This window comes from Streptomyces sp. NPDC018026, from assembly GCF_044327745.1.
In the GTDB taxonomy this organism is placed as follows: Bacteria; Actinomycetota; Actinomycetes; order Streptomycetales; family Streptomycetaceae; genus Streptomyces; species Streptomyces rubrogriseus.
The window spans coordinates 110,500-222,907 of sequence record NZ_JBIRFY010000011.1 but is presented as its reverse complement, the minus strand read 5'-3'; the positions used below and the strand labels follow the sequence as shown (position 1 = coordinate 222,907).

At 72.3% G+C, this 112,408-nt stretch carries 102 protein-coding genes, 2 tRNA genes and 2 pseudogenes (2 of these 106 running past the window's edge); 42 read left to right on the top strand and 64 right to left on the bottom strand.

Annotated elements, in window-relative coordinates; all coding sequences use genetic code 11:
* The 3 genes in view from ACH4D3_RS29950 to ACH4D3_RS29940 are tightly spaced (each overlapping or abutting the next) and all read right to left on the bottom strand, a layout consistent with a single transcriptional unit that may run on beyond the window.
* A protein-coding gene (locus ACH4D3_RS29950) for an L-aspartate oxidase (RefSeq protein ID WP_398328316.1) crosses the window boundary here: on the bottom strand, positions 1–909 show its 5' portion. 834 nt of this gene lie to the left of the window's left edge; only the first 909 of its 1,743 coding nucleotides appear in the window; it begins with the start codon at positions 907–909; the stop codon falls past the left edge of the window.
* Entirely contained in the window at positions 906–1,919 is a 1,014-nt protein-coding gene (panC, locus tag ACH4D3_RS29945; protein WP_398328313.1) for a pantoate--beta-alanine ligase, read from the bottom strand. The genes ACH4D3_RS29950 and panC overlap by 4 nt, the downstream gene beginning before the upstream one ends.
* On the bottom strand, positions 1,916–3,010 hold the full coding sequence (locus ACH4D3_RS29940) for a Rossmann-like and DUF2520 domain-containing protein (RefSeq protein WP_398328310.1): 1,095 nt from the start codon (positions 3,008–3,010) through the stop codon (positions 1,916–1,918). Before ACH4D3_RS29940 ends, panC begins: the two co-directional genes overlap by 4 nt.
* A 200-nt stretch (positions 3,011–3,210) precedes the next feature.
* On the opposite strand from ACH4D3_RS29940, the gene ACH4D3_RS29935 reads away from it, so the two are divergent.
* Entirely contained in the window at positions 3,211–4,422 is a 1,212-nt protein-coding gene (locus ACH4D3_RS29935) for a threonine aldolase family protein (RefSeq protein WP_398328307.1), read from the top strand.
* Positions 4,423–4,456: 34 nt separating this feature from the next.
* Here ACH4D3_RS29935 and ACH4D3_RS29930 read toward each other — a convergent pair whose 3' ends face one another.
* Positions 4,457–4,672 (bottom strand): hypothetical protein, encoded by a 216-nt coding sequence (locus ACH4D3_RS29930; RefSeq protein ID WP_398328304.1) that lies wholly within the window; start codon positions 4,670–4,672, stop codon positions 4,457–4,459.
* 158 nt (positions 4,673–4,830) lie between these two features.
* Here ACH4D3_RS29930 and ACH4D3_RS29925 point away from each other — a divergent pair, with 158 nt between their 5' ends.
* Entirely contained in the window at positions 4,831–5,937 is a 1,107-nt protein-coding gene (locus ACH4D3_RS29925; protein WP_398328301.1) for a DUF5937 family protein, read from the top strand.
* 20 nt (positions 5,938–5,957) lie between these two features.
* On the opposite strand, the gene ACH4D3_RS29920 is transcribed toward ACH4D3_RS29925, so the two are convergent.
* The 3 genes from ACH4D3_RS29920 to ACH4D3_RS29910 all read right to left on the bottom strand — a co-directional run bounded on the left by ACH4D3_RS29920 (position 5,958) and on the right by ACH4D3_RS29910 (position 8,582).
* Positions 5,958–6,596, bottom strand: a complete 639-nt coding sequence (locus tag ACH4D3_RS29920) for an AAA family ATPase (protein ID WP_398328298.1) — start codon at positions 6,594–6,596, stop codon at positions 5,958–5,960.
* A 40-nt stretch (positions 6,597–6,636) separates the two neighbouring features.
* Positions 6,637–7,311, bottom strand: coding sequence for a response regulator transcription factor (locus tag ACH4D3_RS29915; protein WP_003975444.1), 675 nt, complete (start codon positions 7,309–7,311; stop codon positions 6,637–6,639).
* A gap of 65 nt (positions 7,312–7,376) precedes the next feature.
* A complete protein-coding gene (locus ACH4D3_RS29910; RefSeq protein ID WP_398328295.1) occupies positions 7,377–8,582 on the bottom strand; it encodes a sensor histidine kinase in 1,206 nt (401 codons plus the stop codon).
* 118 nt (positions 8,583–8,700) lie between these two features.
* Here ACH4D3_RS29910 and ACH4D3_RS29905 point away from each other — a divergent pair, with 118 nt between their 5' ends.
* Entirely contained in the window at positions 8,701–9,789 is a 1,089-nt protein-coding gene (locus tag ACH4D3_RS29905) for an SAM-dependent methyltransferase (RefSeq protein WP_398328292.1), read from the top strand.
* Here the strand turns inward: ACH4D3_RS29905 and ACH4D3_RS29900 are convergent.
* Positions 9,754–10,905: an NADH-quinone oxidoreductase subunit D gene (locus ACH4D3_RS29900; protein WP_398328289.1), complete on the bottom strand. Its 1,152-nt coding sequence runs from the start codon at positions 10,903–10,905 to the stop codon at positions 9,754–9,756. The two genes, ACH4D3_RS29905 and ACH4D3_RS29900, sit on opposite strands and share 36 nt — an antisense overlap.
* Positions 10,906–10,936: 31 nt before the next feature.
* Between ACH4D3_RS29900 and ACH4D3_RS29895 the strand changes: the two genes are divergently transcribed.
* Both ACH4D3_RS29895 and ACH4D3_RS29890 read left to right on the top strand, forming a co-directional pair.
* A complete protein-coding gene (locus tag ACH4D3_RS29895; protein WP_398328286.1) occupies positions 10,937–11,530 on the top strand; it encodes a PH domain-containing protein in 594 nt (197 codons plus the stop codon).
* A gap of 221 nt (positions 11,531–11,751) precedes the next feature.
* A complete protein-coding gene (locus tag ACH4D3_RS29890) occupies positions 11,752–13,038 on the top strand; it encodes a PH domain-containing protein (protein WP_398328466.1) in 1,287 nt (428 codons plus the stop codon).
* A 28-nt stretch (positions 13,039–13,066) separates the two neighbouring features.
* Here ACH4D3_RS29890 and ACH4D3_RS29885 read toward each other — a convergent pair whose 3' ends face one another.
* Together ACH4D3_RS29885 and ACH4D3_RS29880 are read right to left on the bottom strand one after the other, a co-directional pair.
* The gene (locus ACH4D3_RS29885; RefSeq protein ID WP_398328284.1) at positions 13,067–14,356 is read right to left on the bottom strand and encodes a hypothetical protein; all 1,290 of its coding nucleotides are present in this window, start codon (positions 14,354–14,356) and stop codon (positions 13,067–13,069) included.
* A 136-nt stretch (positions 14,357–14,492) separates the two neighbouring features.
* Positions 14,493–15,626 (bottom strand): alpha/beta hydrolase, encoded by a 1,134-nt coding sequence (locus ACH4D3_RS29880; RefSeq protein WP_398328281.1) that lies wholly within the window; start codon positions 15,624–15,626, stop codon positions 14,493–14,495.
* A gap of 162 nt (positions 15,627–15,788) precedes the next feature.
* On the opposite strand from ACH4D3_RS29880, the gene ACH4D3_RS29875 reads away from it, so the two are divergent.
* The 6 genes from ACH4D3_RS29875 to ACH4D3_RS29850 all read left to right on the top strand — a co-directional run bounded on the left by ACH4D3_RS29875 (position 15,789) and on the right by ACH4D3_RS29850 (position 21,264).
* A complete protein-coding gene (locus tag ACH4D3_RS29875) occupies positions 15,789–17,594 on the top strand; it encodes a phosphatidylglycerol lysyltransferase domain-containing protein (RefSeq protein ID WP_398328278.1) in 1,806 nt (601 codons plus the stop codon).
* A gap of 450 nt (positions 17,595–18,044) precedes the next feature.
* The gene (gene folP / locus ACH4D3_RS29870) at positions 18,045–18,911 is read left to right on the top strand and encodes a dihydropteroate synthase (protein WP_398328275.1); all 867 of its coding nucleotides are present in this window, start codon (positions 18,045–18,047) and stop codon (positions 18,909–18,911) included.
* Complete coding sequence (locus ACH4D3_RS29865) at positions 18,908–19,411, top strand: nuclear transport factor 2 family protein (protein ID WP_398328272.1); 504 nt, start codon at positions 18,908–18,910, stop codon at positions 19,409–19,411. The genes folP and ACH4D3_RS29865 overlap by 4 nt, the downstream gene beginning before the upstream one ends.
* A gap of 326 nt (positions 19,412–19,737) precedes the next feature.
* On the top strand, positions 19,738–20,097 hold the full coding sequence (gene folB, locus ACH4D3_RS29860; protein WP_011028954.1) for a dihydroneopterin aldolase: 360 nt from the start codon (positions 19,738–19,740) through the stop codon (positions 20,095–20,097).
* Positions 20,094–20,705, top strand: coding sequence for a 2-amino-4-hydroxy-6-hydroxymethyldihydropteridine diphosphokinase (gene folK, locus ACH4D3_RS29855; RefSeq protein WP_398328269.1), 612 nt, complete (start codon positions 20,094–20,096; stop codon positions 20,703–20,705). The genes folB and folK overlap by 4 nt, the downstream gene beginning before the upstream one ends.
* Positions 20,706–20,775: 70 nt before the next feature.
* The gene (locus ACH4D3_RS29850) at positions 20,776–21,264 is read left to right on the top strand and encodes a DUF3180 domain-containing protein (RefSeq protein ID WP_398328266.1); all 489 of its coding nucleotides are present in this window, start codon (positions 20,776–20,778) and stop codon (positions 21,262–21,264) included.
* A 15-nt stretch (positions 21,265–21,279) separates the two neighbouring features.
* On the opposite strand, the gene folE is transcribed toward ACH4D3_RS29850, so the two are convergent.
* The 6 genes from folE to dacB all read right to left on the bottom strand — a co-directional run bounded on the left by folE (position 21,280) and on the right by dacB (position 29,022).
* Positions 21,280–21,885, bottom strand: coding sequence for a GTP cyclohydrolase I FolE (gene folE / locus ACH4D3_RS29845; protein ID WP_030405001.1), 606 nt, complete (start codon positions 21,883–21,885; stop codon positions 21,280–21,282).
* Between the two features lie 130 nt (positions 21,886–22,015).
* A complete protein-coding gene (gene ftsH / locus ACH4D3_RS29840; protein WP_398328263.1) occupies positions 22,016–24,055 on the bottom strand; it encodes an ATP-dependent zinc metalloprotease FtsH in 2,040 nt (679 codons plus the stop codon).
* A gap of 196 nt (positions 24,056–24,251) precedes the next feature.
* Positions 24,252–24,812 carry a hypoxanthine phosphoribosyltransferase gene (gene hpt / locus ACH4D3_RS29835; RefSeq protein WP_007452004.1) on the bottom strand — a complete coding sequence of 187 codons (561 nt, stop codon included), beginning with the start codon at positions 24,810–24,812 and terminating at the stop codon, positions 24,252–24,254.
* A 72-nt stretch (positions 24,813–24,884) separates the two neighbouring features.
* A complete protein-coding gene (tilS, locus tag ACH4D3_RS29830) occupies positions 24,885–25,943 on the bottom strand; it encodes a tRNA lysidine(34) synthetase TilS (protein WP_398328260.1) in 1,059 nt (352 codons plus the stop codon).
* Between the two features lie 192 nt (positions 25,944–26,135).
* Complete coding sequence (locus ACH4D3_RS29825; protein WP_003975426.1) at positions 26,136–27,263, bottom strand: zinc-dependent metalloprotease; 1,128 nt, start codon at positions 27,261–27,263, stop codon at positions 26,136–26,138.
* Positions 27,264–27,426: 163 nt separating this feature from the next.
* Positions 27,427–29,022 (bottom strand): D-alanyl-D-alanine carboxypeptidase/D-alanyl-D-alanine-endopeptidase, encoded by a 1,596-nt coding sequence (dacB, locus tag ACH4D3_RS29820; protein WP_398328257.1) that lies wholly within the window; start codon positions 29,020–29,022, stop codon positions 27,427–27,429.
* A gap of 79 nt (positions 29,023–29,101) precedes the next feature.
* On the opposite strand from dacB, the gene ACH4D3_RS29815 reads away from it, so the two are divergent.
* Positions 29,102–29,593 carry an inorganic diphosphatase gene (locus tag ACH4D3_RS29815; protein ID WP_398328463.1) on the top strand — a complete coding sequence of 164 codons (492 nt, stop codon included), beginning with the start codon at positions 29,102–29,104 and terminating at the stop codon, positions 29,591–29,593.
* A 113-nt stretch (positions 29,594–29,706) separates the two neighbouring features.
* The gene (locus ACH4D3_RS29810; protein ID WP_398328254.1) at positions 29,707–31,416 is read left to right on the top strand and encodes a threonine/serine exporter ThrE family protein; all 1,710 of its coding nucleotides are present in this window, start codon (positions 29,707–29,709) and stop codon (positions 31,414–31,416) included.
* Between the two features lie 89 nt (positions 31,417–31,505).
* Here ACH4D3_RS29810 and ACH4D3_RS29805 read toward each other — a convergent pair whose 3' ends face one another.
* Positions 31,506–32,405 (bottom strand): DedA family protein, encoded by a 900-nt coding sequence (locus tag ACH4D3_RS29805; RefSeq protein WP_398328251.1) that lies wholly within the window; start codon positions 32,403–32,405, stop codon positions 31,506–31,508.
* A 134-nt stretch (positions 32,406–32,539) separates the two neighbouring features.
* Here ACH4D3_RS29805 and ACH4D3_RS29800 point away from each other — a divergent pair, with 134 nt between their 5' ends.
* Entirely contained in the window at positions 32,540–32,905 is a 366-nt protein-coding gene (locus tag ACH4D3_RS29800) for a YbjQ family protein (RefSeq protein ID WP_003975421.1), read from the top strand.
* Between the two features lie 59 nt (positions 32,906–32,964).
* Here the strand turns inward: ACH4D3_RS29800 and ACH4D3_RS29795 are convergent, their stop codons facing one another.
* Positions 32,965–33,726: a MerR family transcriptional regulator gene (locus tag ACH4D3_RS29795; RefSeq protein ID WP_398328248.1), complete on the bottom strand. Its 762-nt coding sequence runs from the start codon at positions 33,724–33,726 to the stop codon at positions 32,965–32,967.
* Positions 33,727–33,971: 245 nt separating this feature from the next.
* Between ACH4D3_RS29795 and ACH4D3_RS29790 the strand changes: the two genes are divergently transcribed.
* Complete coding sequence (locus tag ACH4D3_RS29790; protein WP_398328245.1) at positions 33,972–34,811, top strand: lysostaphin resistance A-like protein; 840 nt, start codon at positions 33,972–33,974, stop codon at positions 34,809–34,811.
* A gap of 25 nt (positions 34,812–34,836) precedes the next feature.
* Here ACH4D3_RS29790 and ACH4D3_RS29785 read toward each other — a convergent pair whose 3' ends face one another.
* Positions 34,837–35,283 carry a MarR family winged helix-turn-helix transcriptional regulator gene (locus ACH4D3_RS29785; RefSeq protein WP_398328242.1) on the bottom strand — a complete coding sequence of 149 codons (447 nt, stop codon included), beginning with the start codon at positions 35,281–35,283 and terminating at the stop codon, positions 34,837–34,839.
* Between the two features lie 108 nt (positions 35,284–35,391).
* On the opposite strand from ACH4D3_RS29785, the gene ACH4D3_RS29780 reads away from it, so the two are divergent.
* Together ACH4D3_RS29780 and ACH4D3_RS29775 are read left to right on the top strand one after the other, a co-directional pair.
* Entirely contained in the window at positions 35,392–36,321 is a 930-nt protein-coding gene (locus ACH4D3_RS29780; protein WP_398328239.1) for an alpha/beta hydrolase, read from the top strand.
* A gap of 71 nt (positions 36,322–36,392) precedes the next feature.
* The gene (locus tag ACH4D3_RS29775) at positions 36,393–37,820 is read left to right on the top strand and encodes a glutamate decarboxylase (RefSeq protein ID WP_398328236.1); all 1,428 of its coding nucleotides are present in this window, start codon (positions 36,393–36,395) and stop codon (positions 37,818–37,820) included.
* Between the two features lie 18 nt (positions 37,821–37,838).
* On the opposite strand, the gene ACH4D3_RS29770 is transcribed toward ACH4D3_RS29775, so the two are convergent.
* The 5 genes from ACH4D3_RS29770 to ACH4D3_RS29750 all read right to left on the bottom strand — a co-directional run bounded on the left by ACH4D3_RS29770 (position 37,839) and on the right by ACH4D3_RS29750 (position 42,733).
* A complete protein-coding gene (locus ACH4D3_RS29770) occupies positions 37,839–38,567 on the bottom strand; it encodes an ABC transporter permease (protein ID WP_398328460.1) in 729 nt (242 codons plus the stop codon).
* 65 nt (positions 38,568–38,632) lie between these two features.
* Complete coding sequence (locus ACH4D3_RS29765; protein WP_398328457.1) at positions 38,633–39,574, bottom strand: ATP-binding cassette domain-containing protein; 942 nt, start codon at positions 39,572–39,574, stop codon at positions 38,633–38,635.
* Positions 39,575–39,667: 93 nt separating this feature from the next.
* On the bottom strand, positions 39,668–40,309 hold the full coding sequence (locus tag ACH4D3_RS29760; protein WP_398328234.1) for a PadR family transcriptional regulator: 642 nt from the start codon (positions 40,307–40,309) through the stop codon (positions 39,668–39,670).
* A 63-nt stretch (positions 40,310–40,372) separates the two neighbouring features.
* The gene (locus ACH4D3_RS29755; protein ID WP_398328454.1) at positions 40,373–41,833 is read right to left on the bottom strand and encodes an aldehyde dehydrogenase family protein; all 1,461 of its coding nucleotides are present in this window, start codon (positions 41,831–41,833) and stop codon (positions 40,373–40,375) included.
* A gap of 75 nt (positions 41,834–41,908) precedes the next feature.
* Entirely contained in the window at positions 41,909–42,733 is an 825-nt protein-coding gene (locus ACH4D3_RS29750) for a helix-turn-helix domain-containing protein (RefSeq protein ID WP_398328451.1), read from the bottom strand.
* A 377-nt stretch (positions 42,734–43,110) separates the two neighbouring features.
* On the opposite strand from ACH4D3_RS29750, the gene ACH4D3_RS29745 reads away from it, so the two are divergent.
* Positions 43,111–43,575, top strand: a complete 465-nt coding sequence (locus ACH4D3_RS29745) for an ATP-binding protein (protein WP_398328231.1) — start codon at positions 43,111–43,113, stop codon at positions 43,573–43,575.
* 33 nt (positions 43,576–43,608) lie between these two features.
* Here ACH4D3_RS29745 and ACH4D3_RS29740 read toward each other — a convergent pair whose 3' ends face one another.
* The 5 genes from ACH4D3_RS29740 to rpmG form a co-directional block, all read right to left on the bottom strand.
* Positions 43,609–43,860, bottom strand: coding sequence for a DUF397 domain-containing protein (locus tag ACH4D3_RS29740; protein ID WP_011028968.1), 252 nt, complete (start codon positions 43,858–43,860; stop codon positions 43,609–43,611).
* Positions 43,861–44,164: 304 nt separating this feature from the next.
* Positions 44,165–44,404, bottom strand: a complete 240-nt coding sequence (gene rpsR, locus ACH4D3_RS29735; RefSeq protein WP_385356956.1) for a 30S ribosomal protein S18 — start codon at positions 44,402–44,404, stop codon at positions 44,165–44,167.
* A gap of 3 nt (positions 44,405–44,407) precedes the next feature.
* Positions 44,408–45,598 carry a CobW family GTP-binding protein gene (locus ACH4D3_RS29730; protein WP_398328227.1) on the bottom strand — a complete coding sequence of 397 codons (1,191 nt, stop codon included), beginning with the start codon at positions 45,596–45,598 and terminating at the stop codon, positions 44,408–44,410.
* Entirely contained in the window at positions 45,595–45,849 is a 255-nt protein-coding gene (locus ACH4D3_RS29725; protein WP_003975406.1) for a type B 50S ribosomal protein L31, read from the bottom strand. Before ACH4D3_RS29725 ends, ACH4D3_RS29730 begins: the two co-directional genes overlap by 4 nt.
* Before the next feature lie 6 nt (positions 45,850–45,855).
* Positions 45,856–46,020, bottom strand: a complete 165-nt coding sequence (rpmG, locus tag ACH4D3_RS29720; RefSeq protein WP_059301677.1) for a 50S ribosomal protein L33 — start codon at positions 46,018–46,020, stop codon at positions 45,856–45,858.
* A gap of 72 nt (positions 46,021–46,092) precedes the next feature.
* On the opposite strand from rpmG, the gene rpmB reads away from it, so the two are divergent.
* The 3 genes from rpmB to ACH4D3_RS29705 all read left to right on the top strand — a co-directional run bounded on the left by rpmB (position 46,093) and on the right by ACH4D3_RS29705 (position 47,388).
* The gene (rpmB, locus tag ACH4D3_RS29715; RefSeq protein WP_011028971.1) at positions 46,093–46,329 is read left to right on the top strand and encodes a 50S ribosomal protein L28; all 237 of its coding nucleotides are present in this window, start codon (positions 46,093–46,095) and stop codon (positions 46,327–46,329) included.
* Positions 46,329–46,634: a 30S ribosomal protein S14 gene (rpsN, locus tag ACH4D3_RS29710; RefSeq protein WP_398328222.1), complete on the top strand. Its 306-nt coding sequence runs from the start codon at positions 46,329–46,331 to the stop codon at positions 46,632–46,634. Before rpmB ends, rpsN begins: the two co-directional genes overlap by 1 nt.
* 232 nt (positions 46,635–46,866) lie before the next feature.
* A complete protein-coding gene (locus ACH4D3_RS29705; protein ID WP_398328219.1) occupies positions 46,867–47,388 on the top strand; it encodes a hypothetical protein in 522 nt (173 codons plus the stop codon).
* Here the strand turns inward: ACH4D3_RS29705 and ACH4D3_RS29700 are convergent.
* The gene (locus ACH4D3_RS29700; RefSeq protein ID WP_398328216.1) at positions 47,347–48,603 is read right to left on the bottom strand and encodes a DUF2786 domain-containing protein; all 1,257 of its coding nucleotides are present in this window, start codon (positions 48,601–48,603) and stop codon (positions 47,347–47,349) included. The genes ACH4D3_RS29705 and ACH4D3_RS29700 overlap by 42 nt on opposite strands.
* 85 nt (positions 48,604–48,688) lie before the next feature.
* Between ACH4D3_RS29700 and ACH4D3_RS29695 the strand changes: the two genes are divergently transcribed.
* On the top strand, positions 48,689–49,483 hold the full coding sequence (locus ACH4D3_RS29695) for a Clp protease N-terminal domain-containing protein (protein ID WP_398328213.1): 795 nt from the start codon (positions 48,689–48,691) through the stop codon (positions 49,481–49,483).
* A 95-nt stretch (positions 49,484–49,578) separates the two neighbouring features.
* Positions 49,579–51,270, top strand: coding sequence for a bifunctional 3'-5' exonuclease/DNA polymerase (locus ACH4D3_RS29690; RefSeq protein ID WP_398328210.1), 1,692 nt, complete (start codon positions 49,579–49,581; stop codon positions 51,268–51,270).
* A gap of 93 nt (positions 51,271–51,363) precedes the next feature.
* On the opposite strand, the gene ACH4D3_RS29685 is transcribed toward ACH4D3_RS29690, so the two are convergent.
* Positions 51,364–52,047, bottom strand: coding sequence for an alpha/beta fold hydrolase (locus ACH4D3_RS29685; RefSeq protein ID WP_398328207.1), 684 nt, complete (start codon positions 52,045–52,047; stop codon positions 51,364–51,366).
* An 86-nt stretch (positions 52,048–52,133) separates the two neighbouring features.
* On the opposite strand from ACH4D3_RS29685, the pseudogene ACH4D3_RS29680 reads away from it, so the two are divergent.
* Positions 52,134–52,556, top strand: a pseudogene (locus tag ACH4D3_RS29680) (ATP-binding protein); the annotation flags it as partial.
* A gap of 478 nt (positions 52,557–53,034) precedes the next feature.
* A complete protein-coding gene (locus tag ACH4D3_RS29675; protein ID WP_398328204.1) occupies positions 53,035–54,900 on the top strand; it encodes a LuxR C-terminal-related transcriptional regulator in 1,866 nt (621 codons plus the stop codon).
* A 108-nt stretch (positions 54,901–55,008) separates the two neighbouring features.
* Here the strand turns inward: ACH4D3_RS29675 and ACH4D3_RS29670 are convergent.
* The 11 genes from ACH4D3_RS29670 to bldG form a co-directional block, all read right to left on the bottom strand.
* Positions 55,009–55,085 (bottom strand) — tRNA-Thr (locus tag ACH4D3_RS29670).
* A 105-nt stretch (positions 55,086–55,190) separates the two neighbouring features.
* Positions 55,191–56,810 carry an alpha/beta hydrolase gene (locus ACH4D3_RS29665; RefSeq protein ID WP_398328201.1) on the bottom strand — a complete coding sequence of 540 codons (1,620 nt, stop codon included), beginning with the start codon at positions 56,808–56,810 and terminating at the stop codon, positions 55,191–55,193.
* A gap of 79 nt (positions 56,811–56,889) precedes the next feature.
* Positions 56,890–58,095 (bottom strand): DNA polymerase III subunit delta', encoded by a 1,206-nt coding sequence (locus ACH4D3_RS29660; protein WP_398328198.1) that lies wholly within the window; start codon positions 58,093–58,095, stop codon positions 56,890–56,892.
* Between the two features lie 176 nt (positions 58,096–58,271).
* Entirely contained in the window at positions 58,272–61,514 is a 3,243-nt protein-coding gene (gene tmk / locus ACH4D3_RS29655) for a dTMP kinase (RefSeq protein ID WP_398328195.1), read from the bottom strand.
* A gap of 106 nt (positions 61,515–61,620) precedes the next feature.
* Positions 61,621–64,503: a type I DNA topoisomerase gene (gene topA / locus ACH4D3_RS29650; RefSeq protein ID WP_398328193.1), complete on the bottom strand. Its 2,883-nt coding sequence runs from the start codon at positions 64,501–64,503 to the stop codon at positions 61,621–61,623.
* Between the two features lie 268 nt (positions 64,504–64,771).
* Entirely contained in the window at positions 64,772–64,969 is a 198-nt protein-coding gene (locus ACH4D3_RS29645; RefSeq protein ID WP_398328190.1) for a hypothetical protein, read from the bottom strand.
* A 276-nt stretch (positions 64,970–65,245) separates the two neighbouring features.
* Positions 65,246–66,772, bottom strand: coding sequence for a methyltransferase (locus ACH4D3_RS29640; protein WP_398328187.1), 1,527 nt, complete (start codon positions 66,770–66,772; stop codon positions 65,246–65,248).
* A 125-nt stretch (positions 66,773–66,897) separates the two neighbouring features.
* Positions 66,898–67,488, bottom strand: coding sequence for a small secreted protein (locus ACH4D3_RS29635; protein WP_398328184.1), 591 nt, complete (start codon positions 67,486–67,488; stop codon positions 66,898–66,900).
* 219 nt (positions 67,489–67,707) lie between these two features.
* Complete coding sequence (locus tag ACH4D3_RS29630; protein WP_398328181.1) at positions 67,708–70,092, bottom strand: sodium-translocating pyrophosphatase; 2,385 nt, start codon at positions 70,090–70,092, stop codon at positions 67,708–67,710.
* Positions 70,093–70,395: 303 nt separating this feature from the next.
* A complete protein-coding gene (locus ACH4D3_RS29625) occupies positions 70,396–70,827 on the bottom strand; it encodes an ATP-binding protein (RefSeq protein WP_398328178.1) in 432 nt (143 codons plus the stop codon).
* Positions 70,828–70,937: 110 nt separating this feature from the next.
* On the bottom strand, positions 70,938–71,279 hold the full coding sequence (gene bldG / locus ACH4D3_RS29620; protein ID WP_003975386.1) for an anti-sigma factor antagonist BldG: 342 nt from the start codon (positions 71,277–71,279) through the stop codon (positions 70,938–70,940).
* A gap of 82 nt (positions 71,280–71,361) precedes the next feature.
* Here bldG and ACH4D3_RS29615 point away from each other — a divergent pair, with 82 nt between their 5' ends.
* The gene (locus ACH4D3_RS29615) at positions 71,362–73,845 is read left to right on the top strand and encodes a DEAD/DEAH box helicase (RefSeq protein ID WP_398328175.1); all 2,484 of its coding nucleotides are present in this window, start codon (positions 71,362–71,364) and stop codon (positions 73,843–73,845) included.
* Here ACH4D3_RS29615 and ACH4D3_RS29610 read toward each other — a convergent pair.
* From ACH4D3_RS29610 to ssd, 7 genes are all read right to left on the bottom strand, one after another.
* The gene (locus tag ACH4D3_RS29610; RefSeq protein WP_398328172.1) at positions 73,781–74,251 is read right to left on the bottom strand and encodes an Rv3654c family TadE-like protein; all 471 of its coding nucleotides are present in this window, start codon (positions 74,249–74,251) and stop codon (positions 73,781–73,783) included. The two genes, ACH4D3_RS29615 and ACH4D3_RS29610, sit on opposite strands and share 65 nt — an antisense overlap.
* A gap of 116 nt (positions 74,252–74,367) precedes the next feature.
* The gene (locus tag ACH4D3_RS29605) at positions 74,368–74,820 is read right to left on the bottom strand and encodes a TadE family type IV pilus minor pilin (protein ID WP_398328169.1); all 453 of its coding nucleotides are present in this window, start codon (positions 74,818–74,820) and stop codon (positions 74,368–74,370) included.
* A gap of 7 nt (positions 74,821–74,827) precedes the next feature.
* Positions 74,828–75,055, bottom strand: a complete 228-nt coding sequence (locus ACH4D3_RS29600; RefSeq protein WP_398328166.1) for a DUF4244 domain-containing protein — start codon at positions 75,053–75,055, stop codon at positions 74,828–74,830.
* 80 nt (positions 75,056–75,135) lie between these two features.
* The gene (locus ACH4D3_RS29595) at positions 75,136–75,939 is read right to left on the bottom strand and encodes a type II secretion system F family protein (RefSeq protein ID WP_398328163.1); all 804 of its coding nucleotides are present in this window, start codon (positions 75,937–75,939) and stop codon (positions 75,136–75,138) included.
* Complete coding sequence (locus ACH4D3_RS29590; protein ID WP_398328448.1) at positions 75,936–76,856, bottom strand: type II secretion system F family protein; 921 nt, start codon at positions 76,854–76,856, stop codon at positions 75,936–75,938. The genes ACH4D3_RS29595 and ACH4D3_RS29590 overlap by 4 nt, the downstream gene beginning before the upstream one ends.
* A 35-nt stretch (positions 76,857–76,891) precedes the next feature.
* A complete protein-coding gene (locus ACH4D3_RS29585; RefSeq protein ID WP_398328445.1) occupies positions 76,892–78,064 on the bottom strand; it encodes a TadA family conjugal transfer-associated ATPase in 1,173 nt (390 codons plus the stop codon).
* Positions 78,065–78,495: 431 nt separating this feature from the next.
* Positions 78,496–79,686, bottom strand: a complete 1,191-nt coding sequence (ssd, locus tag ACH4D3_RS29580) for a septum site-determining protein Ssd (protein ID WP_398328160.1) — start codon at positions 79,684–79,686, stop codon at positions 78,496–78,498.
* 610 nt (positions 79,687–80,296) lie between these two features.
* Here ssd and ACH4D3_RS29575 point away from each other — a divergent pair.
* Positions 80,297–81,154, top strand: coding sequence for an HAD family hydrolase (locus ACH4D3_RS29575; protein WP_398328157.1), 858 nt, complete (start codon positions 80,297–80,299; stop codon positions 81,152–81,154).
* 430 nt (positions 81,155–81,584) lie between these two features.
* On the opposite strand, the gene ACH4D3_RS29570 is transcribed toward ACH4D3_RS29575, so the two are convergent.
* The gene (locus tag ACH4D3_RS29570; RefSeq protein WP_398328154.1) at positions 81,585–82,409 is read right to left on the bottom strand and encodes an oxidoreductase; all 825 of its coding nucleotides are present in this window, start codon (positions 82,407–82,409) and stop codon (positions 81,585–81,587) included.
* A gap of 111 nt (positions 82,410–82,520) precedes the next feature.
* On the opposite strand from ACH4D3_RS29570, the gene ACH4D3_RS29565 reads away from it, so the two are divergent.
* Positions 82,521–83,501, top strand: a complete 981-nt coding sequence (locus tag ACH4D3_RS29565) for an ATP-binding protein (protein WP_398328151.1) — start codon at positions 82,521–82,523, stop codon at positions 83,499–83,501.
* A 51-nt stretch (positions 83,502–83,552) separates the two neighbouring features.
* Here the strand turns inward: ACH4D3_RS29565 and ACH4D3_RS29560 are convergent, their stop codons facing one another.
* Positions 83,553–84,848, bottom strand: a complete 1,296-nt coding sequence (locus ACH4D3_RS29560; RefSeq protein WP_398328149.1) for a hypothetical protein — start codon at positions 84,846–84,848, stop codon at positions 83,553–83,555.
* 255 nt (positions 84,849–85,103) lie between these two features.
* On the opposite strand from ACH4D3_RS29560, the gene ACH4D3_RS29555 reads away from it, so the two are divergent.
* The 6 genes from ACH4D3_RS29555 (at position 85,104) to ACH4D3_RS29530 (ending at position 93,422) form a co-directional block, all read left to right on the top strand.
* A complete protein-coding gene (locus ACH4D3_RS29555; RefSeq protein ID WP_398328146.1) occupies positions 85,104–87,656 on the top strand; it encodes a SulP family inorganic anion transporter in 2,553 nt (850 codons plus the stop codon).
* 262 nt (positions 87,657–87,918) lie between these two features.
* Positions 87,919–89,874 (top strand): acetate--CoA ligase, encoded by a 1,956-nt coding sequence (gene acs / locus ACH4D3_RS29550; RefSeq protein WP_398328143.1) that lies wholly within the window; start codon positions 87,919–87,921, stop codon positions 89,872–89,874.
* 183 nt (positions 89,875–90,057) lie between these two features.
* Positions 90,058–91,482, top strand: coding sequence for a Na+/H+ antiporter NhaA (nhaA, locus tag ACH4D3_RS29545; protein WP_398328140.1), 1,425 nt, complete (start codon positions 90,058–90,060; stop codon positions 91,480–91,482).
* A 134-nt stretch (positions 91,483–91,616) separates the two neighbouring features.
* Entirely contained in the window at positions 91,617–92,105 is a 489-nt protein-coding gene (locus tag ACH4D3_RS29540) for a phage holin family protein (RefSeq protein ID WP_003975371.1), read from the top strand.
* On the top strand, positions 92,102–93,076 hold the full coding sequence (locus ACH4D3_RS29535; RefSeq protein ID WP_398328136.1) for an alpha/beta fold hydrolase: 975 nt from the start codon (positions 92,102–92,104) through the stop codon (positions 93,074–93,076). Before ACH4D3_RS29540 ends, ACH4D3_RS29535 begins: the two co-directional genes overlap by 4 nt.
* A gap of 160 nt (positions 93,077–93,236) precedes the next feature.
* Positions 93,237–93,422: a hypothetical protein gene (locus ACH4D3_RS29530; RefSeq protein WP_078582024.1), complete on the top strand. Its 186-nt coding sequence runs from the start codon at positions 93,237–93,239 to the stop codon at positions 93,420–93,422.
* A 13-nt stretch (positions 93,423–93,435) separates the two neighbouring features.
* On the opposite strand, the gene ACH4D3_RS29525 is transcribed toward ACH4D3_RS29530, so the two are convergent.
* The 3 genes from ACH4D3_RS29525 to nth are packed head-to-tail and all read right to left on the bottom strand — an operon-like array spanning position 93,436 to position 96,523.
* The gene (locus ACH4D3_RS29525) at positions 93,436–94,641 is read right to left on the bottom strand and encodes a MarP family serine protease (protein ID WP_398328133.1); all 1,206 of its coding nucleotides are present in this window, start codon (positions 94,639–94,641) and stop codon (positions 93,436–93,438) included.
* A gap of 45 nt (positions 94,642–94,686) precedes the next feature.
* Positions 94,687–95,466: an NUDIX hydrolase gene (locus ACH4D3_RS29520; RefSeq protein WP_398328130.1), complete on the bottom strand. Its 780-nt coding sequence runs from the start codon at positions 95,464–95,466 to the stop codon at positions 94,687–94,689.
* 52 nt (positions 95,467–95,518) lie between these two features.
* The gene (gene nth / locus ACH4D3_RS29515) at positions 95,519–96,523 is read right to left on the bottom strand and encodes an endonuclease III (protein WP_398328127.1); all 1,005 of its coding nucleotides are present in this window, start codon (positions 96,521–96,523) and stop codon (positions 95,519–95,521) included.
* A 369-nt stretch (positions 96,524–96,892) separates the two neighbouring features.
* Here nth and ACH4D3_RS29510 point away from each other — a divergent pair, with 369 nt between their 5' ends.
* A complete protein-coding gene (locus tag ACH4D3_RS29510) occupies positions 96,893–97,567 on the top strand; it encodes a Crp/Fnr family transcriptional regulator (protein ID WP_003975365.1) in 675 nt (224 codons plus the stop codon).
* Positions 97,568–97,610: 43 nt separating this feature from the next.
* Here ACH4D3_RS29510 and ACH4D3_RS29505 read toward each other — a convergent pair whose 3' ends face one another.
* The 5 genes from ACH4D3_RS29505 to ACH4D3_RS29485 all read right to left on the bottom strand — a co-directional run bounded on the left by ACH4D3_RS29505 (position 97,611) and on the right by ACH4D3_RS29485 (position 101,457).
* Positions 97,611–98,453, bottom strand: coding sequence for an MBL fold metallo-hydrolase (locus tag ACH4D3_RS29505; RefSeq protein WP_398328124.1), 843 nt, complete (start codon positions 98,451–98,453; stop codon positions 97,611–97,613).
* On the bottom strand, positions 98,450–99,394 hold the full coding sequence (locus tag ACH4D3_RS29500; RefSeq protein WP_398328122.1) for an NUDIX hydrolase: 945 nt from the start codon (positions 99,392–99,394) through the stop codon (positions 98,450–98,452). Before ACH4D3_RS29500 ends, ACH4D3_RS29505 begins: the two co-directional genes overlap by 4 nt.
* Before the next feature lie 59 nt (positions 99,395–99,453).
* On the bottom strand, positions 99,454–100,518 hold the full coding sequence (locus tag ACH4D3_RS29495) for an alpha/beta fold hydrolase (protein ID WP_398328120.1): 1,065 nt from the start codon (positions 100,516–100,518) through the stop codon (positions 99,454–99,456).
* Between the two features lie 313 nt (positions 100,519–100,831).
* Positions 100,832–101,299, bottom strand: a complete 468-nt coding sequence (locus tag ACH4D3_RS29490; protein WP_059301710.1) for a RidA family protein — start codon at positions 101,297–101,299, stop codon at positions 100,832–100,834.
* Positions 101,296–101,457: a DUF4177 domain-containing protein gene (locus tag ACH4D3_RS29485; RefSeq protein ID WP_003975360.1), complete on the bottom strand. Its 162-nt coding sequence runs from the start codon at positions 101,455–101,457 to the stop codon at positions 101,296–101,298. Before ACH4D3_RS29485 ends, ACH4D3_RS29490 begins: the two co-directional genes overlap by 4 nt.
* A gap of 152 nt (positions 101,458–101,609) precedes the next feature.
* Here ACH4D3_RS29485 and ACH4D3_RS29480 point away from each other — a divergent pair, with 152 nt between their 5' ends.
* Both ACH4D3_RS29480 and ACH4D3_RS29475 read left to right on the top strand, forming a co-directional pair.
* Positions 101,610–102,587, top strand: coding sequence for an ArsA-related P-loop ATPase (locus ACH4D3_RS29480; RefSeq protein ID WP_011029095.1), 978 nt, complete (start codon positions 101,610–101,612; stop codon positions 102,585–102,587).
* A complete protein-coding gene (locus ACH4D3_RS29475) occupies positions 102,584–104,005 on the top strand; it encodes an ArsA family ATPase (RefSeq protein ID WP_398328115.1) in 1,422 nt (473 codons plus the stop codon). Before ACH4D3_RS29480 ends, ACH4D3_RS29475 begins: the two co-directional genes overlap by 4 nt.
* Positions 104,006–104,020: 15 nt before the next feature.
* Here the strand turns inward: ACH4D3_RS29475 and wblA are convergent, their stop codons facing one another.
* The gene (gene wblA, locus ACH4D3_RS29470) at positions 104,021–104,359 is read right to left on the bottom strand and encodes a transcriptional regulator WblA (RefSeq protein ID WP_179235539.1); all 339 of its coding nucleotides are present in this window, start codon (positions 104,357–104,359) and stop codon (positions 104,021–104,023) included.
* Positions 104,360–104,819: 460 nt separating this feature from the next.
* On the opposite strand from wblA, the gene ACH4D3_RS29465 reads away from it, so the two are divergent.
* Entirely contained in the window at positions 104,820–107,087 is a 2,268-nt protein-coding gene (locus ACH4D3_RS29465; RefSeq protein WP_398328112.1) for a transglycosylase domain-containing protein, read from the top strand.
* Positions 107,088–107,205: 118 nt separating this feature from the next.
* Here the strand turns inward: ACH4D3_RS29465 and ACH4D3_RS29460 are convergent, their stop codons facing one another.
* A complete protein-coding gene (locus ACH4D3_RS29460) occupies positions 107,206–107,670 on the bottom strand; it encodes a GatB/YqeY domain-containing protein (protein WP_007452125.1) in 465 nt (154 codons plus the stop codon).
* Between the two features lie 120 nt (positions 107,671–107,790).
* Between ACH4D3_RS29460 and ACH4D3_RS29455 the strand changes: the two genes are divergently transcribed.
* The 3 genes from ACH4D3_RS29455 (at position 107,791) to ACH4D3_RS29445 (ending at position 109,764) form a co-directional block, all read left to right on the top strand.
* Entirely contained in the window at positions 107,791–108,720 is a 930-nt protein-coding gene (locus tag ACH4D3_RS29455) for a metallophosphoesterase (RefSeq protein ID WP_398328109.1), read from the top strand.
* A gap of 150 nt (positions 108,721–108,870) precedes the next feature.
* Positions 108,871–109,623 (top strand): Pr6Pr family membrane protein, encoded by a 753-nt coding sequence (locus ACH4D3_RS29450; RefSeq protein ID WP_398328106.1) that lies wholly within the window; start codon positions 108,871–108,873, stop codon positions 109,621–109,623.
* 67 nt (positions 109,624–109,690) lie between these two features.
* Positions 109,691–109,764, top strand: a tRNA-Pro gene (locus tag ACH4D3_RS29445).
* A gap of 65 nt (positions 109,765–109,829) precedes the next feature.
* On the opposite strand, the pseudogene ACH4D3_RS29440 reads toward ACH4D3_RS29445, so the two are convergent.
* Positions 109,830–110,048, bottom strand: a pseudogene (locus ACH4D3_RS29440) (site-specific integrase); the annotation flags it as partial.
* Positions 110,049–110,171: 123 nt separating this feature from the next.
* On the opposite strand from ACH4D3_RS29440, the gene ACH4D3_RS29435 reads away from it, so the two are divergent.
* The gene (locus ACH4D3_RS29435) at positions 110,172–111,182 is read left to right on the top strand and encodes a hypothetical protein (protein WP_398328103.1); all 1,011 of its coding nucleotides are present in this window, start codon (positions 110,172–110,174) and stop codon (positions 111,180–111,182) included.
* A 201-nt stretch (positions 111,183–111,383) separates the two neighbouring features.
* Here the strand turns inward: ACH4D3_RS29435 and ACH4D3_RS29430 are convergent, their stop codons facing one another.
* Together ACH4D3_RS29430 and ACH4D3_RS29425 are read right to left on the bottom strand one after the other, a co-directional pair.
* Positions 111,384–112,028, bottom strand: coding sequence for an RraA family protein (locus tag ACH4D3_RS29430; RefSeq protein WP_398328100.1), 645 nt, complete (start codon positions 112,026–112,028; stop codon positions 111,384–111,386).
* A 71-nt stretch (positions 112,029–112,099) separates the two neighbouring features.
* Positions 112,100–112,408 carry the 3' end of a CE1759 family FMN reductase gene (locus ACH4D3_RS29425; RefSeq protein ID WP_398328097.1) on the bottom strand. Its footprint extends 315 nt past the window's final position, so the window shows 309 of its 624 coding nt (coding positions 316–624); the start codon falls outside the window, past its right edge; it ends in the stop codon at positions 112,100–112,102.

Here is a 112,408-nt window from a genome sequence, read left to right as displayed (position 1 = left end):
GGCCTTCGCGACGATGTCCCGCGGGGCGAGTTCCGCGAGTTCGTGCTGCCCGATCATGAAGCGCACGCCGTCCGCGTCCACCAGGTGGGCGCCCTCGCCGCGTACCGCCTCGGAGACCAGGGGCTGCTGGCCCTCGGCGTCCGGGCCCAGGAAGAGGACGGTGGGGTGGAACTGGACGAATTCGAGATCGCTCACCTCGGCGCCGGCGCGCAGGGCGAGGGCCACTCCGTCGCCCGTGGAGACGGAGGGGTTCGTCGTCGCCGAGAAGACCTGGCCCATGCCGCCGGTGGCGAGGACGACCGCGGGGGCGTGGACCGCCCCGACGCCGTCGTGCTGGCCCTCGCCCATGACGTGCAGGGTGACGCCCGCGGTACGGCCCTCGGCGTCCGTGAGGAGGTCCAGGACGAGCGCGTTCTCCACCGTGCGCAGCCCTCGCGCGCGTACCGCCTCGACCAGGGCGCGGGAGATCTCGGCGCCCGTGGCGTCGCCGCCCGCGTGGGCGATGCGGCGGCGGTGGTGGCCGCCCTCGCGGGTGAGGGCCAGGCCGCCCTCGGCGGACTCGTCGAAGTGCGCACCGGTCGCGATGAGCCGGCGTACGGCGTCGGGGCCCTCGGTGACCAGGATGCGGACCGCTTCCTCGTCGCACAGGCCGGCGCCGGCGACCAGGGTGTCGTCCAGGTGCTGCTCGGGTGTGTCGCCCTCGCCGAGGGCCGCGGCGACACCGCCCTGGGCCCAGCGGGTGGAGCCGTCGTCCAGGCGGGCCTTGGTGACGACGACGGTCCGCAGACCGGCGGACTCGCAGCGCAGTGCCGCGGTGAGGCCCGCGACGCCGGAGCCGACGACCACCACGTCCGCGGCGATCGCCCAGCCGGGCGCGGGGGCGTGCAGTCGTATGCCTGTGCTGGTCACGAGGCGGCTCCGAGGGGTCCGAAGGTGAGGTGGACGTTGTCGATCAGGCGGGTCGCGCCGACCCGGGCGGCGACGGCGAGGACGGCCTCGCCGGTGTGGTCGTCGCCGATCTCGGTGAAGTCGGACGGGTCGACCAGGGCGAGGTAGTCCAGCTCCAGGGGCGGGGTGGCCCGGGCGGCGTCGTCCAGCACCAGGCGGGCGGCCTCCCGGACGGCCGTGGCGCTGCCGGGGGCGGAGGTTGCGACGGCGTGGGCGTCGGCCGCCGCGCGGGACTCGCCCAGGGCGCTGAGCGCCTCGGCGCGGGCCTGGGTGGCGGGGACCTCGCGGGCCCTCGCGCACAGCGCCTCCTGGGCGGCGTGCCGGTCCAGCCCCGCGAAGAGGGCCTGGGAGAGCGCGAGGGCGGTGCGGCGCTCCGGCGTCGAGAGGAAGCGGTTGCGGCTGGACAGGGCGAGGCCGTCCTCCTCGCGCACGGTGGGGACGCCGACGATCTCCACGCCGAAGTTCAGGTCGCGGACCATGCGGCGGATCAGCGCGAGCTGCTGGGCGTCCTTCTGGCCGTAGAGGGCGAGGTCGGGGCGGGTGAGGTGGAGCAGCTTGGCGACGACGGTGAGCATGCCGTCGAAGTGGCCGGGGCGGGAGGCGCCCTCCAGGCGTTCGCCCATCGGGCCCGCGGTGATGCGCACCTGGGGTTCACCGCCCGGGTAGACCTCGTCGACGGCGGGGGCGAAGACGGCGTCGGCACCCGCGCGTCCGGCGATCTCCAGGTCGGCGTCCAGGGTGCGCGGGTAGCGGTCGAGGTCCTCGCCGGCGCCGAACTGGAGCGGGTTCACGAAGACCGTGACGACGACCTCGCCGTCCGGTCCGGCGATGTCGCGCGCCGTGCGGATCAGGGTGGCGTGGCCCTCGTGCAGGGCGCCCATGGTCATCACGACGGCCCGGCGACCGCGCCGCGCACGCGCGTGCAGCTCGCCGGCGGTGCGCAGGAGGACGGGAGGGGTGGGGGTCGTCATCGCGCGTCTCCGTCGTCGGTGCCGGTCGGGTCGTCGGTGCCGGTCGGGCCTTCAGGGCCGGTGGGGCCGTCCCCTTGCGGGCTGTCTTCCGGCCCGGGGGTGCCCTCGGGGCCCGTGTCGGTGTCGGGGGTGCGTTCCGGGTCGGTGGGGCCGTCCGCGGCCGGGGCTCCGGTGGGGCGCGTGCCCGTGGAGTTCTCGGCGAGGACACCGAGCAGGTCCTCGGCGAGTTCGGGCTTCAGCAGGCCGTGGTCCAGGGCGCGGTCGGCAGTCGCGCGGGCCATCGCCAGGTAACCGGCGACGGCCTGGGGGGCGTGTTCGCGCAGCTCCACGATGTGCGCGGCGACCGTGCCCGCGTCGCCGCGCGCGACGGGGCCGGTGAGGGCAGCGTCGCCGGAGCGCAGCGCGTTGTCGAGGGAGGCGCCGAGCAGCGGGCCGAGCATCCGGTCGGGGGCCGCCACGCCCGCCGTGCGCAGCAGCTCCATGGACTGGGCGACGAGGGTGATCAGGTGGTTGGAGCCCAGCGCCAGCGCCGCGTGGTACAGCGGGCGCCTGTCCTCGGCGATCCACTCCGGCTCGCCGCCCATCTCGATGACCAGGGCCTCGGCGGCCAGCCGCAGCTCCTCGGGCGCGGTGACGCCGAAGGAGCAGCCGGCCAGCCGCTGGACGTCCACCGGGGTGCCGGTGAAGGTCATCGCCGGGTGCAGGGCCAGCGGCAGGGCGCCGGCGCGCAGCGCGGGGTCCAGGACCTTCGCCCCGTACCGCCCGGAGGTGTGCACCAGCAGCTGGCCCGGACGCACCGCCCCCGTCTCGGCGAGCCCGGTCACCAGGCCGGGCAGGGCGTCGTCGGGGACGGTCAGCAGGACCAGCTCGGCGCGCTGGAGGACCTCCGCGGGCGTCATGAGCGGCACGTCGGGGAGGAGGACGGCGGCCCGCCTCCTGGAGGCGTCGGAGACCCCGGAGACGGCCACCGGGCGGTGCCCGGCGAGCTGGAGGGACGCGGCCAGCGCGGGGCCCACCCGTCCGGCGCCGACAACGCCTACGGTGAGCCGCGCGGGGCGGTCCTTGGGGTCTGCCTGTGGGGTTGTGTTCACGCGACGGCGGCCTTCCCGTTCCAGTCCGCTCGGGGTACCGGACGATTTCTCGTCATGTTAACGCGATCGGTCCGGGCGACGTCCGGTTGTCCACAGGCTGTGGGTTTCCGTGCGGCGCCGGAGCACACACCCCGCGCGCGTGTCGGAACGTGTGCGGAAACCGGGTGCCCGGCGCGCGGTCCGCGCGACATGATCCCTGCATGAGCGACACGGCAGAACAGGAAGAGCGGGCGGCACCGGCCGGACCGGAAGCGCCGACGGCACGGGACGAGCCGGCGGAGCGGCGCGACAGGCGCAGCCGGGAGCGGCGCGTGGCCGCCCTCCGGGGCGCGCGGCGCGTACTCGCCCGCCCGGGCTTCGTCACGACCCTGCGCGAGCGCATCGCCGTGCTCGACGGGGCCGAGGAGCTGTACGACCTCGACGAGCCCTCCGACATGTACGGCAACGGCGTCGTCGAGGCCCTGGAGGCGAGGACCGCCGCCCTGCTCGGCACGGAGGCCGCCGCCTTCTTCCCGACCGGGACCATGGCCCAGCAGGTCGCCCTGCGCTGCTGGGCCGGCCGCACCGGCAACCCGGTCGTCGCCCTGCACGGTCTGGGCCATCCCGAGCAGCACGAGCGCAACGCCTTCAGCCGGGTCAGCGGCCTGCACCCGGTACGGCTGACCGACGCGCCCCGGCCGCCGACGGCCGACGAGGTGCGCGGCTTCGAGGAGCTGTTCGGGGCGCTGATGCTGGAACTGCCGCTCAGGGAGGCCGGATACCTGCTGCCCACCTGGGAGGAACTCACCGAGGTGGTCGAGGCCGCCCGGGAGCGCGACGCGGTGGTCCACTTCGACGGGGCCCGCCTGTGGGAGTGCACCGTCCACTTCGGCCGCCCCCTGGCCGAGATCGCGGGCCTGGCGGACAGCGTGTACGTCTCGTTCTACAAGTCCCTCAAGGGCTACGGCGGCGCCGCCCTGGCCGGTCCGCGGACGCTGGTCGAGGAGGCGAAGGCCTGGCGGCACCGGTACGGCGGCCAGGTGTTCCAGCAGTTCCCCACGGCGCTGTCCGCCCTGGCCGGTCTGGAGCGCGAGCTGCCCCGGCTGCCCTCGTACGTGGCCCACGCGCGCGTGGTGGCGGCCGCGCTGCGCGAGTCACTCGCGGCGGCGGGGCTGCCGTGGGCGCGGGTGCGGCCCGAGGTGCCGCACACGCACGAGTTCCAGGTCTGGCTGCCCTGCGACCCCGACGCCGCGGGCGAGGCGGCGCTCCGGCAGGCCGAGGAGACCGGGACGATGCTGTTCTCCCAGCCCTGGGACGCGGCCGGTCCCGGGATCGCCCTCACCGAGGTGTCGGTGGGCGAGTCGGGCCTGGAGTGGACGGCCGACGACGTGCGGGCCGCGGTCGCCGACTTCGCCGCCCGGCTGACAGCGTGACGGCCTGACGGCCTGACACGGGACGCCCGGCCGGTCAGCCCAGGGGGCGCGGCCACCGGGACCACCACCGGCGCAGGGCCCGCCGTACCCGCCCGCGCGCCGGGCGGCCGGCGAGCACGGCCCGGAACCGGCGGCGGTCGTGCCACTCCCGGACGACCTGCCAGTCGTGGGCGCCGGGCGCGGGCGGCCCGGGCTCACCGAGCTGCCGGGCCCGGTAGGTGTCGAGGAGGTACTGCTGCGTGATGCTCATGGCGGATCGCCCTCTTGAGGAGACGTAGCGGTGGGTACGGGCTCCGCGGCTGCCCCGGTGACTCCAGACTGCGCCGGTCCCCGCCCCGCGGTCGCGCCGATTGACGGCGGCGGTCAATCGGCGGCGGCGTTGTCGGTGGCGGCGTGCACCATGGGGACATGAGCGTGCGCATCGACATCACGGGGCTGCGGCCGGAGCGGGTCGCCGTCGTGCCCTCTCCGCTGGCCGAGCTGGGTATGGCGCTGCACGCGCTGTCCGAGCCGGGGCACCACCCGGGGCTCCAGGGCTGGGTGACGGGCGTGACCGCCCGGCTCGACTCGCACCTGGCGGACCGGATGTGCGAGGCCGACTTCCTGTGGCGGACGACCTTCTCGGACCTGTTCATGCCGTTCGCCGGGGTGCCGGGCCGCAGCACCCTGCCCGGTGCCACCCTCGCCGACGACCTGGACCTGCTCGACAAGCTGTCCGACGAGCAGTTCGTCGACGCGGCCCTGGAGTTCACCTGCGCGCTGCCGTACAGCACCGGTGGGGTCTCGGCGCTCGACGACCCCGAGGTGCGCCGGCGCGCGCTGGACCTGGCCGCCGCGCGGGGACCGCAGCAGCTGCGCTTCAGCGAGCGGCTGCTGGCCGATCCGCCGCGGATCCGGGACTGGCTGCGGCAGTTCGCCCGGGACTGCGACGAGGCGTTCTTCGCCGAGGCCTGGTCCCGGCTGCGCCACCAGCTCGCGGCCGACGCCCGCCGCAAGACGGACCTGCTGCGCCACAAGGGCCTCGCCGAGGCCCTGGCCGCCGTGTCCCCGGCGGTGGCCCTGGACGAGGGCGCCGCCAGGATCACCGTCGACAAGCTGGGCGACGGCCGTTCCGCGACGGCGGACGGCGGCCTGCTGCTGGTCCCGACCAGCCTGGGCTGGCCGCACCTGATGGTCCTGCACCGGCACGGCTGGCAGCCGGTGCTGCACTACCCGGTCGGCTCCCCCGAGCTGGCCTCGCCGCCCTCGGTCGAGCAGCTCACGATGCGGATGACGGCGCTGTCCCACCCCGTCCGGATGCGGATCTGCCGGTACCTGGCCCGCAGTGCGTACACCACGGGCGAGCTGGCGCAGGTGCACGGCATGACGGCGCCCGAGATATCCCGGCACCTGGGCGTGCTGAAGAAGGCCGGACTGGTCACCACCCGCCGCCGCGGCCGGTACGTCCTGCACCAGCTGGACGTCACGGTGGTGGCCCGGCTGGGCAGCGACTTCCTGGAGGGGATCCTGCGCTGAAGCCGGTCCCGGGCGGCCGGTCAGTCGACCCGGATGTGCCGGATCCCGACCCCCGCCTGCCGCATCCGGGTGCGCAGCGCGCCCTCGTTGTTGGGCTTCAGGGTGAGTCCCGCGAGGACGGCGATGCGGTCGGCGGTCTTCGGGACGGTCGTGTGGTCCGTCCACAGGTGCTCGGCGAACTCCGGTTCGGCCAGCCGCTCCAGGCAGTGGTCGAGCTGCCGCACGGCCCAGCTGTCCCGGCGCGGCCCGCTCCCCTTGCCTTTCCCCGTCACGTACCGCAGGGCGTGGCCGAGGCCGCGCTCGCGCAGCCGCCGCAGCACGGTCTCGCGTTCGGCGAGGAGGCTGAAGTGGTGGACGTCGTGGCCCAGTTCGCGCAGCCGGCCGACGGTCTCGGCGAAGTACCCCGGGTCGGTGACGGCCATCGGCGCGATCACCACGCCGTCGTGCTTGGTCAGGGCCAGGTCCAGCACCTCCACGACGCCCTGCCGCCAGGAGACCAGGTCCTGGAAGTTCTCCCGCAACTCGGGCGGCAGCATGCGGCGCAGCCCGAAGCCCGCGTGCTCGGGGTCGCAGACGACACTGCCGGGGAGTCTGCGCCGTATCTCGTGCGCGGTCTGTGTCTTGCCGCCCCCGAAGGGGCCGTTGATCCACAGGAGCATGCGCAGACCCTACCGACGCGGCGGCCCGCGCGGCGCCCCGTCAGCCCTGTCCGCCGCCGGCCCGCACCAGCCCGGTCTCGTAGGCGAGGACCACCACCTGCACGCGGTCGCGCAGGCCCAGCTTGGTCAGGATGCGGCCCACATGGGTCTTCACGGTCGCCTCGGACAGTACGAGCCGCGCCGCGATCTCGCCGTTGGACATGCCCTGCGCCACCAGCACCATCACCTCGCGCTCCCGCTCGGTGAGCCGTTGCAGCTCCTTCTGCCGGGGTTCCTGCCCGGTGGCCGGCAGCATCGGGGCGAACCGGTCCAGGAGCCGCCGGGTGGTGGAGGGGGCCACCACCGCGTCGCCGCTGTGCACGGAGCGGATCGCGGCGAGCAGTTCGCCGGGCGGCACGTCCTTGAGCATGAAGCCGGAGGCGCCCGCCTTCAGCGCCGAGAACGCGTACTCGTCGAGGTCGAAGGTGGTCAGGATCAGCACCTTCGGCGCGTTCGGGTCCACGCAGATCCGGCTGGTGGTCTCCACGCCGTCGAGCTTGGGCATGCGGACGTCCATCAGGACGACGTCCACGGCGGTCGAGCGCAGCACCTGGAGCGCCTCGACGCCGTCGCCCGCCTCGGCGACGACCTCCATGTCCGGCTGGGCCGCCAGCACCATCCGGAACCCGGTGCGCAGCAGCACCTGGTCGTCGACGAGCATCACGCGGATCGCCATCGGGGCCTCTTCTTCCTTCTCTTCCTTACAGGTGTCAATGCGGTACGTGCGTGGGGGCGCGGTGGTCAGGGCGCGGGTTTCAGCGGCAGCAGCGCACTGATGCGGAATCCTCCGCCCGGACGCGGGCCCGCGTCCAGGGTTCCGCCGACCATGCCGATGCGCTCGCGCATGCCGATCAGCCCGTGGCCCTGGCCGTCGAAGCCGCCCTCCTCGTACAGCTCGTGCGGGGCGCCCTTGCCGTCGTCCTCGATGAGCAGCCCGAGGCCGTCGTCGAAGTAGACCAGGCGCACACTCGCGCCCGCGTTCTCCCCGCCGTGCTTGCGCGTGTTGGTCAGCGCCTCCTGCACGATGCGGTACGCGGTCAGCTCCACGCCGCTGGGCAGCTGCCGGGGGGTGCCCTCGACCTTGAAGTCGACCGGCAGCCCGGAGCTGCGGCACTGCTCGACGAGGTCCTCGATCTGCTCGACGTCGGGCTGCGGCACGTACTCCCCGGCCTCCTTGTGCTCGCCGGTGCGCAGCACGCCGAGCAGGCGGCGCATCTCGGCGAGCGCCTGCCGGCCGGTGGAGGAGATGGTCTCCAGGGCCTTCTTCGCCTGGTCGGGCGCCGCGTCCAGGACATAGGCGGCGCCGTCGGCCTGCACCACCATGACGGAGACGTTGTGCGCGACCACGTCGTGCAGCTCGCGCGCGATCCGGGCGCGCTCGGCGGCGACCGCGACCTTGGCCTGCGCCTCGCGCTCCTTCTCCAGCCGGGTCGCGCGCTCCTCCAGCTGCGCGAAATAGGCGCGCCGGGTGCGGATGGAGTCGCCGAGCACCCAGGCGAGGGCGAAGGGGACCGCCTGGAAGACCGTCACGGCGATGGTGGTGCCCACGCCCAGCTCGCTGTCGGACCAGCGCAGCTGGGCGAGGGGTGCCGCGCACAGGCCGGTGGCCAGCGCGGTCCGGGAGGCCCAGCGGGCGCCGGTCGCCGCCACGGTGTAGATGATCACCAGGAAGGCGAAGTCGGCGGGCATCGTCGACACGTCGAGGGCCAGTTGGCCCACGCCGAGTGCGACGGCGAGCAGCAGCATCCGCTCCGGCATCCGCTGGCGCAGCGCGATCACGACGCCGAGCAGCACCACGATGGGGATGATCAGCGCCAGGTTGTCCGTCCCGTCCGCCCGCGTCCCCGGGGTCGCCGCGGAGACCAGGGAGACTCCGAGCACGACGAAGGCCCAGAACGAGTCGACACCGGTCGGGTGTCGGCGGAGGAAGTCGTAGAGGCGCTGCACGTAACCCAGCGTAGGGAAGCGGAATAGGTGCAGGGGTCAACCGGAGGGCCGATCCGCATCGCCCGCGCATACTCCGCAAGGTGGAGGGACCGCTCTTCTGTGCCCCTAGCCTGGGCTTGTGACACCAGGAACGGCAGGGTCCAGAGGGGCTCGCGGGACGCAGGAGAAATGGCGGGGCTGGCGGGAGGCCACGCACGAGGCGCTCTACGGTCCGGTGGGCTTCTACCGCGCGGGACCCGGGGGCCCGGCCGGGCACTTCCGTACGTCCGTGCACGCGTCGCCGCTGTTCGCGGGGGCCGTGGCGGAACTGCTGTGCCGGGTCGACGAGGCGCTGGGCCGGCCCGCGGTGCTGGACTTCGTGGACATGGCGGCCGGCCGGGGCGAGCTGGTCGCCGGGGTGCTGGCGGCCCTGCCCGCCGACGTTACCGCCCGCACGCGCGCGTACGCCGTCGAGGTCGCCGCCCGCCCCGGAGGGCTCGACCGGCGGGTCCGGTGGCTCGCTCGGCCGCCGGAGGGCGTCACCGGGCTGCTGTTCGCCAACGAGTGGCTGGACAACGTACCGGTGGACGTGGCGGAGGTGGACGCCGCGGGCGTGGCGCGCCGGGTGCTCGTACGGGGCGACGGGGCCGAGCGGCTCGGGGAGCCGGTGGCCGGGGCGGCGGCCGAGTGGCTGGCCCGGTGGTGGCCGCTGCCCGCCGAGGAGGGGCGGCGCGCGGAGATCGGGCTGCCCCGCGACGAGGCCTGGGCGTCGGCCGTGGCGGCGGTGGACGCCGGGCTGGCGGTGGCCGCCGACTACGCGCACAGCGCGGCCGCCCGCCCGCCGTTCGGGACGCTCACGGGCTTCCGGGAGGGGCGGCAGACGGAGCCGGTGCCGGACGGGTCGTGCGACATCACCGCACACGTGGCCCTGGACGCGTGCGCGGCCGCCCACACCGCGAGGTGCACTCCGGAGTACGCGCCCCCGAATGCGCTCACACGCCCCCAGCGCGAGATCCTGCACGCCCTCGGCGTCACCGGCGCACGCCCCCCGCTCGCGCTGGCCTCCACCGACCCGGCGGCGTATGTGCGCGCCCTCGCGAGCGCCTCGCAGGGCGCCGAGCTGACCGCGCGCGGCGGCCTGGGCGATTTCTGGTGGCTGCTCCAGCCGGTGGGCCCGGTCGACGCCGGGGCGCTACTTGTCGATGTCGCCGACCACGAAGAACAGTGACCCCAGGATCGCCACCATGTCCGCGACCAGCGTCCCGGGCAGCAGCTCGGCGAGCGCCTGGATGTTGTTGTACGACGCCGAGCGCAGCTTCAGCCGGTACGGGGTCTTCTCGCCCTTGCTGACCAGGTAGTACCCGTTGATGCCGAGCGGGTTCTCGGTCCAGGCGTACGTGTGGCCCTCGGGCGCCTTCAGCACCTTCGGGAGGCGCTGGTTCACCGGCCCCGGCGCCAGCCCGGCCAGGCGGTCCAGGCAGGCGTCGGCGAGGTCGAGGGCGTTGTGGGTCTGCTCCAGGAGGCACTCGAAGCGGGCCAGGCAGTCGCCCTCGGTGCGGGTGACGACCTTGAGGGTGTCCTGGAGTTCGCCGTAGGCCAGGTACGGCTCGTCGCGGCGCAGGTCGAAGTCGACGCCGGAGGCGCGCGCGATCGGTCCGCTGACGCCGTAGGCGTGCACGGCCTGCGGGGTCAGGGCGCCGACCCCCCGCGTACGCCCCCGGAAGATCTCGTTGCCGAGCACCAGGTCGTCGAAGACGTCCATGCGCGAGCGGACGGCGGCGACGGCGCCGCGCGCGCGTGTGGTCCAGCCCGCCGGGAGGTCCTCCTTGAGGCCGCCGACGCGGTTGAACATGTAGTGCATGCGCCCGCCGGAGACCTCCTCCATCACGTTCTGGAGGACCTCCCGCTCCCGGAAGGCGTAGAAGACCGGGGTGATGCCGCCCAGCTCCAGCGGATACGACCCGAGGAACATCAGGTGGTTGAGCACCCGGTTCAGCTCGGCGAGCAGGGTCCGCGTCCACACCGCGCGCGTGGGGACCTCCATGCCGAGCATCCGCTCGACGGCGAGGACGACGCCCAGCTCGTTGGAGAACGCCGACAGCCAGTCGTGGCGGTTGGCGAGCATGATGATCTGACGGTAGTCACGGGCCTCGAACAGCTTCTCGGCGCCGCGGTGCATGTAGCCGATCACCGGCTCCGCGCTCGTGATGCGCTCGCCGTCCAGAACCAGCTTGAGCCGCAGCACGCCGTGGGTGGACGGGTGCTGGGGCCCGATGTTGAGCACCATGTCGGTGCTCTCCGCGGCACCGCCGATTCCGACCGTGGTCTCCGTCGTAGGAGTCATGAACCCAGTCTCCCCTACGTACCCTGGCCCCATGGAGACGGGGAGCCCGGACGACGCGGCCACGGCGGGGACAGCGGGCACGGCGGGGACAGCGGGCACGGCGGGGACGGCGGAAGCGCCTGGGCGGGCGACTCCGGCGGGCCCCCCGACCACGCCACGGGACGAGCCGGTGTGGACCGGCCTGCCGCCGGGGCTGCTGCACCTGCGCCGCCTGTTGCTGGTGGTGTGGCTGGGACTGCTGACAGTCGCCGCCGGTGTGCTGCCCGCCCTGTTCCTGGCCCCCTTCTGGGCCGCCCTGGCCCTGCTGCCACTGGCCCTGACGGCCTGGGGCTGGCTGATGCTGGAGCGCAACTGGCGCTCCTGGAGGTACGCCGAGCGCGCCGACGACCTGCTGATCAGCCGGGGCGTGCTGTGGCGGGAGGAGACCGTCGTCCCGTACGGGCGCATGCAACTGGTCGAGGTGACCTCCGGACCGGTCGAGCGGCACTTCGGCCTGGCCAGCGTGCAGCTGCACACGGCCGCCGCCGCGACCGACGCGACCATCCCCGGCCTCGACCCGGCCGAGGCGGAACGCCTGCGCGACCGTCTCACCGAGCTGGGCGAGGCCCGATCGGCGGGCCTGTGACCGGGCCCGGGGCCGAGAGGGGCGCGACCGAGGGCGGTACGGCGGGACGCGCGAACGGTCCGGTGGAGTACCTGCGCGAGCCCGGCCCGGCGGCCCCCGCCCGAAACGGGGACGGCCCCCCGTGGGATCCGAGACACGACCCCGCCGAGCCCTCGGACCGCACGGCAGCCCCCGCACCCGAAGCCACCGGCCCCGAACGCGGGGGTCCCGGCGGCGACGTCGTGGAGCGGCGCCTGCACCCCGTCACGCCCCTGCGGCGGGCGTGGGCGCCGGTCGCGGTGCTCGTCGGGTGGGCCGTGCACGATCCCGACCAGGCGCAGCGCCAGCTGACCCGGCTGACCACGACCCACCTGCTGATCGGCCTCGCCGTACTGATCCCGGCCGCCGCCCTGTACGGCTTCCTCACCTGGTGGTTCACCCACTACGCGGTGACCGACACCGAGCTGCGGATCCGCACCGGCCTGCTGTTCCGCCGCACCGCGCACATCCGCCTCGAACGCATCCAGGCGATCGACGTCACCCAGCCCCTGCTGGCCCGGGTCGCGGGCGTCGCCAAGCTCAAGCTCGACGTCATAGGCACTGGCAAGAAGGACGAACTGGCCTTCCTCGGCGCCGGTGAGGCGCGGGCGCTGCGGGCCGAACTGCTCGCGCGCGCGGCGGGCTTCGCGCCCGAGACCGCGCACGAGGTCGGCGAGGCCCCCGAGCGGCAGCTGCTGCGGGTGCCGCCCGGCGTCCTCGCCGTCTCCCTCCTGCTGACCGGTGCGACCTGGGGCAGCCTGCTCGCCGCCGCCGTCGTACCGACACTCCTGTGGCTGGCCACCCACAACCTGTGGACGGTGCTGGCGACCGCCCTGCCGCTGGTGGGCGCCGCGGGCGCGAGCAGCGCCGGCCGGTTCGTCGGGGAGTACGACTGGACGGTGGCCGAGTCCCCGGACGGGCTCCGCATCGACCACGGCCTGCTCGACCGCGCCCACGAGACGGTGCCGCCGGGCCGGGTGCAGACCGTGCGACTGGTGGAGCCGCTGCTGTGGCGGCGCCGCCGCTGGGTGCGGGTGGAGCTGGACGTGGCCGGGTCGTCGAACTCCGTGCTGCTGCCGGTCGCCCCGCGCGAGATCGCCGAGTCGGTCGTCGCGCGCGTGCTGCCCGGCGTGACCGTGCCGGCGGGACGGGAGCTGTCGCGCCCGCCGCGCCGGGCGGCGCGGTGCAGACCGCTGTGGTGGCGCGGTCACGGGCTCGCCGTCACCGACGCGGTCTTCGCCGCCCGGTACGGCCTGCTGCGCCGCAGCCTGGCGCTCGTGCCGCACGCCAAGGTCCAGAGCGTCCGCCTGACGCAGGGTCCCTGGCGGCGCGCCCTGCGGCTGGCCGACGTCCACGTGGACACGGGGGCGAACAAGACGGTGACCGCCCGCCTGCGTGACGCCGAAGAGGCCGCGGAGTTGCTGCGCAGCCAGGCGGAACGGTCCCGGACGGGCCGCCGCGACGCCCCGCCGGACCGCTGGATGGCCTGAGACCACCCGCCCCCGGCGTCGAGGGCGGTCAGGAGACCGCGCTGCGCAGCCCCTGTACGTCGATCTGCTCGGTCTCGTCGTGGGCCGTCAGGTCGATCACCTGGCCCACGCCCCGGGACTCGGCACCGGCCGCCTTGAAGGAGACCTCGGCCTCGGCCTTGTGCAGGGCGAGCGCCTCCTGGCCGACCACGTCGGCGAGGTCCTCGTTCTGGACGGTCTCCAGAGCGGCGTCGGACGCACCCGCCCCGTCCGCCCCGCCCGTCCCGTTCTCGACGGGCTTGGTGCCGAAGAAGTCGAAGCCGCCCTCGACCACCGGACGCCGCACCGGGGCCGCCGGTACGACGGCCACCGCGGTCGGCACCGTGAAGTGCCCGTCGGCCCGCCGGGTGGGCTGCGTGGACTGGGCGGACTGGGTGGGCTGCGCGGGCCGCTCGTCGGAGTCGGTGGCCGGGGAGGCGGCGGCGGTGCGCTCATGGCCGTCGGCCGCCTCGGGCTGCCCCTGCGCCTCGTCCTCCTGCCCCGCCTCGGTCGCGGGCACGCCCTCGCCACCGCCGTCCCCGTCGTCGTCGCCGTCGGAGCCGTCCGGGGCCTCGGAGGCCGCACCCCGGTCGCCACCGTCCGGGTCGGCGTGCGCGTCGCCGTCGAGCCGGGCCAGGGCCGCGTTGGCGCGCAGGAACAGCCGGGAACCCTCGGGCGAGAAGACCCCGGGAACGGAGGCCTCTTCGGCCTCGGCCTCCGCCCCCGCCCCGGCCGTTTCCTGCTCCCGCGCCTCCTGCTCCCGCGTTTCCTGCTCCCGCGTCTCCTGCACCGGCGTCTCCACTGCCGGTACGGTGCGGGCCGCCGGCAGCGCGGGTGCCTGCGGCGCGGCCTCTATCTCCAGCAGCCGGCGGCCCTCCAGCGCGCTGGCACGCTCGGTCTCCGCCGTGGCGTAGCGCCGTAGCAGCGAGGCGTGCTCGTTGCGCAGCCCCGCCAGTTCGGTGCGCTTGGCCCGCAGCCGGTGCTCCAGCTTCTGCCGCAGCTCGCGCGACTCCTCCAGGTCGGACTCCAGTTCGGCGACCCGTTCCTCGAAGCGCCACTCGTCGCTCGCACGCGCGCGGGTGAGGTCGGCGACCTGCCGGCCCGCCTGCGCGTCCCAGTGCCGCATGACGACCGCGCCGACCACGGCCGTCACCGCGGCGGCCGCGGCCAGCACGCGAAGGATCATGGTCTCGCTGAACAACCAGGGCCCGAAGGCGCAGACGACCGAAACACCTGCGATCGCCGACGGAGGAAGCAGCCTGTGCAGAGGCGGGGAATGGCGGTGACGTCCACGTGGCATGGCCAGAAACTTACCGCGCGTAGGCGAATCTTGGCGCCCCGCCCCGTAAAAACACGGCCATCTCCGACGTGTTCACAGCGAACGGGGATTCCACATCCCCGACGGCGGACGAATTACCCCCGGATTCCAAGATCATTCAAGAGTCCCGCCCGCCACCCAGCCGCTCATCGAGCCACCGCAGGGTCGCGGGAATCTCCCGCCGCCAGGTATTGAAGTTGTGCCCGCCGCTTTCCAGGATGATCGACGAGATCCGGGTCGGCCTCTTGTCCTTCACCAGATCAATGAACTTCAGCGTGTCCTTGTAGTTCGTCTCGCCGGTTCTGCTGCTGGTGACGAGCAGTGAAGTGTCGGGCGCGGGCGCGTTCTTGAGGTACCACCACAGGCTGGCCCGCTTCTCGAGCCCCTCGTCCCCCTGGAAGAGATCACCCGTGGTGGGGTCGTCCGGCGCGTCGTAGTACGGCGACAGCCCGGCCCCGGCGGCGTACACCTCCGGATGGTGCGCGGCGAGCTTCAGGGCGCAGTAGCCGCCGGTCGAGTTGCCGACGACGCCCCAGCTCCGCGGCCCCTTGGCCACCCGGTAGTGGGCACTCACCGCCTGGGGCAGGTCCTTCGCGAAGAACGTCTCCGTCTGCGGCCCGCCCGGTACGTCCACGCACTCCGTGTCGCGCGGCGGTGCCACCGTGGGCCGCAGCATCACCAGGATCATCGGCCGCATCCGGCCGGCCTTCGCCAGCTCCAGCGCCGTACGCGGGTAGTGCAGTTTCTCCACCAGCGCCTCCGCCGTCCCCGGATAACCGGTCAGGACGACGGCCGCGGGAAACGTACGGCCGCGGTGCCGCCTCTGAAAGTACTCCGGCGGCAAATACACAAACGCCGGTGACGCGATCCGAGACGTACGCCCGACGACCCGTATCTCCTCCACTCGCCCCGAGACGTCCGGCCGCGCCCCGCCCGCCCGCGTCACCCGCCGGTCCCCGACGACCCGCAGCGGCCCGCCGCCCGCACCGGCCGAATGGTCCACGACCACGCCCTGCCCGTCCTCCCGCCCGAACAGGTCGGCCCAACTGCCGTAGAACCCGAAGGACTGATTGGCGACCAGTCCCACCGCCGCGAAGACCGCCACCTGGGTGGCCAGCAGCAGACCGGCCCTCCCCAGAACGGCCCGCACACTCCGCCCGGCCAGCCGCGGCCACACCCACACCGTCCCGGCGAACAGCAGCACGCCGGCCACCACCGCCAGCGCCAGCACCTTGTTGCTCGTGAGACCCATGCCTTGCTACCCGCCCGCGTTTTCCGTCGATCAGGGGAGTGAACCTCTCCCTCCGAGACACCGTCCTAGAGGGCGCAATGTCGCCGGATGCCCGGAACGGGCCCGGAATCCACGATCTCTCGCAGAACCACAGGTGCGATGTCTGTCAGGACAGATGAGGAAATGTCGGGCGGGGTTCCGACGAGGCCCACCCGCATACGCCGCGCACTGCGCGGCCCCCGCCCGGACCGGATCCCCCTCCTCGTCGGCCGTGCCTGCGTGCTCGTCGGCCTGCTGGACATCGCGGCCGGCTCCTTCCCGCGCTTCCGCCACAGCCGGATGCACGCCCTCGCCGAGGTCCTGCCCGGCGCCTTCGGCCCCTTCGCCGCCGCCCTCTCGCTCAGCGCGGGCGTCCTGCTCCTCCTGCTGGCCCACGGCCTCAAGCGCCACAAACGCCGGGCCTGGCGGGCGGCGGTCGCCCTGCTGCCACTGGGAGCCGTCGCCCAGTTCACATACCGCCACTCCCTCCTCGGCGCAGTGATCTCCGTGGCCCTCCTGATCCCCCTCCTCCGCCACCGCGACGAGTTCGCCGCCCTCCCCGACCCCCGCAGCCGCTGGCGGGCGCTGGCCAACTTCGTCCTCATGAGCGCCGGTTCCGTCCTGCTCGGCCTGCTCGTCGTCAACGCCCACTCGCACCGCATGCTCGGCGATCCCAGCCTGGCCGACCGCATCACCCACGTCCTCTACGGCCTGTTCGGCGTCGAGGGCCCGGTGGACTACCGCGGCAACACCTCCTGGACGGTCGCGTTCTCCCTCGGCGCCCTCGGCCTCCTGACCGCCGTCACCACGATCTACCTGGCCTTCCGCCCCGAACACCCCGCGGCCCGCCTCACCGAGGACGACGAGACCCGCCTGCGCGCCCTCCTCGCCCGGCACGGCGGCCGCGACTCCCTCGGCCACTTCGCGCTGCGCCGCGACAAGGCGGTCGTCTTCTCCCCCAGCGGCAAGGCCGCCGTCACCTACCGGGTGGTCTCCGGCGTGATGCTGGCCAGCGGCGACCCGATCGGCGACGTCGAGGCCTGGCCGGGCGCCATCGAACGCTTCATGGACGAGGCCAGGGCCCACTCCTGGACCCCGGCCGTCATGGGCTGCTCGGAGACCGGCGGCGAGGTCTGGACCCGCGAAACGGGCCTCGACGCCCTCGAACTGGGCGACGAGGCGGTGGTGGACGTAGCGGATTTCTCCCTCGCCGGCCGCGCGATGCGCAACGTGCGCCAGATGGTCAAGCGCATCGAGCGCGCCGGTTACGAGACCCGCGTACGGCGCGTGGCTGACCTCTCCGACGGCGAACTGGACCGCGTGCGCCGCGCCGCCGACGCGTGGCGCGGCACGGACACCGAGCGCGGCTTCTCCATGGCCCTGGGCCGCGTCGGCGACCCGGCCGACGGCGACTGCCTGATAGCGACGGCCCACAAACAGGACACGGAACCCGGCGAGTACGGCGACCTGAAGGCGGTCCTGCACTTCGTGCCGTGGGGCACGGACGGCGTGTCCCTGGACCTCATGCGGCGCGACCGCGCGGCCGACCCCGGCATGAACGAACTGCTGATCGTGGCCGCGCTCCAGGCGGCCTCGAAGCTGGGCATCGCCCGCGTGTCCCTGAACTTCGCGATGTTCCGCGCGGCGCTCGCCCGGGGCGAGAAGATCGGCGCGGGCCCGGTCCTGCGGGCATGGCGCGGACTGCTGGTCTTCCTCTCCCGCTGGTTCCAGATCGAGTCCCTGTACAAGTTCAACGCGAAGTTCCGCCCTCGGTGGGAGCCACGCTTCGTCGTCTACCGCCGCTCGGCCGACCTCCCGCGGATCGGCTTCGCCGCGATGCAGGCGGAGGGCTTCGTCACGCTCGCCCTCCCCCGCTTCCTCCAGCGCCGGACGCCCTCGCGCCGCCCCTGCGCCCACGGCGCCCCGGAACGGGAGGCGCGGACGGCGTAACGTACGCCGGTCCGTTACGGGGGCGCGCGGCCCGGCGTGCTCTTGGCACCCGGGGCGGGTGCGGGCGCGAGGGGTACGCGGCCCGGCGTTGCGGGGTGCCGCTGCGCCCACCCGTGCCGCCCCAGCGGCACGACTGCCCGCAGCGGCGGCGGGACGGGCGGCGGGGGAGCCGCGTACGGCGAGGAGGTGGGCGCGGTGCCGATGGCGGGCCGCAGGCGCGTACGGCGAGAAGGGGGCGGGTCGGGGGGTGTCCGCCCGCAGCGGTTGGCGCGTCAACGGAGTTCACCTCCGTAGCCGACCGATTCCGCGCCGTTCCGAGGACGGACACCCCCCGGCGCGCCCCCGACCCACCCACCGCACGCACCGCGCAACGCGCACCCCCACCGACCCCGCACAGGCCGCCGCAGGCACCCCGCGCACCCGCCGCAGCCCACCGCCTACGCTGAACACATGAGCAAGCAGACCGGCCGCCGCCGACGCCACCTCGCGGGACTGACCGCATGGGACCGCTGCGCGGTCATGGGAGTCGTCAACGTGACCCCCGACTCCTTCTCCGACGGCGGCCGCTTCTTCGACACCACGGCGGCCATCAAGCACGGCCTGGACCTGGTCGCCCAGGGCGCCGACCTCGTGGACGTCGGCGGCGAGTCCACCCGCCCCGGCGCCACCCGCGTGGACGAGGACGAGGAACTCAGGCGCGTCGTCCCGGTCGTGCGCGGCCTCGCCTCCGAGGGCGTGACGGTCTCCGTCGACACCATGCGCGCCTCCGTCGCCGAGCAGGCCCTCGCCGCCGGCGCCGCCCTGGTCAACGACGTCAGCGGCGGCCTCGCCGACCCCCGGATGATCCCGGTCGTCGCCGACACGGGCGCCCCCTTCGTCGTCATGCACTGGCGCGGCCTCCTGAAGGACGGCAACGTCAAAGGCACCTACACCGACGTGGTGACCGAGGTCGTAGACGAACTCCACGCACGCGTGGACGCCGTCCTCGACGGCGGCATCGCCCCCGACCGAGTGATCGTCGACCCCGGCCTCGGCTTCTCCAAGGACGCCGAGCACGACCTCGTCCTCCTCGCCCACCTCGACCGCCTCCTCGCCCTCGGCCACCCCCTCCTCGTCGCCGCCTCCCGCAAACGCTTCCTCGGCCGCGTCCTCGCCGGCCCGGACGCCGCCCCGCCCCCCGCGCGCGAGCGCGACGCGGCCACCGCCGCGGTCTCCGCGCTCGCCGCGCAGGCCGGCGCGTGGGCGGTCCGCGTCCACGAGGTCCGCGCCACGGCCGACGCCGTCCGCGTCGCCCGCGCCGTCGAAGGCGCCCGGTGAACGCGCCGCACCTCGACGTCGAACAGGTCGAGGCCGCGAACACCGCCTTCTACGAGGCACTGGAGGAGGGCGACTTCGAGAAGGTCTCCGAGTTCTGGCTCACCCCCTCCGACCTGGGCATCGACGAGTCGTACCACGACCCGGCCGACGCCGGCGTGGTCTCCTGCGTCCACCCGGGCTGGCCGGTGCTCACCGGCCGCGGCGAGGTCCTGCGCTCCTACGCCCTGATCATGGCGAACACGGACTACATCCAGTTCTTCCTCACCGACGTGCACGTCTCCGTCACCGGCGACACCGCCCTGGTCACCTGCACCGAGAACATCCTCAGCGGCGGCCCCGCCCCCGACGGCGGCGAGGAGCTCGGCCCGCTCGTCGGCCAGCTCGTCGTCGCCACCAACACCTTCCGGCGCACGCCCGCCGGCTGGAAGCTCTGGTCCCACCACGCCTCCCCCGTACTCGCGGAATCCGAGGACGAGGACGGCGAGGACACACCGCCCTGACCGGGCGGCCGGCGGCGCCGACGGCACCACCGGCACCACCGGCACCACCGGCACCACCGGGACCACCGGGACCACCGGGACCACCGGGACCACCGGGACCCGGAGAAGTGGTTGGAATCACGGCCCGGCGGGTAGGGGCGGCTACCAACCCGTGATCCACCGGGACCGCCAGGGAGAACGCACGGTGAAAACCTGCCCGCTCCCCACCCAGCCCCGCCCCCCGCGGCCCGGCACTGTCGGTGCACGCGGGTAGATTCGACTGGGGCCGCCGTACCACCCGCACGTGGTGCGACCGGCCGATACCGACGACTGCAGGAGTGATTCGCGTGGATCGTGTCGCGCTGCGCGGCCTGAAGGCCCGCGGGCACCACGGTGTGTTCCCCAAGGAGCGCGAGGACGGCCAGACCTTCCTCGTGGACATCGTCCTGGGCCTGGACACCCGCCCGGCCGCGGCCGACGACGACCTGGCGAAGACAGTGCACTACGGCATCGTGGCCGAGGAGGTCGTGGCCGTCGTCGAGGGCGAGCCGGTCAACCTCGTCGAGACCCTCGCCGAGCGCATCGCCCAGGTCTGTCTGAAGCACGAAGGGGTCGAGGAGGTCGAGGTCTGCGTCCACAAGCCGGACGCGCCGATCACCGTCCCCTTCGACGACGTGACCGTCACCATCATCCGGAGCCGTGTATGAGCGCCCCCTTCGCCCAGGGTCCGAGCGACCCGACCGTACAGCCCGTGCCCGCCTCCGTCATCGAGCAGGTCGACGCCGCGGACACCACCCTGTCCAACCCCAAGCGCGCGGTGGTCGCCCTGGGCGCCAACCTCGGCAACCGCCTGGAGACCCTCCAGGGCGCGATCGACGCCCTGGAGGACACCCCCGGCGTCCGCGTCAAAGGCGTCTCGCCGGTCTACGAGACGGAGCCGTGGGGCGTCGCCCCCGACAGCCAGCCCTCCTACTTCAACGCGGTCGTGATCCTCAAGACGACCCTGCCCCCGTCCTCCCTCCTGGAGCGGGCGCACGCGGTCGAGGAGGCCTTCCACCGGGTCCGCGACGAGCGCTGGGGCCCGCGCACCCTGGACGTCGACATCGTCGCCTACGCCGAGGTCGTCTCCGACGACCCGCACCTCACCCTCCCCCACCCGCGCGCCCACGAACGCGCCTTCGTGCTGGCCCCCTGGCTGGACGTCGACCCGGAGGCCGCCCTGCCCGGCCGGGGCAGGGTCGCCGACCTCCTGGCCGCCGTCACCCGCGCCGGCGTCGCGCCCCGCGCCGACCTGGAACTCCAGCTGCCCGAGTAGTCGTTAAGGTCGACGAGGACGACGAGGCCGGGACGACCGCGCCGGGGAGCCGAAGGGACACCGGAACACCGTGAAAGAGCTGCGCATCAGGGTGCTGGCCGGCGTGTTCGTCGTCGCCGGAATCCTGTCCTGGGCCGGCGCCCGCCTGTGGAACTCGGTGGGTACGCTGCCGAGCGTCCCCCTGGCCGCCCCCGTCGTCCTCGCCCTGATCGCGGTGATCCTGCTGGCCACGGCGCTCTCGATCCGCGCCCGCCTCAAGTCCCAGCGGGACCGCGTCCCCGGCGCCAAGGGCGTCGACCCGATGATGGCGGCCCGGGCCGTCGTCTTCGGCCAGGCCAGCGCCCTGGTGGCCGCCCTCGTCGCCGGCATGTACGGCGGCACGGGCGTCTTCCTGCTGGAGTACCTCGACATCCCGGCCCGCCGCGACCAGGCCATCTACGCGGGCGCCTCGGTCGTCGCGGGCATCGCCGTGATAGCGGCCGCCCTCTTCATGGAACGAGTCTGCAGACTCCCGGAGGACGAGGACGACGACCACCCGGGAGCCGCCTCGGCGGTGTGACCCGCCCCCGCGAACTCAGCGAGCCATGATCAGACTCATGGCCTCGTTGCGCGTGGCGACGTCCCGCAGCTGACCCCGCACGGCCGAGGTGAGGGTCTTCGCACCGGGCTTGCGGATGCCCCGCATGGACATGCACATGTGCTCGCACTCGACCACGACGATCACCCCGCGCGGTTCCAGGATCTCCATCAAGGAGTCCGCGATCTGCGTGGTGAGACGTTCCTGCACCTGCGGGCGGCGCGCATAGACGTCCACGAGCCGGGCCAGCTTCGACAGACCGGTGATCTTCCCGCTGGTGGACGGGATGTAGCCGACGTGCGCCACCCCGCGGAACGGCACCAGGTGATGCTCACACGTCGAGAACACTTCAATGTCCTTCACCAGGACCATCTCGTCGTGCCCGAGGTCGAACGTCGTCGTCAGGACGTCCTCCGGCTCCTGCCACAGGCCGGCGAATATCTCCTTGTACGCCCGCGCCACGCGCGCCGGGGTCTCCCTGAGGCCCTCGCGGTCCGGGTCCTCGCCGACCGCGATCAGCAGTTCGCGCACGGCGTTCTCGGCCCGCTTCTCGTCGAACTCGCCGATCTGGCCCTCGCCGTCCAGCGTCACGGGGTCGGTCATGTGATGCCTCGTTCCTGATCCGTCCTGGGACGGCATACGGAAATGCCGCGCCCCCCAAGCCTAGAACCTGGGGGGCGCGGCATACATTCCGGGCCCGGCCGGGCCGCCGGGGCGGTCCGGGCCGGCCGGGTCAGCTCTCCGGGCGGTCCTCCGGTGCTCGCTCCGGTGCCGGAGCGGGCTCCACCGTGGTGCTCTTGGCGGTGGAGATCGCCGCCGTCGCGCCGTTCGCCCCGTTCGTCAGTGCCAGCTCCTTGGGGGAGAGCACCGGCGGACGCGTCGAGGGCGTACGGCGGGAGGAACCGGTCCAGGCGGGCCGGGCCGGGCGCTTGACGATCTGGGCGAAGACCTCGGCGATCTCCTCCTTGCCCAGCGTCTCCTTCTCCAGCAGCGCGAGGACGAGGTTGTCGAGGACGTCGCGGTTCTCGACCAGGATCTCCCAGGCCTCGTTGTGCGCCGTCTCGATGAGCTTCTTGACCTCTTCGTCGACCAGCGCGGCGATCTCCTCCGAGTAGTCGCGCTGGTGCGCCATCTCACGCCCGAGGAACGGCTCGCTGTTGTCGCCGCCGAACTTGATCGCGCCGAGGCGCTCGGTCATGCCGTACTGGGTGACCATCGCCCGGGCCAGGCCGGTGGCCTTCTCGATGTCGTTGGCCGCACCGGTCGTCGGGTCGTGGAAGACCAGTTCCTCGGCCGCGCGGCCGCCCAGCATGTAGGCGAGCTGGTCGAGCATCTCGTTGCGCGTGGTCGAGTACTTGTCCTCGTCCGGGAGCACCATCGTGTAGCCGAGGGCCCGGCCTCTGGACAGGATCGTGATCTTGTGGACCGGGTCGGAGTTCGGTGAGGCCGCCGCGACCAGGGCGTGACCGCCCTCGTGGTACGCGGTGATCTTCTTCTCCTTGTCCGACATGATCCGGGTCCGCTTCTGCGGGCCCGCGACCACACGGTCGATCGCCTCGTCCAGCATCTGGTTGTCGACCAGCTTCTTGTCGCTGCGGGCCGTCAGCAGGGCGGCCTCGTTCAGCACGTTGGCCAGGTCGGCACCGGTCATGCCGGGCGTACGGCGGGCGACGGCCGACAGGTCGACGTCGGGCGCGACCGGCTTGCCCTTCTGGTGGACCTTGAGGATCTCCAGACGGCCCTGCATGTCCGGGCGGTCGACGGCGATCTGCCGGTCGAAGCGGCCGGGGCGCAGCAGCGCCGGGTCGAGGATGTCGGGCCGGTTCGTCGCGGCGATGAGGATCACGCCGCCCTTGACGTCGAAGCCGTCCATCTCGACGAGCAGCTGGTTCAGGGTCTGCTCGCGCTCGTCGTGACCGCCGCCGAGGCCGGCGCCGCGGTGGCGGCCGACCGCGTCGATCTCGTCGACGAAGACGATGGCCGGGGCGTTCGCCTTGGCCTGCTCGAACAGGTCGCGCACTCGGGAGGCACCGACACCGACGAACATCTCGACGAAGTCGGAACCGGAGATCGAGTAGAACGGCACGCCCGCCTCGCCCGCGACGGCACGCGCGAGCAGGGTCTTGCCGGTGCCGGGCGGGCCGTACAGCAGCACGCCCTTGGGGATCTTGGCGCCGACGGCCTGGAACTTGGCCGGCTCCTGGAGGAACTCCTTGATCTCGTGGAGTTCCTCGACGGCCTCGTCGGACCCGGCGACGTCGGAGAACGTCGTCTTGGGGGTGTCCTTGGTGATGAGCTTCGCCTTCGACTTGCCGAAGTTCATGACCCGGGAGCCGCCGCCCTGCATCTGATTCATCAGGAACAGGAAGACGACCACGATGAGGACGAACGGGAGCAGGGAGAGCAGAATCCCGACGAACGGGTTCTGCTTCGACGGCGACACGGTGTAGCCGTCGGGGATCTGCTTGTCCTGGTACTTGTTCTGCAGGGTGTTGGCGAGGGTCACGCCCTGGTCGCCGATGTAGCTCGCCTGGATCTTCGAGCTGCCCTCGACCTTTTCGCCGTCCTTGAGCTGGACCTTGATGGTCTGCTCGTCACCGGTGGTCAGCTTGGCCGACTCGACCCTGTTGTCGTTGATCGCCTGGACGACCTGGCCCGTGTCCACCGTCTTGTAGCCACCGGACGAGCCCACGACCTGCATCAACACGACCACGGCAAGGACGGCCAGCACGATCCACATGATTGGCCCACGGAAGTATCGCTTCACGTCCATCCACACGGAGCGGTGTCGCCCCGTCCCTCCTGCCATAGTGAGTTTGATAAGACAGTTCTTCTGACGGTACCCCAGCGTGGCGGCCCTCAGCCGCACGGGCGGGCCGACGTCCCGTCTGCATGCTCCAACGGCGCGCGGGCCCGAGGGGTTCCCGGGTGACCCGCCCAAACACCGTGAAGCCCGTTACAGGGCCGCGTCAGCCGCCGTACACGTGGGGCGCGAGCGTACCGACGAACGGGAGGTTGCGGTACTTCTCGGCGTAGTCGAGGCCGTAGCCGACGACGAACTCGTTGGGGATGTCGAAGCCGACCCACTCCACGTCGATGGCGACCTTCGCGGCGTCGGGCTTGCGCAGCAGCGTGCACACCTTGAGGGAGGCGGGTTCGCGCGAGCCGAGGTTGGAGATCAGCCAGGACAGGGTCAGGCCGGAGTCGATGATGTCCTCGACGATCAGGACGTGGCGGCCCTTGATGTCGGTGTCGAGGTCCTTGAGGATCCGCACCACACCGGAGGACTGGGTGCCCGCGCCGTACGAGGACACCGCCATCCAGTCCATCGTGACGGGGGTGGACAGCGTGCGCGCCAGGTCGGCCATGACCATCACGGCGCCCTTGAGGACGCCGACGATGAGCAGGTCCTTGCCCGCGTACTCCGCGTCGATCTTCGCGGCCAGCTCGGCCAGCTTCGCGTCGATCTCTTCCTTGGTGATGAGTACCTTCTCGAGGTCGGCACCCATGTCGTTCGCGTCCACCCGCATCACTTTCGGTCGTCCCACCGGCCGGTCCGGAGCGCCCGTCGATCCGTGTGCGGGTCGACGGCGGGTCCGGATTCAGCCTTGCCGAATCACCAGTCTGCCACCCTGCCGCCGGGCGACGACTTTGCCGGGGAGGTTGATGGCTCCCTGACCGCGCCAGCCGGTGATGAGGCGGTCGACTTCCTCGATGTGGCGGGCGAACAGGGCACCGCCCGGGGCACCGGCCTCCAGGGCGGCGCGGCGCAGGATGCGGCGGCGTACGGCGGGCGGCAGGGCGTACAGCTTGGCGCACTCCAGTCCGCCGGTGGCGTCGCGGACGCCGGCTTCGGCCTGGCGGGCCCAGGTGTCGAGGGCGTCGGCGTCATCCCGGGAGAGTTGGGCCGTCCGGGCGAGGGCCTCGACGACGCCTTTGCCGAGGGCCTTCTCCAGGGCGGGCAGGCCCTCGTGGCGCAGCCGGGAGCGGGTGTAGGCGGGGTCGGTGTTGTGGGGGTCGTCCCAGACGGGGAGGGACTGGACCATGCAGGCCTTGCGGGCGGTCTGGCGGTCGACCTGGAGGAAGGGGCGCCGGTAACGGCCGTCGGCCCCCGAGACCGCGGCCATGCCCGACAGGGAGCGGATGCCGGAGCCGCGGGCGAGGCCCAGCAGGACGGTCTCGGCCTGGTCGTCGCGGGTGTGGCCGAGCAGGACGGCGGCGGCGCCGTGGCGGGCGGCGGCGGCGTCGAGCGCGGCGTAGCGGGCGTCGCGGGCGGCGGCTTCCGGGCCGCCGGCGCGGCCGACGGTCACGGCGGTGGCCTCCACGGGGTCCAGGCCCAGTTCGCGCAGGCGCAGGACGACCTCTTCGGCGCGCAGGTCGGAGCCGCTCTGCAGGCCGTGGTCGACGGTGACACCGCCGGCCCGGACGCCGAGCCGGGGGGCCTCGAAGGCGAGGGCGGAGGCGAGCGCCATGGAGTCGGCACCGCCGGAGCACGCCACGAGCACGAGCGGTGCCGTGGGAAGTCCGGGCGCACGCTCAGGCGTACGCTCGACGGCCGTCGCGGCGGGGACGCCGGCCGGGGTGTTCAGTTCGGTGAGGATGTCGTGGAGGACGCGGCGGACCGCCAGGCGTATCGCCGCGACCGCAGGATGGGGACCCATGTCCGGTGCCCTTCATGAAGTTGTCGGGGGTGAGCCCGAGGTTCGGTCACGCAGAGTGTGTAGATGGTGACAGAAACGGGCCGTTCCCCGAGCATCGCACGCCTGCCGAAGGCTCACGGTCCCTCGGACGGGTGATTGAAGGGTCGTTCGCCTGCCGTAGGCCGGAATCGTTTCACGCCCCGCCCGCGCGGCTCACGCCTCCGGCTTGCGGTGCACCCGCGCGATCCAGTCCGCCGGTTTGGCGATCTCCGACTTGGTGGGGAGCGTGTTGGGCGAGGTCCAGACACGGTTGAAGCCGTCCATGCCGCACTCCTCGACGACGGCCCGTACGAACCGTTCGCCGTCCCGGTACTGACGGAGCTTGGCGTCCAGGCCGAGCAGCTTGCGCAGCGCCATGTCGAGACGGGAGGCGCCCTTGGCGCGGCGCTGCTGGAACTTCTCCCGGATCTCCCCGACGCTCGGCACGACCGCCGGCCCCACACCGTCCATCACGAAGTCGGCGTGCCCCTCCAGGAGGGACATCACGGCGGTGAGACGGCCGAGAACCTCCCGTTGGGCCGGGGTCTGCACCAGTTCCACGAGCGAGCGGCCGCCGTCGTCCTCCTCCGCCTCGGGACGGCCTCCGGCCAGCGATTGGGCGGCCTCGCGGACCCGCTCCAGCACGGTCATGGGGTCCACGTCGGTCTCGGCCAGGAACGACTGGATTTCGCCCTCCAGGTGGTCGCGCAGCCAGGGCACGGCGGTGAACTGCGTGCGGTGCGTCTCCTCGTGCAGGGTCACCCACAGGCGGAAGTCGTGCGGTTCGACGTCGAGTTCGCGCTCCACGTGGACGATGTTCGGTGCGACCAGGAGCAGCCGGCCGCCGCCGTTCGCACCGGCGGGCAGCTCCCGGGTGGCCGGGGCGAAGGTCTCGTACTGGCCGAGGACGCGGGAGGACAGGAACGACAGCAGCATGCCCAGCTCCACGCCGGTGACCTTGCCGCCGACGGCGCCGAGGACCGCGTTGCCCGCGCCGCCGCCGCGCCGCTCCTGCATCTTCTCCAGCAGGGGCTTGAGCAGCTCCCGGAACCCGGCGACGTTGGCCCGGACCCAGCCGGGCCGGTCGACCACCAGGAGAGGGGTGTCGTGGGTCTCCTCGGTACCCATCCGGGTGAAGCCGCGGACGTGCTCCTCCGAGGACTTGGCATGGCGGCGGAGCTCGGCGACGACGGCCCTGGCCTCGTCGCGGCTCACCTCGGGGCCCGGCCGTACGAGCCGGGTCGCGGTCGCCACCGCGAGGTTCCAGTCGACCATGCCGGAATTTGCGCCGATGCTCGTCATGCGTCAACGGTACGGGAGCGCTGCCGCTGGGGGGCAGTTGTGCGGGGGTACCAGGTCGGCAGGTGCGAGGTCCGTTGCCTGGGCACCCGGCGTTGCAGGCCTTGCCCACCCGTTCCGCCTTGCGGAACGCCTGCCCACGGCGGTGCGGCACGGTTGCCCGCAGCTACGGTGACGCCAGTGCCGTTGCCGCACGGTCCAGGGTCGTCTGGGCCGACCAGGCGTCCGTCGTGGCGTTGGCCAGGAAGGCGAAGCCGAGGAGGCGGCCGTCGGCGGTGGTGACCGTGCCGGCCAGGGTGTTCACGCCGGTGAGGGTGCCGGTCTTGGCGCGGACGAGGCCCGCTGCGCCGTCCGTGTAACGGCCGGCCAGCGTGCCGGTGAAGTGGGCGACGGGGAGGCCGGTGAGCACCGCGCGGAGTTGGGGGCGGGCGGGGTCGGCCGCCTCGGTCAGCAGCGCGGTGAGCAGGTCGGCGCTGATCAGGTCGGTGCGGTCCAGGCCGCTCCCGTCGTGGAACCGCGCGCCGCCCACCGGCAGGCCGAGCTGTTTCAGGCGGGCCGTGACGGCGGCGCCCGCCCCGTCGAAGTCGGCGCGCTTGCCGGTGGCCACGGCGGTGTGCCGGGCCAGGGCCTCGGCGAGGTCGTTGTCGCTGTTGGTCAGCATCCGCTCGACCAGGGCCGACAGCGGGGGCGAGGAAACCGTGGCGAGGGTGTCGGCGCGGCCGGTGGCCTTGGAGGGGCCGGGGGCCGACGCGGTGATGCCGTGCTGTTCCAGGAGGCCGGCGAAGGTGCGGGCGGCGTCGGCGGCCGGGTCGGGCACGCGCGGGGCGGGGCCGCTGGTGGAGTCGTCGGTGCGGCCCTCGTCGGTCATCAGGGCGGTGACGCGGGCGAGGTTCTCGTTGACCCCGATCGGGTGCGTTTCCGTACCGGCGTAGAGCGTCGTGTCGTACGACAGCGTCACCTCGCGCAGGCCCCGCTTCTTCAGGGCGGCGGCGGTCCGCTCGGCGAGGGTGCGCAGGCTGGCCAGGTTCCGGGCGTCCTCGCGCGCGGTGAGGGTGGGGTCGCCGCCGCCGACCAGGACCACCTCGCCGGTGTCGGCCTCCAGGGCGGTGCGGGTGGTGAGGCGGTGGTCGGGGCCGAGGGCGGTGAGGGCGGCGACGGCCGTGGCGATCTTGGTGGTGGAGGCCGGGGTGAGCGGGGCGTCGGGGCCGAGGCCGTACAGGCGCTTGCCGGTGGTGAGGTCGACGACGGCCGCCGCGCGGCGCTCGCCGAGCCCGGGGGCGTCCTTGAGCAGGGGGTCGAGGAGGTCCGCGAGATCCTGGTCGCCGGGTGCGGCCTTGACGCCGCCGGGGGCGGAGGTGCCGTCGAGACCGGCCAGTACGGCCCCGGCGCTGGGCGCGGGACGGGGCGAACCGGACGACGTACCGGAGGCCCCGGATCCGCGGCCGTGATCTGTGCCACCCGTGTGCTCCAGGGCGACGGCCCGGTCCCGCTCGGCCGTACGCTGACCCGTGGAGTCCCAGGGGCCGGCGGCGGTCACCACACCGGCGGCCAGTGCCAGTCCGGCGGTGGCGGCACCGGCGGTGTACTGCCAGGTCTTCGGCCTCGTGATCCGGGTGAGCCGCGGCGCCGTGGCCCGTGCGAACCGTGCGACCCGCGGTCCGGCGGCCCGGACGAAGCGGGCCAGACGGGGACGTACGGCATCCGCGGCCCGCGCGACATGGGGTCTCGCGGTCCGCCAAGGCCTCAGCTCTGGCACTGTCACCAGCCCCTTTCGCGATCACACACCTGCGTGAGGGACACTTAACCACCAGAACTATGTGCTGATCATGGAGGAGCGTCCGGTGGAGTTCGACGTCACGATCGAGATCCCGAAGGGTTCGCGGAACAAGTACGAGGTGGACCACGAGACCGGTCGTATCCGCCTGGACCGCCGCCTGTTCACCTCGACCGCCTACCCGACCGACTACGGCTTCGTCGAGAACACCCTCGGCGAGGACGGCGACCCGCTGGACGCGCTGGTCATCCTGGACGAGCCGACCTTCCCGGGCTGCCTCATCCGCTGCCGCGCGATCGGCATGTTCCGGATGACGGACGAGGCCGGCGGCGACGACAAGCTGCTGTGCGTGCCGTCGACCGACCCGCGTGTGGAGCACCTGCGTGACATCCATCACGTGTCGGAGTTCGACCGCCTGGAGATCCAGCACTTCTTCGAGGTCTACAAGGACCTGGAGCCCGGCAAGTCCGTCGAGGGCGCCGACTGGGTGGGCCGCACCGAGGCCGAGGCCGAGATCGAGCGGTCCTACAAGCGCTTCAAGGACGAGGGCGGCCACTGAGCAGTCCCCTCTCCCGTAACGGGCCGCACGCACACGCGTGCGGCCCGTTCGTGTTTGAGTGACCATACTGAGGTCAACAGGAGGGTGTGTTCGTACCAGGGAGCGTTGCGCAGGTGACGGAGGCGGAGGACCCCAAGCCGCAGTCGGACGAGGCCCGCAGTGCCTTCCGGCAGCCCGGCGGCGTCGCGGCGTCGATCGACGGCGAGTCGTCGACGACGTCCGAGTTCGAGATCCCGCAGGGACTCGCCGTTCCCCGGCCCACCGGCAGCGAGTCCGAGACGACCTCGGAGTTCTCGCTCCCCGACGGCCTGGAGGCGCCCCCGGCCGCTCCGGCGGACGCCGAGGGCTCGGCGTTCACCATGCCGAGCACGCACAGCGCGTGGACCGCCCCGACCGCCTTCACCCCGGCGAGCGGCTTCCCCGCGGTGAGCCTGACGGACGTGCCCTGGCAGGACCGGATGCGCGCCATGCTGCGGATGCCGGTGGCCGAGCGGCCCGCGCCCGAGCCCTCGCAGAAGCACGACGACGAGACCGGCCCGGCCGTGCCGCGCGTGCTCGACCTGACGCTGCGCATCGGGGAGCTGCTGCTGGCGGGCGGTGAGGGTGCCGAGGACGTGGAGGCGGCCATGTTCGCCGTCTGCCGCTCCTACGGCCTGGACCGCTGCGAGCCCAACGTCACCTTCACCCTGCTGTCGATCTCCCACCAGCCGTCCCTGGTCGACGATCCGGTGACGGCCTCGCGCACGGTACGCCGCCGGGGCACCGACTACACCCGGCTCGCGGCCGTCTTCCACCTGGTGGACGACCTCAGCGACCCCGACACCAACATCTCCCTGGAGGAGGCCTACCGGCGCCTCGCGGAGATCCGCCGCAACCGGCACCCGTACCCCACCTGGGTGCTGACCATGGCGAGCGGTCTGCTCGCGGGCGGGGCCTCGCTGCTCGTCGGTGGCGGGCTGACGGTGTTCTTCGCGGCGATGTTCGGCTCGATGCTCGGCGACCGGCTGGCGTGGCTGTGCGCCGGGCGCGGGCTGCCGGAGTTCTACCAGTTCGCGGTGGCGGCGATGCCGCCCGCCGCGATGGGCGTCCTGCTGACGGTGACGCACGTCGACGTGAAGGCGTCCGCGGTCATCACTGGTGGGCTGTTCGCGCTGCTGCCCGGGCGGGCGCTGGTCGCGGGGGTGCAGGACGGTCTGACCGGCTTCTACATCACCGCCGCGGCCCGTCTGCTGGAGGTCATGTACTTCTTCGTCAGCATCGTCGCCGGGGTGCTGGTGGTGCTGTACTTCGGGGTCCAGCTGGGCGCCGAGCTGAATCCGGACGCCAAGCTCGGCACCGGTGACGAACCGTTCGTGCAGATCTTCGCCTCGATGCTGCTGTCGCTGGCCTTCGCGATCCTGCTCCAGCAGGAACGGGCCACCGTCCTCGCGGTGACCCTGAACGGCGGCATCGCCTGGTGCGTGTACGGCGCCATGCACTACGCCGGTGACATCTCCCCGGTGGCCTCCACGGCCGCCGCGGCGGGGCTCGTGGGCCTGTTCGGGCAGCTGATGTCCCGCTACCGGTTCGCGTCGGCGCTGCCGTACACGACCGCGGCGATCGGGCCGCTGCTGCCCGGTTCGGCGACGTACTTCGGTCTGCTGGGGATCGCGCAGGGCGAGGTCGACTCGGGGCTGCTGTCGCTGTCCAACGCGGTCGCCCTGGCGATGGCCATCGCGATCGGGGTGAACCTGGGCGGGGAGATCTCCCGGCTGTTCCTGAAGGTGCCCGGCGCCGCCAGTGCCGCCGGCAGGCGGGCGGCGAAGCGTACCCGGGGGTTCTAGAGCGCCTGAGGGGGCGGGGGACATGGCACGACGGCGGGTGCGGGCGCGTCGTGGTCGCCCGCGCAGTTCCCCGCGCCCCCTGGGCGCTCTCAGCGCCCCTGGTTGTAGGGGTACTGGTCGCCGTACTGCTGGGGCTGGGGCTGGTCGCCGTAGCCCTGCGGGTACTGCTGGGCGTACGGCTGCTGCGGGGGCTGCTGGGCGCCGTGCGGCTGGTTGCCGTAGCCCTGGTCGTACCGCTGGTCGTACTGCTGCTGCGGCTGGTCGTACGGGTCGACCCGGCGGAGCTGGGTCGTGGCGTCGTCCATCACCGGGAACGCGGGCTGGTGCTGCTGCTGGGGCGCCGGGGTCGCGGGTGCGGCCGCGGCGGCGCGCTGCTTCTTCTTGCGTTCACGCAGGTACTCGATGGCGATCGGGACGACCGAGATCAGGATGATCAGGACGAGGATGCCCTCGACGTGGGCCCGGATGAACTCGATCTGGCCGAGCCAGTAGCCCGCGAGGGTGACGCCGGTGCCCCAGGCGACGCCGCCGATGACGTTGTACGTGAGGAAGGTGCGGTACTTCATGCGGCCGGCGCCCGCCACGATGGGGGCGAAGGTGCGCACGATGGGCACGAAGCGGGCCAGGACGATCGCCTTGGGGCCGTACTTCTCCATGAACTCGTGCGCCTTCTCCAGATTCTCCTGTTTGAAGAGCTTGGAGTTGGGACGGCTGAAGAGCTTGGGGCCGAAGAACTTGCCGATCATGTAGCCGACTTGGTCGCCGAGGACGGCGGCGGCCACGATCAGGGTGCACACCAGCCACAGCGGCTGGCTGATGTACTCGCCCTGGGCGACGAACAGGCCCGCGGTGAACAGCAGCGAGTCGCCGGGCAGGAACGCGAAGAGTCCCGACTCGGCGAAGACGATGAGCAGGATGCCGGGCAGACTGAACGTCTCGATCAGATAGTCCGGGCTGATCCACTCGGGACCGAGCGCAAGGGTGGTCACGGGATTGTGGCTCCTGCTGCTGGGGGAGGCGGGCTGGACCTGGCTGCCCAAACGTACAACGCAGCCGCGGTGCCCCAGGTTCCACGGGGCGTCTTGGGGTGCGCTGTGACGTTCCCCGGGGAAACCTGAGAACCATGGGTATTGAAGAATACGGCGGCGGCCAGGGCCCGCAGCCCGACGTGCTCGTGGTGACCACCAACGATCTGCCGGGCCACCGGGTGCAGGAGGTGCTCGGGGAGGTCTTCGGGCTGACCGTGCGCTCCCGGCACCTGGGGAGCCAGATCGGGGCCGGGCTGAAGTCGCTGGTCGGCGGTGAGCTGCGCGGCCTGACCAAGACGCTGGTCGAGACCCGCAACCAGGCGATGGAGCGGCTGGTCGAGCAGGCACGCGCGCGCGGGGCCAACGCGGTGCTGTCCTTCCGTTTCGACGTGACGGAGGCGGCGGACGTGGGCACCGAGGTGTGCGCGTACGGGACGGCGGTGGTCGTGGCCCGGGAGTGAGCCTGGGCATGCGCCGCAAAAGTGAGACCCGGGCGCGGGACCCGGGCCACGACCACCGCTCAGGGGGTGTGCCGGACGGCGTTGGCGAGGATCGCATCGCGCATGTAGGCGGCGAGGCCCGGCTTGGCGGCGTCGATGTTCCGCGTGAAACGTTCGTCCGAGACGTACATGTCGCCCAGGCAGGTGTGCATCTCGTACCCGCAGTCGTAGTGGTTGCGGGCGATGCCCTGCCGGTGCTCCTCGGCGGCGTCCATGGCCCCCTCGGAGTCGGCGGGCTCACCCGCGTCCATCAGGGCGACGAAGCGCCGGGTGAGCTCGGCGGCCTCGTCCTGGATGCGCTGCCAGTCCGCCTTGGTGTAGGAGGCGGTCTTCTCCCTGGACTGCCGGTAGGCGTCGGTGTCGCCCCAGCGTTCCTGGACCTCCTCCTCGTACTGGTCGGGGTCGAAGTCGCCGAAGACCTCGAACTTCTCCTCCGGCGTGAGGTTGATTCCCATACTGCGTGCCTCCATGGCCTGCTCCACGGCCGCCGCCATCTTCTGCAGCTTCTCGATCCGGGCGGACAGCAGCTCGTGCTGGCGGCGCAGGTGCGCGCGCGGGTCCGCGGCCGGGTCGTCGAGCAGGGCGGCGACCTCGTCGAGCGGGAAGCCCAGCTCCCGGTAGAACAGGATCTGCTGCAGCCGGTCGAGGTCGGCGTCGCTGTAGCGCCGGTGGCCCGCGTGGCTGCGCTCGCTGGGTACGAGCAGGCCGATGTCGTCGTAGTGGTGCAGCGTGCGCACCGTCACTCCGGCGAAGCCGGCCACCTGTCCCACGGAGTAGCTCACTTCCGCTCCCTTCTCTGACGTCCTCCACGCTGCCTCCTCACGTGACGTGAGGTGCAAGCCGGGTTCCGCGCGCCACGCTGACCGGCCCCGTCCTTCGCGGCATCCGCCGCCCCGTGCCGCCCCGTGTCCCCCGCGGGAGCTACGGGGGACTGTCCACTCGGGGGTGATTCGGGAACGTGGCCGTCTCCGTAGCGTTCTCGGCAGGTCGCCGGAAGGCACGCGGCCGATGCCACCCGGAGGTCACCATGAGTACGACTCGCGCCGCTTCACCCCCGTCCACCCGCCGGGAGGGTGGCCACTTCGTCCAGTCTCCCCTCGTCTGGATGCCGACCGGGATCGTGGGTGTGGGTCTGGCGTCCGGGCTGGCTTCGGCGGGCGGGGTGGTCGCCGTCGTCGGCGCCGTCGTGGCGGTCGCCGTCTACTGGGCGGTCATGCGCTTCGTCGCCCGGCGGAGCATGCCGGAGATCGCGAGGCCGGGAGCCGTGACGCAGGCCCTGGCCGGCGCCGTGATCGGCTTCGGGTTCATCACCGTGTCGATGCTCATGCTCCTCACCGAGTTCTCGTTCACCGAACGGCCCGGCAGCGCCCTGTCGATCGTGGCGAGCATGGCCGCGATGCAGCTCGGCGCCGCCGTGACCGAGGAGCTGATCTTCCGCGGCCTCGCCCTCCAGGCGCTGGAGAAGAGGTGGGGCAGCTGGGCGGCTCTGACGACCACCGCGGTGCTGTTCGGCCTACTGCATCTGGCCAACCCGGACGCCACCCTGTGGAGTTCGACCGCGATCGCCGTCGAGGCCGGCGTCCTCCTCGGTGCCGCGTTCCTGTGGACGCGCAACATCTGGTTCGTCGTGGGCCTGCACTTCGCCTGGAACACCACCCTGGGCCTGATCGGCATCCCGGTCTCCGGCCACGCCTCGGAGGGCCTGATGACCACCAACCCGACCGGCCCCGAGCTGCTGACCGGCGGAGACTTCGGCCTGGAGGCGTCGATCGTGCCCGTCGTCGTCAGCCTGCTGATCGCGATCCCCATGCTCATCGCCGCCCACCGGCGCGGCAACCTGGTCCCCATACGCCGCGGGCACCGCTGAACACCCGTCGCCCGAAGGGGCTCCGTCAGCCCGGGCAGCCGTGGGAGCCCGCTTCGAGGGTCGAGCGCAGCACGGCCAGGGTCGATGCGACACGGCTCAGATCCTCGGGCGAAACCCCCGCGGTCAACGAGACGAGCGCGCTCTCGACCACCGGGCGGGAAGCCGCCAGCCGCCGATCGCCCTCGGAGGTGAGGCGGAGCACGGACGAGCGGCGGTCCTGGGGGTTCACGGCCCGCACGCACCAGCCCGCGGCGACCAGCCGGTCGACCGCCTTGCTGACGGCCCCCACGGTGATCGCCAGTTCGCCGACGATGTCGAGCACACGGCACCCCGGCACGCGGTCGATGATCTCCAGAAATTCGAACTGTCCCAGAGTCACCCCCTGTTCGGCCCGCAGCCGGGCGCTCACCGCGTTGTAGAGACGGGTCTCGACGCGGACCAGGTCGACGAAGGCCGGGGTGACGTAGTTCACAAAACCTCCAATAGATTCCTGGGAATCATATTCCTTGGAATACGGTTGGCCCCGAGCAGATGGATTCCTAGGAATCCATTCTCGCACGCCGACCCATGGAGGCCCCGCATGTCCCGACAGCAGCGCGACGCCCTGGACGCCATACTCCGTTCCGCCCCTCGCGCCGAGACGCCGACCACTCCCGAAGAGCAGCGCGAGGGTTTCGCCGCGGCCCTCGCCCGCCCCGCCCCGGAAGGAGTGGCCACCCGCAGGACCGTCCTGGGCGGGCGGCCGGCCCTGGAGCTGGACCCGGACACGGCCTCCGGCCCCGGCCGGCTGCTCTACCTGCACGGCGGCGGCTACGTCGTCGGCTCACCGGCCACCCACGCAGGGCTGGCCGGTGAACTGGCCCGCCGCGCCGGGTTGCGCACGGTGTCGGTGGACTACCGGCTGGCGCCCGAGCACCCCTTCCCCGCGGCCGTGGACGACGGGCTCGCCGCCTACCGCGAGCTGCTGTCGACGGGTACCGACCCACGGGACCTCGTCCTGGCCGGTGACTCCGCAGGTGGCGGACTGGGCATAGCCACACTGCTCGCGGCCAGGGAAGCAGGGCTGCCGCAGCCCGCCGCCGTGGCCCTCTTCTCCCCTTGGGCCGACCTCACCCTCGCCGGAGGGAGCATCCGTTCCAAGGAGGGCGCCGACCCCATCTTCACCGAGGCCGACGTGCGCGCGTACGCCGATCTCTACGTCGGCGCGGGCGACCGGGCGGCCCCCCTGGCCAGCCCGGTCTTCGCCGACCTCGCCGGACTGCCCCCGCTGCTCGTGCAGGCCGGTGCGAACGAGGTGCTGCTCGACGACGCGGTCCGGCTGGCCGGCCGTGCTGGCGCCGACGACGTCGAGGTCACACTCGAAGTCGGTCCGGGCCTCCCCCACGTCTACCAGCTCCACTACGGCCGCCTCGAGGAGGCGGACGCCGCACTCGACCGCGCCGCCCGCTTCCTCACCGCCCACCTGGGCGCCGGACGCCCGGACGCCGACCGTCTCGTACCGGTCCGCTGAAGGTCCGGTACGAGTCCGGCACGGTCCCGTCCCGGATGCGGGGTACGGGGCCCGGGCCTACCGTCGGTCGCATGTCACTGCACCAGGGGCCCCGCCCGTCCCGCGACGGCGATCGTGACCGGCGCCGGCTCGCCGTGAACCCCTTCCACGCGGCGGCGAACCCGCTCGGCGGCATGACCGAGGCCCCGCCCTCGCACCGGCTGCCCGACTCCCCGCTGCCGCCGGAGACCGCGTACCGGCTGGTCCACGACGAGCTGATGCTGGACGGCAACGCGCGGCTCAACCTGGCCACCTTCGTCACCACCTGGATGGAGCCGCAGGCCGGGGTGCTGATGAGCGAGTGCCGGGACAAGAACATGATCGACAAGGACGAGTACCCGCGCACCGCCGAGCTGGAGCGGCGCTGCGTGGCGATGCTCGCCGACCTGTGGCACGCGCCCGACCCGTCGGCGGCCGTGGGCTGCTCGACGACCGGGTCGAGCGAGGCGTGCATGCTGGCCGGGATGGCGCTCAAGCGGCGCTGGGCGCTGCGCAACGCCGACCGCTACCCGGCGAAGGACGTGCGGCCCAATCTCGTGATGGGCGTGAACGTCCAGGTCTGCTGGGAGAAGTTCTGCAACTTCTGGGAGGTGGAGGCCCGCCAGGTCCCAATGGAGGGCGACCGCTTCCACCTGGACCCGCGGGCCGCCGCCGAGCTGTGCGACGAGAACACCATCGGCGTCGTCGGCATCCTGGGCTCCACCTTCGACGGCTCCTACGAGCCGGTCGCCGACCTGTGCGCCGCCCTGGACGCCCTCCAGGAGCGGACCGGACTCGACGTTCCGGTGCACGTCGACGGAGCCTCCGGCGGCATGGTCGCGCCGTTCCTGGACGAGGACCTGGTGTGGGACTTCAGGCTGCCCCGGGTCGCCTCGATCAACACCTCCGGGCACAAGTACGGGCTGGTCTACCCGGGCGTGGGCTGGGCGCTGTGGCGGGACGCCGAGGCACTGCCCGAGGAGCTGGTGTTCCGCGTGAACTACCTGGGCGGCGACATGCCGACCTTCGCGCTGAACTTCTCCCGGCCGGGCGCGCAGGTGGTGGCGCAGTACTACACGTTCCTGCGGCTGGGCCGCGAGGGCTACCGGGCGGTGCAGCAGAACGCGCGGGACATCGCGGGCTCAGTCGCCCGGCGGGTGGCGGAGCTCGGCGACTTCCGGCTGCTGACGCGCGGCGACCAGTTGCCGGTGTTCGCCTTCACGACGGCCGACGAGGTGACGGCGTACGACGTCTTCGACGTGTCCCGGCGGCTGCGGGAGGGCGGCTGGCTGGTGCCGGCGTACACCTTCCCGCCGCACCGCGAGGACCTCTCCGTGCTGCGGGTGGTGTGCCGCAACGGCTTCTCGGCCGACATGGCGGACCTGCTCCTCGACGACCTGGAACGGCTGCTGCCTGAGCTGCGGCGGCAGCCGCACCCGCTGACCCGGGACAAGGGCGCGGCCACCGGGTTCCACCACTAGGGCCTGTCCGGATCAGCCCTAGCGGCTCAGCCGCCCGAACCTGGCCACCGCCAGCGGGAAGAACACCGCGAGCAGCGCCAGCGGCCAGGCGACGGCCGCCCAGAGGTGGCCGGACTCGCCGCCGGGGCCGCCGAAGAGGTCCCGGACTGCCGTGGCGGTCTGGGACATCGGGTTCCACTCGACGACGGTGCCCAGCCAGCCGGGCATGGAGTCGGGCGTGGCGAAGGCGTTGGACAGGAAGCCGACCGGCCAGACCAGGATCTGCACCGCCTGCACCAGCTCGGGCTTCCCCGCCACCAGGGCCAGGAAGATGCCGATCCAGAGCATGGCGAAGCGGAAGAGCAGGAGCAGGCCGACCGCGCCGAGGAAGGCGCCGAGGCCGCCGTGGGCCCGCCAGCCCAGCGCGTACCCGACGCCGATCAGGACGGCGAGGCCGAGCGCCGACTGAAGCATGTCGGCGGTGGCACGGCCCACCAGGACCGCGCCGTTGGTCATGGGCAGCGAGCGGAAGCGGTCGACGACGCCCTTGTTGAGGTCCTGGGTGACGGCGATCATGGTGCCCTCCAGGCCGAAGGCCATGGTGAGGGCCAGCATGCCGGGGACCAGGTAGTCGACGTACTCGCCGCTCACGCCCCGGCCGCCGCCGACCAGGTAGCCGAACATCAGCAGCAGCATGACCGGGAAGACCAGGCCGACGACGACCGTCACCGGTTGCCGTCCCCAGCGGGCCAGCTCGCGGCGGGTCATCGTCCAGGAGTCGGACAGGGCGTGGGTCACGGGACTCACGGCGGTCGTACGCACGGCGGTCGTACTCACGCGGCCTCCTTCGTGCGGTCGGTGAGGTGCAGGAACACCTCGTCCAGGGTCGGCCGGCGCAGCGCCACGTCCTCGGCCTCGATACCGGCCTCCTCCAGCGCCCGTACGACGCCGGAGAGCGCCGCCATGCGGTCGGTGACGGGGGCGCTGAGCAGCCGGCGGTCGGGGTCCACGCGGACGCCGGTGAGCGGCAGCAGGGCCACCGCGGCGCCCAGGTGACCGGCGTCGCGCAGGACGACGTCGACGCGGTCGCCGCCGGTGGCGGCCTTGAGTTCGTCCGCCGTGCCGTCGGCGACGACCCGGCCGGCGTCGACGACCGAGATGCGGTCGGCGAGCTGGTCGGCCTCCTCCAGGTACTGGGTGGTGAGCAGGACCGTCGTACCGGCGCCGACCAGGGAGCGGACCGAGTCCCACACCTCCGCGCGGCCGCGCGGGTCGAGGCCGGTGGTCGGCTCGTCCAGGAAGAGCACCTCCGGTTCGGTGATGAGGGACGCGGCCAGGTCCAGGCGGCGCCGCATGCCTCCGCTGTAGGCGCTGACCGGCTTGCGGCCGGTGTCGGAGAGGCCGAAGCGCGCGAGCAGTTCGTCGGCACGCGCGCGTGCCCGCCGGGCGCCCAGGTGGTGCAGGCGGCCGAACATCTCCAGGTTCTGCCGGCCGCCCAGCTCCTCGTCGAGCGCCGCGTGCTGGCCGAGCAGACCGATGCGCAGCCGCACCGCGTACGCCTCGGCGACGACGTCGTGCCCCGCCACCTCGACGCGGCCCGCGTCGGGCCGCAGCAGCGTGGACAGGATCCGGACCAGGGTCGTCTTGCCCGCTCCGTTCGGGCCCAGCACGCCGTGCACCGTGCCGCGTGTGACGGTCAGGTCGAGCCCGTCCAATGCGTCCTTGCCGCCGTACCTCTTGCGTGCGCCTTCGACGGTGATCGCCGTGTCGGCCACTGTCACTCCCCCGCTCTCCTCAGAAAGTCAAGCTAGACAAATTTGACTACAAGCTCAGAAGGTAATGCCCACTCCTCGATTGGTCAAACTTGATTAGCGAGCGTCCCCGTAGTGCGGCCGCCCCGCCGCGAACGGGTTCTCCTCCCCCTCCGCCAGCACACCGACGAACGGCTCGCCCTCACCGGCGAAGGTGTACGCGCCGCCCCGGACGCGTTCGATCAGGCCGCGGGTCCACTCCGCGCCCGAGTCGGCCGAGTGGACCCAGTAGTTCATGATCTCGCCGATGTGCCCGTACTGGCCGGGCCCCTCCGCGGGCATGTAGTACTCGGTGACGGCGGCGCGCCACTCCCCGATCTTCCGCACCCGCTCCTCAAGGAGCGCGAGCGCCTCCTCGCGCGGGAGGTCGACCATGAAGCCGAGCGCCGCGGTGAGCACGTCCGGCCGCTGGTCGTAGGCGGTGAGGTAGGCACGGAGCAGGGAGAGGTACTCCTCGGTGCCCTGCTCCGTGATCTCGTACTCCACCCGCGGCGGCCCGCCCGCCGTGGACGGCGCGATCTCGTGCGCGAGGAGCAGCCCCTGTTTCGCCATCTGCTTCAGCGCGTGGTAGATCGAGCCGGGCTTGGCGTTGGACCACTCGTGCGCGCCCCAGTACTCCAGGTCGTTGCGCACCTGGTAGCCGTGGGCCCGCCCGTGCTGGCGGACGGCGCCGAGCACCAGGAGACGGATCGCTGACATGGGGTCCAGCCTAGATCCGGCCCCGGGCGCCGCCCGCCGGGACCCTCGGAACTCCCGGCCCCCTCAGAACGGGAACCCGCTCCGCCCGTGCTGCACCGAGATCCACTTCTGGGTGGTGAAGGCGTCCAGCATGGTGTCGCCGTTGAGGCGGCCGAGGCCGGAGTGCTTCTCGCCGCCGAAGGGCACGATCGGCTCGTCGTGCACGGTGCCGTCGTTCACGTGGAACATGCCGGTGTCGACCTGCTTGGCGAAGTTGACGCCGCGCTCGACGTCCCCGGTGTGCACGGCACCGCTCAGCCCGTACGGCGTGTCGTTGACCAGGCGCACGGCCTCCTCCTCCCCGTCGAAGGGGACGAGGAAGGCGACCGGGCCGAAGACCTCCTGCTGGAGCAGGGCGGAGTCGGCGGGCAGGCCGGTGAGGACGGAGGGCTCGACCAGGTTGTCGGTGACCGTGCCGCGCACCAGGGCGGTGGCGCCCTCGGCGAGCGCCTGCTCGACCACGCCGGAGAGCGCGTCGGCCTGCGAGGAGTTGATCACCGGGCCGATGACGGTGGCCGGGTCGCGCGGGTCGCCGGCCTTGAGGGTCTTCACCTTGGCGACGAACTTCTCGGTGAACTCGTCGGCCACCGCGCGGTCGACCAGCACGCGGTTGGCGGCCATGCAGACCTGGCCCTGGTGGACGTACCGGCTGAAGACCGCGGCGTCGACCGCGTAGTCGACGTCGGCGTCGTCGAGGACCACCAGCGCGCTGTTTCCGCCCAGTTCGAGGATCGAGCGCTTGAAGTTCGCGGCGCAGACCGTGGCCACGTGGCGGCCGACCTTGTCGGAGCCGGTGAAGGAGATCACCTTGGGGACCGGGTGCTCGATGAAGGCGTCGCCGATCTCCGCGATGTCGGTGACCACGACGTTGAGCAGGCCGCCCGGCAGTCCGGCGTCCTCAAGGATCTTCGCGACCAGCGTGCCGCCGACGACCGGCGTGTTCTGGTGCGGCTTGAGGACGACGCCGTTGCCCAGGGCGAGGGCCGGGGCGACCGACTTCAGGGAGAGCAGGAAGGGGAAGTTGAAGGGGCTGATGACGCCCACGACGCCGACCGGCACCCGGTAGACGCGGTTCTCCTTGCCGTCGACGGGCGAGGGGATGATCCGGCCCTCGGGGCGCAGCGCAAGGTGGACCGCCTCGCGCAGGAACTCCTTGGCGAGGTGCAGCTCGAAGGCGGCCTTCAGGCGGGTGCCGCCCAGCTCGGCGACGATCGCCTCGCCGATCTCCGCCTCGCGCTCCTCGACCAGGCGCAGCGCCTTCTCGAACACCGCGCGGCGCGCGTAGGGGTTCGTCGCGGCCCACTGCTTCTGCGCCCGCTCGGCGGCCCGGTAGGCGGCGTCGACCTCGTCGACGGTCGCTATCGTGATCGAGGCGAGCTTCTCGTTGTCGTACGGGTTGAAGTCGATGATGTCCCAGGAGCCGGTGCCGGAACGCCACTCGCCGTCGATGTACTGCCGGGCGAGGTCGGTGAAGTACGACGACATGTGTTCCCTCAATCCCCTTAGCTGCCGCAGCCGCCGCGAGCGGGCCGCCTGACCGAGCGTCATCGTACTTATGTTTTACGACAGTTGGAGGAGTCCCCGCAGAAGGTCCCGGCTCTCGTCCGGCCCCGGACTGTCCTGCTGGAGTTCCTTCAGCGCCGTCTCGTACTGGGTGACGTCCTCCTGCTTGTCCAGGTACAGCGCGCTGGTGAGCTGCTCCAGGTAGACGACGTCCGAGAGGTCCGACTCGGGGAAGCTGAGGAGCGTGAACGCGCCACTCTCGCCGGAGTGACCGCCGAAGCCGAACGGCATGACCTGAAGGCGCACATTGGGGCGTTCGGACACCTCGATCAGGTGCTGGAGCTGGCCGCGCATCACCTCGCGGTCGCCGTACGGGCGGCGCAGGGCGGCCTCGTCGAGCACGATGTGGAACTCGGGGGCGTTCTCCGCGACCAGGTGCTTCTGCCGCTCCAGGCGCAGCGCCACCCGGCGCTCGACGTCCGCCTCGCCGGCGCCCTTCATGCCGCGCCGGACGACCGCGCGGGCGTACTCCTCGGTCTGCAGCAGGCCGTGCACGAACTGCACCTCGTAGGCCCGGATCAGCGAGGCGGCGCCCTCCAGCCCCACGTAGGTGGGGAACCAGCTGGGCAGCACGTCCGAGTAGCTGTGCCACCAGCCCGCGACATTGGCCTCCTTGGCCAGGGAGAGCAGGGAGGCGCGCTCCTGCTCGTCCGTGATGCCGTACAGCGTCAGCAGGTCCTCGACGTCCCTCGTCTTGAAGCTCACCCGGCCCAGCTCCATCCGGCTGATCTTCGACTCGGAGGCGCGGATCGAGTAGCCCGCGGCCTCGCGCGTGATCCCCCGCGCCTCACGCAGTCGCCTGAGTTGTGATCCGAGCAGCATGCGCCGCACCACCGATCCGGGCTCTCCCGCGCTCACGTTCGCCAGCCTCCCCAACCGTCTTCAGGGGCCGAAGTCTGCCACTAAAACACTCCGAGCAGTACTCGTCCGGTTACGGAAACGGAATCGAGCCAAAGGAAACGCGCAGGATCATGCACGCGGCGGGTCAGAACCGGCCGTCGCGGGAGATGAAGGGGAGGCGAAGATGACGGAAAAATTGACCAACAAGCGGTACGGGCAGGTCCATTTCGGTCACGTGCACGTGCATCTGCCCTTGCATCTGCGGTACGCATCCGAAACCATGGTCCCGCACCACCGCGCCGCATCGCTACGACCGCGAATTCCCGGGAGTGCCTCGCATGGGGACGAATGGATCGACCATGCTCGAGCCGTTACGGCAGGGCCTTCCGCCACTCGACCCCTCGGCCGTGTCCAACGCCGCCTCCTGCGCCCTGCCGCCCCGGTACGAAGCGGTGCGCGAGGCCCGGAGGTTCACCCGCAGGACGCTCGACGGCTGGGACACCGGCGACCGATTCGACGACGTCTGCCTGGTGGTCTCGGAACTCGTCACCAACGCCCTGCGGCACGCGCTGCCCGCGGACACCCCGCGCCACGACGAGCAGCACGGCCCGGTACGGCTGCACCTGATGCGCTGGACCGAGCGGCTGGTGTGCGCGGTGCGCGACCCCAGCCACGACAGCCCGGTGGCCCGCGAGACGGACGACTTCTCGGCGGAGTCCGGCCGGGGCCTGTTCCTCGTCGACTCCTTCAGCGACAGCTGGGGCTGGCACCCGCTGGCCGGGACGCTCAACGGCAAAGTGGTCTGGGCGCTGTTCCGGCTCTAGCCGCCGCCCGGCCGGGCGGGTCGGCCGCCCGGGTCAGCTCGCGATCAGGTGGTCGAACTCGCCGTCCTTGACCCCCAGCAGCATGGCCTCGATCTCGGCGCGCGTGTAGACGAGCGCGGGACCGTCCGGGAAGCGGGAGTTGCGCACCGCCACCGCGCCGTCGGGCAGGCGCGCGAACTCCACGCACGATCCCTGCGAGTTGCTGCGCCGGCTCTTCTGCCAGGCCGCATCGTGCAACTGCGTGGCGGCCATGCCGTTGTACACGTCGTACACGTCGTGGTCCACAGGTCGCTCCCCGGTGTGCACTGGCTGATGTGGCCATTGATGCAGTGGTCAACTGATCCGGATCATAACCCCGTTCACGTGCAGATGCATGAGCATATGCACGTGCACGCGCGGTGTTCCCGCGGTTACAGCTTTGACGACCGCTTTACCGAGCCCTGTCCTCTACGACGCCGGGGCCCGGGAAGTCGTTCCCGCATGTGCCCCCGAATTCGAAGAATATGCAACAACATGCGACAACACCGGGGCCCGAACAGTACGGGCGTGCCCCGGTGTTGTCGCTGGTGCGTGAGGTACGGCGGGCGGGTCAGCGCGTGCCGTACGGCAGCAGCGCCATCTCGCGCGCGTTCTTGATCGCCCTGGCCAGCTGCCGCTGCTGCTGGGACGTCACCCGGGTGACGCGGCGGCTGCGGATCTTGCCGCGGTCGGAGATGAACTTCCGCAGCAGCTCGGTGTCCTTGTAGTCGACGTACGTCACTCCGGCCCGGTCCAGCGGGTTGGGACGCTGCCGGGCGGGTGTGCGGTCGGCCTTGCGGGGTCGGGGCACGGGTCAGACCTCCAGGAGGGTGTCGAAGGCGGGCGGCAGCCGGTCCCAGGCGGCCTGCCCCGCGGCGTACTCGGCGTCGGTCAGCAGGCAGGACTCCAGGAGCCGTTCCAGGCCGTCGCGGTCGAGGCCGGGGGACGTGAAGACCAGGTGCTGGCAGCGGTCGCCGTGCTCGGGGTGCCAGTCCAGCGCGGCGGCGGCGCGGCGCACGGGCGGCACCAGTTCCCAGGCGGCGTCGGGGAGCGAGGCCAGCCACGGCCCCGCGCTCTCCACGCACAGGGCACCGCCCGCGGCGTCCCAGTGCAGCAGCGTGTCCCCCTTGCCGGCCAGCCAGAACCGCCCCCGGCTGCGGGCCGCGGCACAGGTCAGGTCCTCTAGCGCCGCGTACAGCCGCTCCGGGTGGAAGGGGCGGCGGCGGTGCCAGACCAGGGTGGCGACGCCGTGCGCGTCGGCCTCCGCGGGCAGCAGCGCGCAGGCCGGGTGCTGGGCCGCGGCCGCCGCATCCACGTCGAACCCGGCGAGGGCGGCCCGCGCCAGCTCCAGGGCCGCGGGTGGTGCGCCCGCCGGGTTCCCGTGGCCGATCGGGACCCGGCGGGCCGTCGGGTGCAGCTGGGCCAGCAGCTCGCGGTCCTCGTCGTCGGCCTCCGGCGAGCCGGGGAGGGACTCGGCGAGCGCGAGGACGGAGGCGTACTCCAGCTGCCGCGCGAAGGTGTCGGCGACGGTGCGCTGATCGGTGGCCGCGGCGGCGAGACCGCCCTCGGCGAGGTCGTCGCCGTTGCCGAGGTACGGCAGCACCAGCGCGGGGTCGACGGCGGTGACCACACCGGCGACGGTGAAGCCGCCCGCCGTCACCACCTCCGCCATCGCCTTGGGCTCGACGGAGTCCCACAGCTCGACGACCGCCAGCGGAGTGCCCCCGGCCTCCGCGAGCCGGACCAGCTCGGGCACGAGATCCTCGCGCAGCGCGCAGCACGCGCAGTCGTTGACCAGGGGTGCCTCGCCCGCGGCGAGGATGCCGGTGGCGTCCCGCACGGTCCGCACGACCGTCCCCGCGGTGGCCGTCGCCAGGTCGTGGTGGAGGACGACGCTGCCGGGCACGTCGGCGAGCAGCCGGGCCACGGCCGCCCTGCGCGCGTCGGCGTGCAGCCCGCCGACGATCACCACCGGCGGTTCGGGGAAGCGGCCCGGCTCGCTCATGCCCCGTCCTGCTTCCCGTACCGGCGCTCGAAGCGCTCCACGCGTCCGGCGGTGTCCAGGACGCGGGCGGTGCCGGTGTAGAAGGGGTGGCTGACGTGCGAGACCTCGACGTCGACGACCGGGTAGGTCCGGCCGTCCTCCCACTCGACGGTGCGCTCGCTGGTCATGGTCGAGCGGGTGAGGAAGGCGTAGTCCGCGGCCCGGTCCCGGAAGACGACCGGGCGGTACTCGGGGTGGATTCCCTTGCGCATGGCGTCTCAGCGCTCCTCTCGGAAGTCGACGTGCCGGCCGGCCGTCGGGTCGTACTTGCGCAGGACCAGGCGGTCGGGGTCGTTGCGGCGGTTCTTGCGGGTGACGTAGGTGTAGCCGGTCCCGGCGGTGGACCGGAGCTTGATGACCGGACGGAGTTCGTTGCGTGCCATGCTGCTATCTTACTGAAAATGAATTCCATTAACAGCTAGGACCCGTCCGGTCCGGAAGAGAGGTACGTCACCGTGTCCGCCCACTGCATGCTGACCGGGGCCCGGCCCGGCTTCGGCAACCGCATCTCCCACTCCCACCGGCGCACTTCGCGCCGCTTCGACCCCAACATCCAGACCAAGCGCTACTGGCTGCCGAGCGAGAACCGGCACGTGCGGCTGCGGCTGAGCACGAAGGGGATCAGGACGGTCGACTCGATCGGCGTCGAGGCGGCCGTGGCGCGCATCCGTGCCCGGGGAGTGAGGATCTGATGGCGAAGAAGAGCAAGATCGCGAAGAACGAGCAGCGCCGGGCGACCGTCGCACGCCACGCCCAGCGCCGGGCCGAGCTGAAGGAGATCCTCCGCCGGCCCTCGTCGACGGAGGCCGAACGGCTCGCCGCCCAGCGGGAACTGCGCAGGCAGCCGCGCGACGCGAGCCCCACGCGGGTGCGCAACCGCGATCAGATCGACGGACGCCCGCGCGGATACTTCCGGGTCTTCGGGCTCTCCCGGGTCAATCTGCGCGAGCAGGCGCACGCCGGGCATCTTCCCGGGGTGCGCAAGTCCTCCTGGTAGCTTGCGGCTGTTCGGGGCCGAACGGCCGTCCGGCTACAGCTTGGAGCTTCCGGTGACGTGGGTGACTGCGGGGAACACGGCGAGCGCGGAGAACACGGCGAGCACGGCAGGTGCGGGGGGTACGGCGGGTACGGCAGGTCCTGCGGGTCCGGCGACCGTGCCGGGTACGGACGTCCGGTCCGGCGGGGGCGCGCTCCGGCGTACTCGGCGGACGCGGCGGGCGCGCCGGTCCGTGCGGACCGCGTTGCCCGCCCTCGGGCTGGTGGGGGTGATGGCCCTGACCGCGTGCACCGACGGCGGCGGCTCCGACGGCGGCGGTTCGGGTGAGGGATCGGGCGGCGGGGACAAGTCCTCGGCGGCGCCCGGCGCGTCCGCGAGCACGGAGCCGGGCGGCGACCCGGGCGGCGACGAGGGCGGATCGCCGTCCGCCGGCGCCGCGGGCGAGCTGGAGGGCAGCTGGCTGGCGACCACCGACGGCCAGGCCGTCGCCCTGATGGTCACCGGCGACAAGGCGGCCCTGTTCGCGACCGGCGGGACCGTGTGCAGCGGTACGGCGGAGGAGACCTCCGGCACCCGGACGATCCGCCTCAAGTGCGCCGACGGCAGCGCCGACCGCGCGACCGGCAAGGTCGGCGCGGTCGACGCCACCTCGCTGACGGTGGCCTGGGAGGGCGAGCTGGGCGAGGAGACGTACACCAGGTCGGAGGGCGGCTCACTGCCGCCGGGACTGCCGACCACCGGCATCGGTTCCTGAGCGCGGCTCCGGCCCCGGGGTCCGTTCCAGCGGCCGGTGGCGGCCGACCCGGGCGGCGTCGGCCGCGCGGGTGCCCTCCTTCCAGCCGGCCGCGTCCGCGGCGCCGCGCAGACGGGTCGTGGTCGTCTCCGGGAACATGCGCTCCATCCGGTCGGTGACCGCGGCCTCGCGGGAGGCGAGCACCGGCAGGAGGTCCGCGTCCGCCGCGCCCGCCGCCCCCGTCGCGCTCTTCGTGGTGGCCGCTTCCGCGGCCGCCCGCGTGGCTGCTTGCGCCGCGGCCCGCAGCCTGGTGCCCGCGCGGTGGGCGTAGGCGGCGAGGAACGACTGCCGGAAGGTCTTGGTGCGCTTGCGTCCGCCGGCCCGCTGACCGGCCTCCGCCTTCGTCATCGCGGCCTCGGCCTGCACCAGCAGGGAGGTGTAGAGGAGTTCGACCGCCTCCAGGTCGGCCTCGAAACCGACGACGGTGGAGAAGCCGAAGGGCTCGTTCCACACGGCCCCGCAGTGGTTGGCGTCGGCCACCGCGTCCAGCAGCACGGCCTTGGCCTGCTCGTAGGGCGGCTCCACCCCGATCCGGCAGGCCCCCGGCGTGTCGGGCGAGGGCGCGTGTCCGTGCGCCTGCGCGGCCAGCAGCGCCTCGTCGACGCTGTGCCGTGCCATCAGCTCCTGCGCCTTCGCGCTCAGCGCCTCCGCCTCCTCCGGGTACCCGGTCGCCTCCGCCTTGGCGAGCAGCGCGCGGATGCGGGCGAGGGCACGGGACTCCGGCCGGTGCTCCCGGTCCCGGCCCGGGCCCTCCCCGGCCTCCAGCGGCTCCAGACCGGGCAGCCGCAGCAGCAGGCGGTACAGCTCCAGTACGGCGGTGGCGTGCGAGAAGCGGTCGGTGCGGGGCGGCGCCGCGCCGTCCCCGCCCGGCAGATCGTCGAGCTGCGCGGCCCAGCGCGGACCGCGCGCACGGTCGTCGGGCGCCTGGGCGCGGATCAGCGCGGCCACCAGCCGTACGTGCACGTCGTCCAGTTCGCGGCGCACGATCCGTACGAGGTCGGCGGGCTGCCAGCCGCGCCGCCAGGCCGTGGCCACGAACTCCCGACCGCGCCGGGCCAGTTCCGCGTCCGCCGCCGGATCGGCCGCGAGCAGCGAGGCCGCGGTGTCGAGGGCGTCGTCGGCGGTGTCGTACAGGGCGGTCCCGAAGGCTCGGTCGACGGTGCGGGGCGTACTCACCCGGCGATGGTGCCACGACTCCGGGACCCCGAGGCACTGTCAACCATCAGTTGACAGTCGGAGAGGCGCAACCTACGGTTGACACATGACGACGAACCCGAGCATCACGTCATCCGTACGCCTCGACGAACTCATCACCGCGATCAAGAAGGTGCATCCGGAGCCGTTGGAACAGCTCCAGGACGCCGTCATCGCCGGAGAGCACCTCGGCGAGGTGGCCGACCACCTCATCGGCCACTTCGTGGACCAGGCCCGGCGTTCGGGCGCGTCCTGGACCGACATCGGCAAGAGCATGGGGGTCACCCGCCAGGCGGCGCAGAAGCGCTTCGTGGCCAAGGAATCGGCCGACCTGGACGCCAGCCAGGGCTTCAGCCGCTACACGCCCCGCGCGCGCAACGTCGTGATGACCGCCCACAACGCGGCCAAGACCGCCGGCAGCGCCGAGGGCCTGCCCGAGCACCTCGTCCTCGGCCTGGTCACCGAGCGCGAGAGCCTCTCCGCCAAGGCGATCGCCGCGCAGGGCGTGACCCTGGACGCGATCCGCGAGGCGGCGACCGCGGCGCTCCCGCCGGCCGCCGCGGAGGTCCCGGAGCTGGTGCCCTACGGCCCCGCGGCCAAGAAGGTCCTCGAACTCACCTTCCGCGAGGCTCTGCGCCTCGGCCACAACTACATCGGCACGGAGCACATCCTGCTCGCCCTGCTGGAGCACGAGCACGGCGAGGGCGTGCTGAGCGGGCTCGGGCTCGACAAGGAGGCGACCGAGCGGTACGTCGTCGACGCGGTGGCGGAGTTCATCCACCTCACCGAGAAGGGCGAGAACGCGGGGGCGACCGGGGAAGGCGGGGCAGTCAGGGAGGACGGGGCGACCGGGGAGTCCTGAGCCACGGGCAACGCCCATGGGCGACAGCCGTGTACTACAGCCACGGACGGGCGTGGGCGACGGCCGTTGTCAGTCCCGCCTGCGACACTCGCGACATGGCCGAGAGGTGGGCGCTCGCGGTGGCCGAGGGCGGTGGCGTGGAGGTCGCCCCCCTCGGCCCCGACGGGCTGCCCGCCGGACCCGTGCGGCGGGAGCCCGACCTCGCCGCGGCGGTGCGGAGCAGACCGGAGGTCACGCGCTGGGTGTGGCGGTCCACCGCCGAGACCGCGCCGCGCCTGCTCGCCGCGGGGGTGCGAGTGGAGCGGTGCTACGACGTGGAGGCCGCCGAGACCCTCCTGCTCGGCCACGAGGGGCGCTACGGGGAACCGCGCTCGGCCGCGGCCGCCCTGGCCCGGCTGCGCGGCGGCCCCGTACCGCCCGACCCGCCGCAGCGCTCCGCCGAGCCGGGCGCGCAGTCCCCGCTGTTCGAGCCCGAGGCCGTCCACCTCCCCCTGTCCGACCTGCTCGCCGTCTACGCCGAGCAGCAGCGCCGGCACGACCGCTCGGCGCACCCCCAGCGGATGCGGCTGCTGACGGCCGCCGAGTCGGCGGGGATGCTGGTGGCCGCCGAGATGAACCGCGCGGGGCTGCCCTGGCGGGCCGACGTGCACCGCGAGGTCCTGCACGACCTGCTGGGCGAGCGGTACGCGGGCGGGGGCGAGCCGCGGCGTCTGGCCGAGCTGGCGGAGGAGGTGTCGGCGGCGTTCGGGCGCCGGGTGCGGCCCGACCTCCCGGCGGACGTGGTCAAAGCGTTCGGGCAGGCGGGCGTGAAGGTCGGCTCCACCCGCCGGTGGGAGCTGGAGTCGCTGGACCACCCGGCCGTGAAGCCGCTGATCGAGTACAAGAAGCTGTACCGGATCTGGGTCGCCCACGGCTGGTCCTGGCTCCAGGACTGGGTGCGCGACGGCCGGTTCCGCCCCGAGTTCCTGGCCGGCGGCACCGTGACCGGACGCTGGGTGACCAACGGCGGGGGCGGGCTGCAGATCCCCAAGGTGATCCGGCGGGCCGTCGTCGCCGACCCGGGCTGGCGGCTGGTCGTCGCCGACGCCGACCAGATGGAGCCGCGCGTGCTCGCGGCGATCTCCCGCGACCCCGGTCTGATGGAGGTGGCCGGCCGGGAGACCGACCTCTACCAGTCCGTCTCCGACCGCGCCTTCTCCGGCGACCGCGCCCAGGCCAAGCTCGCCGTGCTCGGCGCGGTCTACGGCCAGACGTCCGGCGACGGCCTGAAGAACCTGGCCGCGCTCAGACGCCGCTTCCCCAGGGCCGTGGCGTATGTCGACGACGCGGCGCGCGCGGGCGAGGAGGGCCGGCTCGTGCGCACCTGGCTGGGGCGTACCTGCCCGCCCGCGGCCGGCGCGGCCGACGGCGCCGAGGAGGCGGGCCTGCCGCAGGACGACCCCGCCGACGCCGGGGACCGCGCCCAGGAGTGGGTGCCGGGGTACGCCTCCACCAACGCCCGCGCGCGGGGGCGCTTCGCCCGCAACTTCGTCGTCCAGGGCAGCGCCGCCGACTGGGCCCTGCTGCTGCTCGCGGCCCTGCGGCAGACCTGCGCGGACATGGCGGCCGAGCTGGTCTTCTTCCAGCACGACGAGGTGATCGTGCACTGTCCCGAGGAGGAGGCCGCGACCGTCGTCGCGGCGATCCGGGACGCGGCGGAGCTGGCGGGACGGCTGACGTTCGGGACGACGCCGGTGCGGTTCCCGTTCACCACGGCGGTGGTGGAGTGCTACGCGGACGCGAAGTGAGACGGACGCGACGACGCCGCGCCGCCCGGCACGAACCCCGGCAGAACCTCCGCGCGTTGCCCGCGGTCTGCCCCTGCGGGTGGGCGAAGTCGGTCAACTCGCGGGATCGCCTTCCCGCGTCGCCGCCCGGCGGACGAGGTCGGCCGTCGCGCGTGGCTGGGACATGTGCACGGAGTGACTCGCGGCCACTTCGAGCACCGTGGAACCGGCCCGTCGTGCCATGGCCCGCTGCGTCGCCGGCGGAATCACGTGGTCGTCGGTCGCCACCAGGTACCAGCTCGGCTTGGTGCGCCAGGCAGGCCGGGTGACCCGGCCGCCGACGGCATCGACCCGCCAGGGGATCTGCGAGTCCGCCAGGAAACGCGCATCGGCCGGCGGGAGGTCGGCCGCGAAGGACGACGGGAAACCGGCCCGGTCGTGGACCAGGAAGCCGTCCCTGGGCTCCGGCATCGCCGGGGCTCCGGACAGGAGGTCGCCCGCGGACTCGCCGGAGTCGGGCGCGAACGCGGCGACATAGACCAAGGCGCCGACGTCGTCGTCGGTGCCCGCCTCCGTGATCACCGCTCCGCCGTAGGAGTGCCCCACGAGTACGCACGGACCGTCCTGCCCGCGCAGTGCGCGCAGCACGGCGAGCACGTCGCCCGAGAGGGACAGGGTCGGGATCCGGACCACCGTGACCCGGTACCCGTAGGAGGTGAGCAGCTCGTAAACGGGCCGCCAGCCGGATCCGTCCATGAAGTCCCCGTGGACGAGGACCATGTTCTCGATCTGCGTCATGGCACACAGGCTCGGGGAGGGAGGGAGGCAGGGGCATCAGGGATATCCCTCGACACGGTGAGGCGGCGGTAGGGCACCATACGGTCATGACCGAATGGCTGCTCGGACGTGAGGACGCGCTCGAAGTCGTGGGCGGCGTCGTGGACCGGGGCGGCAGCGCGGTCACCGTCGGAGACCCGGGCGTCGGCAAGAGCAGCCTGCTGAAGGCCGCCGCCGAGCTGGCGCGGCGTCAGGGGCGAAGGGTGCTGTCCGTCGCTCCGACGCGGTTCGAGCGGGGGCTGCCCTTCGCGGGGCTCGCCGAACTGATCGGTCAGTTCCCGGAAGGGTCGGACAGCGGTCTTCCGGGTCCGCAGCGGCGTGCGCTCGACGTCGCCCTGCAGCGGGCCGAACCGGCGCAGGCCGCGCCCGACGCGCTGGCCGTGCCGATGGCGGTACGGGGTCTGCTGACGCGGCTGTGCGCGTCCGAGCCGATCGCACTCCTCATCGACGACCTGCAGTGGCTGGACCAGGAGAGCGTCGGCACCCTCGGTTTCGCGCTGCGCGGTGCCTTCGCCGAGCCCCGGCACCTGAGTGTCCTGGTCGCGACCAGGCCGGATCCGGACACCGGTACGGATTTGATCCGTTGCCTGGCCGAACCGCGGCACGAGTTCGTCCTGCGGCCCCTGTCGGACGAGGCGATAGGCCGACTGCTCCGTGCGCGTCTGGGCCCGGGGTGGACTCCGCCCGTGAGCGCCGGAGTGGCCCGGGCGAGCGGCGGGAACCCGTTCCTGGCCCTGGAGATCGCGCGGGCCTCCGACCACGGCCGTGTCCAGGTCCCGCCGAGCCTGGCCGAACTTCTCCGTAAGCGGTTGGCGCGGCTGACTCAGGACGCGCGGGAGGTGCTTCTGCTGGTCGCCGTGGCGGGGCGGTTGACGGTGCCGCAGGTGCAGCGGACCGTCGAGCGGGCCCGGCTGTGGGCCGGCCCTGGAAGCGGCGGCCGACGCGGACGTGGCGACGGTGGGCGCCGGATCGGTGATCGGCTTTTCCCACCCGTTGCTGGCGTCGGCGGTGTACGACGACGCCACGCCGGCCGAGCGCCGCCGGGCGCACCGGGTGCTCGCGGAGACGCTCCAGGATCCGGTGGAGCGTGCCCGCCATCGTTCGAGGTCGATCACGGCCCCCGACGAGGTGGTCGCCGCCGATCTGGAACGGGCCGCCGAACTCTCGAAGGGCCGTGGGGCTCCGCAGTCGGCCGGCGAGTTGCTGGAGGGAGCCGCGCTGGCCACCCCCGCCCCCGCCGACACCAACGCGGACGCCGACGCCAACGCCGGGCTGGAACGCTGGCTGCGCGCGGTGGACACCTACAGCGAGGCGGGCAACGCGGGGGCGTCCCGGGCGGCCCTGTGCAAGGGGGCGGGGCTTGCCACGACCCCGGAACAACAGGCCCAGGTGCTGGTCCGGCGGATCCGGCTGGCCCAGGACGTACCGACCGCCCGGGCCCTCGCCGAGCAGGTGCTGCGGCTGGTGCCCACCGGAAGCGGGGCCCGCCCCGAAGTCCTCTGCAACCTCGCGTCGGTCTGCCGCCTGCAGGGCGACGGTACGCGTGCCCTGGAACTGGCCCGGAACGCGGTCACCGAGGCGGCGGCGGCGAAACGCCCGGACATTCAGCTCATCGCGCTGATCGAGCGGCTCGCGGTCGAGCAGCTCTGGGGTGCGGGCGCGGACCTGCGCGAGGAGTCGTCCCGCGCCATCGAGGAGCTGGCCCGCGACGCCCGGCTGCCCATGTCGTTCCTCGCTCTGACGCGCAGTTTCAACGCTTCCTGGGACGACCCGATGGCCGACAGACACGCCCGGGACGGCATCGAGTGGGCGGTCGAAGCCGGCCAGTACGGCGATCTGCCGAGGCTGTACGTCGGCCTGATCGTCGTCCTCATCCGCAAGTCGAAGGTGCGCGAGGCCCGGGCCGCGCAGGACGAGGCGGCCCGATCGGGCGCGTGGGCGCCCGCCATCCGCGACTGGGCCTTCAACGCGCAGAAGGACGTGGTCGACATCCTCGTCGACTCCCACGCCGGCGAGCTGGACGCGGCGCGCGAACGGGCCCGGACCGCGCTCGCCCGGCCCGGCACCCAGGAGTCGACGTATCTTCGCGGTGCCTTCCTGGCCCTGCTCGGATTCGTCGAGACCTCCGCCCGGAACTGGCAGGCGGCCCTCGAAGCGCTGCGCGAACTCGCGGAGATCTTCGCGAAGACCGGGATGGTCGACCTGGAGTCGCTGCTGTGGGGCGTCGACTACGCGGACGCCGCGTTGCAGGTCGGCGCGACGGAGGACGTCGAAGCGGCCGTCGCCGTACTGCGCCGCCAGGGATCGGCGGGCAAGCCGGAGGCCGCGGTCGCCGCGGACCGCTGCCAGGCCCTGCTGACGGCCGCGCGGGGGGACGTGGACGACGCCCTGGCCAAGCTCCGCGAGATCGTCGACCGCCCGGGATCCGAGAGTCCCTTCGAGGCGGCGCGGTCCCGGCTGGCCCTGGGGCAGGTCTACCGCCGCGCCGGATACCGGGGCCGGTCCGCCCAGACGCTGGCAGCGGCGGCGGACGCCTTCGACGAGCTCGGCACCCCACGCTGGGCGGAGCGGGCCCGGGACGAGGCCGGCCGGGTCGCCCCGCACTCCACGACGAGCACGCTCACGGCGACGGAACACCGGGTCGCCGAGCTCGTCGCGGCAGGACGGTCCAACCAGGAGACCGCCGACGAACTCTTCGTGTCGGTCAAGACCGTGGAAGCCAATCTGACCCGGATCTACCGCAAGCTCTCCGTACGGTCCCGGACCGAACTCGCGAACCGCATGGGCACCGCGAAGCCGGGCCCGCAGCACTGACCCCCCCACCGGGCACCGCCGTCCCCTCCGACGCCCGTCAACCAACGGACCGGACCATCCCGTTCAAACAAAAACCCCAGGTCACGGGCAATGTGACCTGGGGTTCAATGGAGCCGCCTTCGGGATTCGAACCCGAGACCTACGCATTACGAGTGCGTTGCTCTGGCCATCTGAGCTAAGGCGGCGCGCCGTGCACCCATGGTGCGATCAGCAACGTCGGTAAGTCTACACAGTTTCGCGGGGTGCTCCGAACCCGCCCCGGAGGCGTGGGCTCCGGGGCGGGGCGGGGGTCACGAGCAGCGCTTGCCGTCCTCCGGGGCGGTGCCGGTCAGCAGGTACGTGTTGATCGCGGAGTCGATGCAGGAGCTGCCGCGGCCGTACGCGGTGTGGCCGTCGCCCTCGTAGGTGAGGAGGTGGCCGGAGGCGAGCTGGTCGGAGAGGGCCTCGGCCCAGCGGTAGGGGGTGGCCGGGTCGCGGGTGGTGCCGACCACGACGATCGGGGTGGCACCGGCCGCCTCGATGCGGTGCGGCTCCCCCGTGGGCTTCACCGGCCAGTACGCGCAGTTCAGAGAGGACCAGGCGAGGCCCTCGCCGAAGACCGGGGACGCCTTCTCGAAGTCGGGGAGGGCGTCGCGCACCTCGTCCGGGGAGGAGAAGGCGGCGGGGAGGTCGAGGCAGTTCACGGCGGCGTTGGCGAACATCAGGTTGCTGTAGCCGCCGTCGGCCTCGCGCTCGTAGTAGCTGTCGGACAGGATCAGCAGGCCCGCGCCGTCCTTCTCCTTGATCGCCGCGGTCAGGGACTCGCGCAGTTGCTGCCAGGCGCCCTCGTCGTACATCGCCGCGATCACGCCGGTGGTGGCGAGGGACTCGGTGAGCTTGCGGCCGTCGGCGTCCCCGGCGGGCAGGGGCTTCGCGTCCAGGTCGTCGAAGAAGGACTTCAGGTTCTTGCCGACCTGGTCGGGAGTGGTGTCCTTGCCGCCGAGGGGGCAGTCCGGCTGCCGTACGCAGTCCTTCGCGAAGGACTGGAACGCCGTCTCGAAGCCCTCCGTCTGCTCCAGGTTCAGGCGGCGGGCGGGCAGGGAGGGGTCCATCGCGCCGTCCAGGACCAGGCGGCCCGTCCGGTCCGGGAAGAGGCCGGCGTAGGTCGCGCCCAGGAAGGTGCCGTACGAGGCTCCGACATAGGTCAGCTTGTCGTCGCCCAGCACCGCGCGCAGGACGTCCATGTCGCGGGCCGCCTCGACCGTGGAGACGTGGCGCAGCAGCTTCGGCGCGTCGGCCCCGCAGCCCTCGGCGAACTCCTTGTAGGCGTCGACCAGCTCGTCCGTCTCGCCCGCGTCGTCCGGGGTGACGTCGGTCCGCGTGTACGCGTCCATCTCGCGGCCGTCCAGGCACTCGACCGGCTCGCTGCGGGCCACGCCCCGGGGGTCGACCGCGACCATGTCGTACTGGGCGCGGACCTTCGCCGGGTAGCCGATGCCCGCGTACTGCTGGAGGTAGCCGATCGCCGAGCCGCCCGGTCCGCCCGGGTTGACCAGCAGCGAGCCGAGGCGCTTGCCCGGCCCCGTGGCCTTCTTGCGGGCCACCGCGAGCCGGACGTCGCCCTCGGCGGGCTTGGCGTAGTCGAGCGGGGCCTTCATGGTGGCGCACTGGAAGCCGGGGACGCCGCAGTCGCGCCAGGCGAGCTTCTGCTCGTAGTACGGCGACAGCTCGGCGGGCGTGGCCTTCGGCAGTGGGGTCAGGGTCGTCGTGGCCGCCTCCGTCGAGCCGGCCGCCTCCGCCGCGGGGGATCCGGCGGACGTCGACGCGCCCCCGGCCGAGCAGGCGGTGGCGAGCAGCGCGGCAGTGAGCAGCGTGGCCCGGAAACGGGTGCCGCCGGTGCGGGTCCTGCGGTGAGTGCGCCTTGTGTGCATTCACCGAGCGTAACTCTCCGCGACGACGTCATCGCGGTGCGTGGCGCGCGTGCCCCGTACGTGTTACGGCGTCAACCGCTCAGCCGGATCTGAGCGCCATGGTCATCGCCTCCACCGCCAGCAGCGGGGGCACATTGCGGTCCAGTGCCTCTCCGCAGGCCGCGACCGACTCGATCCGGCGCAGCGTGGACTCGGGGGTGCTGCCGCGGGCGAGCCGCTCCAGGGCGTCCTCCGCGTCGGCGTTGGCGATGGCCACGCGGGAGCCGAGCTGGAGCGCGAGGACGTCGCGGTAGAAGCCGGTCAGCTCGCTGAGGGCGAGGTCGAGGCTGTTGCGCTGGGTGCGTGCCCTGCGGCGCTTCTGGTCGGCCTCCAGGTCCTTGATCACGCCCGCCGTGCCGCGCGGGAGCCGGCCGCCCTGGGCGGCGCCGAGGGCCGCCTTCAGTTCCTCGGTCTCCTTGGCGTCCATCTCCTCGGCGAGCTGCTTGGCGTCCTCCGCCGCGGCGTCGACCAGCTCCTGGGCCGCCTTGAGGGCGCCGCCGACGTCCTCGACCCGCAGCGGCAGCTTCAGCACGGCGGCCCGGCGGTCCCGGGCGGCCTTGTCGGTGGCCAGGCGGCGGGCGCGGTCGATGTGGCCCTGGGTGGCGCGGGCCGCCGCGGCGGCGACGTCCGGTTCGACGCCCTCGCGCCGTACGAGCATGTCGGCGACGGCCTCGACGGACGGCGTGCGCAGGTTCAGGTGGCGGCAGCGGGAGCGGATCGTGGGCAGGACGTCCTCGACGGAGGGGGCGCACAGCAGCCACACGGTCCGCGGGGCCGGTTCCTCCACGGCCTTCAGGACGGCGTTGGCCGACTTCTCGTTCAGCCGCTCGGCCTCCTCGACGAGGATGATCTGCCAGCGACCGTTCGCGGGTGAGGTGAACGACTTGCGGACGGTGTCCCGCATGTCCTGGGCGCGGATCTCGGCGCCCATGGCGACCACGGTGCTCACGTCCGCGTGGGTGCCGACCAGTGCCGTGTGGCATCCGTCGCAGAAGCCGCAGCCGGGGACGCCGCCGAGGGCGCGGTCGGGGCTCACGCACTGCAGTGCGGCGGCGAAGGCCCGGGCCGTCTGGGCCACGCCGGAGCCGGGCGGGCCGGTGAACAGCCAGGCGTGCGTCATGCTCGTCGACTGCGGCAGCGGGCCCTCGGCCGCGGCGGCGGTGACGAAGGCGTCGGCGTCCCGGGCAGCGGCGGCGAGCGGCTCGCACACCTTCTCCTGCCCGACGAGGTCGTCCCACACGGTCATGGGTCACGCCGTCCTTCCCTCACACATGGCCCTCACACACGGCCCTCACACATGGCCCTCGCAAAGAGCCACCACACCGGGCCACCACACCGAGCCGTGACGCCGGGCCGCCGCGCCGATCCGCGTCGCGCCCTCCATTGTGCGGGGCGGCACCGACAACGCGGCGGTCCCGGTGCTCAGCGTCGTCCCCGGCCCCTGCCCCGGCCGCCGCGGCCCTCGTCGTCCCGGCCGCCCTCGTCCTCGTCGTGCGGCCCGAGCAGTTCGTCCGCCAGCGTCGGCAGGTCGTCCAGCGGGGTTTCCTCCGCCCAGTCGGAACGGCGCCTGCGGGACGGCGGTGCCTGGTCGGGGTCGATCCGGGGCAGCTCACGCGTGCGGTCCCGGGCCTCCTCGGCCGGGCTCTCCTCCCGGAAGTAGCCCGGCGGGACCCGGTCGGCGGGGTCGTCCCCGCGCACGGGCGGCAGGACCGCCGTCTCGTCGGCGTCCCGCGGCTCCACCGCCGGAAGCACCGCCGTCTCGTCCGCCGCGCCGGACGGCACCGGCGGCTTGGGCAGTTCGGTCGTCACCTCGGACTCGGACTCGCCGCGAGCGCCCCGGGCGTCGGTGCCCTCCTCGGCGTCGTCGGCACGGTCGTCGCCGGGCGTGTCCCGCACCGGCCGCAGGACCGCCGTGTCCTCCACCGGCCCGCCGGAGGCGTTGGTCGGGGTGACGATCGGGGTGGGCACGGTCGCCGCGTCGTTGGGGGCCGGGGCGGCCGGCTCCGGGCGGGGTGCGTCCGCCGCCGCGGGGGCCGCCGACTTGGGTCCGGCGGCGGCCGCGGCCGCCGCCTGCTCCGCCGCCCGGCGCGCCTCCTCGGCGCGCAGCAGGGCCTCCTCGGCCTTGCGCTGCTTCTCCAGACGCCGGGCCTCGGCCTCGGCCCGCAGCCGCTCCTCCTCCTCGGCCTGCTTGCGGCGCCGCTCCTCCTCGGCCCGCAGCCGTGCCTCCTCCTCGGCGCGTGCCTTCTCCTCGGCCAGGAGCCGGGCCCGCTCCTCCTCGGCCTTGCGGCGCGCCTCCTCGGCCCGCTGCCTGGCCTCCTCGGCCTGCCGCTCGGCCTCGCGCCGCTGCGCCTCCTCCAGCTCGCGGCGCTTGCGCTCCTCCTCCTCGGCGCGCACCCGCGCCTCCTCCTCGAGGCGCTCGCGCTCCAGGCGCTCCTCCTCGGCCTTGCGCGCGGCCTCTTCCTCGGCTTTGCGGCGGGCTTCCTCCTCGGCCTTGCGGCGCGCCTCCTCCCGGGCCTTGATCTCGGCCTCGGACAGCGGCAGCACCTGGTCGAGCCGGTGGCGTACGACGGTGGTGACGGCCTCCGGCTCCTGACCGGCGTCCACGACGAGGTAGCGCCCGGGGTCGGCGGCGGCCAGGGTGAGGAATCCGGAGCGCACGCGCGCGTGGAACTCGGCGGGCTCCGACTCGAGGCGGTCCGGCGCCTCGGTGAACCGCTCGCGGGCGGCCTCCGGCGCCACGTCCAGCAGGACGGTCAGGTGCGGTACGAGCCCGTTGGTGGCCCAGCGGTTGATACGGGCGATCTCGGTCGGCGACAGGTCGCGGCCGGCGCCCTGGTAGGCGACCGAGGAGTCGGTGTAGCGGTCGGAGACGACCACGGCGCCGCGCTCCAGGGCGGGCCGCACCACGGTGTCCACGTGCTCCGCGCGGTCGGCGGCGTACAGCAGCGCCTCCGCGCGGTGCGACAGCCCGGCGCTGGAGACGTCCAGCAGGATGGAGCGCAGGCGCTTGCCCACCGGGGTCGCCCCCGGCTCGCGGGTGAGCACGACCTCGTGCCCCTTGCCGCGGATCCACTCGGCGAGGGCCTCGGCCTGGGTGGACTTTCCGGCGCCGTCGCCGCCCTCCAGGGCGATGAAGAAGCCGGTCGCAGCCGATGTCGGCACCGGGTCGTCGCCGCCGAGCAGCGCGTCCCGCAGGTCGTGGCGCAGCGGCACGCCGGAGCGGTCGTCGACCTTGGCCAGTACCAGCGCGGCCAGCGGCAGCAGCAGCGCGCCGAGCAGCATCAGGACGAAGGCGGCGCCGCCGTGGGCGAAGACGAACCTGCCGTTCTCCAGCCGGTGCGGTCCGATCGCCGCGGCCAGCACGGGTCCGACGACCGCGCCGAGCGCCACGTAGACCCGGACGACGGCGTGCAGGTGCTCGGTGGTCCGGGCCCGGCGCTGGTCCTCGGTCTCCTGGTCGAGCAGCGCGTGCCCGGTGTTGGCGGCCACGCCCGCGCCGACGCCGGACAGCGCGAGGAGCAGCAGCACGGTGGTGTCGTCCGGGACGAGACCGGCGGCCAGCAGGGTGACGCCGACGAAGGCGATCGCCAGGGCGAGCAGCCGCCGGCGGGACAGGGAGGGCAGCAGGGCGGGGGCGGTGCGGATGCCGACGACGACGCCGCCGGTCAGCGCGCCCACGGCCAGGCCGTAGAGCACCGGGCCGCCGCCCAGGTCCTTGGCGTGCAGCACCGCGACGGCGACCGTGGCGGCCACCACCGCGGCGACCGCGGCGCAGGCGAACACCAGCAGCGGGAGCGCTCCGGTGCGGCCCTTGTCGACGCCGCCGCCGCTCTTGGGGCGGCGCATGCCCTCCAGCGGCGACCGCGCGCGCGGGGTGCGCACCGCGGGCAGCTCCAGGAAGCTCACCACGGACAGGGACGCGGCGAACAGGCCGGCCGCCACGTACGAGCCGAGCGCCGCCTGGTGCTCGGCGAACCAGTCGACGCCGGCGCCCAGCAGGTTGTTCAGGAGCCCCGCGACGACCAGCACGGCGGCCGCGAGGGGGATCGCGACGAAGCTCGTGCGCAGCGACAGGCGGCGCAGCGCGTCCATGTGGTCCGGCAGCGGCCGCACGGTCGCGCCCTCCAGGGGCGGGGCGGGCAGCAGCGCGGGGGCCGCGCTCTCCCGGCACACCGTCCAGAAGCGCTCGGCGACTCCGGTGACGAAGGCGGTCACCAGGAGGTAGGCGAGCGCGTCGTCGGGCGTCCAGTCGATCCACAGGGGCGCGACGATCAGCAGCGCGGCACGCAGCCCGTCGGCGCCCACCATGGTCCAGCGCCGGTCGAGCGGGCCGTCCTGCGAGGTGAGCGAGGTCAGGGGCCCGAGCAGGACCGCGCCGAAGAGCAGCGTCGCCAGGATCCGGACGCCGAAAACGGTCGCCACTGCGAACGCCACGCCGCGGTAGCCCCCGCCGAAGGAGCCCGCGCCGATCGCGGCCTGGACCACGAGGAGGACCAGCACCAGGAGGGCGAGGATGTCGCCGACACCCCCCACGAGCTGTGCGCTCCACAAACGCCTCAGCTGCGGGCGGCGCAGCAGGGCGCGGACGGCGCGCTCGCGGGAGTCCGCGACCAGGGCGTCGTCGGGGGCGGGGTGAGGGGCCGTTGGCTGCTCGGCTCGCGTCATGCGTTCAGCCTATCGGTCGCCGCCGACAGTCCGGTGTGCCCGGCCGGACGTACGTCCGCCCCGACACCGAATCGATGCCGGGGCGTTCGTTTCGCGAACAGCGCGCTCAGTCCTCCGACGCCTTCGACGCGGTCGCCTTCTTCGTCGCGGTCTTCGTCGCCGTCTTGGCGGCCGTCTTCTTCGCGGTGCTCTTGGCGGCGGTCTTCTTGGCCGTGGTCTTCGCGGCGGCCGTCTTCTTGGTGGCCGTCTTCTTGGTGGCCGTCGCCTTCTTGGCCGGAGCCTTCTTGGCGGCCGTCTTCTTCACGGCCTTCTTCGCCGTCTTCTTGGCGGGCCCCTTGGCACGCTTCTCGGCGAGCAGTTCGTAGCCCCGCTCGGGCGTGATCTCCTCGACGCTGTCGCCGGAGCGCAGGGTCGCGTTGGTCTCGCCGTCGGTGACGTACGGGCCGAAGCGGCCGTCCTTGACCACGACCGGCTTCTCGCTGACCGGGTCGGTGCCCAGCTCCTTCAGCGGCGGCTTGGCCGCGGCCCGGCCACGCTGCTTGGGCTGGGCGTAGATCGCCAGCGCCTCCTCCAGCGTGATCTCGAAGAGCTGCTCCTCGGTCTGGAGGGACCGCGAGTCCGTGCCCTTCTTCAGGTACGGGCCGTAGCGGCCGTTCTGCGCGGTGATCTCCACGCCCTCCGCGTCGGTGCCGACGACACGGGGCAGCGACATCAGCCTCAGGGCGTCGTCGAGGGTCACCGTGTCCAGCGACATCGACTTGAACAGCGAGGCGGTGCGCGGCTTCACGGCGTTCTTGCCGGTCTTCGGGGTGCCCTCGGGGAGCACCTCGGTGACGTACGGGCCGTAGCGGCCGTCCTTGGCGACGACGGCGTGGCCGGTGGCCGGGTCGGTGCCCAGCTCGAAGTCGCCGCTCGGCTTGGCGAGCAGTTCCTCCGCCAGCTCCACGGACAGCTCGTCCGGGGCCAGGTCCTCGGGGACGTCGGCGCGCTGGTGGTTCTCGGCGTCCTTCTCGCCGCGCTCGACGTAGGGGCCGTAGCGGCCGACACGCAGCTTGATGTCGTTGCCGACGGGGAAGGAGGACACCTCGCGCGCGTCGATCGCGCCGAGGTCGGTCACCAGCTCCTTGAGGCCGCCGAGGTGGTCGCCGTCGCCGTTGCCCGCGTCGGCCGCGCCGCCGCCGCCCGTGCCGTCGCCCTCACCGAAGTAGAAGCGGCGCAGCCACGGCACCGACTGGGCCTCGCCGCGGGCGATGGCGTCGAGGTCGTCCTCCATCTTGGCGGTGAAGTCGTAGTCGACGAGCCGCCCGAAGTGCTTCTCCAGGAGGTTGACCACGGCGAAGGAGAGGAAGGACGGGACGAGTGCCGTGCCCTTCTTGAAGACGTAGCCGCGGTCCAGGATGGTGCCGATGATCGACGCGTACGTCGACGGACGGCCGATCTCGCGCTCCTCCAGCTCCTTGACCAGCGACGCTTCGGTGTAGCGGGCCGGGGGCTTGGTGGCGTGGCCGTCGACCGTGATCTCCTCGGCCGTCAGCGCGTCGCCCTCGGCGACCTGCGGCAGGCGGCGCTCGCGGTCGTCCAGCTCGGCGTTCGGGTCGTCGGCGCCCTCGACGTAGGCCTTGAGGAAGCCGTGGAAGGTGATGGTCTTGCCGGAGGCGCTGAACTCGACGTCCCGGCCGTCGGAGGCGGCGCCGCCGATCTTGACCGTGACGCTGTTGCCGGTCGCGTCCTTCATCTGGGAGGCGACGGTCCGCTTCCAGATCAGCTCGTACAGCTTGAACTGGTCGCCGGTCAGTCCGGTCTCGGCGGGCGTGCGGAAGCGGTCGCCGGAGGGGCGGATCGCCTCGTGCGCCTCCTGCGCGTTCTTGACCTTGCCGGCGTAGGTGCGCGGCTGGGGCGGCAGGTAGTCGGCGCCGTACAGCTGCGTCACCTGGGCGCGGGCGGCCGAGACGGCCGTGTCGCTCAGGGTCGTGGAGTCCGTACGCATGTAGGTGATGTAGCCGTTCTCGTACAGCTTCTGGGCGACCTGCATGGTCGACTTCGCGCCGAAGCCGAGCTTGCGGGATGCCTCCTGCTGCAGCGTCGTCGTACGGAACGGGGCGTAGGGCGAGCGGCGGTACGGCTTGGACTCGACCGAGCGGACGGCGAAGCGCGTGTTCTCCAGCGCGGCGGCGAGCGCGCGGGCGTTCGCCTCGTCGAGGTGGAGGGTGTTCGCGCTCTTGATCTGCCCCAGGGAGTCGAAGTCGCGGCCCTGCGCGACACGCCGTCCGTCGACCGTCTGGAGGCGGGCGACCAGCGACGACGGGTCGGAGGCGTCTCCCGCGCGGCCGGTCGCGAAGGTCCCCGTGAGGTCCCAGTACTCGGCGGAGCGGAACGCCATGCGCTCGCGTTCCCGCTCGACGACGAGGCGGGTGGCGACGGACTGGACACGGCCGGCCGACAGGCGCGGCATGACCTTCTTCCACAGGACCGGCGAGACCTCGTAGCCGTAGAGGCGGTCGAGGATGCGGCGGGTCTCCTGGGCGTCGACGAGCTTCTGGTTCAGCTCGCGCGGGTTGGCGACGGCGGCGCGGATCGCGTCTTTGGTGATCTCGTGGAACACCATGCGCTTGACCGGGATCTTCGGCTTGAGGACTTCCTGCAGGTGCCAGGCGATGGCCTCGCCCTCGCGGTCCTCATCGGTGGCGAGGAAGAGTTCGTCGGAGTCCTTCAGCAGGTCCTTGAGCTTCTTGACCTGGGACCTCTTGTCCGCGTTGACCACATAGATCGGCTGGAAGTCGTGTTCGACATCCACACCGAGGCGGCGGACCTCGCCGGTGTACTTCTCCGGCACCTCCGCCGCGCCGCTGGGAAGGTCGCGAATGTGCCCGACGCTCGCCTCGACGACGTAGCCAGGGCCGAGATAGCCCTTGATCGTCTTCGCCTTGGCAGGCGACTCGACGATGACGAGTCGGCGGCCGCCCTTCGCGGTCTCGCTGGTCGGGGACAACTTCGCTCTTCTCTCCGGTCGACGCTGGGCCTCCCCAGGCCGTGGTCCCGGGTCGGGTCGTTCTGTGTTTCGATCGTGACGCTGCGGAGTGTGACGGTACCTCCCGCCCCCGTGTCAAACGGGAAAAGCCCGCAACGGCCACTCGAACGGTAACCCGACGAACCGTGTTCCTGCCGCCCGGAGTGCTCACCTGCCCCGACGCAGGTATCCGGAGCGCGATCCCCCGGTTACCCGGGCGGCGCCTCGGCCGGGGTGCCCAACCGGCTCCTCACACCTGGTTCAGGCACCAGGCCCCGAGGCCCAGCGCGATCACGGCGGCGACGCTCGCGACGGTCGCCGATGCGACGGGGCTCACACCGTGCGCGACGGGCCGGCCGTGCCGCACCCGCGTCGTGGTCCACACCAGCAGACCGGCCCCGAACAGGGCGAACACCACTCCCGCGAAGATCGCCGGCCCGCTCTCCATGGTCCCCGTGCCCCTTTTCTCCAGCCCGCGCGTGTCCAGCCTCCGGGAGGCTGTCACGCACGGGCGGCGGGCAGGCGAACCCGAGGTGAACGGGGAGCCGACGGATCCGCCGGGTGCCGCCGGGTGCCGTCGGGTGCCGTCGGGTGCCTTCGGGTGGGGCCGGTCCCCGTACGCCGGGTGGGGCGGGCGGCGCGGGTGAGCGCGGCCAAAAAGTACGCGGGTGACCGCGGCAAAAAGAAATGGGTGCGCGCACCCACACCCGGCGTCCGGGCCGCCCTACGCCGGTTCGAGGAAGCCCTGCTCCACCAGCAGCCGGATCTGCGCGGGCGTGCGGTCGCGCAGGGCCACCGGGTCCTCGCCGACCAGCTGGGCGATGGCGTCCAGGATGCGGCCCGCGCTCATCGTGCCGTCGCAGACGCCCGCGAAACCGGCGCCGACGGTGTCCACCCGGGTGGCCCGGCGCATGCCGCGGTTCTGGCGCAGGACGACGTGCTCCGGGTCCTCGGCGCCGGGCAGCCCGACCTGCTCCTGGACGACCTCGCCGGACAGCGTGAAGTGCGCCTCCAGCAGGGCCGCGTCGTCGTGGGAGCGCAGGTAGTCGACGCGGTCGAAGTGGGCGCGCACGGTCTCGCCGAGCGGCTGCTCGACGGGGTGAGGCCACTCCTCGGCGACGACCGAGGGCTCGGCGGCCCCGGTCCGGCGCAGCGTGATCCAGCCGAAGCCGACGGCCTTGACCTTGCGCGCCTCGAACTCGTCCAGCCAGGCGTCGTACCGTGCCTGGTAGTCGGCGGGATCACCGCGGTGGTCGCCCGCGTCCCGCAGCCACAGCTCGGCGTACTGGGTGACGTCCTGCACCTCGCGCTGCACGATCCAGGCGTCGCAGCCGCGCGGCACCCAGGAGCGCAGCCGGTCCGTCCAGTCCTCCCCCTCCACGTGCTGCCAGTTGGCGAGGAAGTGCGCGAACCCGCCCTCGTTCAGGCGCTCCCCCGTCTGCTGAACGAGCGAGCGGCACAGATCGTCCCCGCCCATCCCGCCGTCGCGGTAGGTGAGTCGGGCGCCGGGCGAGATCACGAACGGCGGGTTGGAGACGACGAGGTCGTACGTCTCGTCGTCGGCGACCGGTTCGTAGAGGGAGCCCTCGCGCAGGTCGGCGGCCGGGGCGCCGGACAGGGCCAGGGTGAGCGCGGTGATGTGCAGCGCGCGCGGGTTGACGTCGGTGGCCGTCACGCGCGTGGCGTGCGCGGCGGCGTGCAGGGCCTGGATGCCGGAGCCGGTGCCGAGGTCGAGGGCGGCGGAGACGGGCGTACGGACGGTGAGGCCGGCCAGGGTGGTGGAGGCGCCGCCGACACCGAGGACGACGCCCTCGGCGTGGTTGCCGATGCCTCCGGCGCCGCCGACCGCGCAGCCGAGGTCGGAGACGACGAACCAGTCCTCGCCGCCGGGCCCGCCGTAGGGCCGTACGTCCACGGTGGCCGTCACCTCGTCGTCGCCCGCGCGGTCGAGCCAGCCGCTCTCCAGGCAGGCGTCGACGGGCAGGACGTCCCCCACGCGCGCGTGGGGGACGGGTTGCTGGAGCAGGAACAGCCGGACGAGCAGTTCCAGCGGCGTGTCGCCGCGGGTCGCCCGGAGCGCGGGCACGGTCTCGCTGCGCGACAGCGCCGCGTAGGCGGGGGCGCCGAGCAGCTCCAGCAGTCCGTCGGCGGTGAAGGACACCCCGAGCAGGGCGTCCCGCAGCCGGGTGGCGACGTCGGGGCGGTCGGCGGAGGGCAGGGGGGACAGGCTGGCGTTACTCACACCCCCCATTGTGGCCCTGCGGTCCGCACCCCGCCCCGCGTCCGTGCGGGAGACCGCCTCGCGTCCCTGCGGCGCGTCCGGCTCGCGTTCTTGTGGGGCGCCCGGCCCACGTTCGCGCGGGGCGCCCGGCCCGGTCAGCCTTCGGCGGCCGACGGGGTCACCGAGGCCGACTTGCAGCTGGGCTGCTTGGCCATCGCCTGGCCGACGTCGCCCTCTTCCAGGGTCTTCAGCGCGTCGCTGCCGCTCTTGCTGAGCTTGTTCAGCTCGGTGGCGATGTCCTTGAGGCCGTCGGCGAACTTGGCCTGGTCCTTGGTGTCGAGCTCCTCCACCTGCTTGCGCAGGGAGGCGTACGACGAGGAGAGGCCGTTCAGCTCGGTGACCGCGTCCTTCTGCTTCTTCTCGCCGTCGTCGACGTCCGGGGGGCCGGCCTTCTGCACGGTGGCGCCCATCGCCTTGTAGGCGTCGGACATGTCCTGGAACGCCTTGGCGTCGGTCTTCTGGACCTCGGCGGGAGTGCTGTTGTCCGAGGTCTCCTTCTGGATCGCCGCGTTGGCCGCCTCGATCTTCTTGGCCTGCGGCTGCACGCCCTCGCAGACGTCCTTGGCCCAGGAGTCCAGCTTCTCGTTGTCGTCGCTGCTGCCGCATCCCGTCAGCGCCAGTACCAGTACCGCACCGCCGGACAGTGCGGCCGCGAGCTTCTTGTTCACCGGATTGGTCCCTTCCATGGCTCTCGGCCCCGGAACATACACGCCGGATGGGGGACATCGACCGGACGACCATCCGTTATGACGGTATTGAAGCCATTTGCACCAAGAGAGAGAAGGCTCACGGTGAGGCGGCGCACGCGGGCGCGAAACGGGCGGACGACGCGTCAACACGCGCCGTCCGCCCGTCCCTTGAGCGGTACCCGGACCGAATCCGTGCGGCGGGCCGGAGGGCGGAGGCTACGAAACCACCGCAGGATCGGCCGACTTGGGTTCCGGGTCGGCGTCGTCCTCGTCGCCCATGGCGATCCCGCGCCGCTTGGACACGTAGACGGCCGCCGCGATGACGGCGAACGAGACGACGGCGATCAGCACCCGTACGCCGACGCTCTTGTCCGCTCCGTAGGAGAACTTGATGACCGCCGGCGCGATGAGCAGCGCCACCAGGTTCATGACCTTCAGCAGCGGGTTGATCGCCGGACCCGCGGTGTCCTTGAACGGGTCGCCGACCGTGTCGCCGATGACGGTGGCGGCGTGGGCCTCGCTGCCCTTGCCGCCGTGGTGGCCGTCCTCGACGAGCTTCTTGGCGTTGTCCCAGGAACCACCGGAGTTGGCGAGGAACACCGCCATCAGCGTCCCGGCGCCGATCGCGCCCGCCAGGAACGCGCCGAGCGCGCCCACGCCGAGCGTGAACCCGATGAAGATGGGCGCCATCACGGCGAGCAGTCCGGGCGTGGCGAGTTCCCGCAGGGCGTCCCTGGTGCAGATGTCGACGACCTTGCCGTACTCGGGTTTCTCGCTGTAGTCCATGATTCCGGGCCGCTCCCGGAACTGCCGCCGCACCTCGTAGACCACCGCGCCCGCCGACCGCGACACCGCGTTGATCGCCAGTCCCGAGAAGAGGAAGACGACCGCGGCGCCGGCGATGAGCCCGACGAGGTTGTTGGGCTGTGAGATGTCCATCATCAGGTTCATCGGCGCGCCCTCGCCGCTGAGTTTCTCGCCCACGTCCGCCGCGGCGGTGGTGATGGCGTCGCGGTACGACCCGAAGAGGGCCGCTGCGGCCAGTACGGCGGTGGCGATGGCGATGCCCTTGGTGATGGCCTTGGTGGTGTTGCCGACGGCGTCCAGGTCGGTGAGCACCTGGGCGCCGGCGCCCTCGACGTCGCCGGACATCTCGGCGATGCCCTGCGCGTTGTCGGAGACCGGCCCGAAGGTGTCCATGGCGACGATCACACCGACCGTGGTGAGCAGGCCGGTGCCGGCCAGCGCCACCGCGAACAGCGCCAGCATGATCGACGTGCCGCCGAGCAGGAAGGCCCCGTAGACGCCGAGGCCGATCAACAGGGCGGTGTAGACGGCGGATTCGAGGCCGAGCGAGATTCCGGCGAGGACGACGGTGGCGGGTCCGGTGAGCGAACTCTTGCCGATGTCCCTGACCGGGCGCCTGGTGGTCTCGGTGAAGTAGCCGGTGAGCTGCTGGATCAGGGCGGCGAGCACGATGCCGATCGCGACCGCGACCAGCGCGAGGATCCGCGGATCGCCGCTCTTGCCCGCGATCGCCGCGTCGGTGACGCCGTCGAGGTCGGCGTAGCTGCCGGGCAGGTAGACGAAGACGGCGACCGCCACCAGCACAAGCGAGATCACCGCGGAGATGAAGAAGCCCCGGTTGATCGCGCTCATACCGCTGCGGTCGGACCGCCGGGGCGCCACCGCGAAGATGCCGATCATGGCCGTGAGCACGCCGATCGCCGGGACCAGCAGCGGGAACGCCAGCCCGGAGTCGCCGAAGGCCACCTTGCCGAGGATCAGCGCGGCCACCAGGGTGACGGCGTACGACTCGAAGAGGTCGGCCGCCATGCCCGCACAGTCGCCGACGTTGTCGCCCACGTTGTCGGCGATGGTCGCGGCATTGCGCGGATCATCTTCCGGGATGCCCTGTTCGACCTTGCCGACCAGGTCGGCGCCGACGTCGGCGGCCTTGGTGAAGATGCCGCCGCCGACGCGCATGAACATCGCGATCAGCGCGGCACCGAGGCCGAAGCCCTCCAGGACCTTCGGCGCGTCGGCCGCGTACACCAGCACCACGCAGCAGGCGCCCAGCAGGCCCAGCCCCACCGTGAACATGCCGACGACGCCGCCCGTGCGAAACGCGATCTTCGTCGCTTTGTGCGAGACGAGAGTGAGATCCTTTTCCGGTTCGCCGGGGGCCGGTGTCGCTTCCCGGGCCGCCGCGGCGACGCGCACATTGCTGCGCACGGCGAGCCACATGCCGATATAGCCGGTGGCCGCCGAGAACGCCGCGCCGATCAGGAAGAAGATCGAACGTCCGGCCCGTTGATTCCAGTCGTCCGCGGGCAGCAGCATGAGCAGGAAGAACACGACGACGGCGAATACGCCGAGCGTGCGCAACTGCCGGGCCAGGTACGCGTTCGCGCCTTCCTGGACGGCCGCCGCGATCTTCTTCATGCTGTCGGTTCCCTCGCCCGCCGCGAGCACCTGGCGCACCAGGACACCCGCGAGCACCAGCGCTGCCAGCGCGACGACCGCGATGACCGCGACCAGCGCGCGGTTTCCGTCGGTCAGCACGGCAGCCGCGAGATGAGAGGTAGGAAGCTCCGCCATTCGTCCTCCTTGACGCTTGGGCTGAGCTCAAGATGTGGACGGGATTGTAGGTACCGGAAGCCGATCAAAACAGTGCACGACAAAAGGAATTGCTCTGTCAACCACAAGGGGGCCGGAAGTAGTAATGGCCCTCCGGCATTAATTCCGTGATCCGCCCGGTGATCCGTTTCACGAACGGCCCGGTGATCAATTCTTCATGCGATTGATCGTGAATGAATTCACTTAACGCCCGCACGGCACCAATGTATGTCCGCGCATGGCAAAGGGCCCCACCAGGTGGGGCCCTCCGGGTGACGCGGGGGATCAGACCGGCGGCAGCACCGCCGGTGCGGTGGGCCAGGTCATGCGGATCAGTCCGCCGTCCTCGCCCGCCGAGACCTCCACGTCGTCGACGAGTCCGCTGATCACCGCGAGGCCCATCTCGTCCTCCTCGGCCTCCAGCTCGTCGGCGGCGCCCCCCGAGGTCTTGGCCCCGGGGACCGCGTGCGGCGCCTCGTCACCGACCTCGATGGAGAACTGCTTCTCCTCCTCGATCAGCGACACCTTGACCGGCGCCGTGATGCCGACGTGCTGATGCAGGCCCACGGCCCGGGTGCAGGCCTCGCCGACGGCGAGCCTGACCTCGTCGAGGACGGCCTCGTCCACTCCGGCCCTGCGCGCCACCGCGGCCGCCACCAGACGGGCGGTACGGACGTGCTCGGGCAGCGCGCTGAAGCGGAGTTCGACGGTGGCCATGCATCCCCCTCGGAACTGCGGGCGTGCTTACGAAGGTCCGGGCCGCCGACAGCCCGGACCCCCCTCGTTCTACTTGCTGTCCCGGGCCCCAGGAGGCCCGGAACCGGTCGTCAGTCGGTGGCCGCCACCGCTTCCTCGACCGAGGTGTGAATGGGGAACACCTTGGTGAGGCCGGTGATACGGAAGATCTTGAGAATGCGCTCCTGGTTGCAGACCAGCCGCAGCGAGCCCTCATGGGCACGCACCCGCTTCAGTCCACCCACCAGCACGCCGAGCCCTGTGGAGTCGAGGAAGTCCACGCCCTCCATGTCGACGACGAGGTGGAAACTCCCGTCGTTCACGAGCTCGACCAGCTGCTCACGCAGCTTGGGCGCGGTGTATACGTCAATTTCGCCACCGACCTCGACGACCGTACGATCGCCGACGGTACGGGTCGACAGGGACAGGTCCACGGATCCTCCAGCACCTTGCTATCGAGCGGTCGTCCCTCGGGACACCTCGGCTTGAAGCCCCCAGGACGGTTCGCCAGCCGCGATGGCATTCAATCACTTACCGGCAGGCGTGCACGACGCCTTGGTCCCATTGTCCGTCACGCCAGTGACAGACTCGGTGCCGATGGCCAAGAATCACCGACCCGATCGATCCCCGGCGGAGCCCGGCTCCCGGCCGGAACCGGGCATGCTCCTGGACCGGCTCGCCGCGGGACCGAGCCGGGCTGCGCGCATCACTCATACGGAGCACTTGCCCCCGCGTGCGGGCCGTCATGCCGTCTGGCCGGACCGGATTCGACCGGAGGTCCTGGCCGCGGTACGGGCCGCGGGCATCGAACACCCCTGGGCCCACCAGGCACGCGTGGCCGAGCACGCCCTGGACGGCGACTCGGTGGTCGTCGCCACCGGCACCGCTTCGGGCAAGTCCCTGGCCTATCTCGTGCCGGTCCTGTCGACCCTCGTGGACGGCTCCGAGGCGCCCAACGGGCGCGGCGCCACGACCCTCTACCTGGCCCCGACCAAGGCGCTGGCGGCCGACCAGTGCCGGTCGGTGAAGGAACTTTCACAACCTCTCGGAACCTCCGTGCGGGCCGCGGTCTACGACGGCGACACGCCGTTCGAGGAACGCGAGTGGATCCGCCAGTACGGAACGTACGTCCTGACCAACCCGGACATGCTGCACCGCGGCATCCTGCCCTCCCACCCCCGCTGGTCGTCGTTCCTGAAGGCACTGAAGTACGTCGTCATCGACGAGTGCCACACCTACCGGGGCGTCTTCGGCTCCCACGTCGCCCAGGTGCTGCGCAGACTGCGCAGACTGTGTGCGCGCTACGGCGCGTCGCCCGTGTTCCTGCTCGCCTCCGCCACCGCCGCCGAGCCCTCGGTGGCCGCCCGCCGGCTCACCGGGCTCCCGGTGATCGAGGTCGCCGACGACGCGTCACCCCGCGGTGAACTGGTGTTCGCCCTGTGGGAACCTCCGCTGACCGAACTGGAGGGCGAGAAGGGCGCACCGGTGCGCCGCACCGCCACCGCGGAAGCCGCCGACCTGCTCACCGATCTCACGGTGCAGGGCATGCGGTCGATCACCTTCGTCCGCTCCCGGCGTGGCGCGGAGCTGATCTCGGTGATCGCGCAGGAGCGTCTGGCCGAGGTCGACCGCTCCCTGGCCGGGCGCGTGGCGGCCTACCGCGGCGGCTACCTCCCCGAGGAGCGCCGTGCCCTGGAACGCGCCCTGCACTCGGGTGACCTCCTCGGCCTGGCGGCGACGAACGCCCTCGAACTCGGCCTCGACATCTCCGGCCTGGACGCCGTGGTGATCGCCGGGTACCCGGGGACGCGGGCCTCGCTGTGGCAGCAGGCGGGCCGGGCCGGACGGGCCGGACAGGGGGCGCTGGCCGTGCTGGTCGCCCGTGACGACCCGCTGGACACCTTCCTCGTCCACCACCCGGAGGCCCTCTTCGACCAGCCGGTGGAGTCCACCGTCCTGGACCCGGACAACCCGTACGTCCTCGCCCCCCACCTGTGCGCGGCGGCGGCGGAACTGCCCCTGACCGAGGAGGACCTGAAGCTCTTCGGCCCCGCCTGCGAGGAGCTGCTGCCGCAACTGGAGGCGGCGAAGCTGCTGCGCCGCCGGACCCGGGCCTGGCACTGGACCCGCCGTGAGCGGGCCGCCGACCTGACGGACATCCGCGGCGAGGGCGGACGTCCGGTCCAGGTCGTGGAGGAGGGCACGGGCAGGCTGCTGGGCACCGTGGACGCCGGCGCCGCCCACACAGCCGTCCACGAGGGCGCCGTGCACCTCCACCAGGGACGCACGTACCTCGTCCGCTCCCTGGACCTGGAGGACTCCGTCGCGCTGGTCGAGCGGGCCACCCCCGCCTACTCGACGGTGGCCCGCGACACCACGGCGATCTCGGTGCTGGAGACCGGCATCGAGGTCCCCTGGGGCGACGGGCGCCTCTGCTACGGCTCCGTCGAGGTCACCAACCAGGTGGTCTCCTTCCTGCGCCGGCGCCTGATCACCGGCGAGGTCCTGGGCGAGACGAAGCTCGACCTCCCTCCACGGACGCTGCGCACCCGCGCGGTGTGGTGGACGGTCACCGAGGACCAGTTGGACGCGGCCCGGATCAACCCGGAGATCCTCGGCGGGGCCCTGCACGCCGCCGAGCACGCCTCGATCGGCATGCTGCCCCTGTTCGCGACCTGCGACCGCTGGGACATCGGCGGCGTGTCGGTCCCCCTGCACCCGGACACGCTGCTGCCGACGGTCTTCGTGTACGACGGCCACCCCGGTGGCGCGGGCTTCGCCGAGCGGGCCTTCCACACGGCCCGCGACTGGCTCACCGCAACCCGTGAAGCCATCGCCTCCTGCGAGTGCGACGCCGGCTGTCCGTCCTGCATCCAGTCCCCCAAGTGCGGCAACGGCAACGATCCGCTGCACAAACGGGGAGCGGTACGGCTCCTCACGGTGCTGCTGCGAGGGGCGGCGGAGACGGAACAGGCGGGGCAGGCAGGACAGGCGGGGTAGGCGGGAGGGCCCGCGCGGAGGGCGGGGGTGGCGCGGGCGCCGACGGTGGCGCTGACGGTGGCGCTGGCGTTTCGAGCGGGGCGGGGCCCGCCCTCGCCCGGACCTCCGCCGTGAACGGCGCTCTGCCCGACGCCGCCGTCACGTCCGAGATCTGCCCGGTGAGCACGCAGCGCACCAACCGCACCTCCTGCGCCCGCGCGACCCGCCCCGCCCTCTCGCACGCCGCGGTGGTGCCCCGCGCCCATTCGTCCGCCGCGGCGAGCGCCGCCAGATCGGCGCCGCCCGCCGCGCGGTGCCGGGCCACGACGGCCTGCCCCAGGGCCAGCACGATGCCGAACACGAAACACAGAACGGCGATGGCGGCAACGCTCCACACGGTCGCCGACCCCTGGTCGGAGGCGCTCACGGCCCGACTCCCACCGGCGCCGTCCGCACCGGTTCCGCCCGTCACGGCTCGGCCTCCACCAGGCCCGCCCCTCACGGCTCGCTCCCCGCCGACTCGCTCCCCGCCGGTTCGGTCCCTCACGGCTCGGCCCTCACCGGTTCCGCCGCCGTCGGCTCCGTCCCCACCGTCTGTTCCGCCGAGGCCACGGCTTCCTCCCGTACTTCGAAGGGCAGTCCGTGCAGAGCCGGTGGCTCGGCCACCACGACCACACGGACCAGGCCCGCCTCCCGGCTCACCGTGACCCGAGCTCCGCGTGGTGCCGCCGCACGGGCGAGCTGCACGACCGCGTCCTCCGGGTCCTGTCGTGCTGCCGCACGGGCGCCCGCCCGGGCCGCGTCCACGCACTGGATCTGAGCGGCCACCACGAGCAGCCCCCACACCAGCGCCATCGCGAACACCACCAGCACGGGAAGCACCACGGCAGCCTCCGCCGTCACGAACCCGCTGTCCGGCCCGGTGCTCGCCCCGGCGTCCGGGGCTCCGCGGAGGCGGCGCCCACACGCACCACGGACCGGGGACCCGGCTCTCACCGCCCTTTCACATCCGCGCATCGAGAGCCCCCTTCACGATGCCCTGCAGCTCCGCACTGACCGTGCCGCTTGTGACGACCTTGTACAGGACCACGGCGAAGGCCACCGCCGCGACGATCCCCATCGCGTACTCGGAGGTGACCATTCCCGCGTCCCGCCGCGCGGCCTGCCGTCGCACCGCCCCGAGTACTCCGCCCACCAGGGCACCCAGCCGTGCCCGCACCCTCTGATACATCGCAACCCCCGTAAGGCTCGATTCCGTTGCTCGCTTGCTCATCCGTTGCTCGACTGCTGCTCGTACGACGCCCCGATCCGTCAGCCACCCCCTCCCCCGCGACCCAGCACCCCGCCGGCCAGTCCGATGACCACCGGCAGTACGCCCACCGCGATGAACGCGGGCAGAAAGCACAACCCCACCGGCGCGGTGACCATGACGGCCGCTCGACGGGCCCGGACCGTCGTGGTGCGGGCCCAGTCGGCACGGGCCTGGGCGGCCAGGCGGGCGACCGGGCCCGCCGCGGGCAGGCCGGACACCTCGGCCCGCTCCAGCAGCCGTGCCAGGGGCACGGCACCCGGGACGGCGGCCAACCCCCGCCAGGCACCGGCCGGTTCGCCACCGAGGCGCACCTCCGCGGCACCGCGTCCCAGCGCGTCCCCGACCGGTCCGCCCAGGGCCTCGCCGACCGCCCGCGCCGCCGCCACCGGACTCGCGCCCGCCGCGATGCAGGCCGCCAGCAGATCGGCCGCCAAAGGCAGTTGGCGGGCGGCTTGCGCGGCGGCAGCCTCCGCCTCCTCCGTGCCCGCGGCCGAACGCCGGGCGCTCCAACGCCACAGCGCGGCCGCGCCCACCAGACCCACCAGGACCCCGACCACACCGCCGACCAGGGCCCAGCCGGCGCCCACCGTGCCGAGGAGCGGCAGCCACGGGCGCAGGGTGCTCAGCGCTTCGGCGGGTCGCGCGCCGGAGCGGACCGGCGTCGGCTGCGGTGCCAGGAGGCCCCTGAGCCGCCTGCGCAGCGCCCGGCCCCGCCGCGCGGCTCCGAGACCGCGCGTCAGCCGGCCGGCGATCAGCACCATCGCCACCGCCACCCCCAGCCTGTGGACAAAGTCGCCGTTCACGAAGCCGCCTCCGCTCCGCGCACGATCCGCGTCACCCACCACACGCCCAGGCTCTCCAAAACCCCGCCGGCCAGCAGACAGCCCACCCCTGCACCGGTGTGCAGCAGCACCTGCAGGGGGTCGGACCCGAGGGCGACGCCGAGCAGGAGACCCAGGACCGGAAGGCCGGCGAGCATCACGGCGGTGGCCCGGGCGCCGGCCAACTGGGCGCGCAGGTCCGAGCGCTGGTCCCGTTCGGCACGCAGCGCGCCCTCCAGCCGGTCGAGACCGGCCGCGAGCCCCGCGCCCTGGTCGACCGCGACCCGCCAGCACGCCGCGAGCCCGCGCAGTCCCTCGGCACCGGGCTGCCCGGCCGCCAACGCCAGCGCCCCGGGGACGTCCCCGCCGAACCGGGCCGCCGCGAGCACCGTCGCCTGCGCCTCACCGAGCCCGGCGGAGTCGTGCGCGGCGCACAGGAGCGCCTCGCCCGGTTGCCGCCCCGCCCGCACTTCCCCGGCGAGCGTCCCGCACAGGGCGATCACCGCGTCCTGCCGGCGCTCCTTGGCGCGCCGCTCCCGACCGGCCAACCGCACCCGGCGCAGTACCGGCACTCCGGCCGCCCCCGCGACGACCGGCAGCACCGAGGTACCCAGGACCGCCAGCACCAGCCCGGCGGCCAGTGACCACCACTCGGGCCTCAGCCGACCCCTGACACGCCGCCACCCCTCCGTCGTCCGACGCGCCGCGGGCGGCGGCCCGGCAGCGCGTGTCCCACCAGACCCGTCAGTCGCACTCGGCCCACCGTTCGTGCGCGTCCGGCCTTCGCCGAGCACCGTCCGCGCTCGCCGTACGCCCGAGTGCCACCCTCCTGCCAGCCAGGCGGCCGCTCCCAGGCACACCAGGACCGCGCCCGTCGACAGCTCGCCCGTCCCCGGCATGCCCGTCACCGGAGTGCCGGTCACCGTCATGCTCATCACCTCCGCGCCTCCCGTCCGACCGCCCGCTCTTCGGCCCCCGCGCCGCGCAACAGCTCGCGCAGCCGCTGCCAGCCGCGTTCGGCCACGAAGGCCTCCGCGCCCCATCGCAGCGCCGGCACCGTCCGCACCAGCCCCGACGGGTCCCGCTCCAGTACGTGCACCTCGGCGATCCGGCGCCGTCCCGCGCGGTCGCGGACCAGGTGGAGGACCACCGAGAGGGCCGCCGCGAGCTGACTGTGCAGAGCCGCACGGTTCAGGCCCGCGGTCGTACCGAGCGCCTCCAGCCGCGCCGGTACGTCGGCGGCGGCATTGGCGTGCACCGTTCCGCACCCGCCTTCGTGCCCCGTGTTCAACGCGGCGAGCAGATGGACCACTTCGGGACCCCGCACCTCACCCACGACCAGCCGGTCCGGCCGCATGCGCAGCGCCTGGCGCACCAGGTCCTCCAGGGTGACCAGACCGGCGCCCTCCTGATTCGCCGGTCTGGTCTCCAGGCGCACGACGTGCGGGTGGTCGGGTCGCAGTTCCGCCGAGTCCTCGGCCAGCACGATGCGCTCGTCCGGTCCGACCAGTCCGAGCAGGGCGCTGAGCAGCGTCGTCTTGCCGCTGCCGGTACCGCCGCTGACGAGGAAGGACAGCCGGGCCCGCAGCAGGGCGCGCAGCACGCGGTCACCGCCGGGCGGCACGGTGCCCGCCGCCGCCAACTCGTGGAGGGTGAAGGCGCGCGGCCGTACCACCCGCAGCGCGAGGCAGGTGCAGTCGACGGCGACCGGTGGCAGCACCGCGTGCAGCCGGGTGCCGTCGGGCAGCCGGGCGTCCACCCAGGGCCGCGCGTCGTCGAGCCGGCGCCCAGCGACGGTGGCGAGGCGCTGCGCGAGCCGCCGTACCGCCGCCGCGTCGGGGAAGGAGACCGGTGCCAGCTCCAGGCTGCCGCCCCGGTCCACCCAGACCCGGTCCGGGGCTGACACCAGCACGTCGGTCACCGAGGGGTCGGCGAGCAGCGGCTCGAGTGGCCCGCTGCCGACCAGTTCCGACCGGAGCTGTTCGGCGGCACCGAGGATCTCGGCGTCCCCCAGCACCCGCCCCTGCTCCCGCAGTGCCTGCGCCACTCGCGCGGGCGTCGGCTCCGCCCCGCTCTCGGCGAGCCATCGCCGCACACCGTCGAGCATGCCGGGCGCGGCGCCGAGGCCGTTCTGCGCGACCGGCGCGGGAGCCCGCAGGGAGCCCTGCACCTGCGCCCGCGGCCGCACCGGCCCGGCAGCCGGTCCCGTCAACCCTGCGGGCGCCGAGCCCACCCATGTCGGGGTTGCCGGGCCCACCGATGCTCCGAAGGCCCGGCGCAGCCGCGGGAGGCCAGCACCACCGGCAGGCGACCACGATCCCGCAGGCGTCCGGCCGGGCTGCCGGTTCACCCAGCCCGGAGCCGCGCGCGTGTCCAGTCCGCCGGGTGTCCCGGGGGGCCCGAGCGCCCGGCCTCCCCCCGTCCCCGCCCCCTCAGCCGCCCCCGCGGGCTTCCCCGGGATCCCGTCCTGCTCTCCCGCCGCCACCGCGTCCATCCCGACCCGCCTTCCACCGCTCACCACCGGCCCGGTCACGTTCCTCATGAGCCGCTCCCGCCCCGCCCGTCCGTCTCCGCCAGCGCCCGTTCCCAGAACCCCCGGCAGAAGCGCGCCAGCGGGCCGCGGGTGGGTGTGCCCGGGGGCCGTTTGCTCTCCGTGGCCCGCAGGAGGCCGGACTCGACCGGCACTTCGCCGGCCAGGGGGAGGCCGAGCAACCGGGCCACCTCACGGTCGTCGAGTCCGGAGCCGTAGGGTCCGCGCACCGCGACCCGGAGGTCGCGCAGAACCATGCCCACCGAGGCCGCCACCCGGCCCGCCGCCGCGACGGCCCGCAGCTCGGCGGGGACGACGAGGAGCCCGATGTCGAGCTGCGCGAGGACCTCGGCGACCCCGTCGTCGATCCGGCGGGGCAGGTCGACGACGACCGTGCCGCCCCTTCGCCGGGCCGCGGCGAGCACCGCGCGAACGGCCTGCGGCGGTACCGCGACGCAGTCGCCCCGGTCCCAGCTCAGCACCCGTAGCGAATGCAACTGGGGCAGCGACTCCTCCAGGGCGCCGCCGCCGACCCGCCCTCGCGATGCCGCGAACGCCGGCCACCTCAGCCCCTCGGCCGTCTCACCGCCGAGCAGGACGTCGAGGCCGCCGCCCAGGGGATCGGCGTCCACCAGGAGACTGCGCAGCCCCTCCCGCGCGGAGGTGACGGCGAGCGCGCAGGCCAGTGTGGACGCTCCGGCGCCGCCCCGGCCGCCGATGACGCCGACGGTGAGGGCCGGACGGCCGACGCCCTCGGCGACGTCGGCGATGCGGTCGACCAGCCACTGCTCACCGTCGGGCAGCATCAGGACGTGGTCGGCGCCGATCTCGACGGCCCGCTGCCAGATCCCCGAGTCGTCCTGATCGCGGCCCACGAGGACCACTCCCCGTCTGCGCACCGCGCCCCGTACCCGCCGCGCCGCGTCGTCTCCGACGAGGACCAGGGGCGCGGTCTCCCATCCGGTCCGCCTCCCGGCCGCCGAGGGTGCGGGCGACGCCGAGGAAGCCGCCGCCGTCGGCGCCGATGGAGGCGAAGGCGGCGTCACGGGCACCGAGTGGTGCACCTCCGGCGTGGCGCCCGCGGCCGCGCACAGGCGCAGCAGGTCGTCGAGGAGCTCAGTGTCCTCGGTGACGATCAGGGGTCCGCTCTGCCGCCCTCCGGCGGTGGACGGCGGGTCGTGTGTGATCGTTCCGGTCATGGTCTTTCCCCCTTGGGCGCGGCTCCCGCGGCCGCGCCCCGCGTCTCGTGGTCTCTCGCGCAGCCCCGCGGCCCCGCGATTTGCGACCGCGTGAAGAACCGGAAAGCGGTCCCCGCACGAGCGGCCCACATCACGCGTCCGGCAAACAGATCCGGCCATGGAACTCGGCACGGCCCGGACGCATGGGAATCACGGTGCAGCGATCCGGAAAATCGTGTGGATCTTGGTCAAAAACTGTGGACAACTCGATGGTTGTGAATATCGACTCACTCGAACCGGTGAGCCTCCTCCGGTTCCGCTCCACCCCGCGTGCGACTGCCGCAGAGCAGTCCGGTCACTACGCTGCGTAGCGGATCGTGGTCGCGACAACGTCTGGGCCCCGCGCCGCAACGGCACGGGGCCCAGATCGTAGGAAGAGCGGAAAACCCACCCGGACATGCGACGACCCCCGCCGGGGGGGAGAGCGGGGGTCGTCTCCACGGCCGACTCGGGGGGGGAGGAGTCGGACCGGGTTAGCACGGTCGCGAACGATCCGTGACTTCCATGGTGTACCCGAGAGCTCTCTCAGGCAAACCCACGCGCCCCAGCTTACGCCGAATGGGCTGCGCCTATGCTCAGGGTTGTGGAAAACCACTCCTCGCCCCACTCCGCGCCTCACTCCATGCCCCGCACGGCGGCCTTCTTTGACCTGGACAAGACGGTCATTGCGAAGTCGAGCACGCTCACGTTCAGCAAGTCGTTCTACCAAGGCGGGCTGATCAACCGCAGGGCCGTGTTGCGTACCGCATATGCCCAGTTCGTGTTCCTCGCCGGCGGAGCCGACCACGACCAGATGGAGCGGATGCGCGAGTACCTCTCCGCGCTGTGCCGCGGGTGGAACGTCCAACTGGTCAAGGAACTCGTCGCCGAGACCCTGCACGACCTGATCGACCCGATCATCTACGACGAGGCGGCCTCCCTGATCGAGGAGCACCACACCGCCGGTCGCGACGTCGTGATCGTCTCGACCTCGGGCGCCGAGGTGGTCGAGCCGATCGGCGAGCTGCTCGGCGCCGACCGGGTGGTGGCGACCCGCATGATCGTCGGTGCGGACGGCTGCTTCACCGGAGAGGTGGAGTACTACGCGTACGGCCCGACCAAGGCGGAGGCGATCCGGGAACTGGCCGGGTCCGAGGGGTACGACCTGTCCCGCTGCTACGCCTACAGCGACTCGGCGACCGACCTGCCGATGCTGGAGGCCGTCGGCCACCCCCACGCGGTCAACCCGGACCGGGCGCTGCGCCGGGAAGCCCTCGCGCGCGAGTGGCCGATTCTCGATTTCCATCGCCCGGTGCGGCTCAAGCAGCGGATCCGGGGATTCTCCGTGCCCCCGCGTCCCGCGCTCGTCGCCGCCGCCGCGATAGGCGCCGCGGCGGCGACCGCGGGTCTCGTCTGGTACGCGAGCCGACGACGGTCCACAGCAGCCTGATCGGCGCCCTCGGGCCGATCGGCCGTCGGCTCGTCCCGGTCGACCGGATCAGCCCTTTCACCCGCGTATGACCGCAAAAGTAAAGAAGTGCGGCGAGCACTTCCGCTTACTCGGGACCGGTAGTACAAAGGACTCAACGGCCCGCGAGACCAAGGACATCCGAAAGGATCACCTTAAACACGCATTTGGCCCCACGGACCGAGCATGGACACCGGGCACCCACGCGACGTCGACCCGTCGATTACGGGCCAGCCGCACCAGGTCACGGGCGAAGTACCCGGCCTGATGGGCACATATCGAGGACGCTTGGTAACCGGGTGGTCATGCCAGCGGCGGTACGAGCACTCGTACCGCCGCATTTCTGTGCCGCCCGCCCAACAGACCCCCGCCCGGCAGCGGACCCCTGTCCGGCGAACAGCCCGGACCGGCCCTACGCCGCCCCGCGCTGGAGTGCCTCGCACACCGCCGTCGACTCACGGGCACCCAGGGCGACCGCCTTGCCGCAGTGGGCGATCCAGGCGGCCATGCCCTCCGGGGTTCCGGAGACGTAGCCGTCGAGCGCCGCCAGGTAGGCCGCGCGCCCCAGCTCGGCGTGACCGACCTCGGCCGGGCACACCGACTTGGGGTCCAGTCCGCTGCCGACCAGGACGATGCGCTCCGCCGCGCGCGCGACCAGGCCGTTGTCGGAGGTGAAGGGGCGCAGCGCCAGCAGTTCCCCGTGCACCACGGCGGCCGTCACCAGCGCCGGTGCGGAACCGCCGGCCGCGACCAGCGCGGCCAGGCCGTCCAGACGGCCGTGCGCCTCCTCGGCGTCGGGCAGCGGCAGCTCGACGAGCGGCTCGTTCACCGGCTCGCCGTTCTGGCGGGGCCGCCCCACCTCGTCGGCCTTTTCCGCGGCCGCCACCAGGTGCAGCCGGGCCAGCACGCGCAGCGGCGACTGTCGCCAGATGGACAGCAGCTGCCCCGCCTCGGCGGTCAGCCGCAACGCGGCGCCCACCGCGCGGGCCTCGACGTCGCCACTGAAGTCGCTGCGCCGGCGCACCTCTTCCAGGGCCCAGTCCGCTCCGGACAGCGCCGCCGAACCCCGGGCGCCGCGCAGTGCCGCCTCGGAGGTGATCTCGTTGCTGCGGCGCCGCATGATCCGGTGGCCGTAGACACGGTCCACGGCCTTGCGTACGGACTCCACGGACTCGGCCACGCCGGGCAGGGCGCCCAGGGCCGCGAGCGGATCGGCGTTCGCGCCTGTCGTACTCATGAGTAAGACCCTACGCAACCCGGCGCCGTGCCCCACGAATGAGTGGTCTTCTTCACCCCCGGCCCGCCTCCCGTGCCACCTACAGCTATCAAGCCACTACTCTTGGTGAACATGAAAATTGCTTTCGTCGGGAAGGGCGGCAGCGGCAAGACCACCCTGTCCTCCCTGTTCGTCCGACACCTCGCCACCACCGGCGCACCCGTCGTCGCGATCGACGCCGACATCAACCAGCACCTGGCGCCGGCGCTGGGTCTCGACGACGCGGAGGCGGCCGGGCTGCCCGCGATGGGCGAGCACCTCTCGCTGATCAAGGACCATCTGCGCGGCACCAACCCGCGCATCGCCTCCGCCGAGAAGATGATCAAGACGACGCCGCCCGGCGAAGGCTCGCGCCTGCTGCGCGTGCGGGAGGACAACCCGGTCTACGACGCCTGTGCCCGGCCGGTGGAACTCGACGGCGGGACCATCCGTTTGATGGTCACCGGACCGTTCACGGAGGCCGACCTGGGGGTCGCCTGCTACCACTCCAAGACCGGAGCGGTGGAGCTGTGCCTGAACCACCTGGTCGACGCGCGTGACGAGTACGTCGTGGTGGACATGACCGCCGGCTCCGACTCGTTCGCCTCCGGCATGTTCACCCGCTTCGACATCACGTTCCTCGTCGCCGAGCCGACCCGTAAGGGGGTCTCCGTCTACCGCCAGTACAAGGAGTACGCCCGCGACTTCGGCGTCACCCTGAAGGTCGTCGGCAACAAGGTGCAGGGGCAGGACGATCTCGACTTCCTGCGCGACCAGGTCGGGGACGACCTGCTGGTCACCGTCGGGCACTCGGACTGGGTGCGCGCCATGGAGAAGGGCCGCCCGCCCCGGTTCGAGCTCCTGGAGGAGACCAACGGCCGGGCACTGCGCACACTGCACACGGCCGTCGACGCGACGTACGAGCTGCGCGACTGGGCGCGTTACACCCAGCAGATGGTCCACTTCCATCTGAAGAACGCCCACAGTTGGGGCAACGAGCGCACCGGGGACGACCTGGCGGCGCAGGTCGACCCCGGTTTCGTCCTCGGCGAGGAGGTCGCCACCCCCGCGTGACCCGCCGGTCACCGCGACCTCGTACGCCTCGGAGCGGCCGGCGGCCCGGCCCTACTGCTTGGCGGCCGGCGCCCCGGGCACGCCCTTGGGCGCCGGTGCGGGCGCGGCCGACAGGAAGGACGCCCAGCCCTTCTTCGGAGCCTCACCGACGCCGAGGGTGCGCAGCTTCTTCAGGACCTTGGGGTCCTGGGCGTCCAGCCAGTCCGCGAGTTGCCGGAAGGAGACACAGCGCACCTCCTCCTTGGTGCACACCGTCTCGACGACCTCCTCCACGGCGCGCATGTAGGTGCCGCCGTTCCAGGACTCGAAGTGGTTGCCGATGATCAGCGGCGCGCGGTTCCCGTCGTAGGCCCGCTCGAAGCCCTTGAGCAGGCTGTCACGCATCTGGTCGCCCCAGAACTCGCGCTTGGCGGGGTCGCCCTGGGTGGCGGTGCCCGACTGGTTGACCATGTAGTTGTAGTCCATGGTGAGCTGCTCGTAGGAGTGGCCGGGGAACGGCACGAGCTGCATCGACAGGTCCCACAGGCCCTCCTTCTTCGACGGCCAGACCTGGTTGTTCACCCCGCTGCTGTCGTAGCGGAAGCCCATCTGGCTCGCCGCCTTCATGAAGTTCTTCTGACCCTCCAGGCACGGGGTGCGGGCGCCGATCAGCTCCTTCTCGTAGTCGAAGGGCAGGGGCGCCGCGTTCTTCATCCCGGTGTTGGTCTTCCAGGTCTTCACGAACTGCTTGGCCTGGCTGATCTCCTCCTTCCACTCCTCGACGGACCACTCGCCGACCCCGCCGCCGGCGCCGCAGAAGTGCCCGTTGAAGTGGGTGCCGATCTCGTTGCCCTCCTGCCACGCCAGCCGCAACTGTTTGACGGTGTCGGCGATGCCCTGTTCGTCGTTGAAGCCGATGTCGGAGCGGCCCGGGGAGTGCTGGGGCGGGTTGTACAGATCCCGCTTCTCGGTCGGCAGCATGTACACGCCGCTCAGGAAGTACGTCATGGTGGCGTTGTTCTCCTTGGCCACTTCGCGGAAGTGGGAGAACAGTTTCTGACTGTCCTCACCCGCGCCGTCCCACGAGAACACCACGAACTGCGGGGGCTTCTGGCCGGGCTTGAGGCGTTCGGGCCGGGGCAGGTGCGGCTGGGCCCCGGTGTACGCGGTGGAACCGTCACCGATCAGCCGGACCGCGTTCTTGGGCGCCGGTGCCGCCTTCCCCTTTTCCTTCTCCGGTCCTTGCGTCCCTTCGCCGGAACCGGTGCCGTTGTCGATCGCGCAACCGGCCAGCGACGCGGCGCAGACCGCGGCGACCACGGCGCGCGCGGCCGTCTTGCGGGAGGCCATCCTGCGGGTGGCGGCCATGTCCGCCCACCTTCTTCCTTCTCTCGGGCCAACGCCGACTAGGCGATGTCGGGTGCTGAGCCGGGCCGTGCCGTCAGCGCCGTCAAGGTGACACGGAAATGAGAAGGAATTAGTACGACAAGCCGATGAAATAACTGATCCACTCGAATGCGCGGGGCGTTACTCCATTCGCGCTAAAAACCTATGCCTCTTCTTTACTCTGAATTACTCTCTATTTACTCGCTGTAATCGAACGGATCCTCAGGAGACGGGAACATGTCAGCCTGCGTCCCCGCCCGCGCCGATTCGGCCCGGACCAAGCACGTCCACCAACCCCACAGTCCGCCGCCCCACGGCCCCCGGCGCTTCCGCGTCGCGGGTGCCGACTTCTCGGCCGCGATCGCGGTCTTCCTGATCGCTCTCCCCCTCTCCCTGGGCATCGCCCTCGCCACCGGCGCCCCCCTCCAGGCCGGCCTCGTCGCCGCCGCGGTGGGCGGGATCGTCGCCGGACGGATCGGCGGCTGCCCCCTCCAGGTCAGCGGCCCCGCCGCCGGGCTCACCGTGGTCACCGCCGACCTCATCCAGCACTACGGGTGGCGTACGACCTGCGCCATCACCGTTCTCGCCGGGATCGCCCAACTCGGCCTGGGCTGCCTGCGCGTGGCGCGTTCGGCGCTCGCCGTGAGCCCCGCCATCGTGCACGGCATGCTCGCCGGCATCGGCGTCACCATCGCCGTCGCCCAGCTGCACATCGTCCTCGGCGGCACCCCCCAGAGCGCCGTACCCGACAACCTGGTCGCGCTGCCCGCCCAGTTGGCGAACCTCCATCCGGCCGACCTGGCCGTGAGCGTGCTGACCCTGACCCTGCTGCTGCTCTGGCCCCGTGTCCCCGGCCGGGCGGGCCAGGTCCTGGGCAAGCTGCCCGCCGCCCTGATCGCCGTCGCGGGTGCCACCGCGGTCGCCGCCCTCACCGAACTTCGCCTGCCCAAGGTCGACCTGCCGTCCTGGAGCAGCCACGCCCTGGCCTCGCTGCCCGACGGTCCGGTACTCGGCCTCCTCGCCGCCGTCCTCACCACCACGCTGGTGTGCAGCGTGCAGTCCCTGCTCGGCGCGGTCGCCGTCGACAAACTGGTCGCCGCCCGGCCCGCTCTGACCGGCCGCGTCAAGCGCTCCGACCTCGACCGGGAACTGCTCGGTCAGGGCGCCGCCAACATCTTCTCCGGGTCGCTCGGCGGACTGCCGATCGCCGGTGTGGCCGTGCGCAGTTCCGCGAACGTGGCGGCGGGCGCCGTCAGCCGGAACTCCACGATGCTGCACGGCGTTCTCGTAGTGATCGCCGCACTGCTGATGGTCCCGGCCCTGGAGCTCATCCCGCTCGCCTCGCTCGCCGCCCTGGTCATGGCCGTCGGCCTCAAGATGGTGTCGCTGAACCACATCCGTACGGTGACCCGCCACCGTGAGGTGCTGGTCTACGCGGTCACCATCTGCGGCGTGGTGTTCCTCGGTGTCCTGGAGGGCGTCGCACTGGGCATCGCCGTCGCCGTCGGCGTCGCCCTGCACCGCCTCAGCCGCACCCGGATCACTCATGACGACACGGAGGGAGTCCATTACGTACACGTACGCGGCCAGTTGACCTTCCTCGCCGTGCCGCGGCTCAGCCGGGTCCTGCACCAGGTGCCGCACGGAGCGGACGCCGTCGTCGAGCTGGACGGGTCGTTCATGGACCACGCGGCGTACGAGACTCTGCAGGACTGGCAGAAGACGCACACCGCGCAGGGCGGCTCCGTCGACATCACCGGCCGCCGGCCCGGCACCCGGATCTCCGAACCGGCCGAGGAGGACGGCTGCCGCTGCCGTCCTTGGACGCCCTGGCGCAACCACCAGTGCGAACGCCCGTCGAAGGCCCCACCACCCGGGACGGACGGGCAGGCGGCCACCGACGGCTCCCCCGAAGGAAATCTCGGCACCGCGACCGGTCCGAACACACCCGGCGCAAGACACACAAGAGACACAGGAGACGCAAAAGATAGAAGGGATGGAACAGGCACAACGGGCGCAAGAGGTGCGCCCGGTGCCCCCGACGGGCCCACCGCACACGAACTCGCCCGTGGCATCAGCGCGTTCCACCGCAACACCGGCCCGCTGATGCGCCGTGAGCTGGCCCGGCTGGCCAGGGAGGGACAGCAGCCCTCCCAGCTCTTCCTGACCTGCGCCGATTCGCGGGTGGTCACGTCGATGATCACCTCCAGCGGTCCCGGCGACCTGTTCGTGGTGCGCAACGTCGGTAACTTCGTGCCGCTGCCCGGCGAGGAGAGCGGCGACGACTCGGTGGCCGCGGCGATCGAGTACGCCGTGGACGTGCTGAAGGTGCGGTCCATCACGGTGTGCGGGCACTCCGGGTGCGGGGCGATGCAGGCGCTGCTCGGCGCCGAACACGGAGGTGCGCGCACGCCCCTCCAGCGGTGGCTGCGGCACGGGGTGCCCAGCCTGGAGCGCGCCCTTCCGGACGTCGACATGGACGCGAACGCGCAGGAGCGGGAGCGGGACCAGGAGCAGGGACACGAGCAGGGACACGAGTCCGGTCGCGCCCGCCCCCGGCTGGCCGGACGCGGGGCCGCCGACACCGCGGAGCGGCTGTGCCTGGCCAACGTGGTCCAGCAACTGGAGCACCTGCGCGCCCACGACTCGGTGGCCCGGGCGCTGGACGCCGGAGACCTGGAGCTGCACGGCATGTACTTCCACGTGGGCGAGGCCCAGTCGTACCTGCTGTCCGAGGACGCGGAAGGCGGCGTGTTCGAGCTGGTGCGGGAGACGAACCTGACCGCCTGACCGCCCGGCAGGACCGCCCGAGCGGTCCCGGGGAGCCGCGGCGCGGACGGGTGTGAGCGGCGTTACACACCCTGAACCCCGCGCCGTCGGCGTCCGTGAGTACGGGTGACCACGGACCACAGAGCCACGGAGGAGACGCGGCTGGCGGGCGGCGACCAGAACAGGTCTAAACCATTTGCCCGTCGACCCTTGTCATCGGCCCCCCGGGTCTGATGAGCTGTGGCCTGGGACACAACGGACAACCCTGAGAAAGGGAGATGTCGTGAGCAACGAATCCTTGGCCAACCTGCTCAAGGAAGAACGCAGGTTCGCACCCCCCGCCGACCTGGCCGCGAACGCCAACGTCACGGCGGAGGCGTACGAACAGGCCAAGGCTGACAGGCTCGGCTTCTGGGCCGAGCAGGCCCGCCGACTGACCTGGGCGAAGGAGCCGACCGAGACGCTCGACTGGTCGAACCCGCCGTTCGCCAAGTGGTTCGCGGACGGCACGCTGAACGTCGCCTACAACTGCGTGGACCGCCATGTGGAGGCCGGCAACGGCGACCGCGTCGCCATCCACTTCGAGGGCGAGTCCGGCGACAGCCGCGCCATCACCTACGCCCAGCTCAAGGACGAGGTCTCCAAGGCCGCCAACGCCCTGCTGGAGCTGGGCGTGCAGAAGGGCGACCGGGTAGCGATCTACATGCCGATGATCCCCGAGACGGCGATCGCGATGCTGGCCTGCGCCCGCATCGGCGCCGCACACTCGGTCGTCTTCGGCGGCTTCTCCTCGGACGCGCTGGCCACCCGCATCCAGGACGCCGACGCACGCGTCGTCATCACCGCCGACGGCGGCTACCGGCGCGGCAAGCCGTCCGCGCTCAAGCCGGCCGTCGACGAGGCCGTCGAGCGCGCCGGGATCGTCGAGCACGTGCTCGTCGTCCGCCGCACCGGCCAGGAGGTCGCCTGGGACGACTCCCGGGACAAGTGGTGGCACGAGACGGTCGACGGGCAGTCCGCCGAGCACACGCCCGAGGCGTTCGACGCCGAGCACCCGCTGTTCATCCTGTACACCTCCGGCACGACGGGTAAGCCCAAGGGCATCCTGCACACCTCCGGCGGCTACCTCACGCAGACGGCGTACACGCACTGGGCGGTCTTCGACCTCAAGCCGGAGACGGACGTCTTCTGGTGCACCGCCGACGTCGGCTGGGTCACCGGACACTCGTACATCGTCTACGGCCCGCTCGCCAACGGCGCGACGCAGGTCATGTACGAGGGCACCCCGGACACCCCGCACCAGGGCCGCTTCTGGGAGATCGTGCACAAGTACGGCGTGACCATCCTGTACACGGCGCCCACCGCGATCCGGACGTTCATGAAGTGGGGCGACGACATCCCCGCGAAGTTCGACCTGTCCTCCCTGCGCGTCCTCGGCTCGGTCGGCGAGCCGATCAACCCCGAGGCGTGGATCTGGTACCGCAAGAACATCGGCGCGGACGCCACCCCGGTGGTCGACACCTGGTGGCAGACCGAGACCGGCGCGATGATGATCACGCCGCTGCCGGGCGTCACGGAGGCCAAGCCGGGCTCCGCCCAGCGTGCGCTGCCGGGCATCTCCGCCACCGTCGTCGACGACGAGGCGGGCGAGGTGCCGAACGGCGGGGGCGGCTACCTGGTGCTCACCGAGCCGTGGCCGTCGATGCTGCGCACCATCTGGGGCGACGACCAGCGGTTCATCGACACGTACTGGTCGCGCTTCGAGGGCAAGTACTTCGCGGGCGACGGTGCCAAGAAGGACGACGACGGCGACATCTGGCTGCTCGGCCGCGTCGACGACGTGATGCTCGTCTCCGGCCACAACATCTCCACCACCGAGGTCGAGTCGGCCCTCGTCTCCCACCCCTCGGTCGCCGAGGCGGCCGTGGTCGGCGCGACGGACGAGACGACCGGACAGGCCATCGTGGCCTTCGTGATCCTGCGCGGCACCACCGCGGAGAGCGAGGACCTGGTCGCCGAGCTGCGCAACCACGTCGGCGCCACCCTCGGCCCGATCGCCAAGCCCAAGCGGATCCTGCCGGTCTCGGAGCTGCCGAAGACCCGCTCCGGCAAGATCATGCGGCGACTGCTCCGGGACGTCGCGGAGAACCGCCAGGTCGGCGACGTCACGACGCTGGCGGACTCGACGGTCATGGACCTCATCCAGTCGAAGCTCCCGGCCGCGCCCAGCGAGGACTGAGCCGGCCACACGCACACCGAGGGCACCCGGCGCCGCACGCGCGCCGGGTGCCCTCGCCCTGTGCGGCACCCGGGGCCCAGGTAAGCTGGACGGAACGTAAGAGAATCATCAAGATCCTCATGGTGCGCCGGGAAGTCTGGTCGGCATGTGTTCCGTGCTGCCCACCGACCGGAGGTTCTCCCCGTGACCGCGCCCCGCACCCCCCGCAAAGCCTTCGGCCGGCTGTCCCTGCCGGAGCGCACCTACATCGCGGACGCGCTGCGCACCGAGACCGTCGGCGGCGTCCTGCTGCTCGTCGCCGCGATCGCCGCCCTGGTCTGGGCGAACATACCGGCACTGCACGACAGCTACGAGAGCGTCAGCCACTTCCACTTCGGCCCCGCGGCGCTCGGCCTGAACCTGTCCGTCGCGCACTGGGCCGCCGACGGACTCCTCGCGGTCTTCTTCTTCGTCGCCGGCATCGAACTCAAACGCGAACTGGTCGCCGGTGACCTGAAGGACCCCAAGGCCGCCGCACTCCCGGTGGTGGCGGCACTGTGCGGCATGGTCGTACCGGCCGTCGTCTACACCGTCACCAACACCGCGGGCGGCGGCTCCCTGTCCGGCTGGGCCGTGCCGACCGCCACCGACATCGCCTTCGCGCTCGCCGTACTCGCCGTGATCGGCACGTCGCTGCCGAGCGCCCTGCGCGCCTTCCTCCTGACCCTCGCCGTCGTCGACGACCTGTTCGCCATCCTGATCATCGCGGTCTTCTTCACCGACAGTCTCAACTTCGCCGCGCTCGGCGGCGCGGTCGTCGGGCTCGTCGTCTTCTGGCTGCTGCTCCGCAAGGGCGTGCGCGGCTGGTACGTGTACGTCCCGCTCGGCCTGGTGATCTGGGGCCTGATGTACAACAGCGGCGTCCACGCCACCATCGCCGGTGTCGCCATGGGCCTGATGCTGCGCTGCCACACGCGCGAGGGCGAGGACCACTCGCCCGGCGAGCACATCGAACACCTGGTGCGTCCGCTGTCGGCCGGCCTGGCCGTGCCGCTGTTCGCCCTGTTCAGCGCGGGTGTGGCCATCTCCGGCGGGGCGCTGGCCGACGTCTTCACCAAGCCGGAGACCCTCGGTGTGGTGCTCGGGCTGGTCGTCGGCAAGACGCTGGGCATCTTCGGCGGCACCTGGCTGACCTCGCGCTTCACCAGGGCCTCGCTCAGCGACGACCTCCAGTGGGCCGACGTGTTCGCGGTGGCGACCCTGGCCGGTATCGGATTCACCGTCTCGCTGCTCATCGGGGAGCTGGCCTTCGAGGGCGACGCGGCGATGACCGACCAGGTCAAGGCTGCCGTCCTGACCGGCTCGCTGATCGCGGCGGCCCTGGCCACGGTGCTGCTGAAGGTACGGAACGCGAAGTACCGGGGGATGGTCGCGGAGGAGGAGCGCGACGACGACCTCAGCGGTGTCCCCGACATCTACGAGCAGGACGACCCCGCGTACCACCTGCGGGTGGCCGCCGTCTACGAGAAGAAGGCCGCCGAGCACCGCCGGATCGCCGAGGAGATGGAGTCGGCGCGGCTTGCCGAAGTGGCGGGCGGGGCAGGCGATGAGGGCGACGGTCCGGCATGATCTGACGAGACGGTACAAAAGACGGGGCCGTACGCAGTCGAACGGACACGGGTCGGGCCGGACACGGCCGGGCCGAGGACGACGCGACGCCACGGAACCGTACGCAGAAGAGCCAGCAGAAGAGGGAGACCGCGATGAGCGCACCCGACGGCAGCCCGGTCGGCACCGAACGCAGCATCGGCCAGCTGTTCGCCTCGGCGACCACCGAAATGTCGGCGCTCGTGCACGACGAGATCGCGCTGGCGAAGGCGCAGCTGAAGCAGGACGTGAAGCGTGGGGCGACGAGCGGCGGCGCGTTCTCCGCCGCGGGCTTGCTCCTGCTCTTCTCCCTGCCGATGCTGAGCTTCGCGCTGGCCTACGGCATCCGGACCTGGAGCGGCTGGAACATGGCCGTCTGCTTCCTGCTGTCCTTCGCCGCCAACGTCCTGGTCGCGGGCCTCCTCGCGCTGATCGGCATCGTCTTCGCGAAGAAGGCCAAGAAGGGCCGCGGCCCGCAGAAGGTCGCCGCCTCGGTGAAGCAGTCGGCGGGCGTGCTCCAGAACGCCAAGCCGCACCCGCGCCCGGAACTGCCCGCGGACCGGTCCCCCGAAGCGATCGAGGCTGTGGCACGCTCGTCCTCATGACGGGTTCCAGCACCCCTTCGGGGCAATCCCCCTCGCCGCAGCGCCCCAACCCCACCTCGGTCGTGCGCCTCGGCATCCCGGGCGGACCCGAGGTGACCCACCGGGACGTCGCGGCCAACGGTGCCCGCTTCCACATCGCCGAGCTGGGCGACGGGCCGCTGGTGCTGCTGCTGCACGGCTTCCCGCAGTTCTGGTGGACCTGGCGGCACCAGCTGGTGGCGCTCGCCGACGCCGGTTTCCGCGCGGTCGCCATGGACCTGCGCGGCGTCGGGGGCAGCGACCGCACCCCGCGCGGTTACGACCCCGCGGGCCTCGCCCTCGACATCACCGGCGTGATCCGCTCCCTCGGCGAGCCGGACGCCGCGCTGGTCGGTCACGACCTCGGCGGCTACCTGGCCTGGACGGCCGCCGCCATGCGGCCCAAGCTCGTACGACGACTCGCGGTGTCCTCGATGCCGCACCCCAGGCGCTGGCGCTCGGCCATGCTCGGGGACGTCCGTCAGAGCCGGGCGGGCTCCTACATCTGGGGTTTCCAGCGGCCCTGGGTGCCGGAGCGTCAACTGACCGCGGACGACGGCGCGCTGGTCGGCCGACTGCTCCACGACTGGTCCGGGCCGCGACTCCTTGCCGACGACGCGGTGACGGCGTACCGGCGCGCCATGTGCATCCCCTCCACGGCGCACTGCTCGGTCGAGCCGTACCGCTGGCTGGTGCGCTCTCTGGCCCGTCCGGACGGTGTCCAGTTCTACCGCCGGATGAAGCGGCCGGTGCGCGTGCCGACCCTGCACCTGCACGGCTCCCTGGACCCCGTGATGCGGACGCGGAGCGCGGCGGGGTCCGGGCAGTACGTCGAAGCGCCCTACCGCTGGCGGCTGTTCGACGGGCTCGGGCACTTCCCGCACGAAGAGGATCCGGTCGCCTTCTCGACCGAACTGATCAATTGGCTGAAGGATCCCGAACCCGATCGATGACGGTTCGGCGTCCGTTCGGTGAGCGATCGGTCACCGAACGGACGCGCCCGGTATCCGAACCGGAACGCTCGTCCTATGAACGGCCACTTGCCCGGCGCATAGGCCAATTGGGGGCCCCGGGAACGGTTATCGACCTTGGGGCGGGGGCACACGTCCGGGTATGGGCTGGACGCACGACTACAGTGACGTAGCACGCGACGGCCGCTCCACGAGCGGCGTGAGCAGCACCCACCGACGCGGCGGCACCCCGCAACTCGCGGGTGCGGACCTTCGGGTGGGCATTCCGCGCATCCTGCGCCGCCGGGCCCGCTGGGTCTCCGTACGCCTGCGCCATCCACGGACCTGAGGCGTCCGTACGTTCAGAGCGCGCAGCTGTCGCTGTCCACCTGCTGGCCGGCGGTGCGGCCCTTGCTGATGTCCTCGCGGATCTCGTCCGCGGTGAGCGCGTAACCGGTGTCGGGGTCGTCCAGGGACTTGGCGAAGACCACGCCGTACACCTCGCCCTCCGGCGTCAGCAGCGGGCCACCGGAGTTGCCCTGACGGACGGTCGCGTACAGCGAGTAGACGTCCCGGCGGACGGTGTCGCGGTGGTAGATGTCCGGTCCGTTGGCCGTGATGCGCCCGCGGACCCGCGCGGCCCGGACGTCGTACGCCCCGTTCTCCGGGAAGCCCGCGACGATCGCGTCGTCGTCGCCCCGCGCGTCCTCGTCGTCGTCGGTGAACCGCAGCGCGGGCGCGTCCAGTTCCGGCACGTCCAGTACGGCGATGTCGCGCCGCCAGTCGTAGAGGACAACCGTCGCGTCGTACTTCCGGCCCTCGCCGCCTATCTGCACCGTGGGCTCGTCGACGCCGCCCACGACATGCGCGTTGGTCATGACCCGGCGGTCGGCGAAGACGAACCCGGTGCCCTCGAGGACCTTGCCGCAGTCGGGGGCGGTGCCCATGACCTTGACGATGGAGCGCTTGGCGGTGACGGCGACCGGGCTGTTCACCAGCGCGGGGTCGGGCGGCGGCGTGTCGAGGACCGGCTCGTTGGAGAACGGGCTGAAGACCTGCGGGAAGCCGTTCTCCGCGAGGACCGAGGTGAAGCTGTCGAACCAGGTGTTGGCCTGCGCGGGCAACACCTCCTGCACCCCCGCGAGCACCGTGGACTGCCGCACCTCCTTGCCGACCGTCGGCATCGTGGTCCGCGCGAGGGCGGAGCCGAGCAGCCAGGCGACCAGGAGCATGGCCACGACGTTGACCAGGGCGCCGCCGGTGGCGTCCAGGGCGCGGGCCGGGGACCACGTGATGTAGCGGCGCAGCTTGTTGCCCAGATGGGTCGTCAGGGCCTGGCCGACGGAGGCGCACACGATGACGATGACGACCGCGACGACGGCGGCGGTCTGGCTCACCTCCGCGTTGTCCGTCAGCGCGTCCCAGATCACCGGCAGCAGGTAGACGGCGACGAGCCCGCCGCCGAGGAAGCCGATCACCGACAGGATGCCGACGACGAAGCCCTGCCGGAAGCCGACGATCGCGAACCAGACGGCGGCCAGCAGCAACAGGATGTCCAGCACGTTCACTGATTCAGGCCTCGCCTTGTCGTCTGCGGTACGCAGGCCACCCTGTCATGCGCGCCAGTCCAGCGGGACCTGCTTGTCCCGGTCCCAGGGCAGCTCCCAGCCCGCGAAGTGCAGCAACCGGTCGATGATGCCGGCGGTGAAGCCCCACACGAGCGCCGATTCGACCAGGAATGCCGGGCCTTGGTGACCACTGGGGTGAACGGTCGTCACCCTGTTGGCGGGGTCCGTGAGATCCGCCACGGGGACCTTGAAGACGCGCGCGGTCTCCGCCGGGTCCACGACACCCACCGGGGTGGGCTCGCGCCACCAGGCCAGCACCGGGGAGACGACGAAACCGCTCACCGGGATGTAGAGCTTGGGCAGCACGCCGAAGAGCTGGACGCCGGCCGGGTCGAGTCCGGTCTCCTCCTCGGCCTCGCGCAGGGCGGCCCGCAACGGGCCGTCACCGCGCGGATCACCGTCCTCGGGGTCCAGGGCGCCGCCCGGGAAGGCGGGCTGGCCGGGGTGAGAGCGCAGGGAGCCGGCCCGCTCCATGAGCAGCAGCTCCGGGCCCCGGCCGGCCCCCTCGCCGCCCTCGCCCGCGTGCGTACCTTCGCTCGCGCGGGTGCCCTCGCCCGCGCGCGTGCCGTCGCCGAAGAGGATCAGGACGGCGGACTGGCGGCCTGCGCCGTCCGCCGGCGGCAGGAAGCGGCTCAGCTGGGTCGGCCGGACCGTCTCGACGGCCCGCACCACCGGGTCCAGCCAGCCCGGCAGACCCTCCTTGCTGAGCATCGCGCCCCGAGTGCGGTCCCTCGCGGGACCCTGCGTGTCACTCGCCCCTGTCATCTCCACCCCCGTCCTGCAGACTCCAACGCCCCGAGCCCCTGGGATCGTTCCGTCACCCGGCCCCCAGTGGCGGCGCCGGCTTCCCGCCCGCGTCCAGGTAGGCCTGCGGGGGCTTCAGCCGCTGCCCCGGGAAGCCGCCCTTCTCGTACTTCAGCAGCTTCTTCGCCTTCTCCGGGTCGGTCTCGCCCTCGCCGTACGCCGGGCACAGCGGGGCGACGGGGCAGGCACCGCAGGCCGGCTTGCGGGCGTGGCAGATGCGGCGGCCGTGCCAGACGACGTGGTGGGAGAGGTCGGTCCAGTCGCTCTTCGGGAAGAGCGCACCGACGGCGGCCTCGATCTTGTCCGGGTCGGTCTCCTCGGTCCACCGCCAGCGGCGCACCAGGCGCTGGAAGTGCGTGTCCACGGTGATGCCGGGGCGGCCGAAGGCGTTGCCGAGCACGACGAAGGCGGTCTTGCGGCCGACGCCGGGCAGCTTGACGAGGTCTTCGAGGCGACCGGGGACCTCGCCGCCGAAGTCCTCCGCGAGCGCCTTGGACAGCCCTATGACCGACCTGGTCTTGGCCCGGAAGAAGCCGGTCGGACGCAGGATCTCCTCGACCTCCTCGGGGACGGCGGCGGCCAGGTCCTCTGGGGTCGGGTACTTGGCGAAGAGGGTGGGCGTCGTCTGGTTGACCCTGAGGTCGGTGGTCTGGGCGGACAGCACCGTGGCCACGACCAGCTGGAACGGGTTCTCGAAGTCCAGCTCAGGGTGGGCGTACGGGTAGACCTCGGCGAGCTCGCGGTTGATACGCCGGGCACGGCGCACCAGCGCGGTGCGCGACTCGCCGCGCGGCGGCTTCGGGGCGACGGTCTTCGCCGGGGCGACGCCCTTGACCGCGGCGGTGGCCTTCTTCGGGGCGATGGCGGGCTTCTTGGCGGGCGCCTGCCTCTTGAGGGGCGGGACCTGCTTCGCGGCGGTCCGTGCCGTCCCTGTCTCCTTGTCCGCCGTCTTCTTCGCGGCGGTCTTCTTACTCGCCTTGCTCGCAGCGGTCTTCTTACTCGCGGCGCTCTTCTCCACGGCACCCTTCTCCGCAGTCACCCTCTTGGCAGGCACTGCCTTCTTTGTCGCTTTCGCCGTTTTCCTACCGCCATCGGGACCCTGTTCGCCCACAGCGGAATCGCGATGTGCACTCACCCGCGCAGCCCCCTCGGCCTGTGCTCTCACCGGCGATTTGGACACCCGGCCAGCCTACGACCCGGCACCGACATCCGCCCCGGACCTCGAAGATCGGCGCCCAATTGGACCCCTGCCGCGTACCCCGGGACATCAGTGCGGCATCCTTGTGACAGATCACACTGTTTGGACTGTCCGGCAAAATGGGCACCACGGACCCCTGGTACACCGGGGGAACAAGATCCTCTGAGCCGGTCGACAAGGAGAGAACTCGTGGACGACGTTCTGCGGCGCAACCCGCTCTTCGCGGCGCTCGACGACGAGCAATCCGCGGAGCTCCGCGCCTCCATGAGTGAGGTGACCCTCGCCCGCGGCGACACCCTGTTCCACGAGGGGGACCCCGGAGACCGCCTTTACGTGGTCACGGAAGGCAAGGTCAAGCTCCACCGCACGTCCCCCGACGGGCGCGAGAACATGCTGGCCGTCGTCGGCCCCAGTGAGCTGATCGGCGAGCTGTCGCTCTTCGACCCGGGCCCGCGCACGGCGACCGGCACCGCGCTGACCGAGGTCAAGCTGCTCGCCCTCGGCCACGGCGACCTCCAGCCCTGGCTGAACGTGCGGCCCGAGGTGGCCACCGCGCTGCTGCGCGCCGTCGCGCGCCGCCTGCGCAAGACCAACGACGCCATGTCGGACCTGGTCTTCTCGGACGTTCCCGGCCGTGTCGCCCGCGCTCTGCTCGACCTCTCCCGCCGCTTCGGCGTGCAGTCGGAGGAGGGCATCCACGTGGTGCACGACCTGACGCAGGAGGAGCTGGCCCAGCTGGTCGGCGCGTCCCGCGAGACGGTCAACAAGGCGCTGGCGGACTTCGCCCAGCGCGGCTGGCTCCGCCTGGAGGCCCGCGCGGTGATCCTCCTGGACGTGGAGCGACTGGCCAAGCGCTCCCGCTGACCCCCTGGGTCTCCCCGGGATCTCTCCTCGGGACCCGGGGGCCCTACTCGGGCAGCTGGACGATCCCGTGTTCGCCCAGGTACTCCAGCTGCGCCCGCACCGACAGCTCCGCCGCCGGCCACAGGGAGCGGTCGACGTCCGCGTACACGTGGGCGACGACCTCGCCCGGCGTGCGGTGGCCGTCCTCCACCGCCGTCTCGACCTGGGCGAGACGGTGGGCGCGATGGGCGAGGTAGTACTCCACGGCACCCTGGGCGTCCTCGAGGACCGGCCCGTGCCCCGGAAGCACCGTGTGCACCCCGTCGTCGGCCGTCAGCGACCTGAGCCGGCGCAGCGAGTCCAGGTAGTCGCCGAGACGGCCGTCCGGATGGGCCACCACCGTCGTGCCGCGGCCCAGGACGGTGTCGCCCGTCAGGACCGCCCGGTCGGCCGGGAGATGGAAGCACAGGGAGTCCGCCGTGTGCCCCGGGGTCGCCACGACCCTCAGCTCCAGGCCGCCGACCGCGATCACGTCACCGGCCGCCAGCCCCTCGTCGCCCAGCCGCAGCGCCGGATCCAGGGCCCGTACGTTCGTGCGGGTCAGCTCGGCGAAGCGCGCGGCGCCCTCCGCGTGGTCCGGGTGACCGTGCGTCAGCAGCGTCAGCGCGACCCGCTTGCCGGCCCGCTCGGCCGTGTCGACGACGTGCCGAAGGTGGGCGTCGTCCAGTGGGCCCGGGTCGACGACGACGGCCAGGTCGGAGTCGGGCTCGGCGAGGATCCAGGTGTTCGTGCCGTCCAGGGTCATCGCGGAGGCGTTGGGCGCGAGGACGTTCACCGCGCGCGCGGTGGCCGGTCCCGACAGGACGCCGCCGCGCGGCTGTCCGGGCAGTGCTGCTGCGTCCGTCATTCGGGGGCTCCCCCGCTCGGGTCGGTGGGTGTCGTCGGCGACGGCGCCGTGCTCGGGACGTGTTTGGTGAACTCCTCGTGCCCCGGCCAGGAGAGGACGATCTCGCCCTCGACGAGCCGGGCCCGCGCCAGCACGGGCGACATGTCGCGGCCGGGCGCCGACGCCAGCGCCTCGGCCGCCGTGGCGCACCCGGCGAGGCCGCGCAGGGTCGCGACGGTGGGCGGCATCATCAGCAGCTCGCCCTTGTCGTACCCGGCGGTCGCGTCGGCCGGTGTGATCCACACCGTGCGATCGGCCTCGGTCGAGGCGTTGCGGGTGCGCTGCCCCTCGGGGAGCGCGGCCACGAAGAACCAGGTGTCGTAGCGCCGGGACTCGAACTCGGGGGTGATCCAGCGCGCCCAGGCCCCCAGCAGGTCGGAACGCAGGACCAGACCCCGGCGGTCCAGGAACTCCGCGAAGGACAGCTCACGGTCGACCAGGGCGGCCCGGTCGGCCTCCCAGTCCGCGCCCGTCGTGTCGCCGACCACCGAGTCACCGGTCGGACCCGCGAGCAGGACGCCGGCCTCCTCGTACGTCTCCCGCACGGCCGCGCAGACGATCGCCTGGGCGCCCGCCTCGTCCACGCCCAGCCGGTCCGCCCACCACGCGCGCGTGGGGCCCGCCCAGCCGACGGCGCGGTCGTCGTCGCGCGGGTCGACCCCGCCGCCCGGATAGGCGTACGCGCCACCGGCGAACGCCATGGAGGTACGGCGGCGCAGCATGTGGACGGCGGTTCCGGACCCGGAGCCGGTGGCCCCGGTGCCGGAACCGGTGTCCTTGAGGAGCATGACGGTGGCCGCGCGCTTCGGGGTGACCGGGGTGAGGGTGCCGGCCGCCAGCGCGCGGATGCGGTCCGGCCACTCCGGTGGGTACCACTGACCATTCGCCTGACCATTCGCCATGGCCGGAGGCTATCCGGTGACGGGCGGATGTTCGAGTGGCCGCCGGGGCCCGGTGGGCGTCAGGACGGCAGGCCGGTCAGCCACTCGGTGAGCAGCCGGTTCGTCTCCTCGGGGCGCTCCTGCTGGAGCCAGTGGCCGCAGCCGTCGAGGAGGTGCGAGGCGCTCAGCCCGGGCAGGCTGACCGGATACGCCTCGATCGCGTCGGACAGCCAGGTCGTGGAGGCGTCCAGCGCGCCGCCGAGGAACAGGGACGGCTGGGTGATCGGGGCGCCCTCGTGCGCGGCCAGGTCGGCCCAGTCGCGGTCCATGTTGCGGTAGCGGTTGAGGGCGCCGGTCAGGCCGGTGCGCTCGAACTCCCCGGCGTAGACGTCCAGGTCCTCCTCGGTCAGCCAGGAGGGCAGCCGTCCGGCGGCCGGGAACCGGTCGCGCATCCGGCCGCCGGCGGCGACGAAGTGCGGGTCGGGGTCCTGGGGACCGGGCATGGTGTCGGCGGACAGGGCGGCGTAGAGGCCGCCGAGCCAGCCGCGCACGTCGGGCTCGATCTCGGCCTCGGCGCGGCCGGGCTCCTGGAAGTAGGAGACGTAGAACTCCTGCCCGGCGAAGGGCCCGGCCGGGTCGCTCATGGCGGCGAAGGCCTCGCTGGGCCTCGGTCCGCCCGGCGGGGTGTACGGCACGCTCAGCAGGCCCACCGCGCGGAAGACGTCCGGCCGCAGCAGCGCGGAGTGGGCGGCGATGTTCGCGCCCCAGTCGTGGCCGACGACCACGGCGGAGCGTTCCCCCAGTGCCTCCACCACGGCGACGCTGTCCGCCACCAGGTCCAGCATCCGGTACGCCTCGACGGCGTCCGGCCGCGAGGAGCGCCCGTAGCCGCGTACGTCGACGGCGACGGCGCGGAACCCGGCGGCGGCCAGCGCGGGCAACTGGTGGCGCCAGGAGTACCAGGACTCGGGGAAGCCGTGCACGAGCAGGACCAGCGGCCCGGTGCCCTGCTCCACCAGGTGGATCCGGCCGGCGGGTGAGGGCACCAGCCGGTGCACGGGCAGGCCGGCGGCATGTCCGGGCCTGCCGTCCTGCGGGATGTCTCGCTCGCCGGTCTGCTGGTCGGTCACGGGCGGCTGCGGCATGGCTCCTCCTGGCGCATACGGTCGGTACGGCCCCGGTCGGGACCGGGAGGGCCGGCCCGGGCCGGCTCCCGCTCCGTACGGGGCACCGGGACCGATACTGCGGGGGCGGTGCGGCGGGCGCGAGGTTTGTTGCCGGCCTGGCAACGCGCGCGCCGCACCCGGCGTCAGTTCTCCCCGCCCCGCCGGTGCACGGCGGGAAGTCCGCGCCGTCGGCGTACGGCGGAACGTCTGCGCCGTCGGCGTACGGCAGAACGTCCGCGCCGTCGCCGTAGGCGGGACGTCCGCGCCGTCGCCGTACCGGACGCCCGGTCCGCTACGGCTGGACCAGCTCCACCTGGACCTCGACCTCCACCGGCGCGTCCAGCGGCAGGACCGCCACGCCGACGGCGCTGCGGGCGTGCACGCCCTTGTCGCCCAGGACCTCGCCGAGGAGTTCGCTGGCGCCGTTGATCACACCGGGCTGGCCGGTGAAGTCGGCGGCGGACGCGACGAAGCCGACGACCTTGACGACACGCGCGACGCGGTCGAGGTCACCGGCGACGGACTTCACGGCGGCCAGGGCGTTCAGCGCGCAGGTGCGGGCCAGTTCCTTCGCCTCGTCCGGAGTGACCTCGGCACCGACCTTGCCGGTGACCGGAAGCTTGCCCCCCAGCATCGGCAGCTGGCCGGACGTGTAGACGTACGGGCCGGACTGCACGGCCGGCTGATAGGCGGCCAGCGGCGGGACGACCTCGGGCAGCGTCAGACCGAGCTCGGCGAGCTTCGCCTCGACGGCGCTCATGCCTGCTTCTCCCGCTTCAGGTAGGCGACGAGCTGCTCGGGGTTGTTCGGCCCGGGCACGACCTGGACGAGCTCCCAGCCGTCCTCGCCCCAGGTGTCCAGAATCTGCTTCGTGGCATGGACGAGCAGCGGCACGGTTGCGTATTCCCACTTGGTCATGCGGCCGACTCTAGCCGCTGGCCGGGGCACCCCCGCAGCCGCTGTCCGGGGGCCGTCCGCGGCCGCTGCCCGGCCCCCGCGCGCGCCGGCCGGGGCCACGTTGTCCACAGCCACCGGCGTACTCCGCGCGCGGACTGGTTACGCTCGAATACGTGAGCAGGCTCCAGGTCGTCAGCGGCAAGGGCGGTACCGGCAAGACCACGGTGGCCGCGGCCCTCGCGCTGGCCCTGGCCACCGAGGGGAAGCGCGCGCTTCTCGTCGAGGTCGAGGGCCGCCAGGGCATCGCGCAGCTCTTCGAAACGGAGGCGCTGCCTTATGAGGAGCGGAAGATCGCCGTCGCTCCCGGGGGCGGGGAGGTGTACGCCCTCGCCATCGACGCCGAACTGGCCCTTCTGGACTACCTCCAGATGTTCTACAAGCTGGGCAGCGCCGGACGGGCCCTGAAGAAGCTCGGCGCGATCGACTTCGCGACCACCATCGCGCCGGGGGTCAGGGACGTCCTGCTGACCGGCAAGGCGTGCGAGGCGGTCCGGCGCAAGGACAAGCAGGGGCGGTTCGTGTACGACTACGTCGTCATGGACGCCCCGCCGACCGGCCGCATCACGCGCTTCCTCAACGTCAACGACGAGGTGGCGGGCCTCGCGAAGGTCGGCCCCATACACAATCAGGCGCAGGCCGTGATGCGGGTGCTGAAGTCGCGGGAGACCGCCGTGCACCTGGTGACGCTGCTGGAGGAGATGCCGGTCCAGGAGACCGTGGACGGCATCGCCGAGCTGCGGACGGCACGGCTCCCGGTGGGCCGGGTCGTCGTGAACATGGTCCGGCCCCAGGTCCTGGACGCCGCCGGCCTGGAGCTCGTACGGGAGACACCGCGTACGGCGCTGGCCCGGTCCCTGTCCGGGGCCGGACTCGGCGGGGCACGGCGGGGCGGGCACGCCGAGCGGCTGGTGGACCCGCTCCTCGCCCAGGCCGGCGAGTACGCCGAGCGGTACGCGCTGGAGCAGGAGCAGCGGGCGGTCCTCGGCGAGCTGGGCCTGCCGACGCACGAACTGCCGCTGCTCGCGGAGGGCATGGACCTGGCGGGCCTGTACGAGCTGGCCACCGAGCTGCGGAAGCAGGGGATCGCATGAGTCCGGACGACCCGGCCCGCCACCAGGAGGGCAGCCCGGCCCGTCACCAGGAGGGCGCGCGCCACCTGGCCCCCGCGGGCGTGCTGGACGTGGACGCCCTGCTGGAGGACCCGCACAACCGCATCGTGGTGTGCTGCGGTTCGGGCGGGGTCGGCAAGACGACCACGGCCGCGGCCCTGGGCCTGCGGGCGGCCGAGCGCGGCCGCAAGGTGGTCGTCCTCACCATCGACCCGGCCCGGCGGCTGGCGCAGTCCATGGGCATCGACTCGCTCGACAACACCCCGCGCCGGGTGAAGGGCGTCGACGACTCGGCGGGCGGCGAGCTGCACGCCATGATGCTCGACATGAAGCGGACCTTCGACGAGATCGTCGAGTCCCACGCGGATCCCGAACGGGCGGCGGCGATCCTGGGCAACCCCTTCTACCAGTCGCTCTCGGCGGGCTTCGCGGGCACGCAGGAGTACATGGCGATGGAGAAGCTGGGGCAGCTGCGGTCGAGGGAGGAGTGGGACCTCATCGTCGTCGACACACCGCCGTCCCGCTCGGCGCTGGACTTCCTGGACGCCCCCAAGCGTCTCGGTTCCTTCCTGGACGGCAAGCTGATCCGCGTCCTGCTGGCCCCGGCGAAGGTCGGCGGCCGGGCCGGGATGAAGTTCCTGAACGTCGGCATGTCGATGATGACTGGCGTCCTGGGGAAGGTGCTGGGCGGGCAGTTCCTCAAGGACGTGCAGACCTTCGTGGCCGCGATGGACTCGATGTTCGGCGGCTTCCGTACGCGCGCGGACGCGACGTACAAGCTGCTCCAGGCGCCCGGGACGGCGTTCCTGGTGGTCGCGGCCCCGGAGCGGGACGCCCTGCGCGAGGCCGCGTACTTCGTTCAGCGGCTGGCGGCCGAGGACATGCCGCTGGCCGGTCTGGTGCTCAACCGGGTCCACGGCAGTGGCGCCGACCGCCTGTCGGCCGAGCGGGCTCTCGCCGCCGCGGAAAATCTTGAGGATCCCCGCATTGTGGATCAGGACGGCGGGAAAGCTGGACTTCGTACCTCTTCCGGCAACTCTCCCGACACGTACGGCAGTTCAGAACCGGCCGGCTCCGAGCCGGGCGAATCGGCCCCCGGCACCTCTCCCGGGGCCTCCCACGCCTCTCCCGAGGCCTCCCACGCCTCTCCCGAGGCTTCCGACACGGCGGAGCGGTCCGTCGACGCGCTCGCCGCGGGCCTGCTGCGGCTGCACGCGGAGCGCATGCACCTGCTCGCCCGCGAGCAGCGCACGCGTGACCGCTTCACCGCGCGTCATCCCGAGGTCGCGGTCACCGAGGTGGCCGCGCTGCCCGGCGACGTGCACGACCTCGCGGGACTGCGGGACATCGGGGCACGCCTGGCCACCGGCCGACCCGAGCTGCCCGAGCCGGGCGCCTGATCCGGCCGTACCGGCTCAGCCCACGGCCGCGTAGTTCTCGTACACCTCGTCGTCCTCGAGGGGCACGATGCCGACCCCTCGTTCGTACTCCGTCCGCGCCGTCTCGAGGAGCCGGCGCCAGGAGGTCACGGTGGGCCGCCTGCGCAGCAGCGCGCGGCGTTCCCGCTCCGTCATGCCTCCCCACACGCCGAACTCGACGCGGTTGTCGAGCGCGTCGGCCAGGCACTCGGTCCGCACCGGACATCCGGTGCACACCGCCTTGGCCCTGTTCTGCGCTGCTCCCTGAACGAACAGTTCGTCCGGATCGGTAGTGCGGCAGGCGGCCTGCGCACTCCAGTCGGTTACCCAGCCCATACCGGCGCCGTCCTCTCCCGAATCGAGGCTCCCCCACGGCGGCAGCGGCATATTCACCGCCGCCAGTTGAGGACGTTACGGAAGGTGGGCACAGCGCAACACCCCCTTCGGGCCCAATCTTGAATGGCCCGAACGGACTATGGGTAAGCGGCAGATCACCCGGGGGAGTGAGCTGGCGACATGCGCGACGATCCCGACAATCAGGTCATCTCTGTTGCGCCGCAACGGACACCGATTGACACACGAGGCGGATTCGGACACGCACCCCACACGCCGTGGCACGCGCCGGCACACACCAACGCGCCCCCCAGCGGGGCCCCTCGGAAAAAAATCGAGCGGATCCGGAACGATTCGGGGTCGCCGGACGTATTGATACGTGGCCTCACTGCTGTGACAGTTGAGTGCAGCTTAGGCCAAGGCATATACGCGTGTCCGGCGAATGAGAACGTAGGCTGCCTCCATGCCAAAGAAGCGCTCGGGCGGTGGTCTGTCGCCAACGCAGCAGGCCGCCAAGTTCCTCGGTGTCAGTGTGCTCGCGGGAGCAGTGCTGGCCGGCATCGCGTTGCCCGCTGTGGGCGCGCTGGGGCTGGCCGCCAAGGGGTCGGTGGAGGGCTTCGACGCCCTCCCGGCCAACCTGAAGACTCCCCCGCTGAGCCAGCGCACCACCATCCTCGACGCCGAGGGCGGCACCATCGCCACGGTCTACTCGCGCGACCGGACGGTGGTGGACCTCAAGGACATCTCGCCGTACATGCAGAAGGCGATCGTCGCGATCGAGGACTCCCGCTTCTACGAGCACGGCGCGATCGACCTCAAGGGCGTCCTGCGCGCCCTCAACAAGAACGCGCGCAGCGGCGAGGTCTCGGAGGGCGCCTCCACGCTCACCCAGCAGTACGTGAAGAACGTCTTCGTGGAGGAGGCGGGCGACGACGCGACGAAGGTCGCCCAGGCCACCCAGCAGACCATCGGCCGCAAGATCCAGGAGCTGAAGCTCGCGATCCAGGTCGAGGAGGAGCTGGGCAAGAAGAAGATCCTCGAGAACTACCTGAACATCACGTTCTTCGGCCAGCAGGCCTACGGCGTCGAGGCGGCCTCCCAGCGCTACTTCTCCAAGCACGCCAAGGACCTCAACGTCCAGGAGGCCGCCCTCCTGGCCGGCATCGTCCAGTCGCCCAGCCGGTACGACCCGGTCAACGACGAGGCGGAGGCCACCAAGCGGCGCAACACCGTGCTGAACCGCATGGCCCAGGTCGGCGACATCTCCCCGGCCCAGGCCGAGAAGGCGAAGAAGGCGCCGCTCGGGCTGAAGGTCAGCAAGCCCAAGAACGGCTGCATCACGGCCGTGAACGACGCGAGCTTCTTCTGCGACTACGTCCGCGAGGTCTTCCTGAGCGAACCGGTCTTCGGCAAGACCCGCAAGGACCGGGCCAAGGTCTGGAACCAGGGCGGCCTGACCATCCGCACGACGCTCGACCCGCAGGCCCAGGAGTCGGTGCACCAGTCCCTCAAGGACCACGTCAACAAGTCGGACTCGGTGGCCGCGGCCAGCACCCTGGTCGAACCCGGCACCGGCAAGATCGTCGCGATGGGCCAGTCGAAGCCGTACGGCTACGGCAAGAACGAGACCGAGATCAACTACTCGGTCGACCACGCGGTCGGCGGCTCCAACTACGGCTTCCCGACGGGTTCGACGTTCAAGCCGTTCCTGGCGGCCGCGGCCCTGGAGGAGAACGTGCCGGCGACGAAGGAGTACTCGTCGCCGTACGACATGGACTACCCGAGCCCCATCCAGACCTGTGACAAGCCCTGGATCAACGACTCGGGCTACCGCCTCGAGAACGAGAACGAGTCGGAGGTCGGCCCGTACCGGCTGAAGGAGGCGATGGCCAAGTCGGTCAACACCTACTTCGTCCAGATGCTCGCCGACATCGGTCTGTGCCCGGTCGCGTCCATGGCGGACAAGCTCCACGTCCACCAGGGCAACGGGGACAAGCTGCCGCAGAACCCCTCGGCCCTCGCCCTCGGCTCGGTCGGTATGTCCCCGCTGACGATGGCCAGCGCCTACGCGACCTTCGCCTCGCGCGGCATGTACTGCACGCCGGTCGCGATCGAGTCGATCACCCAGAAGGTCGGCAACAAGCAGAAGTCGCTCGAGGTGCCGAAGTCGACCTGCTCGCGCGCCATGACGGAGAAGACCGCGGACAGCGTGAACACCCTGCTGCAGGGCGTGGTCGACTCCGGTACCGGTAAGGCGGCCGGTCTGAGCGACCGCGCCAACGCCGGCAAGACGGGTACGACCGACGAGCGCAAGAACGCCTGGTTCGTCGGCTACACGCCGAACATGTCGGGCGCCGTCTGGGTCGGCAGCGCCAGCCAGGAGGTCGAGATGAAGAACATCACGATCGGCGGCGTCTACCACCCCCTCGTCTTCGGTGGCGCGGTCCCGGGCCCGATCTGGAAGGACGCCATGACCGGCGCCCTGTCGGGCAAGGACTCCCCGTCGTTCAACCTCGTCGACATCCCGGACGGCGACAAGGACAAGGACAAGAACAAGGACAAAGACAAGGACAAGGGCCGCGACGAGGACAAGCCCGACGACGGGAACAACGGCGACGACGGCTTCATCGCCGGCCTGACCAACGGCGGCACCGGCGACGGCGGCGGGGACGGCGGCTTCCCGGGCAACCTGATCCAGGGCCCGGGCAACGGCCCCGGCGGACGACGCTGACCCGTTCCCTTCACCTGTGAGGGCCCTCCCCGCGACTGCGGAGAGGGCCCTCACAGGTACTACCGATCCAACCGGCGCACCGGCTTCATCCGCGTCGTAAGGACGACGCCGCGATGGCTCAGCCGGCCAGGAGCTTCTTGACCGCGGCGGCGACCCGGCCGCCCTCGGCCTGCCCGGCCACCTTCGGGTTCACGATCTTCATCACGGCACCCATGGCCCGCGGCCCCTCGGCACCGGCCGCCTTCGCCTCCTGCACGGCCTGCGCGACGATCGCGTTCAGCTCGTCGTCGGAGAGCTGCTTGGGCAGGTAGGCGGCGAGCACCTCGCCCTCGGCCTTCTCCCGCTCGGCCTGCTCGGCGCGGCCGCCCTGGGCGAAGGCCTCGGCGGCCTCGCGGCGCTTCTTCGCCTCGCGCGTGATCACCTTCTGCACCTCGTCGTCGGAGAGCTCGCGCTTCTCCTTCCCCGCGACCTCCTCCTTCGTGATCGCGGCCAGCGTCAGCCGGAGCGTGGAGGAGCGGAGCTCGTCGCGCTCCTTGATCGAGGAGTTGAGGTCGTCGTGCAGCTTCGCCTTGAGCGTGGTCATGGACCTGATTGTCGCAGGTACGCGAGGAACGGCGCCCGCTGATTTCCGCGCCCCCGGTGAAGGCGGCCGCGGACGGCCTCCCGCCACCGCTTCCCCCGCCGCTTCTGACACGATGGACGTATGCGCGCGCGATACGGAGTACCCCTGGGAGTCACGGCGGTTGGCGCCGCCGGTCTGATCTACGCGGCGGGGATCGAGCCCCGCTCCTTCCGCCTCCGGCGGGTGACGGTCCCCGTCCTCCCGTCCGGGATGCGTCCCCTGCGGGTGCTCCAGGTCTCCGACATCCACATGGTCGGCGGTCAGCGCAAGAAGCAGCGCTGGCTGCGGTCGCTGGCCGGGCTGCGCCCCGACTTCGTGATCAACACCGGCGACAACCTGTCCGACCCGGAGGGTGTCCCCGAGGTCCTGGACGCCCTGGGCCCCCTGATGGAATTCCCGGGCGCCTACGTCTTCGGCTCCAACGACTACTACGGGCCGCGGCCCCGCAACCCCGCCCGGTATCTGCTCGAGAAGGTCCAGGGCCGCCACGGCCTCAACGGCAACCCGCCCGTCGTCGGCGCCGTCCACAACCCGTGGGAGGACCTGCGCGACGGTTTCGACGCCGCAGGCTGGCAGAACCTGACGAACACCCGCGGCACGCTCAAGATCGAGGGCATGTCGGTCGAGCTGACGGGACTGGACGACCCGCACATCAAGCGGGACCGGTACACGGAGGTGTCCGGCGGCCCGTCCCCCACGGCCGACTTCTCGATGGGCGTGGTCCACGCGCCGTACCTGCGCGTCCTGGACGCCTACACGGCGGACGGCTACCCCCTGATCCTGGCCGGCCACACCCACGGCGGCCAGCTGTGCATCCCCTTCTACGGTGCCCTCGTCACCAACTGCGACCTGGACACCGACCGCGTGAAGGGCCTGTCCACGCACGCGTCCGGCGGTCACACGGCCCACCTCCACGTCTCGGCCGGCTGCGGCGCGAACCGATACACCCCGTTCCGCTTCGCCTGCCCACCGGAGGCGACGCTGCTGACGCTGGCGGGCCGGGAGAGCTGACCGATCCAGGGGGCCCGGGGCCCCGGGGGGGGGAGAAGCCTGTGGGCGAATCCAGACGGTCGCCGGGAGTAATCGAGTAACCAGGTCTCCGGGTAACCCACACGGCTCACCCACATAGCCCGCTATGTCCGGTCTGTCTACGTTGGGGCCATGACAGCCCCGATACCCAGGGACATCCCGGACCTCCCCCCGATCCCGGGCCATGTCGTCCTGCCGCCCACCGTCGTACCGGCCCGTGCCGTACTGATCCCGGCCCGCCGTCGCCCGGTCGCCGCCTTCCGCGGCCTGATCGCCCTGCTGGCCCTGACCGGCGTGGCGATCGAACTGCTCGACGCCGGCATCGCGCCCACGACGGCCCTGAGCCACTTCACGATCCAGAGCGGCATCCTGCTGGCGCTCGTCATGCTCGCCTCCGCCCGGTGCGCCTGGTCCGCCCACCACCCCCTGCCGGGCGCTCTCACGGGCGCGGCCCTCTTCTACGTCATCGCCGCCGCCCTGGTCCACCACGTACTCCTGGCCCACGCGTCGAGCCCGCTCACCACGCCCGACGGCAGCGGCACGGCCTGGCAGACCGCCGCGACCCACATCCTCCACACGGCGCTACCGGTGGCCGCGGCCCTGGACTGGCTCCTCCTCACCCCCGCCGGCCGCCTGCACCTGCGCCAGGCCCCCGCATGGCTCCTCTACCCCCTCGCCTACCTGGCCTTCACCCTGGCCCGCGGCGAGCTGCTCCTCCCCGGCGCCCAGGACCGCTACCTCTACCCATTCCTCGACGTCGCCCAGCACGGCTACAAGATCGTCCTCGGCAACGCCCTCCTCATCGGCCTCGCCCTCTACGCCCTGGCCGTACTCCTCGTGGCCCTGGACCACATCCGCCCGGACCCGTTCCGCCGCCCCCGATAAACCGGATTTCGTCTCCGGCCACCGGTGGGCTAAAGTAAACGACGTCGCCGCGACGAGCAGCGACAATCGGGGTGTGGCGCAGCTTGGTAGCGCGCTTCGTTCGGGACGAAGAGGTCGTGGGTTCAAATCCCGCCACCCCGACAGAGAAGTAGCAGGTGAGGGACCTAGGAACGTTCCTAGGTCCCTCACCTGTTTTCGTGTGCCTACGGGCGCTGTGGATCAGCGCCGAAGATCCCGTCAATGCCCTTGAGCGCTTGGCGGAAGGCACGGCGGACGTTGGCGGCGTCGGGCGGCTTGCCCACGGCCGAGGTGAAGACGAGCCCGTGTTCCTCGCACTTGTCGCCGGCCGCCGGCCGATCCCAGCCCGGATCCTCGGACTGCTGCCAGAGGGCATCGGCGCAGCGCGCAGGCGGAGCGAGTGTGCGCAGTTTGGTGGATGGCGGTGCCGGGCGCACCCCGCGTGTCGTACCTGCTTTCGCGACAGGAATACTGCCGACACCCCCCACGTCGAGCGTCACAGTGCTCTTCCTGGAGGGATTCGCCCAACCATGACACTCCTTGTCCTTCCCTGTCTGCTGTTGCTCTGGTGCTGGCTCAAATACGGTCTGCTGCCCCTGCGGTGGCAGAACTCCTACCTCGCCGGCCCCGATGCCCCGTTGCAACGCGCGTGCAGGGCTGCCGCCCGGGGCCGCTGGGAGCCCGCGGCCCAGCTCTTCGAAGACGCCGGCCAGGACTGGGAGCGCCGCTCCCTGTACGCACAGCGGTTGGGAGACGTCGCTGCCCGAGGGAACGACCGTTGGCTGAAGGCATGGGAGAAGGCCCGGCCCGATGATCCGGACGCCGCGCTCGTGGTGGCTCGCGCCAGGATCTCGTACGCGTGGGAGCTGCGAGGCGGTGCGTACGCGGACCGGACGTCGCAAGACCGGTTCGATTCATTCCACCGGGAGTTGCGGGGCTCGCAGGAGGACATCGGGCAGGCGGTGGCCCTGTGCCCCGGTGACCCCACACCGCTTGTCGCGGAGCTGTGGACGGCGCGCGGACTGGGCTACTCCCACGCGGAGACGGACGCGCTGTGGTCGCGGATCACAGACCTGGCGCCGCATCACTTCGAAGCGCACACCAGTGCCCTCCAGTACTGGACCGCGAAATGGCAAGGCTCGCATCAGCTCGCGCGGGAGTTCGCCCAGAAGTCGGCCGCGGGGGCGCCGCCGGGGAGCCTGCTGGCAGTGCTGCCGGTGATCGCCTGGTACGAGAGCCACAAGGACGAGCTGGGTCCGGTCGGATATTGCCCCCCTGATATCCGCGCACTGGTCGATGCGGCGCTCACCGATGCGGCACTCGCCGACCCGGATCACCCGAGGCTTGCGGAAGTACGGCACCTGTTGGGGTATTTCCTGTACCGGCAGGGCCGGTACAGAGCAGCCAGGGAGCAGTTCCGCCATGTCGACGGCTTCACGGAGGCCCTGCCGTGGCGGTATTCACGCCTGGCGCCGCTGCACTACCGTGCAGTCCGTTCGAAGACGGGCCGCGGGGCACTCATGGAACGCCGGCGGCGCTGAAGACGGGGACGCATCCGTCGGCCGAACCTTCGTGCGGGTCCCACACCAGCACGCCAACGGCTCCCGGAGCGACCCCCGCCGGAGAGCGAGAACGTGGTCGGCGTCGGCCTCTCCTGTCGTAACCGCCGCGAGGCCGCCGAGGCATCCCCGGCACGGTGACGTCCGCCCTCGGCGACATCCGCCGCAGTCACCATGGGGTCTTCAGCCGCCGTGCCGCATCCGCTCAGGGTCTTCGTCGCGGATCTGCTCGATCGACCGGTCGTCGTCGGCCTCTATCCGGGCCGCTTCCTCGATGACCTGACGCAGGCTGGCGGCGGGTACGACGACGGCCCCGCTGGCGTCGGCGTAGACGTAGTCTCCTGGCACGATGCACGCTCCACCGACCTCGACGGCGATGTTGGCCGCGAAGGGCATCACGGTCCCGCCTCCCCAGTGGGTGGCCTGGCCGCGGCACCAGGTGGCGAAGCCGTAGCCGGCGAGCTGGGTGAAGTCGCGGAGCCGGCCGTCGGCCAGGACTCCGGCCATGTTGTGGTTGTCGAGGCGGGAGAGTTTGGTGCCCCCTCCGTGGGAGGCGTCCGGATAGCCTCCGCTGGACAGGACGAGGACCTTGCCCTCGGGTGGGTCGGTGATGGCCTGGTGGAAGAGGCCGCCGAAGCCGAGCTGCGTCTGGGGCAGGTCGTCACGGTAGGGCCGGAAGGCGACGGTGACCGCCGGACCGAACAGAGTCCTGGTCGGGTCGGGACTGGCGAGGGCGAGGATGTGCGCGCGGTGCTTGTGGATGCGTCCCATCGCGTCGACGAGTGAGGCGCAGCTGAGTTGGCTCACGAGCCGGAGTTCGTCAGTCACGCGTACCACCTGTTCGTGCTGGAGTACGGACGGTCTTCCCACTGTTCCCGGGAGCGTCGGGGGCGTCGTCCTCAGGGCGAGTTGTCGGGGGAGGGGCCGAGGAGCTTCTCCATGGAGGCGAGTTCCTCGCTCATGGCGTCACGACGCCGGCGGGGTCCGCATGCCTCGATGAGGCGCGAGTAGTCCGCGGCTGCCGCGCGGACGCGCTCACGGAAGGGAGTGCCCTGCTGGGTGCCGAAGTCTTCGGTGGCGGCGTACACGCCTCGGGGCGAGACGATCGCGTGCAGGTAGGAGAAGAGGGGCCGTAGGGCGTGTTCGAGGACGAGGGAGTGCCGCTCGGTACCGCCTGTCGCCCCTATGAGGACGGGCATGTCGGAGAG

What these genes read in the sequence shown, in the direction of transcription:
- ssd (WP_398328160.1), bottom strand. Translation starts at nt 79,686, where the DNA reads ATGACCGGAACGATCACACACGACCCGCCGTCCACCGCCGGAGGGCGG.
- ACH4D3_RS29520 (WP_398328130.1), bottom strand. Translation starts at nt 95,466, where the DNA reads ATGACAGGGGCGAGTGACACGCAGGGTCCCGCGAGGGACCGCACTCGG.
- tmk (WP_398328195.1), bottom strand. Translation starts at nt 61,514, where the DNA reads ATGACGCGAGCCGAGCAGCCAACGGCCCCTCACCCCGCCCCCGACGAC.
- ACH4D3_RS29800 (WP_003975421.1), top strand. Translation starts at nt 32,540, where the DNA reads ATGGGTATTGAAGAATACGGCGGCGGCCAGGGCCCGCAGCCCGACGTG.
- folK (WP_398328269.1), top strand. Translation starts at nt 20,094, where the DNA reads ATGAGCGCCCCCTTCGCCCAGGGTCCGAGCGACCCGACCGTACAGCCC.
- ACH4D3_RS29460 (WP_007452125.1), bottom strand. Translation starts at nt 107,670, where the DNA reads ATGACCACGCTCAAGGCGAAGCTGCACGACGACCTCAACTCCTCGATC.
- ACH4D3_RS29560 (WP_398328149.1), bottom strand. Translation starts at nt 84,848, where the DNA reads ATGGCCGCCACCCGCAGGATGGCCTCCCGCAAGACGGCCGCGCGCGCC.
- ACH4D3_RS29895 (WP_398328286.1), top strand. Translation starts at nt 10,937, where the DNA reads ATGGAGACGGGGAGCCCGGACGACGCGGCCACGGCGGGGACAGCGGGC.
- ACH4D3_RS29625 (WP_398328178.1), bottom strand. Translation starts at nt 70,827, where the DNA reads ATGGCCACCGTCGAACTCCGCTTCAGCGCGCTGCCCGAGCACGTCCGT.
- ACH4D3_RS29930 (WP_398328304.1), bottom strand. Translation starts at nt 4,672, where the DNA reads ATGAGCATCACGCAGCAGTACCTCCTCGACACCTACCGGGCCCGGCAG.
- ACH4D3_RS29690 (WP_398328210.1), top strand. Translation starts at nt 49,579, where the DNA reads ATGGCCGAGAGGTGGGCGCTCGCGGTGGCCGAGGGCGGTGGCGTGGAG.
- ACH4D3_RS29640 (WP_398328187.1), bottom strand. Translation starts at nt 66,772, where the DNA reads ATGGGGGGTGTGAGTAACGCCAGCCTGTCCCCCCTGCCCTCCGCCGAC.
- ACH4D3_RS29775 (WP_398328236.1), top strand. Translation starts at nt 36,393, where the DNA reads ATGTCACTGCACCAGGGGCCCCGCCCGTCCCGCGACGGCGATCGTGAC.
- ACH4D3_RS29600 (WP_398328166.1), bottom strand. Translation starts at nt 75,055, where the DNA reads ATGTATCAGAGGGTGCGGGCACGGCTGGGTGCCCTGGTGGGCGGAGTA.
- rpmG (WP_059301677.1), bottom strand. Translation starts at nt 46,020, where the DNA reads ATGGCACGCAACGAACTCCGTCCGGTCATCAAGCTCCGGTCCACCGCC.
- ACH4D3_RS29780 (WP_398328239.1), top strand. Translation starts at nt 35,392, where the DNA reads ATGTCCCGACAGCAGCGCGACGCCCTGGACGCCATACTCCGTTCCGCC.
- rpsN (WP_398328222.1), top strand. Translation starts at nt 46,329, where the DNA reads ATGGCGAAGAAGAGCAAGATCGCGAAGAACGAGCAGCGCCGGGCGACC.
- ACH4D3_RS29585 (WP_398328445.1), bottom strand. Translation starts at nt 78,064, where the DNA reads ATGCTCGACGGTGTGCGGCGATGGCTCGCCGAGAGCGGGGCGGAGCCG.
- ACH4D3_RS29725 (WP_003975406.1), bottom strand. Translation starts at nt 45,849, where the DNA reads ATGCGCAAGGGAATCCACCCCGAGTACCGCCCGGTCGTCTTCCGGGAC.
- ftsH (WP_398328263.1), bottom strand. Translation starts at nt 24,055, where the DNA reads ATGGACGTGAAGCGATACTTCCGTGGGCCAATCATGTGGATCGTGCTG.
- ACH4D3_RS29665 (WP_398328201.1), bottom strand. Translation starts at nt 56,810, where the DNA reads ATGCACACAAGGCGCACTCACCGCAGGACCCGCACCGGCGGCACCCGT.
- hpt (WP_007452004.1), bottom strand. Translation starts at nt 24,812, where the DNA reads ATGCGGGTGGACGCGAACGACATGGGTGCCGACCTCGAGAAGGTACTC.
- ACH4D3_RS29500 (WP_398328122.1), bottom strand. Translation starts at nt 99,394, where the DNA reads ATGGCGAATGGTCAGGCGAATGGTCAGTGGTACCCACCGGAGTGGCCG.
- ACH4D3_RS29825 (WP_003975426.1), bottom strand. Translation starts at nt 27,263, where the DNA reads ATGACGAGCATCGGCGCAAATTCCGGCATGGTCGACTGGAACCTCGCG.
- ACH4D3_RS29455 (WP_398328109.1), top strand. Translation starts at nt 107,791, where the DNA reads ATGCGCGCGCGATACGGAGTACCCCTGGGAGTCACGGCGGTTGGCGCC.
- ACH4D3_RS29885 (WP_398328284.1), bottom strand. Translation starts at nt 14,356, where the DNA reads ATGCCACGTGGACGTCACCGCCATTCCCCGCCTCTGCACAGGCTGCTT.
- ACH4D3_RS29540 (WP_003975371.1), top strand. Translation starts at nt 91,617, where the DNA reads ATGAGCGCACCCGACGGCAGCCCGGTCGGCACCGAACGCAGCATCGGC.
- ACH4D3_RS29490 (WP_059301710.1), bottom strand. Translation starts at nt 101,299, where the DNA reads ATGAGCGCCGTCGAGGCGAAGCTCGCCGAGCTCGGTCTGACGCTGCCC.
- ACH4D3_RS29630 (WP_398328181.1), bottom strand. Translation starts at nt 70,092, where the DNA reads ATGGCGGAGCTTCCTACCTCTCATCTCGCGGCTGCCGTGCTGACCGAC.
- ACH4D3_RS29790 (WP_398328245.1), top strand. Translation starts at nt 33,972, where the DNA reads ATGAGTACGACTCGCGCCGCTTCACCCCCGTCCACCCGCCGGGAGGGT.
- folE (WP_030405001.1), bottom strand. Translation starts at nt 21,885, where the DNA reads ATGACCGACCCCGTGACGCTGGACGGCGAGGGCCAGATCGGCGAGTTC.
- ACH4D3_RS29645 (WP_398328190.1), bottom strand. Translation starts at nt 64,969, where the DNA reads ATGGAGAGCGGGCCGGCGATCTTCGCGGGAGTGGTGTTCGCCCTGTTC.
- ACH4D3_RS29465 (WP_398328112.1), top strand. Translation starts at nt 104,820, where the DNA reads ATGCCAAAGAAGCGCTCGGGCGGTGGTCTGTCGCCAACGCAGCAGGCC.
- ACH4D3_RS29750 (WP_398328451.1), bottom strand. Translation starts at nt 42,733, where the DNA reads ATGCTGCTCGGATCACAACTCAGGCGACTGCGTGAGGCGCGGGGGATC.
- ACH4D3_RS29450 (WP_398328106.1), top strand. Translation starts at nt 108,871, where the DNA reads ATGACAGCCCCGATACCCAGGGACATCCCGGACCTCCCCCCGATCCCG.
- ACH4D3_RS29730 (WP_398328227.1), bottom strand. Translation starts at nt 45,598, where the DNA reads ATGAGCGAGCCGGGCCGCTTCCCCGAACCGCCGGTGGTGATCGTCGGC.
- ACH4D3_RS29635 (WP_398328184.1), bottom strand. Translation starts at nt 67,488, where the DNA reads ATGGAAGGGACCAATCCGGTGAACAAGAAGCTCGCGGCCGCACTGTCC.
- ACH4D3_RS29495 (WP_398328120.1), bottom strand. Translation starts at nt 100,518, where the DNA reads ATGCCGCAGCCGCCCGTGACCGACCAGCAGACCGGCGAGCGAGACATC.
- ACH4D3_RS29570 (WP_398328154.1), bottom strand. Translation starts at nt 82,409, where the DNA reads ATGAGTACGACAGGCGCGAACGCCGATCCGCTCGCGGCCCTGGGCGCC.
- ACH4D3_RS29485 (WP_003975360.1), bottom strand. Translation starts at nt 101,457, where the DNA reads ATGACCAAGTGGGAATACGCAACCGTGCCGCTGCTCGTCCATGCCACG.
- ACH4D3_RS29745 (WP_398328231.1), top strand. Translation starts at nt 43,111, where the DNA reads ATGCTCGAGCCGTTACGGCAGGGCCTTCCGCCACTCGACCCCTCGGCC.
- ACH4D3_RS29760 (WP_398328234.1), bottom strand. Translation starts at nt 40,309, where the DNA reads ATGTCAGCGATCCGTCTCCTGGTGCTCGGCGCCGTCCGCCAGCACGGG.
- ACH4D3_RS29535 (WP_398328136.1), top strand. Translation starts at nt 92,102, where the DNA reads ATGACGGGTTCCAGCACCCCTTCGGGGCAATCCCCCTCGCCGCAGCGC.
- ACH4D3_RS29475 (WP_398328115.1), top strand. Translation starts at nt 102,584, where the DNA reads ATGAGTCCGGACGACCCGGCCCGCCACCAGGAGGGCAGCCCGGCCCGT.
- tilS (WP_398328260.1), bottom strand. Translation starts at nt 25,943, where the DNA reads ATGGGTCCCCATCCTGCGGTCGCGGCGATACGCCTGGCGGTCCGCCGC.
- ACH4D3_RS29615 (WP_398328175.1), top strand. Translation starts at nt 71,362, where the DNA reads ATGGCATTCAATCACTTACCGGCAGGCGTGCACGACGCCTTGGTCCCA.
- ACH4D3_RS29685 (WP_398328207.1), bottom strand. Translation starts at nt 52,047, where the DNA reads ATGACGCAGATCGAGAACATGGTCCTCGTCCACGGGGACTTCATGGAC.
- ACH4D3_RS29695 (WP_398328213.1), top strand. Translation starts at nt 48,689, where the DNA reads ATGACGACGAACCCGAGCATCACGTCATCCGTACGCCTCGACGAACTC.
- ACH4D3_RS29505 (WP_398328124.1), bottom strand. Translation starts at nt 98,453, where the DNA reads ATGACGGACGCAGCAGCACTGCCCGGACAGCCGCGCGGCGGCGTCCTG.
- ACH4D3_RS29900 (WP_398328289.1), bottom strand. Translation starts at nt 10,905, where the DNA reads ATGACTCCTACGACGGAGACCACGGTCGGAATCGGCGGTGCCGCGGAG.
- ACH4D3_RS29770 (WP_398328460.1), bottom strand. Translation starts at nt 38,567, where the DNA reads ATGACCCGCCGCGAGCTGGCCCGCTGGGGACGGCAACCGGTGACGGTC.
- ACH4D3_RS29565 (WP_398328151.1), top strand. Translation starts at nt 82,521, where the DNA reads ATGAAAATTGCTTTCGTCGGGAAGGGCGGCAGCGGCAAGACCACCCTG.
- ACH4D3_RS29660 (WP_398328198.1), bottom strand. Translation starts at nt 58,095, where the DNA reads ATGACCGTGTGGGACGACCTCGTCGGGCAGGAGAAGGTGTGCGAGCCG.
- ACH4D3_RS29920 (WP_398328298.1), bottom strand. Translation starts at nt 6,596, where the DNA reads ATGCTCCTGTGGATCAACGGCCCCTTCGGGGGCGGCAAGACACAGACC.
- ACH4D3_RS29555 (WP_398328146.1), top strand. Translation starts at nt 85,104, where the DNA reads ATGTCAGCCTGCGTCCCCGCCCGCGCCGATTCGGCCCGGACCAAGCAC.
- ACH4D3_RS29875 (WP_398328278.1), top strand. Translation starts at nt 15,789, where the DNA reads ATGTCGGGCGGGGTTCCGACGAGGCCCACCCGCATACGCCGCGCACTG.
- wblA (WP_179235539.1), bottom strand. Translation starts at nt 104,359, where the DNA reads ATGGGCTGGGTAACCGACTGGAGTGCGCAGGCCGCCTGCCGCACTACC.
- ACH4D3_RS29880 (WP_398328281.1), bottom strand. Translation starts at nt 15,626, where the DNA reads ATGGGTCTCACGAGCAACAAGGTGCTGGCGCTGGCGGTGGTGGCCGGC.
- ACH4D3_RS29575 (WP_398328157.1), top strand. Translation starts at nt 80,297, where the DNA reads ATGCTCAGGGTTGTGGAAAACCACTCCTCGCCCCACTCCGCGCCTCAC.
- ACH4D3_RS29590 (WP_398328448.1), bottom strand. Translation starts at nt 76,856, where the DNA reads ATGCCGGGGACGGGCGAGCTGTCGACGGGCGCGGTCCTGGTGTGCCTG.
- folP (WP_398328275.1), top strand. Translation starts at nt 18,045, where the DNA reads ATGAGCAAGCAGACCGGCCGCCGCCGACGCCACCTCGCGGGACTGACC.
- ACH4D3_RS29755 (WP_398328454.1), bottom strand. Translation starts at nt 41,833, where the DNA reads ATGTCGTCGTACTTCACCGACCTCGCCCGGCAGTACATCGACGGCGAG.
- ACH4D3_RS29935 (WP_398328307.1), top strand. Translation starts at nt 3,211, where the DNA reads ATGAGCGACACGGCAGAACAGGAAGAGCGGGCGGCACCGGCCGGACCG.
- ACH4D3_RS29915 (WP_003975444.1), bottom strand. Translation starts at nt 7,311, where the DNA reads ATGGCGATCCGCGTGATGCTCGTCGACGACCAGGTGCTGCTGCGCACC.
- panC (WP_398328313.1), bottom strand. Translation starts at nt 1,919, where the DNA reads ATGACGACCCCCACCCCTCCCGTCCTCCTGCGCACCGCCGGCGAGCTG.
- ACH4D3_RS29925 (WP_398328301.1), top strand. Translation starts at nt 4,831, where the DNA reads ATGAGCGTGCGCATCGACATCACGGGGCTGCGGCCGGAGCGGGTCGCC.
- ACH4D3_RS29530 (WP_078582024.1), top strand. Translation starts at nt 93,237, where the DNA reads ATGGGCTGGACGCACGACTACAGTGACGTAGCACGCGACGGCCGCTCC.
- ACH4D3_RS29435 (WP_398328103.1), top strand. Translation starts at nt 110,172, where the DNA reads ATGACACTCCTTGTCCTTCCCTGTCTGCTGTTGCTCTGGTGCTGGCTC.